We start from the raw sequence: 105168 nt of genomic DNA, 5'->3' as shown, positions 1-105168 counted from the left end.
CGGCCGCGTTGAGGATATTGTCACCGGCGATGGTATCCAGCGTGATGCCGAGCGTCGGCGCAGTGGTATCGACACCATAAGCGTGCGTCGTCGTTGCCGTGCCGGTGTTGCCGGCGGCGTCGGTGTGAGTGATCACCGCCGTGACCGTCGAGCCCGCCGCGCTGGCGAGGAGGTTGCCTGGCACCACGACGCTGAAGGTCAGATCGTCAGCGACCGCTGCCTGATACTGTTGGCCACCGATGGCGACGGTAACAATATCTCCAGCGACGGCATCGCCGCCCGCGCGCCCCGTCAGTGTCACGGGCTGCCCGGATTCTGCAGCGTTGACGACGTCGTCACCCGCAATCGTGTTCAACTGCACGGTTGGCGCCGGCGCGTCGACATCGACACTGTAGGGCCGCGTCGATGTTGCCGTGACCACACTGTCTTCACCGATATGCGTCAAGGTCGCCGTTGCCGATGGAAATTGCGCTAGCAGGCTTCCCGGAACGACCACCGAAAAGCCAAGATCCTCGCCCAGAACCGTAGAATAGGCGACGCCACCAATCGTGACCGTGACCTGATCACCAGCGACGGCATCACCGCCACCTTTCCCACTGAGCATAATGCTCTGCCCCGACTCCGCCAGATTGACGATATCGTCGATCGCAATGGCACCGAGACTGACGCTGACCACCGGTGATGGCCCCGTATCCTCGCCCGCTGTCGAACTGGCTTCAGGGCTAAAGCTCGCGGGCGTCACCGTCACTCGACCGAGATCCGACGAAGACGCCGCATAGCGGTAGGTGCTGAACTCTTCACGTCCGGTTCGAGCGATATCGAAAGGTGCGGAGAACCCGCCGCCCTCCGATAGATTACCGCCACCGTCTGCTCCGGCGCCGGCTGCAGGCGCTTCCTGGATCGCCGTCGGATCCTGACCGGAAGCGATGGCCGCTTGCAACGATGCCACATCGGGATCCGCAGAAGCGGGGTCCGCTGCGATGACCGTGGCAACGCCTTCGATGATCTGCAGAGCCACCGGTTGCCCGGCGTTCAACGGCAGGATCGTTCCGTCGGCAAGCACAAGACGACCACCATCCGGGGCGAACAACGAGGCACCTTCTGGAATCGCCATCCCCTGAACCACGGGCTTGCGGGGATCCATCAGGAAAACATTGCCATCCACTCGGACGATAGTGACGAGAGCAGCCATCGGTATCTACCTCAGCAATCTGGAAAAGCGGAGACGAAGTAAACTTCATCAATGCGCAAAATGTAACCGTTTAGTATCCAGGATCAACATAATTTTATTTATGCCCTGGTACGTTCTCATTAATTGTCGTGCGACTTTTTACAAAGCTTAGCAAATAGAGACTCTTGCGAGAGGTTAACTGGCATCCGTCCGATCAAAGCGCCAATTAGCATGCCAACGGTGAGCGTTATATGATCGATCAAGGCCAGATTTCCACTTTCGATGCCAACAGCGAGCCCTTCCATGTCCGATGTCATCCCCGCCGGCCTGCGCCGATACTGCTCTTCCCGCGTTCAGGAAATGCCCGACAACCAGATCGTCGCCGTCGCGGATCTAGCCCGTCATGACGCCTCGGTCGTGAGGCTATGGATCGGTGAGGGAGATCTGCCTACTCCGGATTACATCAAGCAGGCGGCGGTGGATGCACTGGGACAGGACGATACCCGCTACAGCTACTCTCAGGGCTTGCCCAAACTTCGCCAGGCGCTCTCCGACTACCATCGCCGGCACTGGCAGGTCGATGTCCCCAGCGAGCGCTTCTGTGTTTCCATTGGTGGCATGAACGCCGTCACCATGGCGATGCAGGCGATTCTCGACGAGGGCAGCGAAGTCATCATGCCGACGCCCGCCTGGCCCAATGCCCGGCAGATGATCGAGATCGTCGGCGGCGTGAACGTATCGGTTCCCTTCGATTTTTACCCCGATGGCAGAATCGAGCTCGATCTGGACAAGCTGTTCGCGAAAGTGACGGACCGCACCCGCGCGGTTTTCATCAACTCGCCTTCCAATCCTACGGGCTGGCGCATGCCGCTCCGGGACATGGAGCGGTTGCGAGACTTCTGTCGGGAGAAAGACCTCTGGATCGTGGCCGACGAGGTCTACAACCACTTCGTCTACGATGATCGAGGTCAGGACGGCGGGCAGCAGCCGAGTGGACACGGCCCGGCGGCCTCTTTCCTGCAGATCTGCGAGCCAGACGAAAAACTGCTGGTAACCAACACTTTCTCCAAGAACTGGTGCATGACCGGCTGGCGCGCGGGCTGGATCGTGTTCCCGCACGGTATGGATCAGCTTTTCGCTCGACTATGCCAGTACAACACCACGGGCGTGGCATCGTTCATACAGCGGGCCTGTATCGCGGCGCTGGAAGATGGCGACGCCTTCATCGCTGAACAGGTCGAACGCTGTCAGGCCTCGCGGGATATACTGGTCGAGGGTCTGGCGGCGCTGGACAACGTGACGGTGTTTTCTCCGCAGGGCACCTTCTATCTCTTTTTCAAGGTGCACGGTCTGGGCGGCTCGAGCCTGGACACGGCCAAGCGGATTCTGCGGGAGGCCAAAGTCGGCGTGGCGCCAGGCAGCGCTTTCGGCCCGGAGGGCGAAGACTATCTGCGGATCTGTTTCGCCATAGACCCCGCGCTTGCCAGAGAAGCGCTCGATCGCCTGGTCCCGTTCCTGGCCGCGCTGGCTGAGGCATCACAGGACGTCACCGTCTGACTGCTTGCCGTCCGGAACGAATCTGCCCGGCGTCATGGGCCGGGCAGTCGTGACACCAGACGCGAAACCGATCAGCAGGCCGACAGTCGTGCCAGTAGCTCGCTGCGGCGCTCCTCTGGCATGAACGCGACCTCGATCGCGTTGCCCGCCAGTTGCCTGAACAGGTCGCGATCCCAATCGAAGGCCTCGAAACAGGCGATGTAGTTCTCCAGCACCCCGCCGCCGAAATAGGCCGGATCGTCGGAATTGAGCGTCACTTTCACCCCCTGCTCGAGCATCGCCGGCAACGGATGATCGGTCATCGCCTGGACGACCTTCAATCGCACGTTGGAAAGCGGGCAGACCGTCAGTGGAATCTGCGACTCACGCAGACGCGCCACCAGCTCGGCATCCTGAAGACAGGCCACGCCATGGTCGACGCGGCAGATATCGAGCACGTCCAGCGCCTCGCTGATGTAGGCTGCCGGGCCCTCTTCCCCGGCGTGCGCCACGCGAGGAATGCCCAACGCCTTGGCCCGTTCGAACACGGCCGCGAACTTGGCGGGCGGATTGCCCATTTCCGCACTGTCGAGACCGACGGCATCGATCAACTCGTAATAGGGCGCCGCTTTCTCCAGCACGTCCATCGCATCAGTGGCATCGCGATCACGCAGGAAACTCATGATCAGCGCCGTTGTCATGTCCCATTGACGCGCCGCATCCCGCATGGCACGTCGCAGGCCTTCGAACGGCACCGCCAGCTCGACACCTCGACTCAAGTGCGCCTGCGGGTCGAACGACAGCTCGACATGCACCACGCCCTCTTCCTGTGCTCGCTCCAGGTACGCCATCGCCAGGTCGTAGAAATCCTGCTCGGTGCGCAGCACCCGCATCCCCTGGTAATAGAGATCCAGGAACGACTGCAGGTCGCTGAAATCGTAGGCCGCCCGCACCTCGTCCACTGTCGCGTAGGGGAGAGAAACGTTGTTGCGCGCGGCCAGCGAGAACATCAGCTCCGGCTCCAGCGAGCCCTCGATATGTAAATGCAGTTCGACCTTGGGTAACTCACGCAGCCAAGTCTTCACGAGCGCTCCTCGCCATTGGAATGGATGCGACTCAGGATGCCGAAAATGACGCGAGGAAGAAAGCCGACCGTTCTACACCCGCGTCGTCAGCACCTTGATGCCCAGTGCGATCATCGCCACACCCAGCACCCGGTCGATCCAGTGGCTGAAACGCTTGAACGCGCGATGAATCGGCGGCGTGGAGAGCAATAAGGCCACCGCCGAGAACCAGCCGAGCTGGATCAGCATGATCCAGGCGCCGTAGATGGCGATCTGGTAGAGCGGCATATCGGGTGACAGCACGATGGTGAACAGCGAGACGAAGTAGATCGGCGCCTTGGGATTGAGCGCGTTGCAGAAAAATCCCATACCGACCGTGCGCAGCGCCGAACGGGGCGGCGCGATGGCCACCGCGCTCGAGCTCGCTTCGGTGGAGGCCGGACGCGAGCGTAATCCTTTGACGCCGAGATAGAACAGGTAGGTTCCGCCCAGTAGCTTGATCGCCCACAGCGCCTCGGCGGAATTGGCGATCACCGCGGCAAGCCCGAAGGCGGAGTAGACGATGTGAATCGATAGCCCCAGCGCGATGCCGAGACTACACAGCAGCCCGACGCGCTTGCCGTGATTCAGTGTCTGCTGGGTCACCAGCACGAAGTCCGGCCCCGGCGAGGCAGCCGCCAGTAGATGCACGAAAGTGATGACGATCAGGCCGTGTAGCATTTCCATGACGATTCCTGAGATGCTGGAGAGAAGACGATTGAGTCGGTGCCGAACCATGATCGAATATTTTCGCCAGCAAGCCTACTGCAACCTGTGGTCGAATCATCGGCTATTGAAGGCCTGTACCCGCCTGTCCGAGGACGCGCTTCAGGCGAGGCGGAGCAGCTTCTTCCCGTCGATCCACGCCACGCTCAACCATATCCTGATTGTCGACGCCTACTACATCGATGCCCTTGAAGGCGGCACGCTGGGACAGCGGGCCTTCGATGACGAGCTGCCCTACTTGCGTGTCGACACGCTGTGGCCCGCCCAGGAAGGACTGGATAGACGCTTGATCGCGATCTGCAACGCGCTCGACGACGCGCAGCTGACCGCCGACATCGCACTCGAACGGGCCGATCGCCGGCAGCTCGAACCGGCGCATCGCGTGCTGGCTCATCTGTTCGTGCATCAGACACATCACCGCGGTCAGGTTCACGCCATGCTCGCGGAGACCGACGTCGCCCCGCCGCAGCTGGATGAATTCTTCATGCGGGAAGAAGCCCCGCTGCGGCGGGAAGAGTTTGCGACGCTGGGCATCAGCGAAGCACAGGTGTGGTCCTCGCGTCGCTAGAGTCCGATCACATCGACTGCCGATGCGCCTCGGCCAGCTCCGCCATGCTGTTGAAGCGGAAGTCGACCGTGGGCATGTCGCCAGGGTTCATGGTGGCGCCGAAGCCCTGCTTGTCGTGGCGGCGGTAGATCCAGCAGTTGGCGAGGCCATTGCGGTTGGCGGGCTGATGATCGTGGAACATGCTCTCGGCGGTGTGCAGAATTTTCGACTTGTCGATGCCGCGCTCGCCGAGCTTTTCCAGCATGTAGTCGAAGTTGCGCTGTGCCGGCTTGTAGGAACCGATGTCTTCGGCGGTATAGACCGCATCGAATTCGACACCGAGCTTGCGCTGGCTGTAAGCAAAGCTCTCGTTATCCACGTTGGAGAGCACCACCAGCTGGTAGTGCTGCTTGAGGTAGGCGAGTGACTCGGCAGTATCGGCGAAAGCCGGCCACTGTTTGACGAAGTCGCCATAGGCCAGGCACTCGTCGTGGCTCACCGCCACGCCCCACTCCTCCGCAAGACGCTTGTAGACCACTGCCAGCAATAGCCGATACTGTAGATGCGGCGTGTAACGCTGCTGGGTCGATTCGTGCCGGGCGTGCGCCTCGAGAATCTGGTCGCGGCTCAGGTTCCGGCCGGTTCGTTCGAGTAGCGGCTGCAGCCCGGCGACCATGCCGCTCTCCCAGTCGATCAGAGTGCCATAGACGTCGAACGTCAGGGTGGTGAAATCGGTCAGTTGCATGAGGGTCTCTCTCTTCTGTGTCTGATCGTGTCTGGCACGGTTCTGTGGACATCGGGTCGCAGGTTCGAATGCGTCTCTCGATTATCTATCGATCACCAATCGGCATCGGCACTGAGCAGGCGCATCGCCACCTGTAGCTGCAGCCGGGTGTCGATGTCGTTCAGGTCCATGGCAAGCGCCGTCTCCAGCCGCTCGATGCGATAGCGCAGGGTGCTGATATGGATATCGAGGGCACGTGCCGTCTGGGCCAGCTGGAAACCACTGTCGGCCAGCGCCGAGAGCGTCTCGACAGCGCTCAGCCGTCGCGCGCCTTGCCCCAGGGCGCGTGAAATACGCTCGAGAAACAGTCGTCGTGCCTCACCGTCGCCTTCCAGTACTCGGCTGAACAGCAAGGTTTCGAAATCCCGCCGCTCGCCGGCCTTGAGCGAGGGCAGCAGTCGGGCCACGTCACCGGCACCCTCGGCGATGGCCGCCGCGCCCCGCACCTCACGGCTGACCGCCATGGCCGCCTCGCCGTCGCTCAACGCCCGCCACAGCACCTCGGTCGAGACCTCGGCACACACCAGGAACAGCAGTTGATTGAGCGAGACCGAGATCAGTCGTGGCAGACCGAGCTCCTCGAGACGATCGCCCAGCCGGCGCTCCCACCGTTCGCGTCGTAGCAAACCTTCCCGGCTCAGCGGTACCGGCTCGTTGAGCAGAATCGCGCAGACGTGATAGCCGGCGTGAGGATCCCACCCATGCAGAGACGCCCGCTCCAGGGCCGCCGGCGTGGCCTCGAACCGACCCTCGAGCAGCGAGTCGACGAAGGCATAACCGAGCCGGGTCTCCTGCGCCTGCAGCGCTTGCTGGTGGGACAGGTGGAGCGCCGAGATCAGTGCGGCTTGCTCGGCCGCCCGCTGTTCGAGCTCGCTGATCGGGGATACCGTCTCATCGATCCATAGCATGGCAGCCGGCGCCCCCTGAATTCGTACCGGACAGGCCAGCAACCGGCATCCGTCCCCCTCGCCGAGAGAGCGGGCCGTGACCTCCTCCAGAAACTGCGCCTTGCTCAGCATGGCCGGCGTAGGCTGGCGCATGGCGTCGAACTCGGCGCTGCCGCCCAGCCATTCACCCTCCAGCCCGGTGAAGAGTACGTCCCGCTCGAGCAGAAGGCTCAACGCCTTGGCGATGTCACCCAGGCTTCGCGCCGTCAGGGCCGACCGGGTGAGATCGCGATGAATGCGCTCCGCCCGCGCGATCAACTGGCCCTGCCGCGCAATCAGCCAGGCATGCACCTCTTCGGTGATCTGGCTGAACGGCACGTCCCAGGGGATCTCCAACAGCGGGAAATCGAGCGATTCGGCAACATGCCGGCTGGTCTCCGGGAATGCGGTCAGAAACCGCGGCACCGCCAGCGCCACGCCGGCCAGGCCCTTTTCGACCAGCGCCTCGATCAGCGCTCGCTCGGCAGCCGGTTCGTCGGGCCAGTGATAGCCGGTGGTCAGCAGTAGCTGGCCTTCACGAACCCAGGCGATGATATCGGGGTGATCGACCATATGGACCCAGCGCAGCGGCCGCCCCAGCGAGCGCTCGCCGGCCACCACCCGGGCGTGGCGAAGGTTGGTCTCGCGCAACGCCGTCGCGAGGTCGAGCGCTCCCGGTAACCGGGCAGCGACTGACACGTCATCGCGCATCGCTATCAGCCGTCCAGCCGCGTCGAGACGAACTTGGTGTCGAGATATTCGTCGATGCCGTAGCGTCCACCCTCGCGACCGAGACCGCTATCCTTGACGCCACCGAACGGCGCCTGCGGCACGGACGGCGCACCGTCGTTGACGCCGACGATGCCGTAATCCAGCGCCTCGGAGACTCGGGCCGCGCGGCCCAGATTTCGCGTCCACAGATACGCGGCGAGTCCGAACGGCGTGGCGTTGGCGGCCGCGATCGCCTCGTCTTCGCTGTCGAAGGCGATCAGCGGTGCCACGGGGCCGAAAGTCTCTTCCTGCATGATCTGCATGTCGTCGGTCACATCCGCCAGCACCGTCGGCGCGACGAAGAAGCCCTCGACATCACGCGCGGCCGTCAGGCGACGGGCGCCCTTGGCCAGCGCATCGTCGATGTGGGACTGCGCCTTGTCGCGCCCGGCCTGGCTGACCAATGGCCCGATCTGGGTCGACTCGTCTTCCGGCTGGCCGATACGCAGTTCGTCGACGGCCGCGGTCAGGCGTGCGGAGAACGTCTCGAGAATGCCACGCTGCACGTAGATGCGGTTGGCGCAGACACAGGTCTGGCCACCGTTGCGGAACTTGCTCGCCATCACTTCGGTCACGGCGGCATCGATGTCGGCATCGTCGAAGACCAGAAACGGCGCGTGGCCGCCCAGTTCCAGTGACATTCGCTTCATGGTCGCGGCCGACTTGGCGTACAAATGCTTGCCGACCGGCGTGCTGCCGGTGAAGGTCACCTTGCGAATCCGCCGATCTTCCATCAGCAGATCGCTGACCGCCGCCGGGCGCTCGGCGGTGATGACCTGAAACACCTCCGCCGGCCCGCCGGCCTGCTGCCACAGCTGAGCCAGCAGCAGCGCCGTGATCGGCGTCTGCTCCGCCGGCTTGACGATCACCGAACAGCCGGCCGCCAGCCCCGGCGCCACCTTGCGGGTGGTCATCGCCGCCGGAAAGTTCCACGGCGTGATCGCGAGCACCGGGCCGACCGGCTGACGCAGTACAGAAAGTCGCTTGTCCGGATGCTGGCTGGGGAGAATATCGCCGTCGATGCGCTTGGCCTGTTCGGCGTACCACTCCAGGAAGCTGGCAGCGTAGTCGACTTCGCCTCGCGCCTCGCGGATCGGCTTGCCCATTTCCCGCGCCATGGTGACGGCAAGGACCTCTTTGGCATCCAGCATTGCCTGATGCCAAGCCTTGAGCAGCGCCGCCCGCTCGAACGCGGTGGTCTTGCGCCAGGTCTCGAAGCCACGCTGGGCGTTGTCGGCGGCAAGTCTGGCCTGTTCGACGCCGCAATCGGCGACCTCGGCGATGACTTCGCCAGTGGCAGGAGAGCGCAAGGCATAGCGACCCGTATCGTTGGCGTCGAAGCCAACGATGGCGGCGGGATAATAAGCGCCGTCAGCGGGCGCTTTGAGCGATGCGAATTGATTCTGAAGAGACGATGATGAGGAAGTCTTTGCTGAAGAGGACATCGATCCGGTCACCTGTTCGAAAAGTAGGAAGTCCAGCCATCCTACCCCCGCGACAAGACGAATACTTCCTGCACAAAGCAGGATTTAGCTGTCACTAATACCCACTCAAGACAGGAGAATTCAAACCACTTCGACCTTCGAGGCATCGCTCCCATTCATTCGCGCGCGCCATGCTCGACCCGGGTCGCCGGTGGTGACCAGCGTGTCGAAATCGGACAGGTCGGCGAAGAACGCCGCGCGCATCACGTCGAGCTTGCTCTCGTCGGCCACGAGAATGCGCCGTTCTGCATGTTCGATGGCGGCCTGCTTGGGTGCCACCTCATGAAAATGGAAGCAGCTGGCGCCCTTGTCGACATGGACGCCGGCGGCGGAAATCAGCGCCTTGTTGATACCCAGACGGCGGATCGCCGTGGTGACGTCCTGCCCGCCGAAGGATTCCGAAGCGGCGTAGTAGAGGCCTCCGAGAACGACGAGGCGCATATTGGGCATGTCGCGCTGGCTGAAGGCGTTGGCGACGTTGAGCGCGTAGGTGACGATGGTCACGTTCATGTCGCGCGGCAGCAGTGCACATAGCGGCATCAACGTCGTCCCGCAGTCGACGAAGACGGTATCGCCCTCTTCGATCATCGATGTCACGGTCTCGCAGAGACGCTGCTTGGCCTTGGCGTAGCGGTCCTTCTGGGCATCGAGGTTGTAGGCGGCGGTGAACTGGGGGTTGTCGGCCATGACCAGATGCCCGCCGAAGGAGACGATGGCACCATTGCTGGCAGCGATATCCCGCCTCACCGTCATCTCGGAAACGTCGCACAGCGTTGCCGCCTCGGCCAATGGGAGGGTTCCACTGCGCCTGATAGCCTCGCGAAGTCTTTCCAGCCGTACCGCACTGCGACCATTCATGACCTTCTCCCGATGTTGTCGGCCCATCGACCTTATCCCCGATCTCTCTCTGGAACGCAACGAGGAGCCCGGAGGCTCCTCGTCGATAACGCCCATCGCTGTCAGATAGAAGCGTTTAGACCAGAAATGTCAGATCAGAACTGTCGGACCAGTGCTGCTAAGCCAGAACTGCCAAGTCAGAACTGCCAGCCGACGCCGAAGTAGTAACCCCAGCCGGTGGAGCGCAGCTCGAAGCCATCGCCGTGGCTGTTGGGGAACGGCGCCATTTCGCCATCGTTCCATTGGCCACCGTTATGGAAGTAACGCGCCACTGCCATGAACCGCAGATGCGTGAACTGGTACAGCAGCACGTTGGTCGCCACGGTCGACTCGTTGGTACGGGTCGGGTCGTTATCGCCCAGATCCGAGCCGAAGTCGTGGTTGGTGAAACCGACGTAGACCAGCGAGGCACCGTTATCGAAGCTGCCCAACGGGTAGGAGTAGTTCAGCTGCGCGCGATAACCGTCCCACGAGTTCTCGTTGGCGGCGCCGTAGTTTTCCCACTGGCGACGTTTGTAGAAGTTGAACGACAGCCCCAGCGGGGAACCGGTCTCGATATCGGTGCCCAGACCGGCATAGAGCGTGTTCTGACGGCTTTCCGTGGTGTGCCCCCAGTCGAAGATGTAGTCGAAGGCGACGAACCACTCCTTGAACGGGCCGACGCTAAGATCCTGACCGGTCATGTCGTCGATCGACAGCCGCGGTTCCAGCTCCATGAACACCGGCGAGCCCTTGTCGAAGATCCCGCTATCCGCGGCGTTGCCGGTACCGAAGAACTTGGGAAAATCGATATAGCCGTAAAGATCCAGCGGCCCTTTACGCCCGAAAAACTCGTACTCCAGATAGATATCGTCGACCTGCTGCGGCCCGAAGCGAATGTTCTTGCTGCCGATGACCGTGACGTTCTGGTGGTACCAGTCGGAAAGATAGGGACCGTCGGCCGTCTGCCCTTCCGACGTTGGTCCTTCGTCAGGCGTCTCCTGCTCGATGACCGGCGCCTCGCCCTGGTCATCTGCCCACGTCGGCGCGGCTGCCAGCGTCATCGACCCTACGCCTAGCGACAGCGCCAGCAAGCTGGCACTTCTCCCCGTCGACCACACTCTCGCCGACGACACTCTCGCCGACCACGCGACCGGCTGCGCAATTTTCTCTACCATGCCATCCCCCTACTTTGTTGTTATGGCGTGTTGGTTCCCATTTTGTGACTATTCTTACATTCCCGGCTTGGCACCTCGACCGGCATTCTGCCTCGCAACTATCGATGACGATTTGCTGAAAAGCGCCCAAAAACACTATATATGGGCAGTAGGTCGCCTTTCGCTACTCTATGAGCTTGTAAAGATAAAAACAACAAGTGACGAACAAAACCAAAAAATGTTAAAAAGATCTCAAGAAATCGCTCTTTCCCATCGCGTTTTCTACCTACCGGGACCAACACCAAGGACAACAACATGACACTCCTCATGGGTCTGGTCGGCGTCGTCGTGCTGCTGCTGATCGCGCTGATCTTTTCGAGCAACCGCAAGGCGATCAGCCTTCGCACCGTCATCGGCGCCTTTGCCATTCAAGCCGGCATCGGTGCCTTCGTGCTCTACGTGCCGTTCGGCCAGGCCGTGCTGGGATCCGTCTCCAGTGCCGTCAGCCAGGTCATCAGCTATGCCAACGACGGCATCGGCTTTTTGTTCGGCAACCTCGCCGATCCGACCAATGTCGGCTTCGTCTTCGCGATCAAGGTGCTGCCGATCATCATCTTCTTCTCGTCGCTGACGGCCGTTCTCTACTATCTGGGCATCATGCAGTGGGTTGTGCGGATTCTGGGTGGCGCGCTGCAGAAGGTCCTGGGCACCTCGCGCACCGAATCGCTCTCCGCCACCGCCAATATCTTCGTCGGCCAGACCGAGGCTCCGCTGGTGGTACGCCCGTTCCTGGCCAGCATGACCAAGTCCGAACTGTTCGCGGTGATGTGTGGCGGGCTCGCATCCGTTGCCGGTTCCGTTCTCGCCGGTTACGCCGAGCTCGGTATTCCCATGGAATACCTGATCGCCGCCTCGTTCATGGCCGCGCCCGGCGGTCTGCTGTTCGCCAAGATTCTGATGCCGGAGACGGAGAATCCCGACGATGACACGCGTCAGGCCAAGGACGTGCTGGAAGCCGAGGACAAGCCGGCCAACGTGCTCGACGCTGCCGCATCCGGCGCTTCGTCGGGACTGATGCTGGCCGCCAACGTCGGTGCCATGCTGCTGGCCTTCATCGGCCTGATCGCGATGATCGACGGCATCCTGGGTGGTGTCGGCGGCTGGTTCGGGATGGACTCGTTGAGCCTGTCGATGATCCTCGGCTGGCTGTTCTCGCCGCTGGCGTTCGTGCTCGGCATTCCCTGGCATGAAGCGACGCTGGCCGGCTCGTTCATCGGTCAGAAGCTGGTGGTCAACGAATTCGTGGCCTATATCAATCTGGCGCCCTACATCAGCGGCGACACCATGGTGGAAGCGACCGGGCAAGCGATGTCCGCCCACACCGCCGCGATCCTGTCGTTCGCGCTTTGCGGATTCGCCAACCTATCCTCGATCGCGATCCTGCTCGGCGGTCTCGGCACGCTGGCCCCCAGCCGTCGCCCGGAGATCGCTCGTTACGGGCTCAAGGCGGTACTCGCCGGCACGCTCTCCAACCTGATGTCGGCCACCCTGGCCGGGATCTTTCTGTCGCTGGCCGGTACTGCCTGATCCAGGACAGCCTGATCCGGGATACATGAACCACGAACACCATGAGGATCCGGCAGACTCGAGAGGCGTCAATTCGAGAGCGCATGCCGGATCCTGGCCGACTCGGGACACGACAACGGCAGGAGGCCGTCGCTGCCACGCCTAACCAAGGAAACAGGACGATGAACAGTCTCAAGCACGCCGCCAGGCAGGCGCTGGCGATGATGGATCTCACCTCGCTCAACGACGACGATAACGACGCCACGATCCAGGCGCTGTGCCGCCGCACCGACACTCCGCATGGCGCTCCCGCCGCGGTGTGCCTCTACCCCGCCTTCATCGAGACGGCAAATCGTGAGCTGATCGACATGGGGTTGCGAAATACGGGAGTTCGCGAGCGCGTCAGAATCGCGACCGTCACCAACTTCCCCCACGGCTGCGTCAACGTCGAACGGGCCAGTCGCGAAACCCGCGCCGCGGTAGCGGCCGGCGCCGACGAAGTCGACGTGGTGTTTCCCTACAAGGCCATGATCAACGGTGATACCGAATCGGGCCGCGCGCTGGTCACTGCCTGCCGTGACGCCTGTGGCGATCGGCTGCTCAAGGTGATTCTGGAGACCGGCGAGCTCAATGATCCCGTACTGATTCGCCAGGCCGCGGATATTGCGCTGGAGTGCGGTGCGGATTTCCTCAAGACGTCCACCGGCAAGGTGCCGGTCAACGCGACGCTCGAGGCCGCCGAGATTCTGCTGACCGCGATTCGCGACAGCGGTCGCGATGTGGGGTTCAAGGCGGCCGGCGGTATCCGCACCGCCGAGGATGCCAAGGCTTACCTGGACCTGGCTGCGGGCATCATGGGCGAGGCGTGGCTGACGCCCGCGCATTTCCGCTTCGGCGCTTCCGGTCTGCTCGACGCGCTGCTCGCCACGCTGTCGGATGAAAGCATCCAGCCGGCCACCGACGGCTACTGACAGCTTCGTTCGTTCACAGGCGGAGAACGCCATGCTGACGCAGGAAATCATTCGTCGTAAGCGCGACGGCCAGACACTCGATCGCAGGATGCTCGATCTGGTCATGCAGGGCATCGCCGATGAGCGTATCGGCGACGCACAGATCGGCGCTTTCGCCATGGCCGTCTATCTCAACGGCATGAACCGGGACGAGGCCGTGGCGCTGACCGAGTCGATTCGGGATTCCGGCCAGGTGATGCGCTGGGCCGATCTTGATCTCGATGGCCCGGTGCTCGACAAGCACTCCACCGGCGGCGTCGGCGATCTGGTTTCGCTGGTGCTGGGGCCCTGGATCGCCGCCTGTGGCGGCCATGTACCCATGGTCTCCGGGCGTGGCCTTGGCCATACCGGCGGCACGCTGGACAAACTCGAGTCGATTCCCGGCTACGACGTCACCCCGTCCGACGCCACCTTCCGCAAGCTGGTGAAAGAGGTCGGCGTGGCGATCATCGGCCAGACCGGCTCGCTGGCACCGGCCGACAAGCGCCTCTATGGCGTGCGCGACGTCACCGCCACGGTGGAGTCGATCCCGCTGATCGTCGCCTCGATCCTGGGCAAAAAGCTGGCCTGCGGTCTCGAGACCCTGGTGATGGACGTCAAGGTCGGCAGCGGCGCCTTCATGCCGACCGCAGAAGCCTCCCGCGAGCTGGCCGAGGCGATCGTCGCCATCGGCTGCGGTGCGGGGACGACAACCAGCGTGCTGCTGACCGACATGAACCAGCCGCTGGCCGACTGTGCCGGCAATTCATTGGAAGTCTTCGAAGCCCTGCGGTTGCTGCGCGGCGACGGAAAGCGGAGCCGGCTTTATCAGGTCACTCGGTCGCTGGCCCAGGAAATGCTGCTCCAGTCGGGCCTGGCGAGCGATGCCGAAGATGCGGGTAAGCGCCTGGGCCGCGCTCTCGATTCCGGCGAGGCGCTGGAGCGCTTCTCGCAAATGGTGCACGGTCTCGGCGGGCCAAGCGATCTGGCGGAGCGCGCCGAACACCACCTTCCCTCCGCACCGGTCACGGTCGATCTCCACGCTAACCAAGCAGGATTCATCAGTGCCATCGATACCCGCGGGCTCGGCCTCGGCGTGGTCGAACTGGGCGGCGGCCGGCGCAACGCGGGTGATGCCATCGATCACCGCGTCGGGCTTTCGCACATCGCCGCGCTCGGCCAGCGTGTCGAACCTGGCCAACCGCTGCTGCGCATCCACGCCGCGGAGCGTGCCGATGCCGAATCCATCACCCAGCGCCTGCGTCACGCCTTCACCTTGAGCGAGGCAGACGATGCCACCATTCCCTCGCTGATCCACGCCACCCTGCGCCAGGAGGATCTGTAATGGGCCAGACATCGAACACGCTCGCATCGAAGCGCGCCATCCTGCTGGTGCTCGACTCCTTCGGCATTGGCAACGCGCCGGATGCCGCCGACTATGGTGATTTCAGCTCGGGAGATTCCGGTTCGAGCGATGCCGGTTCGGACACGCTCGGCCACATCGCCCGCTATCGCGCCGATGCCGGCCGCCCGCTCCATCTACCCAACCTGGCTCGTCTCGGCCTCTATCACGCCCACCACCTGAGCACCGGCGAATGGGCTAGCGGCATCACACCCCCAGCGGCAGTCACCGGCGCTTACGCCTGCGCCAGAGAAATCTCCTCCGGCAAGGACACCCCCTCCGGCCATTGGGAGATCGCTGGCGTTCCGGCGCTGTTCGAGTGGGGCTATTTTCTCGATCGAGAGAACAGCTTCCCGCCCGAACTGCTGCAAGCCTTGATCGAGCAAGCCGATCTGCCCGGTGTGCTCGGCAACTGCCAGGCCTCGGGCATGCCGATCCTCGAAGCGCTGGGGGAAGCGCATATCGAAAGCGGCAAGCCGATCGTCTACACCTCGGCGGATTCGGTGTTCCAGATCGCCGCACACGAAACACACTACGGTCTCGAGCGACTCTATGCGCTCTGCGAAATTGCCCGCGCCCTGCTGATGCCCTACAACATTGGCCGGGTCATCGCTCGCCCCTTCGTAGGCGAGACGTCTGAAACGTTCGAGCGCACGGGCAACCGACGCGACTACGCCATCGAACCGCCCAGCCCGACCGTGCTGCAGAAACTGCATGACAGCGGTGGAATAGTGCTTGGAGTGGGCAAGATCGGCGATATCTACGCCCACTGCGGTGTCTCGAAAGTGATCAAGGCCCACGGTCACGATGCCCTGTTCGACGCCACGCTATCTGCCATCGACGAGGCCGCCGAACGTTCAGTGGCGAATAAACAGACGCTGGTGATGACCAACTTCGTCGACTTCGACACGCTCTACGGTCATCGCCGTGACCCGGAAGGTTACGCCGGCGCGCTGGAGGCATTCGACCAGCGACTACCGGAAGTGCTCGCCAAGCTCGAACCAGGCGACCTATTGATCCTGACCGCCGATCACGGTAACGACCCCACCTGGCGCGGCACCGACCATACCCGCGAACAGGTACCGGTTCTGATGGCCGGTAACGTCATCGCTCCCGGCGATTACGGCCGCCGCGACACCTATGCCGACATCGGCCAGACGCTGGCCGACCATTTCACCCTAAGCGAGATGGAATACGGCCGATCGATGTTGAAGGAACGCACAATGGCGAAAGACAGCCCCCAGAAAGGAGACGAATGAGATGGCCACGCCGCATATCGAAGCCCAGTCAGGCGACTTCGCCGATACCGTGTTGATGCCCGGCGACCCGCTGCGCGCCCAGTTCATCGCCGAGACGTTCCTGGAAGACGTCGAATGCGTCAATCGCGTGCGCAACATGCTCGGTTTCACCGGCACCTATCGGGGCCGCAAGGTCTCCGTCATGGGTAGCGGCATGGGGATCCCCTCGATCTCGATCTACACCAAGGAGCTGATCACCGAGTACGGCGTCAAACGCCTGGTCCGCGTCGGCTCCTGCGGTGCGGTACGTGATGACGTCGCGGTCAACGACATCGTCATCGGCATGGGCGCCTGCACCGATTCCGGCGTCAATCGCACCCGCTTCGGCGGTCACGATTTCGCCGCCATTGCCGATTTCGATCTCACCCGCCATGCGGCGGATGCCGCTCGCGAACGCGGCACGCCCGTGAAAGTCGGCAACCTGTTCTCGGCGGATCTGTTCTACATCCCGGATGGCGACTTCTTCCAGACCATGAAACGCCACGGCATTCTCGGCGTCGAAATGGAAGCCGCCGGTCTCTACGGCGTCGCCGCCGAATTCGGCGCCCGCGCGCTGACGGTGTGCACCGTTTCCGACCATATTCTCAAGGGTGAAGCGCTCGACTCACAGGCTCGCCAGACCGGCTTTTCCGAGATGATGGCGATCACGCTGGAAGGGCTGTTGCGAGACGACCAGGAGGCAAATCGATGAGCACGACCCTGCACCAATCCATGAACGACACCCCGGTTCCCGACGAGATCCGCCAGGCCGCACTGGAAGTGCGCGACAACGCCTACGTGCCCTACTCCGATCACCCGGTCGGCGCCGTGTTGATCAGCGAAAGCGGCAAAACTTATACCGGCTGCAACGTCGAAAGTGCCAACTACAAAGGCCTCTGCGCCGAAGCCAGCGCCATCGCCGGGCTGGTCTCCAGCGGCGAGCGCCAGATCCGTACGATCTACGTCATCGGCCCCGGCGAGCATCTCTGCACGCCCTGCGGCGACTGCCGCCAGCGCATCCGCGAATTCGCAACGCCCGCGACCGAGATCATCGTCCTCGACGGCGACGGCGCTTCGCTCAAGCACTACACCATGGACGAGCTGCTGCCCGACTCCTTCGGCCCGGAAAATCTGAACAAGAGCTCGGGGATGCGCTGAGCCTTGAGTGCGAACGTGGTTTTCCGCCCGGACGACATGTCGAAGCAAGGCATGATGTGTAAGTCGCTGGAAGTTTAATAGTAAGTCGCTGGAAGTTTAAAAATCAGTCTGACTCACCTCGAAGACCGCAACGGCTCCAGCAACGGCGAGAGCCCGTTGTGGTCGATCTCCTGCATCAGCGCCAGCAGGTGCCCGATTTCCCCATTGGGAAAGCCTTCCCGGGCGAACCAGTTGAGATAAGGGCCAGGTAGATCGGCGATCAACCACCCTTCGTACTTGCCGAACGGCATCTTGCGGCTGACCAGTTTCTTGAGGTCCTCCGGCTCCATATCGCCTCCTTTTTTCAATATTTCCGCCATTCTACCCCAGGCATCGAAAGCGACGAATCACCACATCATGCGTCTAGCGCATGCCCTCATTCCCAGATGCCATTTGCTCAACCGGGCTCTCAAGGGGTTAGGTTATGTTGCCATGAGCAATACGCATTGGCGTCTACGACAACGATAACGGGAGACGGGTATGCAAACTTCGCTTCGGCCGCTGGTATTTTGGCCGACCTTTTTGATACTGCTGGCCGCAGTGATTGCCAGCTATGTCGATCTGGATGCGTTTCTGGCGACCGCCAGCGCACTCAACGATGCCGTTCTGACCAATTTTTCGTGGCTATTCAGTTTGGGTAGCGTCTATCTGCTGATCATGGCGGTGGTCGTCTATTTTTCCCCACTGGGCCGCATCCGCATCGGTGGCCGCGACGCCACGCCCTTGCTGTCCCGGCTGCGCTGGTTCTCGATCACGCTCTGCACCACCCTGGCCGTGGGCGTGCTGTTCTGGACCACCGCCGAGCCGCTCTATCATTACATGGGCCCACCCGCTTCCAGCGGTCTGGAAGCGGGTTCGAGCCACGCCATGCTGTTTGCAATGTCGACCATGTTTCTGCACTGGTCGTTCACGCCTTACGCCATTTACGCGGTACCGGCGCTGATCTTCGCCCTTGCCTTCTACAACCTGCGCCTGCGCTTCTCGATCTCGAGCATGCTGGAGCCGTTTTTCGGCCCCGGGGTCAAACGCTTCGGCGGCCTGATCGATGCAATCTCGCTCTACGCGCTGGTCGCTGGCATGGCATCCTCGCTAGGAACCGGAGCGCTGACCCTTGCCGGCGGCGCGGGCCAGTATCTCGGAGGAGAAACCAGCCCACTGCGGCTCGGCGTGGTCATCGCCATCATCGTGGTGACCTTCGTAATTTCAGCCGCCAGCGGCCTGCAAAAAGGGATCGCCAGGCTATCTTCGCTGAACGCCATTCTGCTCGCGATTCTTGGGGTATTCATGTTCATCGTCGGGCCGACGGTGTTCTGTCTAGCCCTGGGTGTCGAATCGTTCGGCGTCTATCTCGACAATTTTTTTACCAAGAGCCTGTTCACCGGCGCCGCGAGCAATGACCAGTGGCCGCAATGGTGGTCGATCTTCTACTGGGCGGTCTGGTTCGCTTGGGCGCCGGTGGCGGCGCTGTTTCTGGGCAAGATATCCCGGGGCTACACCGTTCGCGAGTTCCTGCGCGTCAACCTGCTCTACCCGGCGCTGTTCGCCAGCGCATGGATTCTGATCTTTTCAGGTACCGCTCTCTACTTTCAGGCTCACATCGACACGGGCGGCGCCGATCTCTATGCCGTACTCAACGATCGCGGCGTCGAGAACGTGCTCTATGAGCTGTTCCGTCAGTTGCCATTCTCAGAGGTATGGATTCCGCTGCTACTGTTCATCGCCTATATCTCCTACGTCACCGCGGCAGATTCGCAGACCGACGCCATCGGCAATCTCTGTACTCGCGGCCTGACCGCCGACTCCGATCTCAATGCCGGCGTCCCGATGAAAGTGATCTGGGGTGTGATCGTCGGCGTGGTCTCGTGGGTCATGGTCAGCTTCGTGGGGATCGACGGCATCAAGATGCTCTCCAATCTGGGCGGATTGCCAGCCATGCTGATCGTACTGCTTGCCACCGGCTCGCTGTGGATGTGGCTCAAGCATCCCGAGCGGCTCGATACCGCACCGACCCGCTCGCCCCTTACACGCACTGCCAAGGACGAGGCATGAAGATCAGACAGGATTTTCCGCACCGTATACGCGAAATCGAGAACCAGTGGATCATGCTGGCCGACGGCACGCGACTGGCTGCCAGAATCTGGCTGCCGGAGGATGCCGGAACAACCCCGGTGCCGGCGATCCTCGAATATCTGCCCTACCGCAAGCGAGACGGTACAGCGGTACGTGACGAGCTGACTCACCCCTACTTCGCCGGCCACGGTTATGCCAGCGTGCGCGTCGACATGCGCGGCAACGGCGAGTCCAACGGTCTGATGGAGGACGAGTACGCACCCCAGGAACATGCCGACGCGCTGGAAGTGATCGACTGGATCGCCACGCAGCCCTGGTGCGATGGCAAGCTCGGCATGATGGGTATCTCCTGGGGCGGCTTCAACGGCCTGCAGGTCGCCGCGCTGCGACCCGCGCCGCTCAAGGCGATCATCACGCTCTGCTCCACCGACGACCGCTACGCCGACGACATCCACTACAAGGGCGGCAACATGCTGCTGGAGAATCTCGGCTGGGCAGCGACCATGCTGAGCTTTTCCGCGGCGGTGCCGGACCCACTGCTGGTTGGTGAACGCTGGCGGGAGATGTGGAAGCATCGTCTCGACAACATGCCTTTGCTGGCAGAGACCTGGCTGAACCACCAGCACCGGGACGACTACTGGAAGCATGGTTCGATCAACGAAAACTATGGCGACATCGAAGCCGCCGTCTACATGATCAGCGGCTGGGGCGATTCCTACATCAATACGATTCCGCGCATGATGGAGAATCTTTCCTGCCCGAAGAAAGCGCTGCTGGGGCCGTGGATGCACAAGTACCCGCACTTCGCGATTCCCGATCCGGCGATCGGCTTTCTGCAGGAAGCGTTGCGCTGGTGGGATTACTGGCTCAAGGACGTCGACACCGGGATCATGGACGAGCCGCCCTGCACCTTCTATCTGCAGGATGGTGTGCCACCGGCGCCAAAGTATCTCGAACGACCTGGCCAATGGGTGCGCATCCACGGCTGGCCTGCGCCGGCCGACGAGGTCGAGACGATCACGCTCAACCTTGGCGACCATGGACTGGAATCCGGTGGCTGGCTGAGTGCCGATCGGTTGATCGCCTCGCCCCTGACCGCGGGCTCGCTGCAGGGCGAATACATTCCGCTATGGTTCGGCGCCGATTTCCCGCCGGATCAGCGTCGCGACGATGGCCTATCGCTGACTTTCGATTCCGCGCCATATACCGATGGCCTGGATATTCTAGGCCAGCCGACCTTGTCGGCCACGTTAACGAGCAGCCAGGATTGCGGTCAGCTGCATGTGCGGCTGTGCGACGTCGCGCCGAGCGGGGAAAGTGCCTTGATCACCTACGGCACGCTCAATCTCAACTTGCGCGACGATCCCGGCACGATCACGCCGCCAGTCCCCGGCGAGCCAATGAACGTGCGGCTGCCGCTGGATCTGATCGGCTACCGCCTGCCGAAAGGACACCGCCTGCGGGTGGCGCTCTCCAGCGCCAGCTTCCCGCTGGTATGGTCGCCGCAAAAACGTGCTGACCTGACTCTCAAGGCCGGGTCGCCAACGCTCGAACTGCCGCTATCGAAGGCAGACTACATTCCGGTGCCGTTCGAGCCAGCGGAGAGCGCCACCCCGTGCCGAGTCGAAACGCTACGCGCCGGTCAGCCCAGGCGCACGATCAGCGAAGATGTCGGCAGTGGCGAAGTCACGGTGACAATCGAGGACGATATGGGCGACGTCCGCTTCGCTGATCATGGCTTGCGAGTCGAACAGAAGGCGAAAGAGATTTACACCAGCCACCCGACCGACGCCACGCGAACCCGTGCCGATATCGAGTGGCACTACCGCGCCAGCCGCGACGACGGTGAAGGCCGATTCGCGGTAGACGTGACCAGCCGCTACCACCTGCACTGCGACGAAACCATTTTCTACCTGACTGCCGAGCAGGTCGCTCACGAGGGCAAGACGCTGGTTAGCCAGAAGTCATGGACGCGCGAGATTCCGCGTACCGCGATCTGATCCTACCTCGCCACACGCAGGCCGCTCTCGGCGCCTCGCGTGCTATGCTCCGGAGCCGTGATCCCATGGCTCCGGATGTCTGCATGACCCCGCGCGATCCTCTTCCGCCGCTATCCTGCCTGCGCGCTTTCGAAGCGGCTGCCCGTCATGGCAGTTTCACGCAGGCCGGCAGCGAACTGCACCTGACCCAGAGCGCCGTGAGCCGCCAGATCAAGCGTCTCGAGATCGATCTCGGCCGACCACTCTTCGAGCTTCATCCTGACGGGCTACGCCTTACACCGGCCGGTGAGCACTACTTTCTGATTGTTCAGCGTCTGCTACGAGAGTTGCGCGACGAAACCGCAAACTTGCGCCGTCGAGGCAACGACCGCCAGTTGACCCTGGCCTCCAGCCCGACCATTGCCTCGATCTGGCTGGCACGACAACTGCCCGACTTTCAGCATGCCCATCCCGATATCGAGATTCGTATCCTGACCGTCGAGGACCCGCACCGCCTGGATCTGACGGAGTTCGATCTCGGTATTTACTATCATGTGAAAAACGAAGTAGACCCGCCCGGCGTGTCCGCCGATGCCATCTTTCCACAGGAGAGCGTCGCCGCCGTCTGTAGTCCGGTTTATCTGGAGCGCCATGGACAGGTCCTCGATCCGGCAGAACTGCTGACCCGGCACACCTTGATGGTGGTCGAGGACCATTATCACGACTGGTTGACCTGGGAGCTCTGGTTCCGGGAGCTAGATCTGACATGGCACCCGCCTACGCACACACTGCGAGCCAATAGCTTCCAGTTACTGATGAACGCGACCCTGGCAGGTCAAGGCGTTACCTTGGGCTGGATGCGGCTGCTGGCTGCCGAACTCGACCAAGGAACATTGGTTCAAGCACTGCCGCAGACGCTACCCAGTCGCGGCCATCTTTCGCTCTTCACGCCCGAACACCGACACCTCACCGAACCGATGCGCGCGTTCCGACAGTGGGTGCTAGGCTGAGTGCTGCAGTCAGTCAACGATGAAAAGCTTGGCACCGATTTCCGTCGAGGAACGATGCGCTTCTGCTTGATCGGCAACCTGATAGCTCTGGCCCGGGGCAAGACGAAAAATTCGACCATCTTCCAGCTCGGTGACCAGCTCACCCTCGAGACACAGCAGAATATGGCCCTTCGAGCACCAGTGGTCAGCAAGGTAGCCTGGCGTGTATTCGACGATGCGAACACGCAACGCGCCGAAATGCCGAGTTCGCCACAACGCTTTCCCGGCTTCACCGGGATGTTCGGTCGGAACGATCGTCGACCAGTCGGTCGTCCCGAAGGGGATGTCAGTGAGCTGCATGAATTCTGTCTCGTGAAAGCGGGGAAACTCCACGATGCCATAGGGAGGCCAAGGCGTCTCGCGAATAGCCTCGTCACGCGAAATGACTGACAAATCTCGAGCTATTTATGTCTTCACGACCTGCAGGAGCATGGACAATCATTGAGGGGAACCTACATGACCATCACCATTAGGAAGTGGATGCGACATCACACCGTCAAACAGCTGGCTCGGCTGTTGCTGGAGCCTTGCGATCCGGCCAAGGGGCAGGTGCCCTCTGCGACCGTCACCAGTGATCTGCAGTCGCTTCCTTTACAGGAACGCCACCGCATCGATCTGCTAGTCGCCCGCACCAAGCGCATCCGGGGTCTGCGCGCGCATCGCCGGCTACCTTTTTTCCTGCGCCCTGTCATCGCCGTGCGCTGGGGCTGTTTCAACACGCTCGGTCCAGAGCTCGCGCCGCTGGCCTGGCTGACGCGCGCCTACGTGCGAAACGTACCCGCTGCCATTTCATCCAGAACGTCGCGCGCGATATTTTCTCGATAAAAGCAACACGAAGCACTTCGGGATCAGCCGAAACGTCAAAACCGGCAGTTCAAAGCTGCCGGTTTCTTGTTACCACTACACAACTGGGGTGGATCAGAATCTATCTTCGATACCCGTCTCGTGTGATCGGGTCTGTTGGCCCGGACGCTCATACGGTTGCCACGGTGCCTTATCGCTACTGCAAAGTTGGAGTGCAATGAACAGACCAAAAGCGGAAAAGGCGATGATGATATAACCCAAACTGAGCAGACTCATTGCGTACCCCACATATCGACATCGTTATCCTCACTGAGTCGCGACGTCATCAAATTCAACGTGTGGAGATCCTTTCCACTTACTTAACGGTACAACTCTACTACAACCTTACAGAACCAATGCTTACCCTTTAGTGGTTAAGACTAACGGCCAAGCTGGCTTGGAATTTTAAAACCTGTGATTCAAGCCGATATTTCTCTGAACCAGCGACAACGAGCTGGTAAACATTGGCTGCAGCCGAGGCTTAGAAGTCGTCATGGCTGGCTCTGTGCATTACAGCCTCAAGCGTCCGATCATTCCGAACGATCAGTGAAGTGGCCCTGATCGCCGACGCCCCTACTGCGGATCCGGTGCTCCCGGTGCCGTCACCGGCTCCCTCGGCCCTGTACCGCCGGCAGTCATTGGCGTCTGCTCCATCACCACGCTCATTCTCGGCACGGCGAGGTCGATGCCCTGCTCGTCGAAACGCTGCTTCAGGCGCAGGTTGAACGCGCGGGCCACGTCCCACTGCATGATCGGCGCGGTACGCATGCGAACTCGCAGAATGGCGGCACCGGCGTCGAAACTCTCGATACCCTGAACCTCCAGCGCCGACCAGATGTGATGACGCATCATCGGATCGTTGCGCAGATCCTCGGCAATCCCGCGCACGATCTCGATCGCCTCGTCGATCTTCATGTGATGGGCAATACGGATCCGCATCAATGCGATACCGAACTCTCTCGAGTAATTCTGAATGCCCTGGATCTGACTGAAGGGGATGATATGCACGATGCCATCCAGGTCGCGCAACTTGACGGTGCGAATGCTCAACGCCTCGACCGTGCCCATGTGCGTTCCCAGATTGACGAAATCATCGATCGCCAGTGAATCCTCGATCAGGATGAACAGCCCGGTGATGAGATCCTGAACCAGGGTCTGGGCGCCGAAACCGACCGCCAGACCGATGACGCCGGCACCTGCCAGTAGCGGTGTGACGTTAACGCCCAGATTGGCCAGCGCGATGATCACCGCGATCACCGCGATGGTCACGAACACGGTATTACGCAGCAGCGGTGTGATGGTCTGGGCACGCGCGCTGGCATTGACCCGACGGCCATGGCGGCGGCTGCTTCGCAGCAAGGCATGCTTGATCGCGGTGTCGGCCAGAATCCAGATCAGCCAGGCGAGCAGGAAGGTCACCCCCAGCCCGAGCACCCCCTTGGCAATCTGCTGACTGATTCCCGCCGAGCTGCCCACTGCCCACAGCGACGAGCCCCAGACTCGCATTGCAAGCTCGGCGAAGACCAGCCAGCTCAGCAGATGCGCCAGCGTAAAGCCGAAACGCGCCAGGCGCGCCATGTACTCGGACGGGGGCTTATCGCGCACATTCTCGCTACGCCGGTGAATCAGCCCGGTGACCACCAGGGTCGCGATCATGGCACCCGCAGTAATCACCGCCCGGAAGAAGGCACTCCGCGAATCCTCCGCCGACATGATCATGGCGATCAGCGAAACCGCGACCATGATCAGAATCGGAATATGCCAGATTCGACTGAAGACCCGAATCAGCTCCGTGGTCGCGCGACGCTCCTGACGCTGTGAATAGGGCCGGTTGCGAATCAGATGGCGCATGGGCCGGCGGAACACCAGAACGAAGACGCCCAGCAATACGGCAGCGCAGGCATTGGCGAGTAGCGATAGAAATGCCGTCAGCCCCTCACCCAGCGGCCCTACCAGGGCCTCGGCATTGGCTGCGTCGCCCAGTGCGACCAGCGCGCCGAGGGCGAATAGCCAGCGAGCGCCGCGACGACGCAGAATGCGCAGTGCGGTATGGCGGTGGCCACTACCGAACAGCGAGAAGACGATTTCACAGATGGATGAGAAGACCGCGCCGCAGAGCGTGGCATAGGCCGCTACCATGGCCAGCGTGCTACCGACCGAACCGGTGGCAAGCTGATGAACGGTCGTCAACGCCACGCCAAAACCGATGGCTAGCGGCACCACGCGCCGGATGATATGGCGAACCAGCATCCAGGTCGTGGGTTCCGGAGGCAGATGCCACATCAGCCCCAATAGCCCCACGCCCCAACGCCACAGCATGGCGAGAACCACGATGACGCCGACCCACAGCGCAGTGACCCACAGCAGATCGAGGAAGATCGTCGTCAACCGTTCGCGATCGCTCAACCCCGAGATATCGCTTCCGGCCTGTTCCGCTTTCGCCGACCAGTAACGGATCGGGTTGTCGAGACCGTCCGTCTCCAACGATGAAAACGACTGCGCCAGCGCACCGAGCAGTCCATCCGAGCTCTCCTTCCCTGCATCGACCGCCGTGGCGTCACGCAGCTGCCTGAGATGGTCGAGCAGCGCCTGGCGCTGATCGCTGTCGTCGAGCGTGGCGATGATTTGATCGAGCGAAGCGCGCAGCTCTTGCGGCGACGGGGTCGGGGCCGAACTCGTTCCGCTGCCTTGACCGCCACCGCTCACCATTGATGACAAGGACTGCGCCGATGCCGGAAGACTGACCATGAACGTCGAAGTCACCAATATCAGGGTCAGTACCCACATCCATCCCCACCGTCGCAATTCGCTCACGTTGACTCCTGTCTGCGCTCCTATCGAGTCTTCGATAGCTTGTCGCCGACATCATGCTATCCAAGACCGCCGGCGACAACGCCAAGCTGGTTTTGAGACTGAAGTCGAGGGGTTCACACTAGCGGAACTCAATGCCGGTAGACGACGGTCTACTGTGGCAGTATGAAACGTCATTCAGTACGGTTTCGTCACCGACAACCACTCCTTACCCAGGGAAACCGGCATGCTCGACAGTCCTCAGACGAGGTCCGAAAACGCTGACTTTCGGGACGAAGCAGCAATCACTCCTTACGATCGCTACGGCGAATTGTTCGAGGCCGTCGCGCTCGCGCATATTTTCCATGATTCCAAGACCTTTGCCGATTCCATACCTCGGCAGCCTCCTGCGCAGATCATGGCAGCGTATGAACAGCAGCGCGGCCAGCTGGGGTTCGACCTCGGCGCCTTCGTGGCCGATCATTTCTACAGCGACGTACTCCCCGGCAAGGGTTACGAATCCCGACCCGAGCACGATCTGATCACCCACATCGACAACCTGTGGCCGGTGCTCACGCGCAATTCGCGTCGCCATCCACGCTGGTCCTCGCTGCTGGCGCTGCATCATGACTATGTCGTCCCCGGCGGGCGCTTTCGCGAGTACTACTACTGGGATTCCTATTTCATCATGCTGGGTCTGGCGGCCAGCGGTGAAAATCATCTGATGTGCGCGGTCACCGACAATTGCGCCGCTCTGATCCAACGCTACGGCCATATGCCCAACGGCAATCGCAGCTACTACCTGAGCCGTTCGCAACCGCCGCTGTTCTCGATGATGGTCGAGTTGACCGAACGCCAGGGGCTGCGCGACGCCATCGACTACCTGCCCCAGCTGGAGCAGGAGTATGCCTTCTGGATGGACGGCGAGGAGACGCTGGCTCCCGGCGAGAGCTACCGCCGCTGCGTGCGTCTCAGCGAGGAGCACTGGCTGAATCGCCATTGGGACGATCGTGCCACGCCTCGGGAAGAGTCGTTTCGTGAGGATCTGGAGATAGCCGCCAGTTCCCGCCGCCCCGCGGAGGCGCTGTTTCGGGATCTCCGCGCCGGCGCGGAAAGCGGCTGGGATTTCAGCGGTCGCTGGCTGGACGATGTGCAGGACCTGAGCTCGATTCGTGCCACCCACTTCGTCACGCCGGAACTCAACGCAATGCTCTTCCACCTCGAGCAGACCCTGAGCCGGCTGCACGCGGCCGTGGGTGACGACGCCAAGGCCGGCGACTATCGTCGCCGCGCCCTCCGCCGGCAGGCGGCGATGGACGCCTATCTATGGTGCGATTCGCGTGGCGCCTACTACGACTACGATTTTACGCGCGGCCATTTCAGCATCCATCTGACCGCGGCCTGCATCGTGCCGCTGTTCGTCGGCGTGGCGTCCCGGTCGCAGGCGGAGAGGGTTGCCAATATCGTCGCCACCCGACTCCTGGCACCGGGTGGCCTCGTCACCACCGAAATCACCGACAGCAACGAGCAGTGGGACCATCCCAACGGCTGGGCGCCACTACAGTGGATGGCGATCGAGGGCCTGCGAACCTACGGTTTCACCGAGCTTGCGGACGATATCGCCGACCGCTGGCTGGCGCTGGTCGAGGATCTCTACGGCCGCGAGCGCAAGCTGGTGGAAAAATACGTCCTTTACCCTGGAGCGGACTTCGCTATCGGCGGCGAATATCCGCTGCAGGATGGCTTCGGCTGGACCAATGGCGTGACCCGGGCGTTACTCGCTCAGCGCGCTGGGCACCAGTAACACCACGCCCAACGGGGGCAACGTCAGCGACACGCTGGCCGTCTGACCGTGCAACGGCGTGTCGAGGGCTTCGACCCGCCCCACGTTGCCCAGGTTAGATCCACCGTAGCGCTCGGCATCGCTGTTGAATATCTCCTCCCAAGCGCCCATCACCGGTACGCCGAGCCGATAGTCGTAGCGTGGCAGCGGGGTCATATTGGCGACCACCAGCAGCGGCTCGCCGACCCGATTCCAGCGCAGCCAAGCAAATACGCTATTGGTGCTGTCGTCGCCGACCACCCAGGAAAAGCCTTCAGACTCGGTGTCGCGCTGATGCAGCGGCGTCTTTTGCTGATAAAGCCGGTTGAGGTCGCCGACCAGGCTCTGGATGCCGGCATGATGCGCTTCGCCGAGCAGCGACCAGTCCAGCTCGCGATCGTGGCTCCACTCGCGCCACTGGCCGAACTCGCAGCCCATGAACAGAAGCTTCTTGCCGGGCTGGGTCCACATGATCGAGAGATAGGCGCGCAGATTGGCGTACTGCTGCCACTCGTCGCCCGGCATCTTGCCAATCAGCGACCCCTTACCGTGCACCACCTCGTCGTGGGAGATCGGCAACACGTACTTCTCGGAGAACGCGTAGACCATCGGAAAGGTCAGCTCGTGATGGGCGTACGAGCGATAGACCGGATCCTTGGCAACGTACTCCAAGGTGTCGTGCATCCAGCCCATGTTCCACTTGTAGGCAAAGCCCAGACCGCCCTCCGAGGTCGGCTGAGTGACGCCCGGCCAGGCAGTGGACTCCTCGGCAATCACCGAAGCACCCGGCACCTCCTCGGCGACCACGTCGTTGAGGTGGCGCAAGAACTCGATCGCCTCGAGATTCTCCTGTCCGCCGTAGCGGTTGGGAATCCACTCCCCTTCCTTGCGCGAGTAGTTGCGGTAAAGCATCGACGCCACCGCATCGACGCGCAGCGCATCGATGTGGAAATGGCGCAGCCAGTGCAGTGCCGAAGCCAGCATGAACCCATGCACCTCGCGCCGGCCCAGATTGTAGATGTAGGTGTCCCAGTCCTGGTGGAAGCCCTCAAACGGGTGCTCGTATTCGTAGAGCGCGGTGCCGTCGAAGCGCGCCAGACCGTGCGCATCGGTAGGGAAATGCGCCGGTACCCAGTCGAGGATCACCCCCAGCCCCGACTGATGACAGGCGTCCACGAAGTAGGCAAAGTCCTCGGGCTTGCCAAAACGCCCGCTGGGGGCAAACTGACTCAGTGGCTGATAGCCCCAGGAACCGCCGAACGGGTGTTCCATGATCGGCAGCAGCTCGACGTGGGTAAAGCCCATCTCGAGCACGTAGGGAATCAGATGCTCGGCCAGATCGCGCCAGCTGTAGGTGACGCCGTCATGCCCGCCGTGCTTGCGCCAGGAGGCCGCGTGGACTTCATAGGCGGAGATCGGCCGGTCGGGCGCCTGGCGTTTGCCGCGCTGGGCGATCCACTCGGCGTCATGCCAGGTGAACGGCGTGGTGTCGGCAACCACCGATGACGTGTGCGGTGGCGTCTCGGTGGCCAGCGCTACCGGGTCGGCCTTGAGCGCGATGGCGCCATTCGCGTCGAGAATCTCGTACTTGTACGCTTCGCCAGGCCCCAGCCGAGGCAGGAACAGCTCCCAGACCCCGGCGGGGTGGCGCAGGCGCATCACATGCCGACGACCGTCCCAGGCGTTGAAATGACCCACCACCGAGACGCGCCGGGCATTCGGCGCCCAAACGGCGAAGCGCACCCCGGACACGCCGTCGATCTCCATCGGCTGGGCGCCCAGACAGTGGCCCAGATTGCGGTGATTGCCCTCGCCGAGCAGATACAGATCCATCTCGCCGAGCAGCAGATCAAAGGAATAGGGATCCTCAATCTGCTGCTCGCCGCCCGACCAGCGGATACGCAAAGTGTAAGGGGCGACATGCGGCAGGCGACCCGCGAAAAGCCCCGGAACCTGGATGCCGGTCAGGCTGCAACGCGGCTCACCGGTATCCCGGTCGAGCACGTCCACGCCCAGTGCACCGGGCAGATAGACGCGCAGCAGACGGGCTTCCGCACTCTCTCCGCCGCAGGCATGCACGCCGAGTAGGGAAAACGGGTTGCCGTGTCTACCCCGAACCAGCGCTTCGGCATCGTCGGGGGACAACCAGAGGGCATCGTCATTGACGGTAGTGACGTTCAGATCGGTCATATGCCCCTCTCATGTGCAGTTGATGTCATGGATAGCTGGTCGACGACGGCTGCCAGGCCGCGCAGCGGTACGCCCAGCCAGGCGGGTCGGTTGGCGGCTTCGTAGGCAATCTCGTAGACCGTCTTCTCCAGCACGAACAGGTCCAGCGCGGCACCGGCATCTTCCGCCGCAGTCCAGCGATGGGCGATATCGGCACTGCTCTGCCAATAGGCGTCGAGGAAGGCGCGGCGGCTGGCCAGCAGATAACGTTCGCCGACCCCCTGGGCCACCTCGATCGCGTTGTCTTCACCGGGCTTGCCGACAGCGGCTTCGTCGAGCTTGGCGCCGGCATAGTCGAAAGACCGCAGCATGCCGGCAACATCGCGCAGCGGGCTGTCCTTGGCACGCCGCTCGGCCAGCGAGCGGGCGGGCTCGCCCTCGAAATCGATGAGGTAGGCATCGCCGTGGGCGACCAGTACCTGGCCGAGATGCAGATCGCCATGGACGCGAGTCAGCAGACTGCCCCGGGCCCGCTGCGCCAGCGGCTCGACGGCGCCCAGTAAAGTCGTGCGCTGGGCCAGCACCCGCTCGATCCGTTCCTGATCGGCCTCGTCGGCATCGACTCGGTGGCGCTCCAGCAGCTCGAGCGCCGTCTCGAGCTGCTCCCGGACGCGCTGCGACCAGGCGGCCACGTGCGTGTGGTCGGCCAGCTCCGGCGCGAAGTCGGCATCATCACTTGGCGACGCCAGCGCCTGGTGCAATTCGCCCAGGCGCTGCCCCAAGGTGGTGGCGAACGCCTCGAGCTCGTCTAGCGCGCTGTAGCCACTCTCCTCGGCAGCCGACACGCTCTCTTCGCCCGCCTCGCGAATCGCCCGCTCCAGCGCGCTGCGCGTCCACGACCAGGCATCGCCCTGATTGGCGATGAAGCCCTGCACCAGCATCAGGGTCTGGGAGTCGCCATCGGCATTGCGGCGCGCCACCTCGCCATAAAGCGGCGGCACGTTGGCAAACCCCTGCTCGCTCAGGTAGCGGCTGATCTCGGCCTCGGGATGCAGGCCCGGCTCCAGACGGCGGAACAGCTTGAGCACCACCTGGTGGCCAATGATCACCGAGCTGTTGGACTGCTCAGCATTGCTGTAGGCGACGTCGACGTCCTCCGGCAATTCCAGTTCGCTCAATGCCGGTGTTGGCATAAAGCGAATCTCGCCGTCAGCGCACGGCAGGTTCGCCCCGCTACGCAGCAGATCGAGGATGCGCAGGGTAAAGGCGTCCAGTGCCAGCGCGTCGGTCAATAGCCCGACATCGCGGCCGTGTCTTACCCGCGCTAAGGCCAGCTGCTGGGCCATGGCGCCGCTGCGGTCGTCCTCGCCCAGAAAGCCCAGCGGCAACAGGTAGCGATCGGTGCCTTGGGAGTGCTGAACTTCGAGTTCGCTCAACAGCATGGCATGCCGGGTGTCCTCGATACGCACGGCATACAAAAGCTCTACCCGGTCGAGGCGTGCCTGCTTGGCGGCGAACCAGCGGCGCTTGGGCAGGTACTTGGGCAGCGCCTCGTTCTCCAGCATGCCACGCGACGGGGCGTCGAGAATCTCCTCGAGCTCACGCTTGATGATCAGGGTGACGTAGTCCGGCATCGCTTCGGGGGCCGGCACGTGCCAGGCAGGCATCGCGGTTTCAGGCGCCAGCAGGAACCAATAGAAGCCGTAGGGTGGCAACGTCAGCAGATAAGGCAGCTTGCCGATCGGTGGGAAGGCGCTGCCGCCGACCATCTCCACCGGCACCTGACCGACGAACGCCGACAGGTCGAGCTCCACCGCCTGGGCATTGCGTGCCACGTTGGCCACGCACAGCAGCACTTCGCTATCGCCGTTGTCCAGCACCAGTTCGCGCAGATAGGCCAGGATATGGCGGTTGCTGGGATACAGCGGCCGCATGGTGCCGCGACTGAACACGCGATGCTGGCCGCGCACCTCGAGCAGCCGGCGCATGCTATTGAGCAGCGAATGCGGGTCGCGAGTCTGGGCCTCGACATTGACCGACTGAAAGCCGTAGAGCGGGTCCATGATCGCCGGCAGCACCAGCTTGGCCGGATCGACCCGCGAGAAGCCGCCGTTGCGATCCATCGACCACTGCATCGGTGTGCGGACGCCGTCACGGTCGCCCAGGTAGATGTTGTCGCCCATGCCGATCTCGTCACCGTAATAGAGCACCGGCGTGCCCGGCATCGACAGCAGCAGGCTGTTGAGCAGCTCGATGCGACGCCGGTCGCGCTCTAGCAGCGGTGCCAGACGGCGGCGAATACCCATGTTGATGCGAGCACGGCGATCGACGGCGTAGTGATTCCAGAGATAGTCGCGCTCCTTGTCGGTGACCATCTCCAGGGTCAGCTCGTCGTGGTTGCGCAGGAAAATCGCCCACTGGCAGTTGGGCGGAATTTCCGGGGTCTGACGCAGAATGTCGGTGATCGGAAAGCGGTCTTCCTGAGCCAGCGCCATGTACATCCGCGGCATCAGCGGAAAGTGGAACGCCATGTGGCACTCGTCGCCTTCGCCGTTCTCGTTGCCGCCGAAATAGGGCCGTGTGTCCTCAGGCCACTGGTTGGCCTCGGCCAGCAGCATGCGGCCGGGATAGCGCTCATCGAGCGCCGCTCGGATCTTCTTGAGGACCACGTGGGTCTCATCGAGATTCTCGTTGTTGGTGCCCTCGCGCTCGACCAGATAGGGAATCGCATCCAGGCGCAGCCCGTCGACGCCCATGTCCAGCCAGTACGCCATCACCTCGAGCACTTCCTCGAGCACCTGCGGATTGTCGAAGTTCAGATCCGGCTGGTGCGAATAGAAACGGTGCCAGAAGTAGGCATTGGCCACCGGATCCCAGGTCCAGTTGGACGACTCGGTATCGAGAAAGATGATTCGTGTACCGGGGTATTTCTGATCGGTGTCCGACCACACGTAGAAGTCGCGCTCCGGCGAACCCGGCGGCGCCCGGCGGGCGCGCTGAAACCATTCGTGCTGATCCGAGGTGTGGTTGATGACAAGCTCGGTGATCACTCGCAGGCCACGCTGGTGCGCCTCCTGGATAAAGCGCTGGGCGTCCTCGAGGGTGCCGTAGTCGGGACTGACCCCGGTGTACTCGGCGATATCGTAGCCGTCGTCGCGCCGCGGCGAAGGATAGAACGGCAGGATCCAGATCGTGTTGACCCCGAGGCTCACGATGTAATCGAGCTTCTCGATCAGGCCCTGGAAATCGCCGATCCCGTCATCGTTGGCATCGAAGAACGACTTGACGTGTACCTGGTAAATGACCGCGTCCTTGTACCACAACGGATCGTCGAGAAAATCGATGGTCTCGACGGCGTGCGACTCGCTGCTGGCATCCATCATGTTGCCTTCCTCCTTGGCTGATCAGCGCACCGGGTGGATGCGCCAGATGGCGAACGGCAAATGCCACGGTTCCAGTCGGATCGACTGCCACTTGCCTTGCCATGTCCAGCGGTGACCGGACATCAAATCTTCCACGTGCAGTGCCGCCTCGTCGGGAAGTTCGTACTCCCACAGCGGCAGCTCGAAGGCCCCCTCCTGGGCCTCGAACGGATCCAGATTGATCATTACCAGTATGAAGTTGCCCCGGTCATCGGTGCGCTTGCCAAAATACAGCAGGCGTTCGTTGTGAACGGCATAGAAGGCCACTCCCAGGTGGGTTTGCAGCGCCGGGTTCTCGCGGCGGATGCGATTGAGCTGGGTGATCTCGTAGCTGATGTTGCCGGATGCGGTATAGTCGCGCGGCTTGATCTGGTACTTCTCCGAGTCGAGATACTCCTCCTTGCCCGGCACCGGCTCGCCCTCGCACAGCTCGAAGCCGGAATACATTCCCCACAGCCCCGAGCCCATGGTCGCCAGCGCGGCGCGGATCAGGAATCCGGGCCGGCCGGAAGACTGCAGGAAGTAAGGGTTGATATCCGGCGTGTTGACGAAGAAGTTGGGCCGGTAGCATTCGCGCATCGGCGATTCGTTGAGCTCGCTCAGATATTCGGTCAGCTCGGCCTTGGTATTGCGCCAGGTGAAGTAGGTATAGCTCATGTTGAAGCCGATCTTGCCCAGACGGGTCATGACCGCCGGCCGGGTAAACGCTTCGGCGAAGAACAGCACGTCCGGGTCGCGGTCGCGGATATCGGCGATCAGCCATTCCCAGAACGGAAACGGCTTGGTATGCGGATTGTCGACGCGAAAGATCTTCACGCCCTCGTCGACCCAGCCCTGCACCACGTCGCGCAGCTCAAGCCACAGCGAGGGCACCGCATCCTCGGCGTAGAAGTCGACGTTGACGATATCCTGATACTTCTTGGGCGGGTTCTCGGCATAACGGATCGAGCCGTCCGGGCGCCACGAGAACCAGCCCGGATGCGCCTCGAGCCAGGGATGATCCGGCGAACATTGGATGGCGAAGTCCAGGGCGATCTCCAGCCCGTGTTCGGCCGCCGCGCTGACCAGGTTACGAAAGTCCTCGCGAGTACCTAGCTCGGGATGGATCGCCTCGTGGCCGCCCTCCGGGCTGCCGATGGCGTACGGGCTACCGGGATCGTCCGGGCCGGGCGTCAGCGTATTGTTGCGACCCTTGCGGTGGGCCTGGCCTATCGGATGAATCGGCGGGAAGTAGAGCACGTCGAAACCCATGTCGCGGATCAACGGCAACCGCCGGTGGACGTCATCGAAGGTGCCGTGACGCGCAGGATCGTCGGTCTCCGAGCGCGGGAACAGTTCGTACCAGCTGGCAAACTGGGCCGCCTTGCGTTCCACCTCTAGCGGGTAGATCGCGTCGCTGCACGATAGATGAGGTCGCGCGTCGGCGGTCTGCATCCACTGGGCGGTCGAGGCCTCGAGCATGACGCCGACCCGCTCACCATCACTGCCACACGCCTGGAAGCGCTGGTGAATCTCGGCCAGCGCCTCGCGCAGCTCGTCTCCCGAGCGCTCGGCGGCAGCCACTACCAGCCGCCGGCCCTCCTCGAGTTCGAGCGACACCGGCACGCCGGCCTGGTGCTTCTTGAACAGCTCGTCGCGGTAGGTGCCGAACACATCCCACCACGCCTCGATGATGAAGGTGTGCCGGCCAACCCGGGTCGGGGTGAAGCTCCCTTCCCAGATGTCCTTGCCCAGCGGTCGTACCAGGCGCATCGGTTCGCGATGCCGTTGCCCCTGATCGTCCTGCCAGCTCACGGCGGCGGCCAGCACATCGTGACCGTCGGCGAAGATTATCGCAGAGACCTCGACCGGCGCGCCGACAGTCGTCTTGGCGGCGAAGCGGCCGAGTTCGAGCGAGGGGTGAACGGACTCGATGGCAATGCGTGGCGCGTGCGCCGCCGCCAAGGCGGCATCATCTCGCCGAGAGGGTGTAGCCGCCACTTCAGCCGCCGGCTGAGGGGATGAACTCGTAGTCACTGGCGTCTCCTTCCGTCCATGAGGTGGAGTTGCAGTCTGTCCAGCGGCCATGCCACGCGAACCTTCGCGCGGCATGGCCGATTACGGCGCAGCAGAATCCTGAATGCGTTCCCGCATCGCCAGCGAGCGTTCCATCAGGCGATGGCCATCGGTGAGGCCATATCGGCAGACGCCAGGCTCGCGCTATGGTTCGCACTACGCATGGGGAGCTCCGCCCTGCCTCTCGACAAGCTCGAAAAGCGCCAGACTGTGCGCTTCGACGCCGTACTCGCTTTGCATGTCGACACGAACATCCTGGGCGGCCGGATCGAAGGTATCGACACGGCGAACCCACTGATTGCCGCCGGGGACCGTCGGCAACACGAACAGGACGTGCGCCTCGCTCGCATTGATGGCAAGCAGCACCGTGACGTCCTTGCCGGGCGCGCGGATACCCGTGGGCTGGGCGTGACCGTCGAGAACGACACCGATCGCCTTGACGCCGCCTTCATGCCAGTCGCCGTCTTCCATTTCAGTCGTGTCAGGCTTGAGCCAGGTCACATCCTTGATGCCCAGTTCCTCGATCAGGTCGCCGGTCATGAAGCGACCACGCTCGAGAATCGGATACTGGCGCCGCAGTCGAATCAGGCGCTGGGTGAAAGCCAACAGCTCGCGGCCCTCGTCGGACAGATCCCAGTCGACCCAGCCGATCTCGCTGTCCTGGCAGTAGGCATTGTTGTTGCCGCCCTGTGTGCGACCGAACTCGTCCCCCGCCAGCAGCATCGGCGTGCCCTGGGAGAGCATTAACGTGGCCAGCAGGTTGCGCATCTGGCGCATGCGCAATTCCTGGATCTCGGCGTCGTCGGTCTCGCCCTCGACACCGTGATTCCAGGAAATGTTGTCATCGCTGCCGTCCTGGTTGTCCTCGCCGTTGGCCTCGTTGTGCTTGTCGTTGTAGCTGACCAGATCGCGCAGCGTGAAGCCGTCGTGAGCGGTGATGAAATTGATCGACGAGAACGCCTTGCGCCCCCGGTGATTGAAGAGATCGGCGGAGGCGGTCAGGCGATTGGCAAATGCCGGCAGCTTGCCCTCGTCGCCACGCCAGAAGGCGCGCATGTCGTCGCGGAAGCGGTCGTTCCACTCCGCCCAGCCAGGGGGGAACTTGCCGACCTGATAGCCGCCGGGGCCACAGTCCCAGGGCTCGGCGATCAGCTTGCACTGCGACAGCAGCGGATCCTGCCGGCAGGAGTCGAGGAAGCCACCACCCTCGTCGAAGCCGTCGGTTTCGCGGCCCAGAATCGTAGCCAGATCGAAACGGAAACCGTCGACACGCATCTCGGAGGCCCAGTAACGCAGGGAATCCGTGACCATTTGCAGGACACGGGGATGCGACAGATTCAGAGTATTGCCGGTGCCGGTATCGTTGATGTAGAAACGTGGTTCTTTGGGCATCAGGCGATAGTAGGAAGCGTTGTCGATACCCTTCAGCGACAACGTCGGCCCCATCTCGTTGCCTTCCGCGGTGTGGTTGTAGACCACGTCCAGCAGTACTTCGATGCCGGCGGCATGGAAGCGCGCGACCATCTGCTTGAACTCGCTGATCGTCTCGGTCGCCATGTAGCGCGGATGAGGCACGAAAAAGGCCAGGGTGTTGTAACCCCAGTAGTTGTGCAGCCCCTTTTCCTGCAGATGGCGGTCGTCGGCAAAAGCATGAATCGGCATCAGCTCCAGCGACGAAATGCCGAGCTGCTTGAGGTAATCGATGATCTCGGGGGCCGCGAGCCCGGAGAACGTGCCGCGCAGATCCTCCGGGATGGACGGATGACGCATGGTGAAGCCGCGCACGTGCGTCTCGTAGATGACGGTGTCGCTCCACGGCACCATGATTTCGGCCGATCGGCCCCAGGTGAACGCCGGATCAATGACCCGACAGCGCGGCATGAAAGGAGCGCTGTCGCGTTCGTCGAAGCTGAGATCGCCATCCTCGTGGCCGATGGTGTAGCCGTATAACGCATCGTCCCACTTGAGTTCGCCGACCAGTTGCTTGGCGTAGGGGTCGATCAGCAGCTTGTTGGGGTTGAAACGATGCCCCGCTTCCGGATCGTACGGCCCATGCACGCGATAGCCGTAGAGTTGCCCCGGCCGTGCATCGGGCAGGTAGCCGTGCCACACCTCGTCGGTGTACTCCGGCAGCGCGATACGCTCGATCTCCTGCTCGCCGCTCTCGTCGAACAGGCAGAGCTCGACCATGGTGGCAGTGGCGGAAAACAGCGCGAAGTTGACGCCTAGCCCGTCCCAGGTCGCCCCCAGCGGGTAGGGCAATCCTTCACTGATGCGCGATGGCTGTATCACGCCACCCTGAACGGTCATTTCACTATCCGTGTCGATTTCGTGCCGCTCGGTCATGTCTCGCTCCGTCGAAAACCAGGCAATGCCCGGGTTCCTCAACGCTGGTTGAACGACGATTCACTTTCGTGAGCGTCGCCTTACTCGCTCTTGTTACCGGTACCGCGCGGCTTGCGGGGACGCGTTGCAGGTTTCTTGCTCTCCGCTTCCGGGCTCTTCTTGGTGGCGCGCTTGCGCGGTGCCGGCTTGTCGCCACTCTCACCACTTTCGCTACTCTCGCCACTTTCGCTACTGTCGCCACTTCCGCTACTGTTCGCCGTCTTGCGTCGGGAAGAAGACTTGGCCTTCTCCGGCTTGGCATGCACCTCGACGCCGGTATCCTCTTCCTTGCGCGCTTCCGTCTCCGGGTCATCCAGCGGCAGACGCTGCTCGTCGATACCCAGTTCGTCGGGCTCGGCCGGGGGATCCTCGCCTTCCAGCGGCGAAGGCTCGTCCGACGCTTCGAGCCATTCGTGTTCCTCCTCCCGCGCGTTCTCGGCTTCGACGATACGCTCGGCCATCTCCCAGTGCCGCGCTTCCTGCCCCTCCTGACGACCTTCCGATTCCCAGATGCGATAGGCCAGCATCCGTACCCGTTGTTCGCGACTCGTCATCGTGACGTCCTCCGTTCTCTTTTCGTCGTAGGGCGAGGCGATCCCTGCCTCACCGGATCCGTTGATTCGACATCGTTATGATCGATGCCTTGCCATGACACGCTTGACGCCGACTCTCGATGTCGACTTTGACTGCCGACCTTTGCTCTCGGCTCGTACTGCCGACCCTGACTGGGCAGACACCATGTTCATCATGTCCATAGCCACGCGCCGCAGGGGAAATCCGACAAATGTTCGTGAAGCGCCAGAGCGCCGGCGGCATGCACGGGTAACGGCGTCAACCAGGGTTCACCGGCCCCGTTCAGCTCCAAGGCGTCCAGAGGTAATGCGGTATCCGCCCATTGCAGCTGCGTGCCGTCCGGCGTTTTCAGCAGCGCCATCGGCAGCCGCGGGACCACGACCACCAACGTCATGCCCGCTGTCCGGCGAGCGAAAGCGAGCACGTGATCGGCGTAGGCACCGACAGCCGGTAGCGCCACGTATTCCCCCTCGCTGAAAAGCGCCGGATACTGACGCCGCAATGCCAGCAGACGCTGGACGACAGCCTGCTTGACGGCGCCATCACGCCAGTGCCGCCACGACGATACGGGCATCTCGGCGGCGTCCAGCGCCTCGCGCCGCGCCGCCATGTCGACCAGGCGACGATTGTCGGGATCGACGAGCGACTGATCCCAGAATTCCGTGCCCTGATAGAGATCGGGCACGCCCGGCGAACAGAGCCTCAACACCGCCTGCGCCAGACCGTTGATCGCACCCGGCAGATCCAGCAATGCCGCCGTCTCGGCCAATTCGCGAGTCAGCTTGTCGCCGGTCAGGGCGCGACGAATGGCATCCTCGCCGGCCTGCTCGTAGCTTTCGTCGGGCGCCAGCCAATGGCTCTGCAGTTTGGCTTCCCGCATTGCTTTCTGCTGCCAGGCGACGAGACGATCGGCGAAGGCGCTCAGCGCCTGGCGGCGGCGGGAGACGAATTCGGACTCCAGGTCCGGCCCGGGTTCCAGCTCGGGGCCGGACTCTAGCGCCAGCGGCCAGGCCGCCAGCAGCAGCTGGAGCATCATCAGGCGATCCCCGCCGCTGGGGATTTCGTCGCTATCGTACAGACGTCGATCATGCGTCCAGGCGTGCATTTTCGGCACTATTATTTGGGTCAATTCGCTGAGTGCCGCCAGCCGTGCCCGAACATCCTCGCCACGCTTGTGGTCGTGGGTCGCGGTGGTCAACATGCCGCGTGGGAATCGCTGCAGGCGCTCCTGATTCGCCGCATGCAGACGGTGAGGCGTGTAGGCGAAGTGATCTCCCTCGCAGCCAACGTCGTTGCGGGACAGCAGCACCGCCGAGCGATAACCGGCGGTATCTTCCACCGCTTTGGCCGCCAGCGGCGAAGTCAGCTGTTGAAAGCGCGTCATCGCCGTCAGGCGCAAATCCCGTTCGGGCTGTTCGAAAGCGGCCGGGGCACTCCCACCGAGCCAGTCATCGAGCCGTTCGAGCCAGCCGGCATCGGCCGAGGACAGCCGAGAACGCGCCGCGCACAGGGCCTGGTCGAACGCTTCGGCGTCGAGCTCGGGTCGCCCTTCGACGTCGGCATAGCTGCGATAGACCGGGTAGCCAACCGCCAGCGCACCGACGACCCGCCGAATCGCCGGCAGCGTGAACTCCCGTGTGCCGGGGTTGGCGTTGGCCAGCGCGCCGATCGCTCTGACGCAGCGCTCGAATTCGGCCGTCAGCGGGCCAGCAAGCATCTCGCGGCGTGCCGCCTCGACTTCGCCGGCGAAATCGCCGGAACGGCCGCTGATATCTCGCCACAGTCGGGTCAACGGTTCACGCCCGGCCGGGTCATGCTGAACGCCCGAGACCAGGTCGAGAAACTCGTAGCCCGTGGTGCCGTCGACGCCCCAGTCGGTGTGCAGATGCTCGCCATCGCCGAGAATCTTCTCGACATAGATGGGTAGATGGATCGGTGGATGCAGGTTTTCCCCGGCGCTGTCGCCACGCCGTTCGGCAATCGCCTCGAGCCGCGCCCGCAGACGCAGCGCATAACCTTTGGGATCGGCGAGCCCGTCGATGTGATCGATGCGTAGCCCCTCGATCCACCCCCGCTCGACCAGCGACAGCAGATAGGCGTGGGAGAGATCGAACACGCTCTCATCCTCGACGCTCACCCCTGCCAGCTCGGTAATATCGAAGAACCGCCGCCAGTTGAGCGCGTCGTTGGCGGTACGCCAGTGGGCGAGTCGATACGCCTGGCGCTCCAGCAACGCATGCAACCGCCCGCGCCCCTCGACGGTCGCGGCATCGTGCCGGGCGAGAATCGCGGCGATGGCCGGGTCGTCGTCGCTCGATTCTTGGCGATCACGCGCCGTAGGAGCGTCGTCGGGCAGGGCCGCCAGCAGCTCGGCGGTATGCGCCGGGTCCAGCGGAAAGCGGTGCTCGTGATAGCCAATGAAGAAGGCGCCGAGCGCTGCGTCCCAAGCCAGCGTCAGTTCGCCGTCATTCAGCACCTGGAGATAACGATCTCCCAGGAATGGCAACAGCAGCTTGCCGTCGGAACCGGGCTGCTCCCAGTCGATATCGAAACAGCGGGCGTAGTCGCTGTCGCGGCCGTGAGCCAACACATCCTGCCACCAGGGGTTCTCGGCCCCCACGGCCAGATGATTGGGCACGATATCGGCCAGGATGCCCATATCGGCCGCCTGCAACGCCTCGACCAGCCGCGTCAGCCCCGCTTCGCCACCCAGCTCGGGGTCCACCCGAGTCGGATCGACGCCGTCGTAGCCGTGCGTCGATCCCGTTCGCGAGGCGAGAAACGGCGACAGATAAAAATGGCTGACGCCCAGGGCCGCGTAGTAGTCGACCTGCCGACGAGCATCGTCGAAGGTGAATCCGGCATGGAGCTGCAACCGGATGGTGGCGCGGATAGACCTCATGTTCGACGCTCCCGACGCACGCGATCGATGCGTGCCAGACGTTGTTGTACCGCGGAATCGTTAAGCGCCTGCGGCGCGGGCGCCGGCAAGCGCCGTCGCCAGTTGGGGTGCTCGTCGAAAGTGCCAGGAAGATTGGCCTGCTCCTTCAGCCCCAGCAAATCTTCCAGCGGAAACAGCGCCAGCGGCGTCGGGGTCGTGGCCACATGCACCAGTACCGCGTCGATGACATCGTCGACGTTCACGCCCTCGTTTGAACCGCCATTCGCGTCGCCACTCGAATCGTCATTCGAATCGTTAATGACGTCGCCCGAATCGCTATGGGCTTTTTCCGAGCCGTCCGCAGTGGCGATCTCGTCGAGGCCGCACACGCTGGCCAGCCGATGCCGATCCTGGCGGCGCTGCTCACTCAATTCGGCAAGCGTCTCTTGCGGTGCCAGTAGCCCCAGCCGATCGCGCCAGCGCAGATCATTCTCCATCCACCACCCTGCCACCGTGGGCAGATCGTGAGTGCTGGTGGTAGCCATGGTGGTCTCGCGCCAGGCGTCGGCGGGCAGAAACGCTTCGCCATCGCGTTCGAACCACATCACGCTCATGCCGAGCACGCCGCGTGCCGCCAGTTTCTCGCGCAGCCCCTCTTCGACGGTTCCCAGATCCTCGCCGATGACGATGGCGCGGTGGCGCCAGGATTCCAGCGACACCAGGCGCAGCAGATCATCCAGCGGATAGCGCAGATAGGCCCCCTGTTGCGCCGACGCCCCTTCCGGCACCAGCCACAGCCGTGACAGCCCCAGGACATGATCGATACGCAAGCCGCCGGCGTGGGCCAGACTGGCCCTCAGCATGGCCAGAAAACCGCGATAGCCGCTATCGACCAGCCCCTCCGGCGAGAACGCCGCCACGCCCCAGCTCTGACCCTGGGCGTTGAAGGCATCCGGCGGTGAACCGACGCTCAACCCCGGGAACAGCTCGGACGGATCGCTCCAGGCCTGACTGCCGGCCGGATCGACACCCACGGCAAGATCGGCGATCAGCCCCATTGCCATGCCGGCCCGACGCGCCTCGGTCTGGACCCGGTCGAGCCCGGCGGCGACCAGCCACTGCAGAAACACGCCAAAGGTGATCGCCTCACGGTGCTGCCCGGCAAAGGCTTCGACCGTATCGCTGCCGGGGTCCTGCCACGCCTGGGGCCACTGGCGCCAGTCGGCGACGTCGGCATGCGCCTGCAGCACTTCGAAACGACAGTGGCGCTCCAGGCCCTCACCGCCATCGCGACGAAAGGCGACCAGCTGCGAGCGCCAGGCCAGCGCACCTTCGTCCTGCTGAACATGCACGAACAGCCGTTCCAGCATCGACAGCTTGAGCCGCGCGCTGGCGGGCCAGTCGATCAACTCAAGCGTTGCCTGCGTCGCCATGGCCTCGCTGAACGGCGCCCGCGCCTGGCTCAACGTTTGCTCGTCGAACAGGCACTCCGGCGCCGCGTGCCAGACGTTGTAGAACAGTCGGCTGGAGGGCGAATAGGGGCTGAAACGTTCGGGATGCGCGGCAAACAGCGCATGCATGGGGCTGATGGCGACGGCATCGGCGCCCGCTCGCGCGATACTCGTACACAGCTCGGCGAGCGCCTGCAGATCGCCGATACCACCATCGCCGTCACGCCGAAGCGCGTAGAGCTGTACCGCGACGCCCCAGTAGCTTGGCCGGGCCTCGCCCTGCTCGCGGGCAGTATCGTCGAGGGTGAAGCAGCGCGGCGGCGCCACCGCCAGCACCCGGGTTACGCTCTCGTCACCGCGCTCGGTAAGGAAACTCACCCGGTGATACCCCGTTTCCTCGATCGCGGGTAGACAGCCGCTGGCGTCGAGATGCCCATCCAGCGTCTCCCCGCTTTCCAGTCGCAGGGCGAAAGCGCAGCCACTGCCGTCGACCACCGGCACGCGCCAGGGAGCGCCCTGATCGGCAATCAGCAGCGGCGGCAGTTGTTCGAATGCCGCCGGCCGGTGGCGTGCCCGCCATCGCGCCAGACTGGCGGCAATCTCGTCATCGTCGCCGGCCGGCCAGCCGAGATGAGTGAGCATCTCACGCTGACGCGCTGGCGACAGCGACTGCGGCTGGCCGTCGCTGCCGGTCCAGTCGATCAACAAGCCGACCGCTTCGGCCAGTTGCTGCAGCGAGCCGCCGGGCGGGGCTGATGATTGAGGGCGATCATTGCGATGGTTCGTCATGCGCGCGACGCTCCCGCCGAGCCATCCGATGGCCGCAGCCAGACGACGCAGGCCAGGGCCGGCAGCTGGCCGCTCGCCACGGCATCGGTCACGTCCTCTCGCGAGCAGACCAGCGGCGCGCCCTGCGGCTCCACAGCAACCGCTTGCGAAGAGAGGTTGATGACGATAGTCAGCATCTGCCCGTCGCCCAGCTGCCAGCGGGATTCCACTGCCTTGTCGGCGACGACCCGGGCACCGATCGCGCGGGCACCCTCGAGTCCGGGAATGATGTGCCGATGTCGCAGTGCCAGCCAGCGACGAAAGCGTTCGCGGACGCGACGGTGTTCGGGCGCGGCGGCCTCGGCGTCGTCGAGGCAGGACGCCTCGAACGTGGCCACGGCATTGGGGTCGGGAATGCGCTGTCGCTGTCCCGGATCCTGGAACGCGGGGAAATCGGCGAACTCTTGGCGACGCCCTTCCCGCACCGCGTCCGCCAGCGCGTCGTGGTGATCGGTGAAGAACAGAAACGGCCGCGTCGAGCCCCACTCATCGCCCATGAACAGCAACGGAATGGCGGGCGACAGCAGCAACAGCAGGGTTGCCGCATCGAGCGCCTCGGGTTCGGTCAGTAGCGGCAGACGCTCGCCCAGTGCCCGGTTGCCGATCTGGTCATGGTTCTGAAGGAAATTGACGAATGCGGTGGGCGGCAGATGACCGCTGGGTTCACCACGCGCTTCCCCCTTGCGAGAGGGTTGCCCCTGGTAGACGAACCCCTCGCCCAGCGCCGTCGTGAGCTTCTGCGTCGCGTCGTCGACGAAGTCGGCGTAGTAGCCTTCGCGCTCACCGGTCAGCAGCACATGCATGGTGTTATGCCAGTCGTCCGCCCACTGCGCATCGTAGAGCCCCGGCGCCAGCAGGCTGGCCTGATTGTGCTCGTTTTCCAGAATCAGATGGCAGTGCCGGTCGGGGCCTACGCGCTCACGCAGGGTTTGGCCCAGCTCGACCAGGAAATCTCGCTCGCTGATGGCATGAACGGCGTCGAAACGCAGCCCGTCGAAACGATATTCGAGCAGCCACATCAGCGCGTTGTCGATAAAGAAACGCCGTACCTGAGGCCGCCGGAAATCGATGGCGCCGCCCCATGGCGTCTGCAGATCGTCACGGAAGAAAGGCTTGGCGTAATGGGTCAGGAAATTGCCATCTGGGCCGAAGTGGTTATAGACCACGTCGAGAAAAATCATAAGACCGTGGCCGTGGACCTCGTCGATCAGGGCCTTGAGCTCGTCAGGCGACGCGTAGTAGGCGGCAACGGCGTAAGGCTGGACGCCGTCGTAACCCCAGTTGCGCTCGCCTGGACACTCGGCGAGGGGCATCAGTTCGATCGCGGTAATCCCCAGCTCCACCAGCGCCGGCAGACGTCGACGCAAACCCTCGATGCCGCCGCAGGCCCCCAGATGCACTTCGTAGATCACCGTCTGTTGCCACGGCCGGCCGGCCCATTCGGGATGCCGCCAGGTGTAGCGGTCGGGATCGACCACGCAGGTCGACCCATCGACGCCGTCGCGCAAGGCTTTCGATGCCGGATCGGGAACTGCCATGCCGTCGTCGTCACCCTCGACGAAAACCCGGTATCGATAGGCCGTCGACAGCGAACATTCGAGCTCGAGCTCGAAATCGCCGTCTCCCATGGGCGTCATCGGCTGAGGTCCCAGACCTTCGCACTCCACGTCGACTCGCTGCGCACTCGGCGCCCACAGCCGAAAACGAACACGCCCATCGGCAACAGGCGCCGCGCCGTAAAAGGGTGTCCACGACGCCCTTCTCGGCTCGCCGGGTTGCCCGGTGATTCCTGTTGACTCACCCGCAGAGTCATCCGCTTGAAACGACGCGCTCATGAACCATCCTCGAACCAGATTTCGTGGCGCAGGAACAGTGCCGCCATCGGCGGTACTGTCACGGCGAGAGACTGGGCGTGACCATGGCTGGGTATCGGCTCCGTCATGGCGCCGCGGCCGTTGCCCACATTGCTGCCGCCGTAGAAGACGCTGTCGCTGTTCAATGTCTCGCGCCACCAGCCGGCGCTGGGCACGCCCAGACGGTAGCGATAGTGAACACAGGCCTGAAAATTGCACACGCAGACCAGGCTGGCATGGCCGCTCTCGGCATGGCGCGCGAAGACGATCACACAGTTGTCGCTATCGTCGTCTACCAGCCACTCGAAGCCGAGACGATCCTCGCCGCGAACCTGCAGCGCCGGCTCGTTGACGTAAAGACGGTTGAGATCGGCGACCAGACGCAGTACGCCCGCATGACGACTTTCGAAGAGCAGCGGCCAGTGCAGCGCAGCTTCCCATGGCTCGGCCAGAACCTGGCCCAGCTCGACGCCCATTGCCACCTGCTTGTCGCCAGGCAATGCCCACATCAATGCCAGACACGTCCTGAACGCCGCAAAACGCTGCCAATCATCGCCATGAACCTGCAAGCGCCACTGCCCCAGCGCGGTGGTGTCATCGGGCACCTGCTCCAGCAGGCCGCGACTGAGTTCGCGGGGCGTCAGCGCGGCAATCCAGGCGGCGTGTTGCCGACAGCGCTCGGCGGGAGACAGTGCCAGGTAGTCGGCACTGGCAAGGCGCCATCGCACCCGAGGATCGAGTACCAGCACCGGCTCGGTGGTCTTGCTCAGAAACAGTCGGCATTCGGCGCCGCGGCCCTCCCTGGAGTGATCGCTCACCTCCTCGTAGCCATCGATATGACAGCGATCACACCACGCCAGGAATTCCGGCTGGGTCATCGATGATAGCGGCGAATAGACGATGACCACGCCGACACCGGCAATGTGACAAGTCTCGATGAACTGGCAGACGACGCTATGCGGCTGGCCGATCAGCGCGCCGTCGAGGACGATATGCGTAAAGCCCAGATCGGCAACATAGGGCACCAGCTCCTCGGCAAGCCGATTCCAGTTCATCGGCAGGGCGAAACGAGAGAGATACCAGTCGAGTGCACGCAGGCGATAGAAAGCCAGCGGCATCTCGCCTCCGTGGCGTCCAGGTCTGGCTCGCATCCAGTCGCCGTCGTCCCAGGACCAGGTGCCCAGCCACTCACTGCTTCTCATCTTGCTCCCCGGACGCGCGGCGTCACGCGGCGTGGGGACGGACGAGGAAACGGATGACGAGGCGGCCGATAAATCAGCGGCGATCGGCCGGATACCCGGAAGCGTCGAAGTCCTCTGCGCAGGGGCGTTCAGTTCAGCAGGACCGGATTCGTTGTCTCTCTCGGCGCTTTCAGCACTTTCAACACTTTCAGTACTTCCGGCACTGGCGCGCCCTTGGCGGGAACTCGTCATCGTCGTGCCGCGACGTCGTCGGATCGGACGGTCGCCTCCGAGAGCAGATCGGCGTAAAGCTGGCGGTAGGGAATTACGGCCTGGCGCCAGTGCAGCCGCCCCGCCATCGCCGCCCGGCGCATGGCGTAGAACAGATCGGTTGCCCGAAACAGATCGAACGCCCGCAGCACGGTGGCACGATAGTTCTCCACGCTCATATCATCGAACAGCAAGCCGTTGATGCCGTCCTGAATCGTATCCGCGAGCCCACCGGTTCGGTGGGCGATCGGCAGCGAGCCAAAGCGCTGCGCGTAGAGCTGGCTGAGTCCGCAGGGTTCGAACCGCGATGGCATCAGCAGGAAGTCGCTTCCGGCATAGATCTGACGCGCCTCGCCCTCGTCGAAACCGATATTGACGCCCACCTGGCCCGGGTAGCGCGTTGCCATCTCGACGAGCGACTGCTCGATGGCATGTTCACCCTGGCCGATCACGACCAGCTGGCCGCCGGCCCGCACGATGGCGTCGGTGACCTCGATGGTCAGATCGAGCCCTTTCTGCGCTACCAGCCGCGAGACCACGGCAAACAGCGGACCGCCGCTGGGCGCGAGCCCGAACATGCGACGCACACGCTGGGTATTGGCGCGTTTGCCGTGCCAATCGTTGATGCCGAAATTGGGCGCCAGATGCGGATCGGTACGCGGATCCCAGTGATCGTCGATGCCGTTGAGCAGCCCGCTGAGACGCCCTTCCAGCGCGCGCTTCTTGAGCAGTCCCTCGAGGCCACAGCCCAGCGCCGGCGTGGTGATCTCGACGGCATAGTTGCCGCTGACGGTCGTGACGTGGGAGGCGTAGGAAAGCCCGGCCTTCATGAACGAAAGCTGGCCGTGAAACTCGACCCCATCAATATGGAAGGCCGTCGCCGGAATGCCCAGTGCGGGCAGTCTCTCGACGGGAAAAACGCCCTGATAGGCGAGGTTGTGAATGGTGTAGACCGAGGGCACGTAACGTTTGCCGAGCCAGCGCACGTATCCCGCTGTCAGCCCGGTGGCCCAATCGTTGAGATGCAGCAGGTCGACCTGCCAGTCGAGCAGGGCAACATCGTTGACGAGCTCGGCCGCGGCCATCGCCAGCCGCGCAAAGCGGATATCGTTGTCGGGCCAGCCCACCCCCAGTTCGTCACCGTAGGCGTTACCATCCCGGTCGTAGAGCTCCGGACAGAGCACGACGTAGACAATCAGGCCATCCTCGCAGAGAAGACGCCCAATCTCGCAGGCAGGCAAGTCATGACTGGCGGGCAGACTGGCCACATGCACGATCGGCCGGCCGGCAGTCAGCACTTGCCGGTAGCCTGGCATCAGAATGCGTACGTCGTAATTGGGTTTCAGGGCACGAGGCAAGGCGGCGGAGACATCACCCAACCCGCCAGCCTTGATGAAATCGGCGATCTCGGTCGTCACGAACAGCACACGCCGATGCCGGCTCGGCGATGCGGGCAGCGGTCGCGACAACACACCTCCAGGCGCTCTCGAGGCCTGACCGGTTATCGACGCGGACCAGCGGGAATTCCCCTCAGCTCTCGCAGCCGTCTGCCTTTCCCTTCCATGAATTGCGGCCTGCGTCATGTTCAGCCTCCCTGAACATTCGGTCCACCAGTGGGTAGCAACCAGCGTCGACCCATCATCGTGCGCTCCGATACCACTCAACGACGATAACCGGCGTTAATAAAACGGGCCAACGGCTGTAATGACGGTTCTCCTGGGGATAAAGGATGAAAAATGAGTCGAGCACGAGGCGCGCTCCGGTAGACGCTCTGCCCAACGAGCCACGCACTGCTCGCACAAGGATGTCACTAGGTACAGATATATGCCACTGCCTGGAAAGCGTCAAAGTCCGTTTGAACGGCAGTGGGAGAAGTGGATGAACAACCATAAAAAAAGGCAACCTCCATGGGAGGTTGCCTGTCGAGGACTGGATTTCCAGTATCGCTTGCGGGACCCGTTAATGGCTTTCGCGCGACTCCGGCGACTGCCGATCCTTGCCGGACTTGTTCCTGCCCAGTCTGGACTGCAACCCATGCGTGACCTTCATGATCAGCACATAGGTCGCCGGCACGAAAATCGTCGCCAGCAGCGTGATCGAGATCATGCCGCCCACCACCGGCGTGCCGATCTGATTACGACTCGCCGCGCTGGCACCCGACGCCAGCGCCAGCGGCAAGGTACCACCGATGAACGCCAGCGAGGTCATCACGATCGGACGGAAACGCTGGCGTGCCGCCACCTTGGCCGCATCGACCACCGATAGCCCCGCATGCTTACGCTGCTGCTCGGCGAACTCGACGATCAGGATGGCGTTCTTCGCCGCCAGGCCGACCACCACCAGCAAGCCCACCTGCAAGTAGACACTGGTGCTCAAGCCAGCCAGGTAGACCGCCAGGATAGCGCCGACGAAGGCGAACGGCACGGCGGAAACCACCGCCAGCGGCAAGGTCCAGCTTTCGTACTGCGCAGCCAGAATCAGGAACATCATGATGACGCCGAACGACAGTGCCAGCGTCGCCGCCGTGCCCACATTGACCTGCTGGTAGGCTTCACCGCTCCAGCCCATCGAGTAGTTGACACCCAGGGTATCGGCAACCACTTCCTGCATCGCCGCCACGGCCTGACCCGAACTGTAGCCTGGCGCCGGACCACCTGAGAACTGCGCCGCCGGATAGGTGTTGTAGCGTTGCAGCACCGTCGGCGCCTTGCCTCGCGTCAACGTGACCAGCTCGGAGAGCGGAACGCGCTGCCCGTCACCGCCGCGTACATAGACCTTGCTCAGATCTTCGGGATTACGACGAAAATCGTCTTCGGACTGGAGATAGACCTGGAAGTTGCGGCTCGAGCGAGTGAAGTAGTTGACGAAAGAACTACCGAACGTGCTCGCCATCGTCGTATTCAGGTCGCTGATATCCACGCCGAGACTACGCGCCTTCTCGATGTCCACTTTGGCCCGGTAGACCGGCACATTGACGTCGAGCGACGAGAACACTCCGGAGAGCTCTGGCCGCTCGGCCGCTGCCTGCATTACCTTGCCGGCGGCTTCCGCGAGCTGCTGCGACGTGTCGCCGCCGAAAGCCTGCAGATAGCCGGTAAAGCCACCGGTAGGAGACAAGCCCTGTATCGGCGGCAGGTTGAAGGCGACCGTCTGCCCGCCCTGGATCTGACCACCGATCTGCATGATCTTCTGTGTCAGTTGATCCACGGAAATATCGCGATCTTCCCACGGCTTCATGGTGATGAAGACCGTACCCTTGGAGGTATTGGGCGAGCTCGACAGGATGTCGAAACCGGGTATCCCGACCACGTAATTGATCCCCGGGACGGCATCGCGAAGTCGCTGACTCAACTCCTGCACGTAGGCGTCGGTCCGCGCCACCGAGGACCCTGCCGGCAGGCTGACGGAGGCCAGGGCCACCCCCTGATCTTCGGAGGGCAGCAGCGCCGCCGGCAACTGGGCGAAGATCATCCAGGAGACGACCGCGGCGGCAGCCAACCCGACCAGCACCAGCCACAGCTGATGAATGATGAAGTTGGTGATCGCCATGAAGAAATCGGTGATCTTGTCGAAGAGCTTGTTGAACCAGTCGAACGGCTTGCGAATGACACGCACGAATCCGGACTGCTTCATGCGATCCTGATGCTTCAGGAAGATCGCACTGATCGCCGGCGTGAACGACAGCGCCACGATCGCCGAGATGGCCACCGAGATCGCGATGGTGATCGCGAACTGCTGGTACATCTGCCCCGTCAGGCCGCTCATGAAGCCGACCGGCACAAACACCGCCGACATGATGAAGGCGGTGGCGATGACCGCGCCAGACACTTCCTTCATCGCCTCGAGACTGGCGCTGAATGGCGTCGCCTCCTCGTCTTCCTCCATGATGCGCTCGACGTTCTCTATGACCACGATCGCGTCGTCCACGACGATACCGATCGCCAGGATCATGCCGAAAAGCGAAAGCAGGTTGATCGAGAAATCGAGCAGGTACATGCCGGCAAAGGTACCTACTACCGAGATCGGCACTACCGACATCGCCACCAGCGTCGAGCGCCAGCTCTGCAGGAACACGAACACGATCACCGCGACGAGCAGCAGCGCCTCGATGAAGGTGTGTTCCACCGATTCGATGGAAGCATCGATGAACAGCGTGGTGTCATAGGGAATCTCGTAACTCAGGCCCGGCGGGAAGCGGGTCTTGAGATCCGCCATCGACGCCTTCACCTCGGCCGCCACGTCGAGCGCGTTGGCGCCTGGCTGCAGATAGATGGCGATCGGCGCGATCGGGCTGTTGTTGACGTACCCCTGAATGCCGTAGCTGTTCTTGCCCAGTTCGATCCGCGCGACATCGCTCAAGCGCAACGAGGAGCCGTCCGGGTTGGTGCGCAGCACGATATCCCGGAACTGATCGACGTTCTCGTAACGACCCTCGGTCGTGATGGTGTAGGTGTAGGGCGTGGGGTTGCTCTGTGGTTCGGCACCCAGCTTGCCTGCGGCAACTACCGAGTTCTGGGCCTGAATCGCCGACGATACCTCTGCCGGTGTCAGGTCGTACTGCGCCAGCTTGTCCGGGTTGAGCCAGACGCGCATGGCGAATTCCTGGCTGCCCAGCACTTCCGCCTGCCCGACACCCGGCAATTGCTTGAGCGTATCGGTGATGTTGATGTTGGCGTAGTTGGTCAGGTAGAGCGAATCGTAGGCATCGCTGCCCCCTTCCGCAGTCACCGCGACGAACAGCAGCACGCTCGACGAGCGTTGCTCGACCGTGACCCCCTGGGACTGCACTTCGCTCGGCAACTGGGACAGCGCCTGTTGCACGCGGTTGTTGACGTTGATCTGTGCCGTCTGAGGATCGGTGCCGATGTTGAAATAGACGCTCATCGACATCTGACCGCTATCGGAACTGCTCGAGGTCAGATAGATCATGTCCTCGGTGCCGTTGATCTCCTGCGCCAGCACGGCGGCGACCGTATCGGAAACCGTCTGCGCACTGGCTCCCGGATAGGTCGCGGAAACGCTGATCGTCGGCGGCACGACCGAAGGATACTGCTCGATGGGCAGCGTACGCATCGCCATCAAGCCGATCAGTGTAATGATGACCGAGACGACGGTCGCGAATATAGGCCGCCTGATGAAAACGCTGGAAAAATTCATCAGTTGGCTCCGTTCTGTCCGCCGTTCGCCTTTTGCGCATCACGCTGGGCGCCCGCGACGCCTTCGCCACCTTGTGCGTCGGGCTCCTGGGAGGGGTTTTCACCAGCGTTGTTCTGCGGCTTGGGCACCTTGCCAGTGAACGGCTGCGCATCGATCTGATCGCCGGGGGAAATACTGCCGATTCCCGACACGACGACTCGGTCTCCGGGGTTCAGCCCCTCGGTGATGATCTGCCAGTCACCGGCGATCTCGCCCAGCGACACGAATCGCGTCTCGGTCTTGCCTTCGTCATCGAGCACGAAAACCTGCGGCCCCTTGAGCCCTTCGGTCACGGCGATCGACGGCACGGCATAGACGTCGTAACGCATCACGTTAGGCAGCGTCACGCGCACGAACTGGCCCGGCAGGAAGAGCTGATCCTCATTCTGAAATGCGGCTTCGGCCTGTACCGTGCTGGTGGATTCATCCACTCGCGAACCCAGAAAGTCCAGTTTGCCCCGGAGCTGGAGCGCATCGCGGGAAGCGCTTTCTGTACCGGGCGCGGTCAGAATCGCGGTATCCGCCACGCCTTCGTCTTCCTTCTGACGCTGCTGGCGCAGCGAGAAGGCGTCATCGGCTGGCAGAGAGAAGCGCACCTCGATCGGATTCAGCGGCGTGATGGTCGCCAGCTCCTGGGGCGGTTGTACCAGATTGCCGACGTTGACCTCGCTGAGACTGATCATGCCGCTGACCGGCGCATTGACCTCGGTATAGCTGAGATCGATCTGGGCACTGTCCAGCGCCGCCTGGGCCTGGGCCTGGGCCGCCTGGGCCGTGCGCAGGTCGGCCTGGGCCTGATCACGCTGCTGCTGGCTTATGGAGTTCTGGTTGTACAGGCGCTGATAGCGTTCGGCATCACGCTGGGCACGATAGACTTCCGCCTTGGCGCTCTGCACGTCCGCCTGGCGCTGCTTGACGGTCGCTTCATAAGGCGCCTGCTCGATGGTGAAGAGCTCGTCGCCCTTCTCGACCATGCTGCCTTCGCGGTAGTGACGCGCCTCGAGGATGCCTTCGACACGGCCCATCACGGTCACCTCACGATTACTGCGAATCTGGGCCGGGTATTCCTTGGAAAGCGAGACATCATGCGCCTCGACCTCCATGACCTCGGCCTTGGTGGGCGGTTTCTGCTGCTGGTTTCCACCTTGCTGAGCACTTTGCTGATCATCGCCGCCACAGCCGACCAAGGCCAATGACAGCAACAACGCCCCACCGAAGCCGAGGGTGCAATTCATGAGATTAGGGCGCATGAGTCTCCGTCCTGGAAGAAAGAATGCCTAGGGTAATCCAGCGAGCTTACAGGCATACATACATGAATGTAAACTTGCAGGAGAATTGGTATGCTTCGCCAACGGCAGCTTGAACCACATCATAAGAAATGCCGGCCCAACGTCTCGCACTCCACTCATCTGTCGACGACAACATCATGCCCAAACGTACCAAAGCCGAAGCCGAGGCTACCCGCGAAGCGCTGCTCGACGCTGCCGAGGTCATCTTCCTCGAGCGCGGTGTATCGCGCACTTCGCTCGAGCAGATCGCGCGCCAGGCTGGGATGACACGAGGCGCCGTTTACTGGCATTTCAAGAACAAGTTCGATCTGTTCCACGCCATGCTGGACCGCGTCAAGATGCCACTGCGCCAATTACTCGATGATGTCGAGGAGCCCGACCAGCCCAACACGGCCCTGGAAAGCCTGAGACTTGCCACGCTTCACGCGCTTGAACGATCGCAACGTCCGCGCTCGCGCCGCGTGCACACCATTTTGCTGCACTGCAGCGAGTCCGCCAGCGATGTCGATATTCTCGCGCTGCAGGATCAACTGGCGTGCGACTGCTATGAAACGATGGTCGAACGCTTCGAAGAAGCGCGTGATACCGGAACCCTGATCGATAACGTCGAACCGGAAATTGCCTCTCGCATGCTGATGTCGATGATTCTGGGCCTCCTGCATGACTGGCTGCGTGATCCTGAGCGCTATGATATCGGCGATGTCGGCCCGCGCATGCTCGACACCTTCTTCGAACGCATTTCTCTTCCCTCGGCGACGTCGTCTTCATCCGGCAAGCCTGCCGCGCGAACGAAATGACACGGCCAGGCCGGACCCACATGCCATGATCGGCGTCCGGCCTCCTCCTATCGTCGCAAAGACACGATTGTCTTGACACTCGACACTGGGCGTTTTTCGAGATCGCAGCTTTTCAAGACAAGAGCTTTTTTCAAGATAAGAACTTTTCCAAGACAAGAGCTTTCCCAAGACAAGAGCTTTTCCCAAGACCAAGAGAAAAATGCCTATCATGCCCCACCCCGACTGGCTCGTTATCGAGGACGAACGTTTCTCTTCCCTGGTGCTGCCCAACGGCCAGCTCGACTCTCTCTGGCGAGGAGGCCGCTGGTGCGAGGGGCCAGCCTATTTCGCTGCCGGGCGCTATCTGCTGTGGTCGGACATTCCCAACGACCGCATCATGCGCTACGACGAGAATGACGGTCATGTTTCCATCTTTCGTCAATCTTCCGCTTTCAGCAACGGCCAGACACTGGACCGGGAAGGCCGTCTCGTTACCTGCGAGCACGGTAGCCGTAGCGTCACCCGTACCGAACACAACGGCCATATCAATACGCTGGCCGATACCTACGAGGGCAGCCGACTCAATTCCCCCAACGATGTCACCGTCAGATCGGACGGCTCGATCTGGTTCACGGACCCCAGCTACGGTATCGATAGCGACTATGAGGGCGGTCTGAGAGCATCGGAAATAGGCTGCCATGTCTATTGCCTGACTGTCGACGGTCAGCTTCATCGCGTTGTCGACGACATGGAAAGACCCAACGGCTTGGCGTTTTCTCCCGATGAAGCCTGGCTCTACGTCTCGGACACCGGCGCCACGCATCGGGAAGGCGGCCCGCGACATATCAGGCGCTTCTCGGTCACGGCCGATCACCGCCTCGAGGACGGCGAAGTCTTCGCCGTCTCCGACAACGGGCTCTTCGATGGCTTCCGTCTGGATGTCGCCGGCAACCTCTGGACGAGCGCCGGGGACGGCGTTCACTGCTATGCCTCGGATGGAAGCCGCCTCGGGCGGATCCTGATCCCGGAAACCGTGGCCAACGTCTGCTTTGGCGGTATCAGCCGCAACCGCCTTTACATCTGTGCCACCACTTCGCTCTATGCGCTGGCGCTCAATACCCGAGGCCACCATGTCATTGGCGAAGCGGTTTCCCCTTCCGACATTCGTGCAGCGAGGTCGATCTGAGTGCCGCTCTTTTTTAGCTGGACAATACGCGCTCCGTTGCACGCCTGACGCCACCGAGATAGCCCCGGCCAAACAGATAGAGATGATTGAGCAACGGATAGAGCTGGAACAGTGCCTCGCGCCGTTCCCAATCCGCGGGGCGCCCTCCATTCCAGTAGGCCTCGAAGAAGGCGTCGCCCGGCCCGCCGAACAGCGTCAGCATGGCGATATCCACTTCAGGGTAGTGCCGATAGACCGCCGGATCGATGATTGCCGGCCCAGTGGGCGTGAACAGCACATTGCCCGACCACAGATCACCGTGGACCAGACAGGGCTGCGTATCGGGCAACCAGCCTTCCAGCGATTCGGCGAGGCGCTCGATACGGGCAGCCAGCTGGGCGTCCAGCGCCCCCTGCTCGCGACAGAGCGTCACCAATGGCAACAGCCGGCGTTCACGCTGGAAAGCCCGACCATCCTGCAGCGGTGCATTGGGCTGGGGCGTCAGCCCGCAGGCGTTGTCCCGTGGCCAGCCATGGCCTGCCTCGGTATCCCGGGAATCCTGGTGCATCTGACGGAGCCCTTCACCCAGCGCGGCCCCGTCGCGCTTCCCCGTGTCGTCCAGCGCCTGCATGACCAGCAGGTCATCATCCTGCGCCAGCACCGCGGGCACGATCAGCAGACGACAGGCCGACTGCAGCGCCCGCAAACCGTCCGCCTCACCGGCCACGCGCTCTGGCGAATCCCGCTTGACGATATGCGGCGTCTCGCCCTCGATTCGCCAAAGCCCCGCGCCGCTGTCACCGCCGGAGAGCGGCGTCAGACCGCCGTCCGTCGGCATATCAAGCGCCGCGAGTCGTCGTTTCAGCGTCTGCGTCATGATGGGTTTCCTTGTTCGCGTCGTCGCCATCGTTGGCAGCAGCGGGTTCGTCACGAGGACTCTCCCTGCCACGGCCTCGGTTGAGCGCCTGCTGAAACAGCGACTGCAGTTCGGCCATGGCCGCCTGTTCGGTCGCCATCAGCTGCTCGGTATCATTGCGATGGGCGTAAGTGTCCTTGAGCAGTTGATTGTCGAAATCGCGGAACGTGCGCACCGCATTGATCGCATTGGCACTGGGGTAGCCCAGCCCCTTGAGCACTTCGACGCTCATCTCCATGCTCGAGGCGAATGTCTCGCGCACCACGCTATCGACCCCGATCTCCATCAGTTGCCAGGCGTGATGACGGTTACGCGCTCGCGCATAGACCGTGAGATGCGGAAAGTGGGTCTTCGCCAGCCGTGCGATGGTCAGCGCGGCACTTTCGCTATCCACCGCGATGACCAGCAGACGCGCCTTGTCGATGCCGGCCGCGCGCAGTAGATCCAGCCGGGTCGCATCGGCGTAGAAAATGCGCGAGCCGAAGCGGCGAATGAACTCGACCTGAGTGATATTGGGGTCCAGCGCGGTGAAATTGATCTCCTGCATCTTGAGCATCCGCCCGACCATCTGACCAAAACGGCCAAGCCCCGCAATGATCACGGGCGGCGTGTCGTCGCCGAAGTCGGTGTCGTAGGGGCGGCTCTCCTTGAGCCGATTACCCAGCTTTTCCCCCAGTCGATACAGAAAAGGCGTGGCCGCCATGCTCAACGTGACCGCCGCGATACACAGACTGGCAATGCGCTGATCGATGACCCCGGCGGCCACCGCGGCGGTCAGCAGCACGAAGTCGAACTCTCCGCCCTGGGCGATGATCGTCGCCAGCCGGGGGATTTCCGGGCGCGGCAGCCGCGTCAGCAGCCCGATAATCGCCAGCACCGCGGTCTTGGCCAGCGTCATCGCTACGGCCAGCCCTACCACCAGCAGCACGTTGTCCAGTACCAGCGTCAGATTGACCGACATGCCGACAGCGATGAAGAAGAGCCCCAGCAGCAAGCCCTTGAACGGCTCGATATTGGCCTCGAGCTCGTGGCGATATGGGGTATCGGCCAGCATGACGCCGCCCAGAAAAGCGCCGAGCGCCATCGACAGCCCCGCCCACTGCATCACCAGCGCCATTGCCAGCACCAGGAACAGTGCGGCGGCGGTAAAAATCTCGTGAACGTCGCTGCGCGCGATCAGCGACAGCACGCGGGGAAACACCAGGCGCCCGAAGGCGATGGCGGCGATGACCACCCCGATACTGCGCGCGATGACCCAGCCGTCGTCCGGACCGGCATCGGCGCGCCCGGCCAGAAATGGCAGCAGCGCCAGCAGCGGTATCACCGCCAGATCCTGGAACAGCAGCATGGCGAAGGCGCTCTGGCCGTGCGGCGTAGCCAGCTGGCGACGTTCGTTGAGCACCTGAAGCGCGAAGGCGGTCGACGACAGAGCCAGGGTCAGCCCCAGGAAAATGGCGATACTCGGCGGCAGACCCAGCAACAATCCGATCGGCATCAGCAGTGCCGCACAGCCTGCCATCTGCAGTGTTCCCAGCCCCAGCAGGCGCTTGCGCATCGACCATAGCCGCCGTGGCTCGAGTTCCAGCCCGATGATGAACAGCAGCATGACCACGCCGAATTCGGAAAAATGCAGAACGGTTTCCGGTTCGGACACGAAGCCGCTTATCGAGGGGCCCGCCAGCAAGCCGATACAGAGATAGCCCAGAATCGATCCCAGACCCAAACGTTGAAACAGGGGAACTGCGATGATCGCCGCGCCCAGCAGCACAGCGGCTTCAGTGAGAAAGCCCATGGGATATCTATCCTCGTCGCGGCAAGTTCCACCGCCCAGTTTGACCACAGTTCAGCATATCACTCACCAGGCCGGCTCGTGCCGAGCGCTTCCCGATTCAGGACGCTGGCTCCTTGAACGGCAGGCGAGACTGGCACTGCTCGAAATAGGCATGAACATAGGCCCGCTCCTCGCGACAGAAATCCTCGACGGCATCCCGAAACCCCGGATGATCGAGATAATGCAGCGAGCGACTGATGACCGGCGCGAAACCGCGCGTGAGCTTGTGTTCCCCCTGAGTGCCGGGATCGAATCGAGTCAGACCTTGCTCGAGGCAGTGCTCGATGCCTTGATAGTAACAGGTCTCGAAATGCAAAAAATCGGCCTCGACCTCGCTGCCCCAGTAGCGGCCATAGAGCGTCCCATTTCCATCGGGACTCCGCCCCTCGAGACCTCGCCCTTCAAAGCACAGCGCCGCCGCCACCGCCCGCTCGCCAACGCTGGCACGAACCAGCACCAGAGCATCGGCCATACCGTCGCGTAGACGGGTGAAGAATTCCAGACTGAGATAGGGCCGCTGTCCGCGCTCCAGATAGGTCATGCAGTAGCAGCGATAGAACTGGGCCAGCGCGTCGTCGTCGATCCGGGGACCGGTGAGCCGATCGAAGACGAACCCCTGCTCGGCAAGCTTGCGACGCTCGCGCCGGATCTCCTTACGCTTGCGCGAACTCATCCGGGCCAGAAACCCCTCGAAGTCGCCGAAGTCATCGTCTTGCCAGGCAAACTGCACCGCCTGTCGCTCCATCAGCGGCGCGTCGAAAGCGGCCTGCCAGTCGTCGACCTCATCGCTGTCGGCAAACAGCAGATGCCAGCTCTGGAGCCCGGACTCACGAATCGCCGACCCCAGCGCCGCGATGACCGCATGCCGATCGACGTCCTCGGCGATCGCCAGCCGCGGCCCCATCGCCGGCGTGAACGGTATCGCCGACAACGATTTGGGGTAGTAGTCGCCGCCGGCTCGCTCCCAGGCGTCGGCCCAGGCCCAGTCGAAAACGTACTCGCCGCGGGAGTGGTATTTGGCGTAGCGTGGCAGTATTGCCACCGCTCGGTCACCGTCGAAAACCATCAGATGATCCGGCTCCCAGCCGGTGGCCGTATCGGCGCAGCCACACGCTTCCAGAGCCGCCAGAAACTCGTAGCGCAGGAAAGGATAGCGATCGCCGACGACACCGTTCCAGCGCGCCGCACTCGTGTTGGCAAGACTGCCGATATTCTCGACCCGCAACACCATGTTGCTCTCCTGTTTTCCGCTGCCGGCCTGTGCTCTAGGTCGTCAGATCAAAGCGGTGACAATGTGGATAACATCCTGGGCCGAAAACTTCGAGAGCCGCGGGCAAGCGTGCGATACTCTGTCCATGGTCACGGTCCATAGTCCATAGTCCATAGTCCATAGTCCATAGCCCAGGACCGATAATCCCAGGTCGACAATCCAAGATTGCGAGACGCTTAGCCCGATGACATTCGCCTCTGCCCCTTCCGGCCAGCCTAAGCCACCGCCGGCGCCGACCAACATCATGGCGCTGGTTGCCTTCGCGCTGAGCGTGCTGGGGACGCTGGTGCCGCCGGCGGCACTTGGTGGCGTCGTCTGCGGGCACCTGGCTCGACGGCAGATTCGCCGGAAACAGGAGTCGGGAGACAGCTGGGCTCTCGCCGGTCTGATATTAGGCTATTTGCTGATCTTGCTATCGCTGGCCGGTCTTTTATTGTTCGGGGGTTTCGTCGCGGCGATGTTCGGTGTCATGGCCTTCCTTTAGCGGACCGAGGGACGAAAGCCGTACCGATGAACGAAAGCCATAGCGATGGCCCAACCCGTACCCATGAAAGAACGCTTGCCGGGCTGCCGATCGCGCCCTTTGCTAACGCTGATGATGGATTTTCATGCTGACTTCGCTTCTCGACAACGATTTCTACAAGATCACGATGCAGAACGCCGTGATCAAGCGCTTCCCTTACGCACAGGCGCGCTACGCCTTCATCAACCGCGGCGATCATGCCTTTCCCGCAGGCTTCGGCGAGGCGCTACGGCATGAAGTGGACGCGATGGTCGACCTGGTCCTGACCGAAGCCGAGAAGCAGTATCTGGAAGTCACCTGTCCTTACCTCGATCCGACCTACCTCGATTTCCTGGCCGGCTTTCGCTACAACCCGGCCGAGGTCATCATCGAGCAGACGGGCAGCGAGCTGTCGGTGACCATCGACGGGCTGTGGTATCGCACCATCCTTTGGGAAGTCCCGCTGATGGCGTTGATCAGTGAACTCTGGTATCGCCTGCGCGGCGTGGAGCGTGACGACGACGCAACGGTCGAGGCGCGCACCCGTGACAAGATCGAGCAATACCAGCGGATGGGGCTGAAGATCGCCGAATTCGGCACGCGACGCCGGTTTTCCTTCGAGGTTCATGACCGCGTGGTCGGTGCGCTGCGCCGTCACGGAAGCGAGGCGTTCAGCGGCAGCAGCAATATGCTGCTGGCGATGCGCCACGGGGTCAAACCCATCGGCACCCACGCTCACGAGTGGTTCATGTTCCACGGCGCACGTTTCGGCTTCAAGATGGCCAACAGTCTGGCGCTGGAACACTGGGTCGACGTCTATCGCGGTGATCTCGGCATCGCCTTGACCGACACCTTCACCACCCAGGCCTTCTTCGAAAGTTTCGACAAGAAATTCGCCAAGCTCTTCGATGGCGTGCGCCACGACAGCGCCGATCCGATCGACTTCGCGGCTTCGACCATTGCTCACTACGAGAAGCTGGGAATCGATCCGCGGAGCAAGACGATCATCTTCTCCGACGCGCTGACCCCGGAAAAGGTCGAGCGAATCCAGGCGTTCTGCCATGACCGTATCGGCATGGCCTTCGGCATCGGCACCAATTTCACCAACGATGTTGGTGTCGAGCCGATGAACATGGTCGTCAAGATGGTCGAAGCCAGGCCGGAAGGCCAGCACTGGCTGCCCGTGATCAAGCTGTCCGATGTGCCGGACAAGCACACCGGCGACCCGGAGATGATCGCCCTGGCTAAACGCGTACTGGCCCTGAGCCGCCCCCACGACTAGACACCGACCAAGACCCCACGAAAAAGCCACGAACCCGATCGTTCGTGGCTTTCTCTCTTCTTCTGCCGTACTCGTAGCTCGTAGCTCGTAGCTCGTAGCTCGCTCGCCAGTCTACTGATTCAGCGCCTCGTCCAGCGTCAGCAGCGCGGCCTGCCAGGAGGCGGCATCCGCGGCGGCATTGTAGCCCAGCGGCAGATCGTCCTCCTTGGCGAGCTTGTCAGCATCAGGATTGGTGAAGGCATGCTTGGCGCCGGGATACTGGACCACGCGTACATCGGCGCCGTCCTGGGTCAGCGCCGATGCCATGCTATCGAGCGCATCGGGGTCGACCAGCGTATCGTCCTGGCCGTTGTAGATCCGCACCACCCCATCGAAAGGTTGCGGGCTGGAAACCACCTGGGTCGGGCTGCCGTGGAAGCTGATCACCGCATCCAGGGGCATGCCGGCCAGCGCCATGTTCATCACCACGCCACCGCCGAAACAGTAACCGATCGCTGCCATGCGATCCTCACGCACCGCGGGGTGCTTTCGCAGTGCCGACATCGCCGCTTCCAGCCGCGCCCGCGCAGACGGCCAGTCCTGCATGACCTGACTGGAGAACGCCTTGGCATCGGCGGGATGCTGGGCCACCTTGCCATCGCCGTACATGTCGACCGCCAGGGCGACGAACCCCAGCGCGGCCAACTGGTCGGCCTTGTGCTTCATGTAATCGTTGAGACCCCACCACTCATGCACCAGCAGCACGCCCGGGCGGGGCTGATCGTCGCTGGCGTTGTAGGCAAGGTAACCCTGGTAGGTCTGACCGCCGGTGGAGTATTCGAAGGTCTGTCCCTGGACGTGGGGCCCCTCGACCTCATCGGCCCACGCCGATACGCTTATCAGGCTAAGCAGCGAGGCCAGCAGTAGTCTTCCCATCGTCGTTCTCCTTGTTCGACTGGCTTGGCCAAGGCTTTCGATTGGCCTGGCGCGAGGATTGGTCGCTTTTTTCTTCATGGCGCCTGCTGTACACGGTCTCTTCCGTTGCGCTTGGCGGCTTTGACACCCGCCTCGGCGCGCGCCAGCAGGGCTTGCGCGGACTCATCCGCACGGCGTTCGGCGACCCCAAGACTAACCGAGAAAGCCAGCCAATGACCATGAAACTCCACTCGGGTCGAGGCGAACCGCCCGCGTAGCCGCTCCGCGATGGCAGCGCTCTCCTGCAGCGACTTGCCGCTCAGCAGCAGCGCGAAGGTATCGTCTTCCAGCCTTCCGAAACTGAAACGCTCCTTCAGCGTCGCCCGACACATCTCGCCGATGCACGAAAGCACGAGATCACCGCCTTCGCGTCCCCAGGCGGCGTTGATATCGCCAAAATGATCGACGTCGAAGACGATCAGCGTGAACCGGGCGGTGGCATCGCCGCTCGAGAACGCATGGCTCAACAGGCCCATGAAAGGCTCTCGATTGAGGGCCGACGTCAATTCATCCGTGGCAGTGTACGCATCCCACTGCAGCGACTGTTGCCGGCGCTGGGTGATGTCCCGCGCGACGGCGATCCAACCCGGCATCTCCGAAGACGTCAATGTCAGCGCCGCGGGTAACGGACACGGCGAGAAATGGATCTCAAACCAGCGGTACCCGCGATCCCGGTGCCTCAACCTCAGCTCCAGCATCTTCGAGGTCGCCTCGGCCGCGCCCTCCGCCAGTAACCGCCGAACCCGCGAGCCATCCTCGGGGGCCATCAGGCCGAACAGTGAACTCGAGCGCAGCGATGCCACGGCGATGCCGAGCATGCCCTGGGTATTGCCCGCCACGTCGCAGCAGTTGAGATCCTCGTCGAGCGCCATGATCACGTCGTCGCTGTAATCGAGCAGTGCCTGGAGGGACAGACTTTCGCTCGCGACGGGTTCGATCTTTTGCGGCAACAGGAAACCCACCAGCGCGACCACCGCGCCGTCGGCATTGCGCAGGATGCTGAGGCTGTCGTCGACCTCGCACTGCGAGCCATCCTGCCTTTCCACCACGTAGGAGAGCCGCGCCGCATGATCGCCGCGCGCCAGTGCCTGCTGCAGCTGTTCGAGTAACGGCCAACGCTCGGGCTCGGGAATCTGGGCCAGCCATCGGTCGGGCTGAGACCAGTAATCCGCCGCCTGGCGCTGACCCAATGTGCTGATGGAATCGGCGAGGAAGTGGAGCTCGCCCAGCCACCACGCCGAATCGGTGACATAGGCCGTGCCCGGCAACGATTGCAGCCAGTGCTGCGCTTCCGCACTCAAACTGCCATCGTCATGCACGAAGGCGTTCAGTTGACCCATGCACTCCGGCCTCATCTAGCCGCAGTACTATGACGCGCGGCTGGGTGATAGAACGAAATCGCGTCAGCGTGAACCGACACGACGTTGATTCAGTTCCGGCGAAACGAACGTGGCATCTTCGAGCGATGCCCCCGTGTCGTCGCTCTTGCGCTCGGCTTTGGTATCGTGGCCCGTAGAACAGGCACGACCACAGGCCTCGGCCAGTTGACGCAGCTCGTCGCGCGTCAATTCGAAACGCTGTATGCCCGACTGCTCCTGCCAGATCACGAAAATCACCGGCACGGCACGCGACTGATCGACACCGACGATTCGGCCGCGGCGCTCTGTTTCGGGTTCGTGGATAGTCTCGCCGATCAAACGATGCGCATTGATGATGTTGTCCTGCATGACGCCGCCGACCTCTATGCGTAAATGAAACGATGCGTGGATGAAACGATGCGTAGATAAAAATACGCGTGAATAAAAATGACATTCGTTCAGCGCTACATTAGAGGGTCGGCCCGGCAAGTCCAAGCCCGCAAGCACATTTGCCCAGCTTACACGCTCTATCGACACCTGATCGAACGACTTGAGCGCAAATCAGGCATGACTTCGGCGCTAAGGGACACGATTTCGGGATTCGACGAACCGGGCCACAGGCTCAGGTCAAACCGCACAATCGCGGGCAGCAGGCGAAGCGCTCGCAGCAGAAAGACTGCGTGAAAGAGAGATAAAATGGCAGAAGGGATGACACAGCAGAGGAAAAGGTCACGGAGCACGGACTGCGCCATGCTCGCACGGAAAACGACATCGGGCGACAGCCATGCTGTCGCCCGACGCGTTCAGATCCCGGATCCGTCCGAAATCAGCTGGCAGCCTGCATCGCCAGTGCGGTATCCAACATGCGGTTGGAGAAGCCCCACTCGTTGTCATACCAGGCCATGACCTTGACCAGACGCCCGTTGACGCGCGTGTGGTTGGTGTCAAAGGTCGACGAGTTGGCATCATGGTTGAAATCGATCGAGACCAGTGGCTGCGAGTTCACCGCCAGCACCGCCGACTTGGCAGCCGCCTTCTCGACGATCTGGTTGATCTCTTCCTTGCTGGTATCGCGACCGGCGGTGAAGGTCAGATCCACCAGCGACACGTTGATCACCGGCACACGAACCGCCAGGCCATCGAGCTTGCCGTTAAGCTCCGGCAGCACGACACCCACGGCCGCGGCGGCGCCAGTCTGAGTCGGGATCATCGACTGGGTCGCGCTGCGCGCGCGGTACGGATCCTTGTGATACACGTCCGAGAGGTTCTGATCGTTGGTGTAGGCATGCACCGTGGTCATCAGACCGCTCTCGATGCCGACCCCTTCCTGCAGCGCCTGTGCCACCGGCGCCAGACAGTTGGTAGTGCAGGAAGCGTTGGAGACGACGCGATGCTCGGGCTTGAGCACATGCTCATTGACCCCGAATACCACCATGGCATCGGCGTCACCGCTGGGCGCGGAAATCAGCACACGCTCGGCGCCGGCCTCGATGTGCTTGGCTGCGGCGTCACGCTTGGTGAACAGCCCCGTGCATTCCATTACCAGATCGACGTTCAGCGTCTTCCAGGGCAACTGCGCCGGGTCGCGCTCGGAGAGGATGCGAATGCTATCCCCGTCTACGCTCAGAGTATCGCTGTCGTGCGTGACCTCGAATCCGAAATGCCCGTGAACGCTGTCGTGACGTAGCAGATGGGCGTTGAGCGCGGGGTCACCCAGATCGTTGATGGCGACGACTTCGATCCGGTCACGATAGCCGTTCTCGTACATGGCACGAAGCACATTACGGCCGATGCGGCCGAATCCATTGATGGCGACACGCAATGTCATGGTGATCTCCTCTTTGGTGACTTAATTCAAACGTTCAGCTGTGTGGCATGGCCACGCCCTCATTACAGCCTGCATTGAAAAGCGCTTGGGCGACGCCGGACCGAGCGGCAGGCTCGATCACCGTGAAGCTCATGGACAGTCTAGAACACGCAGTTTAGAACATTGGCGCATGAAAAAATATTACTCCGAAAGCCTAATACAAAAGGCTCATTTGCGAACAAAGTCGATATTTTTTTGGTAAGTTTACCAAATAACCCTGACAGCTCGATGAGGCAAACCATGAAGCTCAATCCCACAGTCGACCGTGTGACACGGCGCATCGAGGAGCGCTCAGCCGATCGCCGCCGTCTCTATGAAGAACGAATGCAGCAGCAGCATCGTCACGGCGTCCACCGTGCCGAACTCTCCTGCGGCAACTTGGCGCACGGCTTCGCAGCCTGCAATTCCGGCGACAAGAACAGCCTCAAACTGATGAACAGCACCAACATCGGCATCGTCTCTTCCTACAACGACATGCTGTCGGCGCATCAGCCTCTCGAGCACTTCCCCTCGCTGATCAAGGCCGCCGCCCGCGGCATGGGCAGTACCGCGCAATTCGCCGGCGGCGTGCCCGCCATGTGCGACGGGGTGACTCAGGGCCAGCCGGGCATGGAACTGTCGCTGTTTTCGCGTGACGTGATCGCCATGTCCACGGCGGTGGCGATGTCGCACAACATGTTCGATGGCGCACTGTATCTCGGTGTGTGTGACAAGATCGTGCCAGGACTGTTCATCGGCGCGGCGCGCTTCGGCCATCTGCCGTCCGTGTTCGTTCCCGCCGGGCCAATGCCGAGCGGCCTGCCCAACGCCGAGAAATCTCGTATCCGCCAGCTCTATGCCGAAGGCAAGGTCGGACGTGACGCGCTGCTGGAAGCGGAGTCGGAGTCCTACCATAGCGCCGGCACCTGCACCTTCTACGGCACCGCCAACTCCAATCAGCTGATGCTCGAGATGATGGGCCTGCACATGCCGGGCACTTCCTTCGTCAATCCGGGCACCCCGCTGCGCGACGCGATCACTCGTTTCAGTACCGAACAGGTGATCCGCAACAGCGATCAGGGCGGTGACTATCATCCGTTCTACAAGCAGATCGACGCCCACGCCATCGTCAACGCCATGGTCGGACTGCTCACCTCCGGCGGTTCGACCAACCACACGCTGCATCTGGTGGCGATGGCTGCCGCGGTCGGCCTGACCATCACCTGGGACGATTTTGCCGAGCTGTCGACGGTGATCCCCGGGCTGACTCGCATCTATCCCAACGGCCAGGCTGACGTGAATCACTTCCATGCCGCCGGCGGCGTCAGTTTCCTGGTGCGCGAACTGCTCTCGGCGGGCTTGATGCACGCCGACGTGCGCACCGCCTTCGGCACCGACATGAGTGCCTACACCCAGGAGCCGTTCCTCGATGGCGATCGTCTGATATGGCGCGAAGGCACGCAGCAGAGTCTCGATGAAGACGTGTTGCGACCGGTGACCCGACCGTTCTCGTCCACCGGCGGCCTCGCCGTGCTCGACGGTAATCTGGGCCGCGGCGTGATCAAGGTGTCCGCCGTCAAGCCGGAGTTTCGCCGGGTCGAAGCGCCGGTGCGAATCTTCGATGACCAGAGCCAGGTCAGGGCCGCGTTCGAAAGCGGCGAAATGGACCGGGACATCATCGTCGTCGTGCGTTTCCAGGGGCCGCGCGCCAACGGCATGCCGGAGCTTCACCAATTGACACCGTTTCTGGGCGTGCTGCAGGATCGCGGCCACAAGGTCGCGCTGGTCACCGATGGGCGAATGTCCGGTGCCTCTGGTAAGGTACCCGCGGCGATCCACGTCACGCCGGAGGCGGTCGACGCAGGCCCCCTCGCCTATCTGCGCGATGGAGACAGAGTGCTGCTCGATCCCGACAACGGCGTACTCGAAGCCCTCGTCGATGCCGAAACCTGGGCACAACGCGAACCGGCGACCTGCGATCTGGATCACTATCATCATGGAATGGGTCGCGAGCTGTTCGCCGGTTTCCGCCAGCTGGTCGGTGGTGCCGAGGAAGGCGCGGCTACCTTTGGCGGCTTCGAGGCCGCCGACTTGCCCGGAGGGCACAAATGACCACTCCCGCCCTGATCGGCGACATCGGTGGAACCAACGCGCGCTTTGCCCTGGTCATGCCTGGCAGCGTCGAACTGCAGTCGATCGAAACGCTTCCCTGCACCCACTACGCAGGGCTGGTCGAGGCCATTCAGGCCTACCTGAAGAAGGTCGGCGCCGAAGCGCCCGAGGAGGCCTGCCTGGCCTTCGCCTGCCCGGTTCATGAAGACTGGGTCAAGATGACCAACAATGATTGGGCGTTCTCCAAGAAAGCGGTTGCCGAACAGCTGGGGCTGTCGAATTTCAAGGTCATCAACGACTTCACCGCTCAGGCGCTCGGCATCCCGCACATCGACGACAAGGATCTGGTCAAGATCGGCGACGGCGAGGCCGAGGCCCACCGTCCTCGTCTGGTCATGGGGCCCGGCACGGGGTTGGGCGTGGCCGGCCTGGTTCCCAGCCGGCGCCACTGGATCCCGCTGACCACGGAAGGCGGCCATGCCACCTTCGCCCCCACCGATAAGCGCGAACGTCAGCTGCTCGGCTACTTCCGCGCCCGTTACGACCGCGTCTCGATCGAGCGCCTGCTGTGCGGCCAGGGGCTGCTCGATCTCTACCTGGCTCACGCCGCGCTGCTCAACGTCACCGCGCAGTACAATACGCCGGCCGAAGTCACCGGCGCCGCGCGTGCCGGCGACCGCGTCGCCCGCGAGGCGCTGCTGCGCTTTCTCAAGATTCTCGGCAGCTCGGCCGGCGACGTCGCCCTGACGCTAGGCTCGCTGGGCGGTGTCTACCTCTGCGGCGGCATCATTCCGCGTCTCGTCGATTGGCTGCCACGCAGCGACTTCCGTCGCGCCTTTGCCGACAAGGGCCGCCTGAGCGCCTACAATGCCGGCATCCCCACCTGGGTGGTGACCGCGCCGTGGACCGGACTGCTGGGCGCGGCGGAAGCTCTGCACAACGAGGAGGTGACATGATCCCGGATACGCTGCGGCAGTTGATCGATGCGACCGATGGCCAGCGAGAGGCCGAGTGGGAAGGCCGACGTCTTCTGCTGCTCAACGCCCAATGGGGCGAGCTTGCGATCTCGCTGCAGGGCGCGCAGGTTCTGCACTTTTTACCTTTCGCCGACGAAGCCGGGCGAGCCTCGAGCACCCGACCGGCTCCCGGCACGGAAGATGGCTGGCTGTGGGTGACGCCGACGCCGCAAGCCATGCCGGGCGCCATCCGCGGCGGTATTCCCGTCTGCTGGCCGTGGTTCGCCGACGAGTCACCGGATGGCAAGGGGCCCATGCATGGCCCCGCGCGCACGGCGCCGTGGCGTGTCGACGCCGTCGACGACAGCGTTTCCGGCAGCGGCGTCGAGATTCACCTCTCTCCTGAAGAGCGCCTGCACGACCAGCTCGTTCCCAACGTCGTGATTCATGCCAACGACAAGCGTCTGACCGTCGAATTGATGACCCGCCATGCCGGTACCACACCGGTCAAGCTGACCGGAGCCCTGCACAGTTATTTCGCCGTTGCCGATACCCATCGGTGCCGCGTCGAGGGGCTGGCGGGCGCGCGCTATCTGGACAAGCTCGAACACTTTGCCGAGCACCATCAGCAGGGCGAACTGGGCATCCGCGGCGCGCTGGATCGCATCTACCAGTCCAATCGCGCTGTGGTGCTGGACGACGGCCAGCGCCGGTTGCTGATCAGCAAGCAAGGCAGCGACTCGACGGTCGTCTGGCATCCCGGCGACGGTCTACCGGATGACACTCCAGCCTCGGCCGGCCTGCGCTTCGTGTGTATAGAGGCCGCCTGTACGCGGGTCGATCCGGTATGGCTGGTACCCGACGGTCAGCATCTGCTGTCCACCACGATCGTGCGGGAGGCGAGCGCGGCGTGAGCGACGATCTGATTTTCGATTCGCCCTTCATCCTGGGCATGATGCGCCAGTACGAGCGCCCCGAATTCGACGATGTCGAAAAGTTCACCGATTGGCTGGAGGCTCGGGTCGATCAAGGACTGCACTGGTTCGATCACGCCGACAGCTACGGCAACCATCAGGGCGAGCAGCGTTTCGGCGAGGCCCTGGCTCGACGCCCTTCGCTGAAATCACGAATTCGGGTGGTGACCAAGGGCGATATCGTTCTGCCCCATCGCGATACGTCACCTTTTCGCGTCAAGCATTACGACACCTCCGAGCGCTATCTGACCCAGGTCATCGATGGTTCGCTCTCGCGTCTCGGCGTCGATCGTCTGGATCACTTCCTGCTGCATCGCCCCGACCCCTTGATGGACGCCGAAGCCACCGCACGGGCGCTAGATGACGCCATCGCCGCCGGCAAGGTCGGTGCCGTAGGCGTCTCCAATTTTCTGCCCGAACAGTGGCGGCGCCTGCAGGCGTCGATGCACAATCGAATTGGCGTGCATCAGCTGGAGCTCTCTCTGGCGCATCCGGATGCCCTGTTCGACGGTTTCTACGATGCCATCCTGGCCGACGGGCTGGCGCCGATGGCCTGGTCGCCGCTCGGTGGTGGCTCGGTGTTCGAGGACGTGCTGGGCAGCGCGCTGTCGCGGCTGGCCGAACAGCTCAACTCGACTACCGCCGGGCTGGCGCTGGCATGGCTGCGACGTTTGCCCGGCAAGCCGGTACCGGTGATTGGAACGTTGAATGAACGGCGTATCGACAATCTGCTGCTGAGCAGTAATCTCGAACTCGATCGCCCGACGTGGTTTGCGTTGCTGGAAGAAGCTCGCAGTCACCGCGTACCGTGATGACGTTTGGTGCGGCACCTTGCTCGACAAGACCGACCGATTGGACTGGTTGGTCGATAAATCAGGTTCGATGGAGTCCGATTCGACGAGACCGGATTCAACAAGATCAGGAACGCCGCATCAGGATTCCCGCTAGAAAAGAGAGTCGGTAACCCATGACCCCCATCATCGCCTTCGGCGAAGCCCTCGTCGATATGCTGTCCAGCCGTCTCGGCGACGATAGCGGCCCCGAGACCTTTACACCCTATGCGGGCGGCGCGCCGGCCAATGCCGCGGTAGCGTGTGCCCGACAGGGCATTCCCAGCCTCTTTCTCGGCATGATCGGTGATGATCGCTTCGGCGACTTTCTGGTCGACGAGCTGAACCGCTACGGCGTCGATACCCAGCACGTCGTGCGGACCCGCGAGGCTCGTACGGCGCTGGCTTTCGTCTCCCGCGATGCTCAGGGCGAGCGTCAGTTCGACTTCTACCGCCCCCCCGCTGCCGACCTGCTGTATCGCCGCGAGCACCTGCCATCTGGCATCTTCACCGAGCCGGCGCTGGTTCACCTGTGCAGCAACAGTCTGACCGACGCTGCCATTGCCCGCACCACGCTGGACCTGGCCAGTATCGCCCGCCGCGGCGGCTGCCTGATCAGCGTCGACGTCAATCTGCGCGCGATGCTGTGGCCGCAGGGCAACGTCGATATCGGACTGGTCGAGCAACTGCTGGAACGTGCCCACGTCATCAAGCTTTCCACCGAAGAGCTGGATACCCTGCGCGGCCATCGCAGCGTCGACGAATGGACCAGCGCCAGGCTGGCCAAGGGTGCCCGGCTGATCGTGATCACCGATGGCCCGGGCCCGGTGATCGCCTATCAGGCCGATCGTCAGCAACAGGCAATACCGCCAAGCGTGCAGGCTGTCGATACCACTGCCGCCGGCGATGCCTTCATCGGCGGGCTGCTGGCTTCCCTGTCACGAGACGACGTGACCTGCGAGACACTCTCCGACTGGCTGGCCGACGAGGCCCGGCTGAGCGAGGCGCTGACGTTTGCCTGCCGCTGCGGCGCCTTTGCCGCCACCCGTGCCGGGTCTTTCGTCTCGCTGCCCGGCGCCGAGGATCTCGACGACCTGCCACGCTAGGACAAGCTGCCCCCCCAAGGTGCCCTCGCCGTGCTTACACGCTGTCGCGACGCTCATGTCGCCAAGCTCGTGTCGCGAAGCCACCCGACGCCGTCCTGTCGCGACGGCGTCTACTCCTATCGTCTAATCGACCTTCGGCGCCCTGCCTCGAATGGTAATGTCTCATCAACCGATCGCCTGCGAGAGCATCATGTTCGGACATTCACTCGAGCCTTGAGTCGAACGTTCATTCGGACATCGAGTCGAATATTCACTCTGACATCGGCCACGAGGTTTCCAGGCGATCCCTGCGCGACTTCCGTTTCAGGACGAGGACACATGAACAAACTGTTTGGCAGCGCCGATGAAGCGCTGGAAGGTCTCATCAAGGACGGCATGACACTGGCCGTCGGCGGCTTCGGGCTGTGCGGCATCCCCGAATCGTTGATCGTCGCCCTGCGCGACACGGGCAAGAAGGATCTGACCGTTGCCAGCAACAACGCCGGCGTCGACGGGTTCGGTCTCGGGTTGCTGCTCGAATCGCGCCAGATCAGGAAAATGCTCTCGTCCTACGTCGGCGAGAACAAGGAGTTCGAGCGCCAGTATCTCTCCGGCGAGCTTGAGCTCGAATTCTGCCCGCAGGGCACGCTGGCCGAGCGGCTGCGCGCCGGTGGTGCCGGCATCGCCGCCTTCTTCACCAAGACCGGCTATGGCACCAAGATCGCCGAAGGCAAGGAAGTGCGCGAGTTCGACGGCGAGCACTACGTGATGGAGCGTGGCCTACCGGTCGATGTGGCACTGATCAAGGCCCAGGTCGCCGACAAGGCGGGCAACCTGCGCTTCAACAAGACCGCGCGCAACTTCAACCCGTTGGCGGCGATGGCCGGCAAAGTCTGCGTGGTCGAGGTCGAGGAGATCGTCGAGACCGGTTCCATCGACCCCGACGACGTCCATCTGCCGGGGATCTTCGTGCACCGTATCGTGCACAACCCGACACCGGAAAAACGTATCGAGAAACGCACGCTCAGGGAGGCGAACTGACATGGCCTGGACCAAGGAACAGATGGCCGAACGCGCCGCGGGCGAACTGCAGGACGGCTACTACGTCAATCTCGGCATCGGCCAGCCGACGCTGGTAGCAAACTATATTCCCGAGGGCATGGATGTCTGGCTGCAGTCGGAAAACGGCCTGCTCGGCATCGGCCCGTTTCCGACCGAAGAGACCCTCGATCCCGACCTGATCAACGCCGGCAAGCAGACCGTCACCGCCCTGCCCGGCTCCAGCTACTTCGATAACGCCGATTCCTTCGCGATGATTCGCGGCGGCCACGTCAATCTGGCGATACTCGGCGCGATGCAGGTCTCCGAAAAGGGCGATCTCGCCAACTGGATGATTCCCGGCAAGATGGTCAAGGGCATGGGCGGCGCCATGGATCTGGTCGCCGGCGTGCAGCGCGTCGTCGTGCTGATGAGCCACACCGCCAAGGGGGAACACAAGATTCTGGGAGAGTGCAGCCTGCCGCTGACCGGTGTCGGCGTGGTGGACCGCATCATCACCGACCTGGGCGTGATGGACGTCACCGAAAACGGCTTGGCGCTGGCCGAACTCGCGCCGGACGTCACCCTCGAGGAAATTCGTGAAGCCACCGGCTGCGAACTGATCGACCAGCGGGAGACGGCCCATGTCTGAAGAAACGGCAGCCACCATGCGCGACGTCGTCATCGTCGCCGCCACGCGCACGCCGATCGGCACCTTCCAGGGTGGCCTGTCGAGCGTTCCCGCCGTGACCCTGGGCGCGACCGTCATCCGCCGCGTGCTCGAGGGCATCGATCCCGCCGGTATCGACGAGGTGATCATGGGCCACGTGCTGCGCGCCGGTTTGGGCCAGAATACCGCGCGTCAGGCCGCGATCGAGGCGGGCTTGCCCGACAGCGTGCCGGCGATGACCGTCGACAAGGTCTGCGGCTCGGGGTTGAAGGCAGTGCACCTCGCGGTGCAGGCGATTCGCTGCGGTGACGCAGAGGCGATCGTCGCCGGCGGCATGGAGAGCATGAGCCTCGCGCCCTACGTGCTGCCCAAGGCCCGTACCGGGCTGCGCATGGGCCACGCCGAGCTGCTCGACAGCATGATCAGCGACGGCCTGTGGGACGCCTTCAACGACTATCACATGGGGATCACGGCGGAGAACGTCGCGGAACAGTGGGATATCTCCCGGGAAGCGCAGGACGCCTACGCCGCCGAGTCCCAACGGCGCGCCTGCGCAGCGCGGGACGGCGGGCGCTTCGACGCCGAGATCACCCCGGTGAGCGTGCCGCAGCGACGCGGCGACGATATCCTCGTCGAGCGCGACGAGCAGCCCCGCGACGGTGTTACCGCCGAGTCGCTTGGCAAGCTCAAGCCGGCTTTCTCCAAGACTGGTAGCGTGACCGCCGGTAACGCCTCTTCGCTCAACGATGGTGCCGCCGCGCTGTTGATCATGAGCGCCGAGCGGGCCGCCCAGCTCGGGCTACCGGTTCTGGCGACCATCCGCGCCTATGCCAATGCCGCCGTCGATCCGGCCACCATGGGCATCGGCCCGGTGCCAGCGACTCGCCGCTGCCTGGAGCGGGCCGGCTGGACCATCGACGAGCTGGACCTGGTCGAGGCCAATGAAGCTTTCGCCGCCCAGACGCTGGCCGTGGCCAAGGATCTGGGATGGCGCGACGACAAGGTCAACGTCAACGGCGGCGCCATTGCACTGGGCCATCCGATCGGCGCCTCCGGCGCGCGCATCCTGGTGACGCTGCTGCATGAGATGCAGCGTCGCGATGCCAAGCGCGGTCTGGCGACGCTGTGCATCGGCGGCGGCCAGGGCGTGGCAACGGCGATCGAGCGCGGCTAAGCGCCAGGCACTTGCTCCTCGAGACGCGAACCTTAAAAGCGAAGGCCCGATCCATGGATCGGGCCTTCTTTTATAGCGGTGTCGTTGTCGTTCAGTGAATCATCAACGCGGATAGCGCTGCGTCGCGGCCCGCGTCAGTTCGGTGATACCCGCCCAGTCTTCGTTATCGATCAGGGATTTCGGCGCCATCCAGGAACCGCCCACGCACATCACGTTGGGCAGTGCCAGATAGTCGGCGGCGTTATCCACGGTGACCCCGCCAGTCGGACAGAACAGCGCTTCCGGTAGTGGGCCGCCAAACGACTTCATCGCCTTGGCACCGCCGTTCGATTCCGCCGGGAAGAATTTGAAACGACGGTAGCCATATTCCCAGCCGGTAACGACTTCGGAAACGGTGGCCACGCCCGGCAATAGCGGTACGCTGCTGTTGACGCCGTACTCGAACAGCGCCGGCGTGGTGCCCGGCGTCACCACGAAGTCGACGCCGATCTCCTCGCAAAGTCGATACTGGTCGATGCTGAGCACCGTCCCGGCACCGATGGCCGCGTCCGGCAGCGCTTGCTTGATCTGCTTGATAGCCTCGACCGCGCAGTCGGTACGCAGCGTGATCTCGAGCACGTCGAGACCGCCGTCGACCAGCGCCTTGGCTAGCGGCACGGCGTGCTCGAGACGCTCGATGACCAGCACGGGAATGATCGCGCCCGAGCGACAGATCGCATCCAGACGTTCGATGTGAGCGGTGGGAAAGCGTTGTTCGGATGACATATCGAAATGGTTCCTTTGAAAGAGGTCCGGCGCTAGGGCGCCCAATAGAGGGTCAGCGGACAGGTCAGGAAAGCCCGGATCGGCAGTTCGCGGACGTCGTCTCCGCTGAGCGCCTGGGCCAGCACTGCCTTCTTGGCATCACCGACGAGATGCAGCGCATGGCGCCGCGCATCGTGCAGTCGCGCGGCGCTCAGGGTAATCCTGGGCTGCGACACGCTGGGCGCTCTCACGGCCACGACGCTGTCATCGGTACTCAGCGCCAGAGAGAGCTCGCCGCTATCCGGGAACAGCGACGCGGTATGGCCGTCGTTGCCCATGCCGAGAACGACCAGGCTGGCCGGCCAGGGCAGCGCGGCCAGACGCGCGGCGACCGCCGCCACGCCCTGTTCCGGTGTGGGATCGTCCGTGGTCAGCGAATGGAACGTGGCCGCCGCCGCCGGACCAACGAGCAGCGTTTCCCGGACCAGGCGGGCATTGCTGTCGGGATGATCCGCGGCCACCCAGCGCTCGTCGGCCAGCGTGACGTCGACCCGCGACCAATCCAGCGCCTGCTCGGCAAGACGTTGAAAGAACGGCAGCGGTGTCGACCCGCCCGAGACGACCAGCAGCGCGCGCGGCTGGTCGGCGAGATCGGCCGTCAATGCGCGAGCGGCGGCCTCCGCCAGCTGGACGGCGATCTGCTCCCGTGGGCCCCCGATCGCCTTGGGCTCGGTAGACTGGGTATCAGTAGTCTTCATACCAGGAACGTCCGTCCTGCGTGATCATCGCAATGGAGGCGACCGGGCCCCAGGAGCCAGCGGGATAGCGACGCGGCGGGATGTCGCGCTTTTCCCAGCCGTCGATCAGCTGATCGACCCATTTCCAGGCGTATTCGACCTCATCGCGGCGCACGAACAGATACTGCTGGCCTTTCATGACTTCCAGCAGCAGGCGCTCGTAGGCATCCGGGATCCGCTCCTTGGGGAAGGCGTGGTTGAAATCCAGGTGCAGCGGGCCGGGGCGCAACCGCATGCCCTTGTCGAGACCGCCATCCTTGGTCAGCACCTGCAGCGCGATGCCCTCTTCCGGCTGCAGCCGGATCACCAGCTTGTTGGCAGCCAGATTGCGCTGATCGGGATCGAAGATGTAGTGCGGCTGCTGGCGGAAATGAATCACGATCTGTGAAAGCTTTTCCGGCAGACGCTTGCCGGTGCGCAGATAGAACGGCACGCCGGCCCAGCGCCAGTTGGCCACTTCGAGACGCATGGCGACGAAGGTCTCGGTGGTACTGGAGGTGTTGGCGCCCTCCTCGTCGAGATAGCCCGGCACGCTCTCGCCGCCCATGGTGCCGGCCACGTACTGGCCGCGCACCACGTGTCGGTTGAGGTCTTCGCCTTCCAGCGGCTTGAGCGCCTTGAGCACCTTGACCTTCTCGTCGCGAATGGCGTCCGCGTCGAGATTGGCCGGCGGATCCATGGCGAGCATGGTCAGCAGTTGCAGCAGATGGTTCTGGACCATGTCACGAAGCTGGCCGGCCTTGTCGAAATAGCCCCAGCGCCCTTCGATGCCGACCTGCTCGGCCACGGTGATCTCGACGTGCGAGATCTGGCTCTGGTTCCACTGGTTGCCGAACATGGGATTGGCGAAGCGCAGCGCGATCAGGTTCTGGACGGTCTCCTTGCCCAGATAGTGATCCATCCGGTAGATGCGCGACTCGGGAAAGACCGCGCCGATGGCGTCGTTGATCTCGTGGGAAGACTCGAGATCGTAGCCGATGGGCTTTTCGACCACGACGCGGGAGTCGTCATCCAGGCTGCCGCTCTGCTGAAGGTTGGCGCAGATCGCCCCGTAGATGCTCGCCGGCACCGCCAAATAAATCGTCAGCGGACATGTCGCATCCGGACTCTCGGCGTGCCAATCCCGAATCTTTTCGTAGCCCTCGACGGTATCGAAGTCGAGCCGTGAATACTCGAGCCGCGCCAGAAAGCGATCGAGACACTTCTGCTCGAGCTCCTTGGGCTTGACGCGCTTCTTGAGCATATCCAGCACCAAGCCACGAAAACTGTCGCCATCATGCTCGTGCCGAGCCAGCCCCAGGATTCGAGTATCGGGGCCGAGCAGACCGTCGCGATCCAGGTGATAGAGCGCGGGATAGAGCTTGCGCAGCGCCAGATCGCCAAGGGCGCCGAACAGCGCCAGATCCACGTTGGGCGTTGCCTCTCTAGTCATTGCCTCCCTCCGCTAAAGTCGTTAATTTACGAATAAAATACGCCACTCGTGTGACATTTGACATTCAACTTCGTAACTAAATTACCGATCTCTCGTCAGTATACCGTGCCTCGGGATCTCGGACTGGCGCCCCCTGAGTATCGGCGCTTGGCGCACCTGTCGGCAAAGGCTAGGATGCAGGGCCTGCTCGATGAAAAGCCTAGTCATTCCGCCGCAAGGAGATGCTCGTAGCCATGGCAGTCCACGATCTGATTGCCCGCATTCGTTCGCGGGTCGACGAACTGAATCGTTCGGAGCGCAAGGTCGCCGACGTCATCCTTCAGGATCCCGATGCGGCGATTGGCATGAGCATAGCCACTCTGGCACAGGCTGCCTCAGTGAGCGAACCCACGGTCAACCGTTTCTGCCGGAATTTCGAGACCAAGGGTTACCCGGATTTCAAGATTCAGCTGGCCCAGAGTCTGGCCGGCGGCACGCCCTATGTCAGCCGTAGTGTCGAAAGCGACGACAACGCCACGGCCTACACCGACAAGATCATCGGCGCGACCATTGCCGCACTGGACGAGGCCCGCCGCGCGATCGATCCCAAGCGGATCGAACGCATCGTCGATCATCTTTCCCAGGCGCGCCAGATCAACTTCTTCGCCTTGGGCGCGTCGGCGCCGGCCGCATTCGATGCACAGAACAAGTTTTTCCGCTTCAACCTGCCGGTTGCCGCCTACAACGACGTGCTGATGCAGCGCATGGTCGCGGCGGCTTCCCATACCGGCGACGTCATCGTGGTGATCTCCTATACCGGCCGCACTCGGGACCTGGTCGAAGCCGCCCAGCTCGCCCGCGATAGCGGCGCACTGGTGATCGGCATTACCCGCGATGGCTCGCCCCTGGCCGATGTCTGCACCGACCTACTTCCCGTCGATTTGCCGGAAGACACCGAAGTCTACATGCCGATGAGTTCGCGGATGCTGCACATGGCGTTGATCGATGTGCTCGCGACCGGTGTGACGCTGCGCCGGGGCGAATCTTTTCTGCCCCACCTCAAGAAGATCAAAGAGAGCCTGCGGCCGACCAAGTTCGCGCCGAAGGCGCCCTGAGCGCTTCCCGCCAGCGCGTCTGCAAGGTCATCGATGCTGCGGGGGATCCGCGATCTCCTACGACTACTCGCGGCTTAATGCCGTCACCCGAATCCGGTTATCATGGGCGCCTTCTAATACCCGCGAGGCCGTTTTCTCATGCGCTGGATGCTTGCTCTAGTTCTATTGCTCGGTTGTTCGGCCGCCAACGCCGCCGACACCTTTCGCTTCACGGCGATTCCGGACGAGGACCAGTCACGCCTGGTCGAGCGTTTTTCCAAGGTCGCCGACTATCTCTCCGAGCAGCTCGGCGTCGATGTCGAATACGTCCCCGTCACCTCCTACGGTGCCGCGGTCACGGCCTTCCGTAACGATCAGGTTCAACTGGCCTGGTTCGGCGGATTGTCCGGTGTCCAGGCACGCCAGCTGGTGCCGGGGTCGAAGGCTATCGCCCAGGGCAAGGAAGACGCCGCTTTCAGCAGCTATTTCATCGCCAACACCTCGACCGGCATCGAACCGGAGCAGGATCAGCTACCCGAGTCGGTCAGCGGCCACTCGTTCACGTTCGGCGCCAAGACCTCCACGTCCGGCCGCCTGATGCCGGAACACTTCATTCGTCAGCGCTTCGACAAGGCCCCCGACCAGGTCTTCTCCCGCGTCGGTTTCTCGGGTGATCACTCGCGCACCATCGCACTGGTGGAATCCGGCACCTACGACGTCGGCGCGGTGAACTTCACCGTGTGGCAGGCGGCCGTCGAGGACGGGCGAGTGGATACCGACAAGGTCGAGGTGATCTGGGAATCCCCCACCTATCCGGACTATCAGTGGACGCTGCGCGGCGACGCCGACGAGCGTTACGGCGACGGCTTCACCGACAAGGTCCAGAAGGCGCTGCTCGACATGACCGACCCGGAGCTGTTGGAGAGCTTCCCGCGGTCGGGCTTCATTCCGGCCAGCAATGACGATTATGGTCCGATAGAATCGGTGGGCAAATCCATCGGCCTGCTGCGCTGAGGCCCATGTCGCTACTGCGCTTCGAAGACGTCGACCTGGGGCACGGCACGCACGTCGTGCTGCCAGGGCTGACGCTGTCGTTCAAGGCCGGCGAACGAGTGGCATTGCTGGGCCAGAGTGGCGCCGGCAAGTCGACGCTGCTCGCCGAGATTCGTCGCCGCCTGGGCAACACCGCCGCCTGGTGCCCCCAAGGACACGGCCTGGTGCCTCTGCTGTCGGTATACCACAACGTCTACATGGGGCAGCTGGAGCGACATTCCGCGCTGGCCAACCTCTTCAACCTCGCCAGACCCCGGCGAGAAGCCTGGCAGACCGTCGAGACCTTGGCGCATGAATTGGGTCTCGAGGGCCTGCTACGCCGCCCGGTGGAGCAGCTTTCCGGCGGACAGCGCCAACGCGTGGCCATCGCTCGGGCGTTCTACCAGCAGCGCGAGATCTTCCTGGGCGACGAACCGCTGGCCAGCGTCGATCCCCATCAGGCGCGACGACTGCTGGAACGCATTCAGGCTCGCCACGCCACCAGCATCGTCGCCCTGCATCAGCACCGCCTGGCGCTGGGTCACTTCGATCGGATCATCGGCCTGCGTGATGGCCGCGTGGTGCTCGACGCCCCGACCCGCGAGCTGACCCTGGCTCGACTCGACGCGCTCTATCCGGACGCGACCCAAGGCGACACGAAGGACGAAGCACAGGGCGAGGCGAAAGGTGAGGACAGGGCAGCATCGTCGACATGAGTGGCGCACCGGGTTTATTGCGAGGCAACAGCCCCGGGTTGACGCTGGCACGCCGATCGCTGGCGCTGATCCTGCTGTGCCTGCTACTGCTGCCCTTTGCCGATCTGCGGATCATCGCTGTCGATCCGTGGGGAGAGCTGTGGCGCATGCTCCACGGGTTCGTCTGGCCCGATTTCCTCGGCTTGGAAAACCCACTACGAGCGATCGCCCTGACCGTCAGCGTCGCGCTGTGGGGCACCTTCATCGGCGCGATACTGGGCTTCCCGTTGGCGCTGCTGTTTCACCATTCGCGAATGGTGCGAGCCTTCTGCGCCTTCGTCCGTGCCATTCACGAACTGTTCTGGGCCCTGCTGTTCATTCAGGTCTTCGGCCTGTCGGCAGTCACCGCCCTCGCCGCACTGGCCATTCCCTACGCCGGCATCTTCGCCAAGGTCTATGCCGAAATTCTCGAGCTCACGCCCAGAGCGCCAACCGACGCACTGCCCGGCGGGGTCGACCGGCTGTCGCGCTTTCTCTACGCCGAGTTGCCGCTGGTGTGGGAGCGTCTCGCCAGTTACACCCGTTACCGTTTCGAATGTGCCATGCGTGCCAGCGTGCTGCTCGGCTTCGTCGGGCTGCCAACCCTCGGCTTCTATCTCGAAAGTGCGTTCCGCGAAGGGCGTTTCGGTGAAGCCGGCGCCCTGCTGTGGGTCTTCTATGCGCTGATCGCTACCCTGCAGTGGTGGGGGCACCGCCGCCTGCTGCCGATACTGCTGATTGGCGCGCTGTTTTGTCTGGGGCCGTGGCCGGAAGTCGACGGTGACCTGCTGTGGCAATTCGTCAGTCAGGATCTATGGCCCGCGCCCCTGCTCCAAGGCGATCTGGCCGGCATGGGCAGTTGGCTGGCCGGCCTGCCCGATTTGCTGCCGGCGATCGGCAATACGCTGCTGCTGGCACTCATGGGCACTGCCGGCAGTCTGGTCCTGGCGCTGCTGCTGTGGCCGCTGGCCAGCCGCCATTTCGGGCGACCATGGCAGCGCGTTGGCGGGCGGCTGATGCTGGTCGTGCTGCGCTCGACCCCGGAACTGATGCTGGCGTTCATCTTCCTGCTGATGCTCGGGCCTTCGATGCTGCCGGCTTGGCTTGCGCTCGCCCTGCACAACGGCGCCGTGATCGCCTTTCTGGTCGCGCGCCATGCCGATGGTCTGAAAACCGGAATGGCCGACCTGCCGGCTTCCGGGCGCTACGCCTACGAACTACTGCCCAGGCTCTACCCCAACCTGCTCGCGCTGATCTGCTATCGCGCGGAAGTCATCATGCGCGAGACCGCCCTGCTAGGCATGCTCGGTGTCGCCACACTCGGCTTCTACATCGATTCCAGCTTCCAATATCTCATGTTCGACCACGCCTTTTTCCTGCTGCTGGTCACCGCCGTGCTCAACATCGGCGTCGACGCCCTCTCCCGCCGTTTCCGCCCCCGCGAGGTCCCGCTGGACGATCCGTGTAGTCGCTAGTTTATGGGGAAATCCGGCTCATACATACAATTAGACGTACCAGTAAGGGCGATGCTTGTCATTTTTGGATCCTTCACTATTCAGTGGCTAAAAAATTCACAAATTACACAAACTATCGTATATATCGCACAAAGAAATATTTTGTGACATTCTGTACTGGGCGCTAGAATGGCACTAAATTTCAGGAAGTGGCTAGGTGAAGAAAATTACAATGCTAGCAGGCGCGATCCTTCTCGCGCCTTGCTCACTGCCAGCCTTAGCATCTGATTGTTCAGATGTCGACGACAATACCCAACGGCTTCGATGCTACGACATGGAAAATCGCCCAGCCACCTCTAGATCTACGGTTAGTCAGTGGTATGTGAACGAGAGCAGTTCTAAATTCGACGATAGCAAGACGGTTTCGGTCTCACTGTCATCGACGGACACTATAGCGAAGCGATTCGGCGGGTCCGGCCAAGCCTCTCTTCATCTATGGTGTAGCGAGAACACCACTCAAGCATATTTCGGATTCGCTGAAAACTTTATGGCTGATATCCAGGGATATGGCCGAGTGCGATATCGTGTAGATGACAAGCCTGCGGTGACTCAGTCAATGGACGTTTCTACGAATAATGAAGCTCTAGGATTATGGTCTGGGGGGAGATCAATCCCGTTTATCAAAGATATGTTTGGGCATGATTCAATGGTAGTGCAAGCCACTCCATTTAATCAGTCGCCCGTAACCGTGACATTTTCTATCACCGGGCTGGAACAAGCCATCAAACCACTGCGCACGGCGTGTCATTGGTGACAGTTTATCGGTTTAACTTGAACTACCAAACTAAAAATAACCCTGTCTGTCAGGGCGCACAAGGGACCACATATGACTAGTATCGAAGCACAGCAGCAACCTCAGCCTCTTGGCGCTAATATGGTGTATTGTCAGGGCTGCGGAAAACACATTCATAATACCGCTAAAAGCTGTCCTCATTGTGGTGCGAACTCGCGAGCATCCGGTACAAACCGGACGAAATGGGTGGCGGCAATTCTGGCTTTCTTCTTAGGAGGCTTCGGCGTCCATAGATTCTATCTGGGACAAGCTATTGTTGGCTTGATGTATCTGCTTTTTTGTTGGACTTTTATTCCAGCGTTAATAGCCTTTTGTGAATTTATCTACTTCTTGGTTATTAGTGAGGATAGTTTTGATCGAAAATACAACAATCAATAAAACTAGCATTCACACTATGCGCCGCTGTGAATGAAGGCTGTGTCAAAACACGGTCTCGGCTGAAACACTGCCCATCCGGCTTCCTGCTGGGCAGTGTTCATCATGGCACGCTATATCACCGGCGAGTTTTCCGAGCAGCCCTATCTGTTCCCCCCTCCCTCGATCTCGAAGAGAGGAAGATCAAGCGCACGGCTAGCTTCTGCCGCCACCTTGTAACGACCTAGCGCTTCCTTTCGTTCGAGACCTACTGCTCGTAACGTGTCAGTCCATCGAGTTGCGGAGTAACGAGCACGAATTGCAAAGGATCGCGCATGATGAGCGGCCGCATTCGGCTTTTCTAGCAATGCCGGATGGTAATTTAACCTGCATCAAGTCCATTTGGGGTGACCGAAGGTAGGCTTGTCCGGCCCACGGGATCGTCCTCCCAGGGCGCGTCGGACTCCGGTTCGGCGCTTTGTTTCGCCTCGCCCCCCTGCAGTCAGCTCCCCGCTAGAATGCATAATGCTTGCACCGCGTATGCCTGCTTTTCCGTTATGATGCGTAAAGTTTTGGCAATACGGATCGTTACAACGGCGCTATGGCAGATCTTTACTTACACGATTGGCGAGGCTGGACCCCGCATCGCGTAGCCGATGACGAGCCCCGACTCGACACGCGGGACAAACCAGACGGCACCGCCGTTCCGTCGATGTTGCGACGTCGTCTCAACCTGCTCGGGCGAGCGGTCTGCGACATGCTCGCGGCGATCGACCCCGATGCCGACAGCCTCGTCCTGCATGCCTCGCGCCATGGAGACGGCGAGCGCACGCTGGAGATGCTGTACGGCCTCGATGAAGGTGAGCCGTTGTCTCCGGCCCGCTTCGGTCTGTCGGTACACAACGCCACCGTGGGCGTCTATTCCATTGCCAGTGGCAACCGACGCAGCCAGCAGGCGATCGCCGCCAGTGGCGGAGAGTGGGCGGCATTGGTCGCGGAAACCCGCGGCTATCTTGCCGATCACCATTCGAGCCTCGTGGTCGTGTTCAGCGATCAACCGGTGCCAGAGCGATTTGCCGCTTACGCTCCCGAGTCGTTCTCCGCCGCCGTCGCCCTGCGCTTCGGCAGAGAACCCGCGGCAGGTGCCCGGCGCCTGACGGAAACGCCGTTGGCGCTCGATGGCCCGACCGTGCAGCCGCTCGATATCATCGACTGGTTGATGGACCGGCGTGAGCGCGTGACATGCCCGATCAGCCAGCGCGGTTGGCAATTCGCGGACCTTCCGTCATGATCCGCGGCCCACGATGCAATATCCTCGAGCGGTGTCTCATTCCTACGTCATGAGATGCCGCTGCTGCCGGCCGACACCGGCACCGCGTCTGGTTCGAATTCAGGCGACAGTAATTGATAATGAATGAGTAATAGGGACGATCAAGACCAATGGCGACGACCGCGCTGGAACACGAACTCAAAGAGATGATCATCGAGACGCTGGAACTCGAAGACGTCACCCCTGATGACATCGATCCCGAAGAGCCGCTGTTCGTCGAAGGCCTGGGGCTCGACTCCATCGACGCGCTGGAGCTGGGGTTGGCGCTGCAGAAACGCTACGGCATCACGCTGGAATCCGAAGCGGAATCCTCGCGCCAGCATTTCGCCAATCTGAAAAGCTTGGCGTCTCTGGTCGAATCGCGTCGCCAGAAATGAACCCGGCGGTGTCAGCGTGATTCCGACAGCCTCTCTCAACGGCCCCAGGCGCCTGCTCTTGCTGGCGCTGGGCATCATCGGCCTGCTCTGGCCGCTGGTGGTCCACTTCCTCCTGCCGCATTACGGCGCCTGGCCGCTGCTGATCGGGCTGGCCGCCGTTGCCTGGTGGCGACTGCCGCCGTCTCAACGCCGCTGGGGCTGGCTCCTGCTGCCATTGCTCGTTCTGCTGATGGCAACCGGTCGCGCGGAACTCGGCCTGCGGCTGTGGCCGGTGGTCGTCAACCTGGGGCTGCTGCTGCTCTTTTCTCACGGCCTGCGCCATCCGCCCACATTGATCGAACGCTACGCCCGCCGACAGGAACCGGCTCTGCCGCCGCACGCCGTTCGCTATACCCGGCGCGTCACCCAGGCCTGGTGCGTCTTCTTCGTGATCAACGGCAGTATCGCCTTGGCCACTGCGATCTACGCCGATCTCGAGACCTGGGCCTGGTACAACGGCGGCATCGTCTACGGCCTGATGCTGGCCATGTTCGTCGGCGAGTGGTGTATCCGTCAGCGCGTCAAGCGCCGGGCCGAAGCCGGTCTGGAAGAAGCCGGTCTGGAAGAAGCCGGTCTGGAAGAAGCCGGTCTGGACGACGAGCGCCAGAACGAGGATCTCGATGACGGTGCTCGTCCGGCAAAGGTGTCCCATGACGTTTCGTGAGCTGAGCGAGCGACCCTGGCGCGAGCCCGCCCCGGCAACGCCCATCGCCTGGTTGCCGCCAGAAAACGGCGGCCCGGCTCGCTGGCTGACCGTCGGAGAGTGGCACGGGCGCATTGGCGCGTGGCAGCAGCGGCTGGCCGGTACGCCCAACCCGAGCGGTCGCTGGCGACTTTACGAACCGGACCCGGTCGAGTTCAGTGCGGCGCTGGTTGCCATCTGGGAGCGTGGCGATCACGTCATCCTCCCTGCAGACAATCAGCCCGAAACGCTTCGAAACCTGAGCGACACGGGTATCGCGCTGGGTCAGATCGTACCGGCGTCGGGAAGCGAGAAAGCTGCGGCATCGGGAAGCGAGAAAGACGCGGCGCGGCCGCTCACCAGCCAGCCGCCGCAGTGGTCTACTCGACCGCTGCCCGAGATCGCTGTCTCGCTCTACACTTCCGGCTCCAGCGGCGAGCCACAGCGGCTGGACAAGCGCTTCGGCCAGTTGGATGCCGAGCTGGCGACGCAGGCCTTGCTGTGGCCGTTGAAAGGCAATCTCGTCGTCAGCCAGGTCAGTCATCAGCATATCTACGGCTTGCTGTTCTCGATCCTGCGGCCGCTTTGCGAGGGCAGCCCCTTTTCGGCCCAACCCTGTCGCTATCCGGAAACCTTGCGTACCTGGCTGCAGAGCTGCCGGGACGAGGAGTTGCGGATGGTTCTCGTCAGTGCGCCACCGGCACTGTCACGTCTGCCGGAAACCCCGGACTGGGCACCGGTGAGCGGCGCGCTCGACACGATCTACAGCTCGGGCGCGCCGCTATCGCGAGACGCCAGCGATCAGGTCGAAGCTTGTCTGGGAACGGCGGTCCACGAAGTCTATGGCAGCTCCGAGACCGGCGGCATCGGCTGGAGAGTGCAGCAGCGCGGTTCGACCTGGACCCCTTTTCCCGGTGTTGAGGTCGATCAGGATGCGGACAGTCGCCTGTGGCTGCGCTCGCGCCATCTGGAGTCGCCGGATCGATGGCAGCGCCAGGCCGACCTGATCGTGCTGACGGATGACGGATTCGAGCTGCTGGGCCGGACCGATCGCATCGTCAAGATCGGCGGCAAGCGCATCTCGCTGACCGCCATGGATCGCGCCCTGGCTGAATTGCCCGGCGTCGAGCGAGCGCAGACGCTGACACTGCAGCGGCGGGATCTACGTCTGGCCGCGATCATCCAGCTGGCCCCGGAGGCGCTGCCTCACGATCACGCTCAACATCGCGAGACGGTAAAGCACCTGCGCCGGGCGTTGGCCGCGCGTTTCGAGACGCCCGCCCTGCCCCGCTACTGGCGCTTCGTGAGTCACTGGCCTACCAATGCCCAGGGCAAGTTGAGCGCCGACATTCGCCAACGCCTGTTTCAGGACCTGGACGACCGTCGTGCGCCACGCTGGCTGGGTGAATGCGCGCTGGAAGATGGCTGGCAGATCACGCTGGAAGTCCCCGAGCGCTGCGCTTATGTCGACGGCCACTTCGATGGCCATCCGGTACTCCCCGGTATGACGTTGGTGCACTGGGCCATGCAGCAGGCGCGCCGACTGTTCGCGCTGACCGCCGATTTTGCCGGCCTCGAGCGCTTGCGTTTTCCCCAGCCACTGCTGCCCGGTGACCGTTTCGTGCTGACGCTCCGCCTTCGCCAGGATGCCTCTCATCAGGGAGACGCAGGCGCGAGCCTGCTTCTCGAGTGCGATAGCCACCGCGGCAAGCATGTCACCGGTCGCGTCGCTCTGGTGAGCCGGCCAACGTTCGACAGTAAACCTTCGAGGGATGGCGCCCATGCCGAGTGACAACCCCGCCAACATTGCCGTACTGATTCCCGTCTACAACCATGCCGAAGCCATCCGGCAGACCGTGGATCGGCTTCGACGGCTACAGTTACCGATCATCCTCGTCGACGACGGCAGCGACGCGCACTGCGCCGCGGTGCTGGATACGCTTGCCGAGGCGGGCAACGTCGAGCTGGTCCGGCTGCCGGTCAACCGTGGCAAGGGCGCCGCCGTGAGAGCGGGCCTGGCACGGGCCGCCGACCGCGGACTGAGCCATGCGCTCCAGGTGGATGCGGACGGCCAGCATGAAGCCGACGATCTGCCGCCCTTCGTCGAGGGGGTCCGCGACGACGACGAAACCCTGCGGATCGGCTATCCCCGCTTCGATGCCAGCGTGCCCCGACACCGCTTCTACTCTCGCTATATCACGCACTCCCTGGTGTGGCTGGCAACGCTGTCGTTCGCGCTGCGCGATACCATGTGCGGGGTTAAGCTCTACCCGGTCGCGGCAGTCAACCGGCTGGTCGCCGAGCATCCCTGTGGCAATCGCATGGAGTTCGACAGCGAACTGCCGGTGCGCTGGGTCTGGCAGGGCGGGCGTGTCAGCAATCTCCCCGTGCGGGTTCGCTATCCGACCGATGGCGTCTCCCATTTCAAGCTGTGGCGAGACAACGTACTCCTCGCCGCGATGCATTCGCGTCTGTTGCTCGGCATGCTCAGGCGCCTTCCCGATCTCTTGAACCGCCGCCAGGAAACCCTCTCATGACACCGGTCAGCAGCAATCCCAACCACTGGTCGAGAATCCGTGAAACCGGCACCGCCGGCGGCGTTCGCGCGATGGTCTGGATCCGACGCAAGCTGGGCCGGCTACCGTTCCAGATCATGCTGGCACTGGTGATCGTCTACTACTACATCGCCCATGGGCTGCACCGACGGGCATCGCACACCTACCTGACCCGGCTTTGGCGTCATCTTCACGGCGAAGCGCCCCAGCATCTGACCTGGCTCAGCCTGCGCCACTTCCGCAGCTTCGGGCAGAGCCTGATGGACAAGATCGACGCCTGGAGCGGAATTCCGCCCGCGCTCAGTTTCGAAGGCGATACCCGCGAGCGATTCCGTCAGGCAGTGATGAGCGGACGCGGCGGCATCATGTTCGTTTCCCATGTCGGCAACATGGAAATCTGTACCGCCATGAGCGACATGCAGGACGACTTCCGCGCCACGCTGTTGATGCATACCCGCAACGCCAGCCAGTTCGATGAGGTGCTGGCCCGCTCGACTCACCGGGAAAATCCGCCGGAGATCATCGAGGTCAGCGAAATCACGCCCTCGACCGCGATGAAGCTGGGCCAGCGAATTGCCGAAGGCGGCTTCGTGGTCATCGCCGCCGACCGTGTGCCGATCAGCGACAGCGGCCGCGCCCGTACCCTGCCGTTTCTGGGCCACCCGGCGCGCTTTCCCGAAGGGCCGTTCTGGCTGGCCAGCCTGCTGCGCTGCCCGGTCTACACCATCGGCTGCTTTCGCGAAGCGACCAGCTACCGGATCGATTTCGATCACTTCGACGACACCAGCGACCTGAGCCGTCGGGATCGTTCGGCGTGGATCGACAGCGCCATGCAGCGCTACGTCGACTGGCTCACTCGTCAGTGCAAGAAGACGCCGCTGCAGTGGTTCAACTTCTTCCCCTTCTGGCTGGACTGCGCCGACGCTCACGCGGATGCCGACACTCACCATGACGCTTATCACCATGACGACCCCAAAGACGAGCGTTCGATCGGTTGACCCGGGCTGTTTCAGAAAGCCCCGATCACTCGCACGATGAGACACCACAAGGATTCGACCATGCCGCTTCATCGAGGGTTTATCACGCTTCTGCTGTTGCTGCTGCCGATGAGCGCCCAGGCTTTCGATCTGGATGATCTGCAGCGCCAGCTCGCCGCCACGCCTTCCGTGGCCGGCCGCTTCGAACAGCAGCGCGAACTGGCGGATCTGGATAGCTCACTGACAAGCCAGGGCACGTTCATTTTCGAGCGCGGTAAGCGGGTGGTCTGGCAGCTGGAGACGCCGGTCGAGGAGCGCATCGAATTGACCCCGGAGGCGATCACCGATGGCAGCGGCAAGGCCGCGCCGCCGGGTGGCGAGCAGGTCGCCCAGCTGTTCCTGCAACTGCTGGAAGGCGACTGGCAGGCGCTGGAATCACGCTTCACGCTGAAACTCTCCGGAAACCGGGACGCCTGGCAGGTAGCGCTGACGCCGAAAGAGGCCGCGCTGCGCGAACGCATCTCCGACATCACCCTTCGCGGTGTCCGCACCATCGACAATCTCGACATGCGTACGCCCGATGGCGATCGTCTCGAAGTCCGCCTGTTCGATCAGCATCCGCTGAACGATTCATGAAGCCTGAGCGAATCACGAAGTCTGGGCGAATCATGAAGTCTGATCGATTCATCAAGACCTTGGGCTATCGCCGGCTGGGCTGGCTCTGGCTCGTCGCACTGGCTTTCTGCGCCGTCTGGCTGGGCTGGATGCTGCGCCAGGACTTGCCCGCCGATACCGATCTGACCGCTCTGCTGCCCGCGGATCGCCAAGCGCCTTTGGTCGAGAAGGCGGACCGCGAACTGGGCCGCGGCTTCGAGAATCGCTTCCTGTTGCTGCTCGGCGACGACGATCGCGTCGCGACGACACAGGCACTGGGGCGATCGCTGCAGCAACTGGTCGATGACGGCCAGCTCGCCGGTATCGACTGGCGCGAGCTGGATCTGGCCGACGCCGATCCGCACGAGTGGATGGGGCCATGGCGCTATCGCCTGCTGACGCCTCGATGGCAGCAGGCCATCGACACCGACGGTGGCAGCACGCTGGTCGACCCGGCGTTGCGCCAGCTGTTCTCGCCGACGGCGCGACCGGATCCCGTCGCCGATCCTTTCGGCCTGCTGGATGCCTGGCTCTCACAGCTGCCGCAGAGCCCGATCAGCGCCGCCGACGGCCTGTTGACGCTGGACCGGAGCCATCAGCGCGACAGCCAGAAGTGGAGCGTGCTGATAGGCGAGCTCAAAGGCTCGCCCTACGATCTGCCGATGCAGACGGCGCTGCACGCCACGCTCGAGCAGTTTCAGCAGCAGCATCCCGATGCCGAGCTGCTGCGCTCGGGCCTGGTCTTTCACGCTGCGGCCGGCGCCCGCCAGGCCAAGCACGAGATGTCCACGATCGGCGCGGCGTCGCTGCTCGGCGTGCTGTTGATCATCGGGTTCGTGTTTCGCTCGCCCCGTGTACTACTGCAATTGATGGTACCGCTGCTGGCGGGTTCGCTGTTCGCGCTGACCCTGACCCTGGGCATCTTCGGCCGTCTGCATCTGCTGACCCTGGCCTTCGGTGCCAGCCTGATCGGTATCGCCATCGACTACGTGCTGCATCTGCAGTGCGATCGCGCCATCGAAGGCCGAGGTTTCAGGCTGCGTCGGCTGTTGCCGAGCCTCACGCTGGGCCTGATCTCGAGTGTCATCGCCTACGTGGCCCAGGCGCTGACGCCGATGCCCGGGTTACGCCAGATGGCCGCTTTCGCCGCCTTCGGGCTGATCGGCGCCTGGTTCACCGTGGTGCTGTGGCTGCCGCGCTTCACGCTTCACTCAAGCCCCTTCACCGTCCGCCTGGCGACGGGCTGGTGGCGACTGTGTCAGCCCCGCTGGAGACTGTCGCCATGGCTCGCCCTGGCCGGCGCTGTCGTGCTGATCGTCGTCTGTGCCCTGCGCCTGACCAGCGACGACAGCCTGGCGCTGCTCAACCCCTCGCCCGCGGCGCTGATGCAGGACGAGGCGCGCGTCCAGCAACTGCTCGATCGCGATACCGGCAGCCGCTATTTTTTGGTTCAGGCCGAAGATACCCAGGCGCTGCTGGCGCGGCTCGAGCAGTTGGATAGCGCTCTCGATCAAGCCATTGGGGAAGGGCTCGAGATAGAATACCAGTCGCTGGCAGGCTCGGTGCCGACAGCCGCCGAGCAGCAGGCCAATCTGGCGCGGGTGCGCAAGCTCTATGGCGCGCCGCTTGACGAGCTCATTCAGCGTGCTGGGCTGCCGGCCGAGGTCGCCGAGAAAGCCAGAGCCCAGCTCGAGAAATCGCCGATGCTGACCCTGGCGAATTGGCTCGAGACACCACTGGGTTCGCTCCAGCAGCGGCTGTGGCTGGGCGAGACGGACGATGGCGGCGTGGCCGCGACGGTCGTCGTGTCCGGCGCCAGAAACGCCAATGTCGACAGGACGCTACGCGCGCTGGCCGAATCGCAGACCCACCAGGGAGCCACAGTCGAATACGTGGACCGGGTCAGCCGAATCGGCAGCCTGCTCGGCGAACTGCGGCGGCATACGGCAATGTGGGTGGCACTCGCTATGGTGCTGATGACACTGGCACTGGTGGCGAGATACCGACGCCGCGCCTGGCGCGTCATCGTACCGCCTTTCGGCGCCACGCTGATCGTGTTGACGGCGTTCGCCGTGACCGGAGTTCCGCTTAACATCTTCAATCAACTGGGTCTGCTGCTGGTATTGGGAATCGGCCTCGATGCCGGTATCTTCAACGTGGAACACGCCAGGCGGCCGTCGGCCTGGCTGGCAATCACGCTGTCGACGCTGACCAGCCTGCTGGCGTTCGGGATGCTCGCCTTCAGCGCCACGCCGGCACTGCACTATCTGGGATTGACGTGCCTGATCGGTCTGGCGAGCGTCTGGGCGCTGGTCCCCTGGGTACGGCCGGCCGATGATGCGTATCCGACGCACGGTTCCCCAAACCAGTCCTCACGGGAGAGCGAGCATGGCTGAGGTTGAATATGGCTGAGGTTGATATGGCTGAAGCCGACCACGACGTCATCGTCATCGGCGCCGGCCCGGCCGGTGCCACGGCCGCGGCGATGCTGGCCGCCCGAGGCCGGCGCGTGCTGGTGGTCGAACGTAGCCATTTTCCGCGCTTCTCCATCGGCGAGAGTCTGCTGCCGCAATGCATGAGCCATCTCGATGAGGCGGGTCTGCTGGATGGCGTGATCGCCGCGGGCTACCAGCCCAAGAACGGCGCCGCGTTTACCCGCGCCGGCAAGGAGACGGCGATCGATTTCCGCGACAAATCCACGCCGGGCTGGGGCACCACATTCCAGGTCGAGCGCAGCGACTTCGATCAGCGCCTGATCGAGGGGGCCCGCGCCCAGGGAGCGAGCGTCGAATTCGGCGTCACCGTCACCGCTTTCCGCGCCGACGACAGCCATCCCCAGATAGATGTCACCGATGAGGCCGGTCATTCGGGCACCTTGACGGCGCGCTTCGTGCTCGACGCCAGCGGTTATGGCCGCGTACTGGCCCGACTCGAGCGCCTCGAACGCGATGCGCGGCAGGATCCACGCACGGCGCTGTTCACACACGTCGAAGGCTGCCCCACCGAACCGAGCCATGATCGCGACAAGATCCTGATTGGTGTCCATCCCGACGACGCCGGCATATGGTACTGGCTGATTCCGTTTCGCGATCAGCGCGCCTCGGTGGGCGTGGTCGGCGAGACAGCACGGATCAACGCCCACGGCGAGACTCCCGAAGCGCGCTTCCGCGCGCTGATCGACGTCGAGCCGCGTTTCCGCCAGCTGCTCGACGGCGCCACCACCACCCGGGCCATCGGCGAACTCCGCGGCTATTCCGCCGACGTGACACGCCTGCATGGCCCCGGCTACGCGCTGCTGGGCAACGCCGGCGAATTTCTGGACCCGGTATTCTCCTCAGGCGTGACCATCGCTCTACGTTCGGCCAGCCTGGCAGCGCCGCTGGTCGACCGTCAGCTGACCGGCGAGACGATCGACTGGCAAAGCGAGTTCGAAAGCCCCCTGCGTGAAGGCATCGAGACGTTCCGCGCCTTCGTCGATGCCTGGTACGACGGTCGCCTGCAGACGATCATTTTCCACGCCGACGCACCAGCCGATATCAAAACGCGCATCAGCGCCATTCTGGCCGGCTACGCCTGGGACCGAAGCAATCCGTTTGCCAGTGCCTCACGCCGCCATATCGACACCCTGGCCGCCATCTGCGAGATGCGGGCCGCTACTGCGACGGAACAGACCGGTATCGATACGTCCATGGAGACTCGGCCATGAATCGCGTTTTGCGACCGCCAGGGACGCCGTGTCTGGCCCCGGCACTGATACCGGTACTGATACTGGCACTGATGCTGTTACTGAGCGCCTGCAGCCTGACGCCGCCGGTATCGCCAACGCCTCCGCTGGCCGCTGCGACCACGGCCGACACGTTGAAAAGCCAACTGACGTTCCAGCCGGACGACGGTGAAGCCCGCACGCTGATCGCGTTCATCCGGATCACCCCCGAGCAGCTGCGTGCGGTGCTGGTCACGCCCTACGGCCAGCGCCTGACCACGCTGGTGCGCGATACCGAAGGCGCCCGATTCGAGGCCGGCGACGCGCCGGGCGAGTCTCCGCTGCCGATTCCGCCGCAGTGGCTGGCCTCCCGTCTCGAATGGAGCCTGTGGCCATTGGAGGCGTTGCGCCGATCCTTCGCGGGAAGCGCCTGGCAGGTCGTCGACAGCACCACGGCCCGCGCCATTACCTATCGCGGCGAGCTGGCTGCGCGTATCACCCCGGTACCCGATCGCGAACACCCCACGACGCTGACCCTGGATGATCGCCAGGGCGGCTACCAGCTGACGATTGCGCCGATGCAGGGGGATGGTGACAGGGATGGCGACAGCAACGACGAGCCACAGAACGACGAACGGGAGAACGCCGAACCATGAGTGCCGCCTTCGATTGCCGTCTTTCCCGGCCCGGCGTCGTCTGCTCGCTGGGCGACGATCTGGAGACGATCGGTCGCGCGCTGTGCTCGGGTGAGCGGAGTCTGACGATCAGCGACGCCTTCACGCCGGGCCGCCCCCTGCCGCTGGGGCAGGTCGAGGGACAACTCCCCGACGACAGCCAGTGGCCGCAAGATCATCGCAGTCGCAACAACCGGCTGCTGGCATTGGCGCTGGCACGCCTCGACGGTCAGGTCGAGCGCCTGCTGGCGACGGTGGCGAGAGACCGGATCGGCGTGGTCATCGGCACCAGCACCTCGGGGATCGGCGAAACCGAACGGGCAATTGCCGCCAGCGGCCGAGATGCGCCGCTACCCGAGGACTTCGCCTACGCGCGCCAGGAACTGGGGGCGCCGGCGCGCTTCCTCGCCGAACGCCTGGGGATCACCGGCCCCTGCTACGCCCTCTCCACCGCCTGCAGTTCGAGTGCCAGAGCGTTGGCCAGCGCCAGGCGCCTGCTCAAGAGCGGCCAGTGCGACGCGGTAATCGCCGGCGGCGCGGACAGCCTGTGCCGATTGACCGTCAACGGATTCCTGAGCCTGGAAGCCGTCAGCGCCAAGCCCTGCCTGCCTTTTTCCCGTCACCGCGACGGGATCAATCTGGGCGAGGCGGCTGCGCTGTTCGTGGTCACGCCGGAAGCCGGCGGTATGCAGTTGGCCGGTGTCGGCGAAAGCGTCGATGCCCACCATATCTCGGCGCCGCGCCCGGATGGCAGCGGTGCCGCCGAGGCCATGCGCCAGGCGCTTGCAATGGCCGGGCGCGATCCGGCTGAGATCGACTATCTCAATCTGCACGGCACCGGCACGCGGCTCAACGACAGCATGGAAGCCGCCGCCGTGGCGACGCTCTTTCCCGCGCCGCCTGCCTGCAGTTCGACCAAGGCCCTGACCGGCCACACGCTGGGCGCGGCCGGCGCGCTGGAGGCGGCATTCTGCTGGCTGGCACTCGAACAGGGGCGATTGCCGATACACGTCTTCGACGGTGAATACGATCCGGAGCTTCCCGCCTTGCCCCTGGTGACAACCAACTCGGCGCCGGCACAGCGGCCACGTCATGCGCTGAGCAACAGTTTTGCCTTCGGCGGCAACAACGCCAGCCTGCTGCTGACCCGGGCCGACTGACGCGCCAGCTCGCCCCGCCAAGAGACACGCAAGAAACAATGGAATCCCCTTGACTGCATTCGACCCGGTTTCCCTGCCCTGCCCCATCGCGCCGCTGATTCCTCATGCCCGCGGCATGTGTCTGCTGACGCGCCTCATCGAGGTCGATGACGAGGGCGGCGTTGCCGAAACGACGGCCCGGCGCGACGATCTGTTCGCCGAAGCCGACGGGATTCCGGCCTGGGTCGGCGTCGAGTGGCTGGCCCAGACCGTTGCCGCCTGGGCCGGCTTCCGCGCCGCCGCATCGGGCGAGTCACCGGCACCCGGGTTGCTGCTCGGGGCCAGACGCTATCACGCTCGCATTCCCGTCTTTACCTTCGATCAGCGAATCCGGATCGCCGTGACGGTCGAATTCGTGGCCGACAACGGCGTGACTCAAATCAGCGGCAAGCTGTACCCGGAGGAAGAGGCCGAGGAGCCGCTGGCCCAGGGCAGCCTGACGCTCTATCGGCCGGATTCGATGCCGACGCTGAACGGCGTCTGATCGCCTTGATTTCATCATCCGCAGCTCTGTACCGAGGCACCATGGAACAACGATATTCCGAGACAATTCTGATCACCGGGGCCAATCGCGGCATCGGCGAAGCGATCGCCAAACGGCTGGCGGGGGACGGTTATGACCTGGTGCTGCACTGCCGGCGACCCGGAGAAGACATCGACTCGGTCAAGGCCGCGGTGGAAGCCGAAGGACGCCAGGCACGCGTCGTCCACTTCGACGTGACCGCACGAGAGACGGTCAAGACGGTACTGGAAGCGGATATCGCCGAGCACGGTTGCTACTACGGCGTGGTCTGCAATGCCGGTATCACCGCGGACAAGCCCTTTCCGGCACTGACGGGAGAGGATTGGGACAGCGTCCTCCGGACCAATCTGGACGGTTTCTACAACGTGCTGCATCCGCTCATCATGCCGATGATCCAGCGCCGCCAGCATGGCCGGATCGTCACGCTTTCGTCGATGTCGGGCATGATCGGCAATCGCGGTCAGGTCAACTACAGCGCGGCCAAAGCCGGGGTCATCGGCGCCACCAAGGCGCTGGCCGTCGAGCTGGCCAAACGCAAGATCACGGTCAACTGCGTTGCACCGGGCTGGATCGAGACGCGGATGACCGACGAGCTTCCGCGTGACGAGGTTCGCAAGCTGATCCCCATGCAGCGTGTCGGAAAAGCCGAAGAGGTCGCCGGCACCGTGAGCTTTCTGTGTTCAAGGGACGCGGCCTACATCACGCGTCAGGTGATCGCGGTGAATGGCGGCATGATCTAAGAGGATGTTTACCAAATGGCTGCGCTCGGCGATACGGCGTTAAAAATCTGTTTCACAATGCTCATTTACCCCTCGTAAACGGCGCTTGATCAGCCGATTTCGCCTTGCCTCGCCGTCGCTCGCCTGTTTTGTAATCACCCTCCAAGCGCCTGCTGGCTATCCATTTTAGAGAACGCTCAAGAACAGCGTTGCAGCGCCGATAAAGCGCCATGGCGACAACGCCTTCTCTTGATTGGATATCAGCATGAAATCCGGCATTTCCATCGCCCTGATCATCATCGTGCTGCTGGCGCTGGCCGCCGGTGGCGTGCTGGCCAGCGACCTTGGCTGGCCGCTGCCGGCCGACGCGCTGGCACCACTGGGCGTCTACCTGTTGACGCTGGTCCTGGCGGGTTGGTTGTGCGTGCAGCTGGTGGTGCTGGTCAGAGGGCTCATGCGTCAGCAGCAGGCGCTGATCGAGAGCCAGGATGCGGTACGCCGCCAGTTGGAGTCTGCCGAACTGTCTCAACTGATGGGCCAGTTCGTGCAGCACGCCGAAGCGCTATTGGACAAGGAGAGCCTCGATCCCAACAAGCGCAGCGTGATGCGCTGTCTGGCGATCGATGCCATGCGCGGCAACAGCGGCCGCGGGGATGTCAATTACTCCCGCCTGGCGCAGCTGTTCGAGTGGCTGGATGCCCAGGCACAGCGCCACGAAGACGATGCCCACCGTCTGCAGCTGATGCTGCCGACGCTCATGCAGTATGCCGAGATCGCCTGGCAGCTGTGCCAGATTGGCGAAAGCCAATCTGAGCGGTTGTCGCGCTTTCTGCGACACCGGCCAGCGCCGCCATCCCGCGACGACGGCTGAGCCAGACGACTGAACCAGACGACCGAGCCAACGGCACCCGATTCGACTGGCGTCTTCTGGCTCTCGACATCACGACGACATCGGCGCGGCGCGGCGCGGCATCCGATCAATACGCTTGTCGTGCCGCGCCGTGTCTTTCAGCGCATGTCGTTCAGCGCAGCACCAGCGTCGCCGTCCGAGCGTGTCGGAGCATCGCTGTGGTGGTGCTGCCAACCAGCAGATGGCGAATGCGCGAATGGCCGTAGGCGCCCATGATCATCAGGTCGATCTGCTGACGATCGGCGTAGTCGGCGAGCACTTCGTCGACATCACCGGCGAGAATCGTGCCCTGGGCGTCGACCTGCCCCTGACGCAGTCGATCCAGCGCCCACTGGAGCTGGGCGCGCTGATCATCGGTACCGGCGCCGATCATGACCACATGACAGACCAGCCCGTTGAGCAACGGGCTCTCGGCGATCATCTCCACGCCTTTGCGGGTCGTCTGGCCGCCATCGAAGGCCAGCAGCAATCGGGATGGCGGCTGGAATTCTGGCGGGGTCACCAGAATCGGCGTGTGCAGCGTGCGCACGACCCGTTCGAGGTTGCTGCCCAGATGCTCGAGAGCTTCGTCCGCCGACTCGCCGCGCTTGCCCAGCACCACCAGCCGGGTCTGAGGCTCGCGCTCGACCAGCGACTCGATCAGCTCCCCGTGACGCAAGGCGGTCGAGACCTTGGCGCTCGGGGCCAGGCGCTCGGCTTGGCCTCGCACGGCTTCCAGCAGTTCACGACCGTGTTGCTGCGCAATCTTGGCTCGCTGCTCGTCGAGTTCGGTCAACTGTTCGCGCAGATGTTCACGACTCCCCAGACCGATCTGCCCGCTGGCGTCGGCGGCACCCAGACACGGCGCCTTGCTCAACACGTGCATCAGTTCGATCGGCGCGCCGATCCGTTCTGCGGCCCACGACGCCGCGGCGCAGACCGCGAACGCGTGGTGCGAATCGTCAATGCAGGCCAGGACCTGACGTCCACTCATGGGTTTCTCCTTTCAGTCGTTCTTGATTGATGGTCCAGAGTGTCGGGCCGACTTAATGACCCATGAGTTTTTCCACGGCGTCCGGCTTATCATGCACCCCGAAACGATCGACCAGGGTGGCACTGGCCTGATTCATGCCCACCACTTCGACATCGGTGCCCTCGCGACGGAACTTGACCACCACGTTGTCCAGCGCTTCGACCGCAGTGATATCCCAGAAGTGAGCACGGGAGACATCGATCGTCACGCTTTCGATGGCTTCCTTGAAATCGAACCCGGCATTGAACCGGGTGGACGAGGCGAAGAAGACCTGGCCGACAACCTCATAGTTGCGCGTCTTGCCATCGTCGTCCATGCGACTCCCGATGTAGAGAACCTGCCCGACCTTGTTGGCAAAGAACAGCGACGCCAGCAGCACGCCGACCCCGACGCCAATGGCCAGGTTGTGGGTCGTCACCACGACGATCACCGTGGCGAGCATGACGATGTTGGTCGACATCGGATGGCGACGGAGGTTGACGATGGATTCCCAGCTGAACGTGCCGATCGAGACCATGATCATCACCGCGACCAGCGCGGCCATGGGTATCTGCGACACCCAGTCACCCAGGAAGACCACCAGGATCAGCAGGAACGCGCCGGCGATCAGAGTGGATAGACGCGTACGACCGCCGGATTTCACGTTGATCACCGACTGACCGATCATCGCGCAGCCGGCCATGCCGCCGAGCAGGCCGGAGAAGATGTTGGCGACGCCCTGCCCCTTGCACTCGCGATTCTTGTCGCTCGAGGTATCGGTCAATTCGTCGACGATCGTCGCCGTCATCATCGACTCGAGCAGACCCACGACGGCAATACCCAGCGAATACGGCAGGATGATCATCAGGGTGTCGAGATTGAGCGGCACGTCGGGCCACAGGAAGACCGGCAGGGAATCGGGCAGTTCGCCCATGTCGCCCACGGTGCGAATGTCCATGTCGCTGACCATGTAGACGATCGTCAGCACCACGATGCAGACCAGCGGTGACGGCAGCATCTTGCCGATGACCGGCAGGTACGGGAACAGATAGATGATGCCGAGCCCGGCGGCGGTCATCGCATAGACGTGCCAGGTGACGTTGGTCAGTTCCGGCAGTTGGGCCATGAAGATCAGAATCGCCAGCGCGTTGACGAACCCGGTGACCACCGAGCGTGACACGAAGCGCATCAGCTCGCCCAGGCGCAAGTAACCGAACACGATCTGGATCACCCCGGTCAACAGCGTCGCTGCCAGCAGGTATTCGAGGCCGTGGTCGCGCACCAGGGTCACCATCAGCAGCGCCGTGGCGCCGGTCGCCGCCGAGATCATCCCTGGCCGGCCGCCGGTGAACGCAATCACCACCGCGATCGAGAACGACGCGTAGAGACCGATCTTGGGGTCGACACCGGCGATGATCGAAAATGCGATCGCCTCCGGAATCAGCGCCATCGCGACGACGGCACCGGCCAGCACGTCGGCACGGACGTTGGATAACCAGTGTCTTTTTATCATTTCGAACATGGGCAGTTCCCTGTCATGGGCCGCGATGGTCCGCCAGCGACGTTACCCATCCGCTCGATCGAATAAAGCGAAATGGTCACCTATCATCGCGCCGAAGGTCAGCGGAGCGACGATACAGAGTGCAGTCGATGAACGGCCACGCAGTCGCGGCAAGAATGTTGAATGGAATCGGACGAACAAGCAGATGCCGTCTCGCCGATACAGCGGTATCGGTGACAGCGAAGCGCGCGCATAAGGCACGCCGAGGGGGGCATTACGCTAGGGTGGAGTCATACCGGCAATGGTGTAACCGAATCGGTCTTGCATGAGATCGACCTTGTCGAGCGCGTCATTGAATGATCGAGAATTTTAGCGAGCGAGAGTCTACCACTAACGTCGGAAGGTTCCCAGACGGAATGCTGGCATCGCCAGATCAACGCTGGAGCAGTCGACGGCAACTCGCCGGCTCAGCGGTTGTGCGCTTCCAGGAATCGCTGCATAGCTTCGACGGTAGCATCGCTGCAGTGATGCTCGATCCCTTCGGAGTCGGCTTCGGCGACATGCGGCGGCACGCCAAGCGCCAGCAGCGTCGACAACACCAGCTGATGGCGTGCCTCGACCTTCGCCGCCAGCGTGGCGCCCTTTTCTGTCAGAAAGACGCCGCGATAGGGCCGCGCCTCGGCGAGACCGTCACGCTTGAGCCGGGCGATCACCTTGGAAACCGCGGCGGCACTGACCCCGAACCGCTCGGCCAGGTCGCTGGCGCGCGCCTCGCCGTGATCGCGATGCAGCTGCGCGATCTCTTCGACGTAATCTTCCACCAGCTCCTGCTGGTGGTCGAGACGCGTACGCTCGAAGCGCGCATAACGGGGACGTGGCGTTCCTGGCATGGTGTTCTCATCGACGGGCAGAATGATCGGCGACGGGTACCTTTGCAGCGTTCGCCCGCGCGCGTGCCTGAAAGCCTACAGCAACTCGAAGGCCAACACATAACCATTCAGCAAGATGATGATCGCGGCAATGAGACACCCCAACCCGGTCACCCAGCGGCGACTGGTCAGATTGCCCATCAGCCGATGCTGGGCCGTGAAGTGGATCAGCGGGATCAGCGCGAAGGGAATGCCGAAGCTCAGCACCACCTGGCTGGCGACCAGCACCTGCTGTTCCGGGAAGCCCAGCATGATGACAACAATGGCCGGCAGCATCGTCAACAGACGTCGCAGCCACAGCGGAATGGTGAAGCCGACGAAGCCCTGCATCACGACCTGCCCCGCCATGGTGCCGACGATCGACGAGGACAACCCGGCCATCAGCAAGGTGAAGCCGAACAGCGTGCTCGCCAGATCGCGGTCCATCAGCGGTGCCAGTAGCTGATAGCTCTGTTCGATGGTGGCAACACCGGTACGCCCGTTGTCGAAGAAGACCGAGGCGGCCAGCGCCAGCATCGACAGGTTGATGATACCGGCGATGCCCATGCCGATGATCACGTCCCAGCGGTAGTAGCGCATGGCACGCTGGCGCTCGTCGTCGGTCTTGACCTCCACCCGGCGCTGCGACAGTGACGAGTGCAGATAGATGACGTGAGGCATCACCGTCGCGCCCAGAATCCCGGCGGCCAGGAAGACGGCGTAGCCGTCCGGAAAGCCGGGCACCAGCAGCCCTTCCAGCGCCGGCGCGGCCTCGGGACGACCCATGATGATCTGGATGACGAAACCGGCGGCCACCGCCAGCAGCATGCTGCCGATGATGATTTCCAGCAGCCGGAAGCCGAAACGCTGCATGTAGAGCGCCGCGTAGGTGATCGCGCCGGTCAGCAGCGCGCCCTCGAGCATCGACATGCCGAACAGCAGATTGAACGCCAGCGCGGCGCCGAGGAATTCGGCCAGATCGGTGGCGATCGCCACCAGCTCGGCCTGCACCCAGTAGAACCAGACCAGCGGCCGCGGGTAGCGCTCGCGAATCATCTCCGCCAGATTCCTGCCGGTGGCCAGGCCCAGCCTTACCGACAGCGTCTGGATCAGCATCGCCATCAGGTTGGCCCACAGCACCACCCACAGCAGGACATAGCCGTAGCGCGAACCCGCTTCGATATTGGTAGCGAAGTTACCCGGATCGATATACGCCACCGCCGCGATCATCGCCGGGCCAAAGAACGGCAGGAAGCGGGATAACGCCGAACGCCTGCGCGCCTTGGTCGGCGCCAGCGAGCTTTCGTCGCGGGATTCGGTTAGAGAATTCGACACAATGGCCTCGGGAAATTGCCAACATACCGGGCGATGATGCCCTGGTTATCAAGTTAAACCACGGTTGACAAGATATACCCCAGTTACCGAACGCGCAACGGTGATCCCTCATGAGTTATTTCAATCAGGTTGATTGAATCAGAGGGATTTCAATCAGACGGATTTCAAAGAGTGATCGACGGCATGTGGGACCGTCATCAGTCGGCCTAGCGCCACTGCAGGACTGGCCATCCGCGTGCCTCGGCGGTCTCGCGCAAACGTGCGTCGGGCTGCGTGGCGTGGGGATGATCGACGAATTCGAGCAGTGGCAGGTCATTGAAGGAGTCGCTGTAGCCCCAGGTTTCCCAGCCCTCGGCAAAGCCGGTGTCATGGCTGGAGAGCCACGCCTCGAAGGCGTCGAGCTTGCCGCGCTGGTAGGTCTGAATACCGGTGGGCTCACCGGTGAAACAGTCGCTGGCATCGAATTCGGGTAGCGTTGCCAGCGCGCCGTCGGCACCGACGGCATGGGCGATCGGCTCGACCAGATGATGCATCGAGGCCGAGATAACCAGGGTGGCATGGCCGTCCCGGCTATGCTGCTGCAGACGTTCCACCCCGGCCTGCATCAGGCGCGGGCGAACCGACGCCTCGACGAACGCCTCGACCTGCTCGCGAACGCTCCGGCGCGAGCGACCCACGAGCGGTGCCAGCGAGAACCGCAGATGGTCGGTCATGTTCAGCGTGCCGGCGTGGTACTGCTTGTCATGCTCGCGCATCTGGTTCAACAGGGCTTCGCCGTCCTCGACCCAGCCGCATTCAATGATCCACTCGAGCCAGAGATGGGTACAGTCACCGTCGAGCAGGGTGTCGTCGAGATCGAAAATGGCGAGCGCGGAAGGAGGATGGGACGAAAGGGATCGTGACGTAGCCAAGCGTGACTCCGGATTCAGTCGGCTGTAAAAGCACAAGGATACACGCTCGCGCGTCGACGGAAAGCGCCGGGGCCGGATTCAGTCGAGAGTCATTCCGCGCTCATTCGTCCTGCTTCGGTGCTGCCCCGGTATCCTTCGGCACCTGCGTATCGACGAATCCCCTCATCGTCTTGAACGCCTCCATGATGTCCATCGGTAGCGGAAAGACGATCGTCGACGCGTTCTTGTTGCTCATGTCGCTCATGGTCTGCAGATAGCGCAGCTGCAGCGCCGCCGGGTTGCGCGACATGATGTCGGCCGCCTCGACCAGTTTCTCGGCCGCCTGCTGCTCGCCTTCGGCATGGATCACCTTGGCTCGACGTTCGCGCTCGGCTTCGGCCTGACGCGCAATCGCACGGATCATGCTCTCGTCGAGATCGACATGCTTGATCTCGACATTGGCCACCTTGATCCCCCAGGCCTCGGTCTGGGTATCGATGATCTCCTGGATATCGTCGTTGAGCTTGTCCCGCTCGGAGAGCATCTCGTCGAGGTCGTGCTTGCCCAGTACCGAACGCAACGTGGTCTGGGCCAGCTGGCTGGTGGCGTTGACGTAGTTCTCGACCTGAATGATCGCCTTCTGCGGATCGACGACGCGGAAATAGAGCACCGCGTTGACGCGCACGGTGACGTTGTCCTGGGAGATCACGTCCTGTTCCGGCACATCCATGGTGATCACGCGCAGGTCGACCACCTGCATTTTCTGCACCACCGGTATCAGGAAGAACAGCCCGGGCCCCTTGACGTCCTGGAAGCGACCCAGAAAGAACACCACGCCGCGGCGGTACTCCGGCAGGATCCGCACCGAGGCCAGCAACAACAGAATCAGCAGTACGACAGGTACCAGATAGGTGAACATCATCTCGTCTTCTCCCTAGGAAAACCGACCGCCGTCGCTGTCGGCTGTCTCGGCCACGAAGCTCATTCACGGACCTCACTCACGCATTTCAGCCACGAACTTCAGCCACGAACTTCAGCCACGAGTCCAGCGATCGGCCTTATATCGACGTCGACGAACGCTCGACGCCGGTGGGTTCGACAGTGACGGTCAAACCCTCCAACGCCGTCACCCGCAACTTGTCGCCCTTGTGAATTCGAGCCTCTCCGCGGGCCCGCCAGCGCTCGCCATGCAGCAGCACCTTGCCGCGCCCGGCGGCAAAGTCCCCCAGCGCCACCGCCTCGGCACCGATCAGCTCCTCGCGACCGGTCAACGGAATCCGCCGGCGCACTCCCATCAGGCGTATCCCGCCCCACAGCAGGAAGCCGGCCGCCACCAGCGCCGTACCGCCGATCAACGGCCACGCCACGGCGCTGTTGGCCTCTTCCATCAACAGGATGGAACCGATCACGAAGGCGGCGATACCGCCCACGCCGAGCGCCCCGAAGCTGGGCAGAAAGGCTTCGCCGACGATCATCACCAGGCCGAGCAGGACCAGCCCCAGCCCCGCCAGATCGATCGACAGCACCTGAAAGGCGAACAACCCCAACAACAGACTGATACCGCCGACCACGCCCGGAACGATCGTGCCGGGACTGGCGAGTTCGAACACCAGCCCGTAGAAGCCGATCAGCAGCAGTCCGTAGGCTATGGTGGGGTTGGCGATGAATGAAAGCAGCAAGGTACGCCAGTCCGGCAGTTCCCGAACGGCCTCGATACCCTCGGTGGAGAGCGTGCGCGTGCCGTTTTCCAGCGTCACTCGGCGGCCGTCCAGCTGCGCCATCAGATCGTCGAGATCCGAGGCCACCACGTCGATGACGTTGCGATCGAGCGCGTCCTGCGCATTCAGATTGGCCGCCTCGCGCACCGCCTGCTCGGCCCAATCCGCGTTGCGCCCGTGACGCTCGGCGTAGCCGCGGATCGTAGCCACCGCATCCTCGATCATCTTCCTGTGCATCGCCTGGCTATTGGCATCCTCGCCCTCGCCACCCAGCGTGACCGGTGTGGCCGAACCGAGATGCGTTCCGGGCGACATCGCCGCTACGGGGCTGGCGTAGAGCAGGTAGGTGCCGGCACTGGCCGCCCGGGCCCCGCTAGGCGTGACGTAGGTCACTACCGGTACCTTGGCGGAGAGGATCGTCTGGACCAGCCGGCGCATCGACTCCACCTGCCCGCCCGGCGTATCGAGTTCGATGACGAGCAGTTCGACGTTGTTCGATTCGGCACGCTGGATGCCGCGTTCGACGTAATCCCGCGTCGCCGGATTGATGCTGTCATCCAGGGTCAGCACCCGCGCCTGCTTCGTGTCGGGTGACTGTGCGAGTCCCGCGAGCGCCAGGAGAGAACCCGCCAACAGACAGACGAGCCAGCCAA

85 protein-coding genes (1 of these 85 cut by a window edge) are annotated in these 105168 nt (G+C 63.0%); 45 read left to right on the top strand and 40 right to left on the bottom strand.

Translation table 11 applies throughout. From position 1 onward, the window contains the following. Positions 1–1192 (bottom strand): retention module-containing protein (locus tag ACUN9V_RS14250; protein WP_445511872.1); only part of this gene is annotated, 1192 nt, incomplete at its 3' end. A gap of 282 nt (positions 1193–1474) precedes the next feature. On the opposite strand from ACUN9V_RS14250, the gene ACUN9V_RS14245 reads away from it, so the two are divergent. Next, on the top strand, positions 1475–2728 hold the full coding sequence (locus ACUN9V_RS14245; RefSeq protein WP_445511871.1) for a pyridoxal phosphate-dependent aminotransferase: 1254 nt from the start codon (positions 1475–1477) through the stop codon (positions 2726–2728). A gap of 71 nt (positions 2729–2799) precedes the next feature. On the opposite strand, the gene ACUN9V_RS14240 is transcribed toward ACUN9V_RS14245, so the two are convergent. Together ACUN9V_RS14240 and ACUN9V_RS14235 are read right to left on the bottom strand one after the other, a co-directional pair. Next, entirely contained in the window at positions 2800–3792 is a 993-nt protein-coding gene (locus ACUN9V_RS14240) for an adenosine deaminase (protein WP_445511870.1), read from the bottom strand. Between the two features lie 72 nt (positions 3793–3864). Next, positions 3865–4497 carry a LysE family translocator gene (locus tag ACUN9V_RS14235; protein WP_445511869.1) on the bottom strand — a complete coding sequence of 211 codons (633 nt, stop codon included), beginning with the start codon at positions 4495–4497 and terminating at the stop codon, positions 3865–3867. A gap of 49 nt (positions 4498–4546) precedes the next feature. Here ACUN9V_RS14235 and ACUN9V_RS14230 point away from each other — a divergent pair, with 49 nt between their 5' ends. After that, positions 4547–5104, top strand: coding sequence for a DinB family protein (locus ACUN9V_RS14230; protein ID WP_445511868.1), 558 nt, complete (start codon positions 4547–4549; stop codon positions 5102–5104). Between the two features lie 7 nt (positions 5105–5111). Here ACUN9V_RS14230 and ACUN9V_RS14225 read toward each other — a convergent pair whose 3' ends face one another. The 5 genes from ACUN9V_RS14225 to ACUN9V_RS14205 all read right to left on the bottom strand — a co-directional run bounded on the left by ACUN9V_RS14225 (position 5112) and on the right by ACUN9V_RS14205 (position 11102). Further along, positions 5112–5828 (bottom strand): haloacid dehalogenase type II, encoded by a 717-nt coding sequence (locus ACUN9V_RS14225; protein ID WP_445511867.1) that lies wholly within the window; start codon positions 5826–5828, stop codon positions 5112–5114. A 92-nt stretch (positions 5829–5920) separates the two neighbouring features. After that, entirely contained in the window at positions 5921–7492 is a 1572-nt protein-coding gene (locus ACUN9V_RS14220) for a PucR family transcriptional regulator (protein ID WP_445511866.1), read from the bottom strand. A gap of 17 nt (positions 7493–7509) precedes the next feature. Further along, positions 7510–9009, bottom strand: coding sequence for an NAD-dependent succinate-semialdehyde dehydrogenase (locus tag ACUN9V_RS14215; RefSeq protein ID WP_445511865.1), 1500 nt, complete (start codon positions 9007–9009; stop codon positions 7510–7512). A 120-nt stretch (positions 9010–9129) separates the two neighbouring features. After that, positions 9130–9906, bottom strand: a complete 777-nt coding sequence (locus tag ACUN9V_RS14210) for a DeoR/GlpR family DNA-binding transcription regulator (protein ID WP_445511864.1) — start codon at positions 9904–9906, stop codon at positions 9130–9132. Between the two features lie 176 nt (positions 9907–10082). Continuing rightward, positions 10083–11102 carry a nucleoside-specific channel-forming protein Tsx gene (locus ACUN9V_RS14205; RefSeq protein WP_445511863.1) on the bottom strand — a complete coding sequence of 340 codons (1020 nt, stop codon included), beginning with the start codon at positions 11100–11102 and terminating at the stop codon, positions 10083–10085. Positions 11103–11396: 294 nt separating this feature from the next. On the opposite strand from ACUN9V_RS14205, the gene ACUN9V_RS14200 reads away from it, so the two are divergent. The 6 genes from ACUN9V_RS14200 to cdd all read left to right on the top strand — a co-directional run bounded on the left by ACUN9V_RS14200 (position 11397) and on the right by cdd (position 17473). Further along, positions 11397–12668, top strand: coding sequence for a NupC/NupG family nucleoside CNT transporter (locus ACUN9V_RS14200; RefSeq protein ID WP_445511862.1), 1272 nt, complete (start codon positions 11397–11399; stop codon positions 12666–12668). A gap of 161 nt (positions 12669–12829) precedes the next feature. After that, complete coding sequence (deoC, locus tag ACUN9V_RS14195; protein WP_445511861.1) at positions 12830–13618, top strand: deoxyribose-phosphate aldolase; 789 nt, start codon at positions 12830–12832, stop codon at positions 13616–13618. 31 nt (positions 13619–13649) lie between these two features. After that, complete coding sequence (gene deoA / locus ACUN9V_RS14190; RefSeq protein ID WP_445511860.1) at positions 13650–14981, top strand: thymidine phosphorylase; 1332 nt, start codon at positions 13650–13652, stop codon at positions 14979–14981. Further along, positions 14981–16297, top strand: coding sequence for a phosphopentomutase (locus ACUN9V_RS14185; protein WP_445511859.1), 1317 nt, complete (start codon positions 14981–14983; stop codon positions 16295–16297). Before deoA ends, ACUN9V_RS14185 begins: the two co-directional genes overlap by 1 nt. Before the next feature lies 1 nt (position 16298). Beyond that, positions 16299–17027 carry a purine-nucleoside phosphorylase gene (gene deoD, locus ACUN9V_RS14180; protein WP_445511858.1) on the top strand — a complete coding sequence of 243 codons (729 nt, stop codon included), beginning with the start codon at positions 16299–16301 and terminating at the stop codon, positions 17025–17027. Between the two features lie 20 nt (positions 17028–17047). Further along, positions 17048–17473, top strand: coding sequence for a cytidine deaminase (gene cdd, locus ACUN9V_RS14175; RefSeq protein WP_445511875.1), 426 nt, complete (start codon positions 17048–17050; stop codon positions 17471–17473). A 113-nt stretch (positions 17474–17586) separates the two neighbouring features. On the opposite strand, the gene ACUN9V_RS14170 is transcribed toward cdd, so the two are convergent. Next, on the bottom strand, positions 17587–17802 hold the full coding sequence (locus ACUN9V_RS14170) for a DUF3820 family protein (RefSeq protein ID WP_075563060.1): 216 nt from the start codon (positions 17800–17802) through the stop codon (positions 17587–17589). Positions 17803–17992: 190 nt separating this feature from the next. On the opposite strand from ACUN9V_RS14170, the gene ACUN9V_RS14165 reads away from it, so the two are divergent. From ACUN9V_RS14165 to ACUN9V_RS14155, 3 genes are all read left to right on the top strand, one after another. Next, positions 17993–19561, top strand: coding sequence for a BCCT family transporter (locus ACUN9V_RS14165; protein WP_445511857.1), 1569 nt, complete (start codon positions 17993–17995; stop codon positions 19559–19561). Next, positions 19558–21582 (top strand): CocE/NonD family hydrolase, encoded by a 2025-nt coding sequence (locus tag ACUN9V_RS14160; RefSeq protein WP_445511856.1) that lies wholly within the window; start codon positions 19558–19560, stop codon positions 21580–21582. The genes ACUN9V_RS14165 and ACUN9V_RS14160 overlap by 4 nt, the downstream gene beginning before the upstream one ends. Before the next feature lie 83 nt (positions 21583–21665). Further along, positions 21666–22571, top strand: coding sequence for a LysR substrate-binding domain-containing protein (locus ACUN9V_RS14155; RefSeq protein WP_445511855.1), 906 nt, complete (start codon positions 21666–21668; stop codon positions 22569–22571). Positions 22572–22580: 9 nt separating this feature from the next. Here ACUN9V_RS14155 and ACUN9V_RS14150 read toward each other — a convergent pair whose 3' ends face one another. Continuing rightward, on the bottom strand, positions 22581–22910 hold the full coding sequence (locus tag ACUN9V_RS14150; protein WP_075563057.1) for a DHCW motif cupin fold protein: 330 nt from the start codon (positions 22908–22910) through the stop codon (positions 22581–22583). Between the two features lie 156 nt (positions 22911–23066). Here ACUN9V_RS14150 and ACUN9V_RS14145 point away from each other — a divergent pair, with 156 nt between their 5' ends. Continuing rightward, on the top strand, positions 23067–23435 hold the full coding sequence (locus tag ACUN9V_RS14145) for a hypothetical protein (RefSeq protein WP_139313658.1): 369 nt from the start codon (positions 23067–23069) through the stop codon (positions 23433–23435). 591 nt (positions 23436–24026) lie between these two features. Here ACUN9V_RS14145 and ACUN9V_RS14140 read toward each other — a convergent pair. Then, positions 24027–26267, bottom strand: coding sequence for a mechanosensitive ion channel domain-containing protein (locus ACUN9V_RS14140; protein WP_445511854.1), 2241 nt, complete (start codon positions 26265–26267; stop codon positions 24027–24029). A 223-nt stretch (positions 26268–26490) separates the two neighbouring features. On the opposite strand from ACUN9V_RS14140, the gene treF reads away from it, so the two are divergent. After that, complete coding sequence (gene treF, locus ACUN9V_RS14135; protein ID WP_445511853.1) at positions 26491–28047, top strand: alpha,alpha-trehalase TreF; 1557 nt, start codon at positions 26491–26493, stop codon at positions 28045–28047. On the opposite strand, the gene glgB is transcribed toward treF, so the two are convergent. From glgB to ACUN9V_RS14075, 12 genes are all read right to left on the bottom strand, one after another. Then, on the bottom strand, positions 28018–30255 hold the full coding sequence (gene glgB / locus ACUN9V_RS14130) for a 1,4-alpha-glucan branching protein GlgB (RefSeq protein WP_445511852.1): 2238 nt from the start codon (positions 30253–30255) through the stop codon (positions 28018–28020). The two genes, treF and glgB, sit on opposite strands and share 30 nt — an antisense overlap. After that, positions 30252–33617, bottom strand: coding sequence for a maltose alpha-D-glucosyltransferase (gene treS / locus ACUN9V_RS14125; protein ID WP_445511851.1), 3366 nt, complete (start codon positions 33615–33617; stop codon positions 30252–30254). Before treS ends, glgB begins: the two co-directional genes overlap by 4 nt. Positions 33618–33638: 21 nt before the next feature. After that, positions 33639–35672, bottom strand: a complete 2034-nt coding sequence (locus ACUN9V_RS14120) for an alpha-1,4-glucan--maltose-1-phosphate maltosyltransferase (protein WP_445511850.1) — start codon at positions 35670–35672, stop codon at positions 33639–33641. Positions 35673–35867: 195 nt separating this feature from the next. Further along, positions 35868–38057 carry a glycogen debranching protein GlgX gene (gene glgX, locus ACUN9V_RS14115; RefSeq protein WP_445511849.1) on the bottom strand — a complete coding sequence of 730 codons (2190 nt, stop codon included), beginning with the start codon at positions 38055–38057 and terminating at the stop codon, positions 35868–35870. An 80-nt stretch (positions 38058–38137) separates the two neighbouring features. Then, the gene (locus ACUN9V_RS14110; protein WP_445511848.1) at positions 38138–38650 is read right to left on the bottom strand and encodes a DUF2934 domain-containing protein; all 513 of its coding nucleotides are present in this window, start codon (positions 38648–38650) and stop codon (positions 38138–38140) included. A gap of 191 nt (positions 38651–38841) precedes the next feature. After that, positions 38842–41571, bottom strand: coding sequence for a malto-oligosyltrehalose synthase (gene treY, locus ACUN9V_RS14105; RefSeq protein WP_445511847.1), 2730 nt, complete (start codon positions 41569–41571; stop codon positions 38842–38844). Next, entirely contained in the window at positions 41568–43790 is a 2223-nt protein-coding gene (gene malQ, locus ACUN9V_RS14100) for a 4-alpha-glucanotransferase (RefSeq protein ID WP_445511846.1), read from the bottom strand. Before malQ ends, treY begins: the two co-directional genes overlap by 4 nt. Then, positions 43787–45616: a malto-oligosyltrehalose trehalohydrolase gene (gene treZ / locus ACUN9V_RS14095; RefSeq protein WP_445511874.1), complete on the bottom strand. Its 1830-nt coding sequence runs from the start codon at positions 45614–45616 to the stop codon at positions 43787–43789. The genes malQ and treZ overlap by 4 nt, the downstream gene beginning before the upstream one ends. Positions 45617–45660: 44 nt before the next feature. Then, on the bottom strand, positions 45661–46884 hold the full coding sequence (locus ACUN9V_RS14090; RefSeq protein WP_445511845.1) for an alpha amylase C-terminal domain-containing protein: 1224 nt from the start codon (positions 46882–46884) through the stop codon (positions 45661–45663). 227 nt (positions 46885–47111) lie between these two features. After that, entirely contained in the window at positions 47112–48605 is a 1494-nt protein-coding gene (gene glgA, locus ACUN9V_RS14085; RefSeq protein WP_445511844.1) for a glycogen synthase GlgA, read from the bottom strand. Between the two features lie 487 nt (positions 48606–49092). Continuing rightward, entirely contained in the window at positions 49093–52290 is a 3198-nt protein-coding gene (locus ACUN9V_RS14080; protein WP_445511843.1) for an efflux RND transporter permease subunit, read from the bottom strand. After that, the gene (locus ACUN9V_RS14075) at positions 52290–53579 is read right to left on the bottom strand and encodes an efflux RND transporter periplasmic adaptor subunit (RefSeq protein ID WP_445511842.1); all 1290 of its coding nucleotides are present in this window, start codon (positions 53577–53579) and stop codon (positions 52290–52292) included. Before ACUN9V_RS14075 ends, ACUN9V_RS14080 begins: the two co-directional genes overlap by 1 nt. A 176-nt stretch (positions 53580–53755) precedes the next feature. On the opposite strand from ACUN9V_RS14075, the gene ACUN9V_RS14070 reads away from it, so the two are divergent. Continuing rightward, entirely contained in the window at positions 53756–54415 is a 660-nt protein-coding gene (locus ACUN9V_RS14070) for a TetR family transcriptional regulator (RefSeq protein ID WP_445511841.1), read from the top strand. 199 nt (positions 54416–54614) lie between these two features. After that, a complete protein-coding gene (locus ACUN9V_RS14065) occupies positions 54615–55580 on the top strand; it encodes an SMP-30/gluconolactonase/LRE family protein (RefSeq protein ID WP_445511840.1) in 966 nt (321 codons plus the stop codon). Positions 55581–55593: 13 nt separating this feature from the next. Here the strand turns inward: ACUN9V_RS14065 and ACUN9V_RS14060 are convergent, their stop codons facing one another. From ACUN9V_RS14060 to ACUN9V_RS14050, 3 genes are all read right to left on the bottom strand, one after another. Then, the gene (locus tag ACUN9V_RS14060) at positions 55594–56436 is read right to left on the bottom strand and encodes a fructosamine kinase family protein (protein WP_445511839.1); all 843 of its coding nucleotides are present in this window, start codon (positions 56434–56436) and stop codon (positions 55594–55596) included. Next, positions 56399–58267 (bottom strand): monovalent cation:proton antiporter-2 (CPA2) family protein, encoded by a 1869-nt coding sequence (locus tag ACUN9V_RS14055; RefSeq protein ID WP_445511838.1) that lies wholly within the window; start codon positions 58265–58267, stop codon positions 56399–56401. The genes ACUN9V_RS14060 and ACUN9V_RS14055 overlap by 38 nt, the downstream gene beginning before the upstream one ends. A gap of 97 nt (positions 58268–58364) precedes the next feature. Next, positions 58365–59537 (bottom strand): GNAT family N-acetyltransferase, encoded by a 1173-nt coding sequence (locus tag ACUN9V_RS14050; RefSeq protein ID WP_445511837.1) that lies wholly within the window; start codon positions 59535–59537, stop codon positions 58365–58367. Between the two features lie 223 nt (positions 59538–59760). Here ACUN9V_RS14050 and ACUN9V_RS14045 point away from each other — a divergent pair, with 223 nt between their 5' ends. Beyond that, a complete protein-coding gene (locus tag ACUN9V_RS14045) occupies positions 59761–60060 on the top strand; it encodes a DUF4190 domain-containing protein (protein WP_246837743.1) in 300 nt (99 codons plus the stop codon). A 124-nt stretch (positions 60061–60184) separates the two neighbouring features. Next, positions 60185–61360, top strand: a complete 1176-nt coding sequence (gene pncB, locus ACUN9V_RS14040) for a nicotinate phosphoribosyltransferase (RefSeq protein WP_445511836.1) — start codon at positions 60185–60187, stop codon at positions 61358–61360. Between the two features lie 111 nt (positions 61361–61471). Here the strand turns inward: pncB and ACUN9V_RS14035 are convergent, their stop codons facing one another. The 4 genes from ACUN9V_RS14035 to gap form a co-directional block, all read right to left on the bottom strand. Further along, positions 61472–62275, bottom strand: coding sequence for a dienelactone hydrolase family protein (locus ACUN9V_RS14035; RefSeq protein ID WP_075563037.1), 804 nt, complete (start codon positions 62273–62275; stop codon positions 61472–61474). Positions 62276–62349: 74 nt separating this feature from the next. Next, positions 62350–63654 carry a sensor domain-containing diguanylate cyclase gene (locus tag ACUN9V_RS14030; protein ID WP_445511835.1) on the bottom strand — a complete coding sequence of 435 codons (1305 nt, stop codon included), beginning with the start codon at positions 63652–63654 and terminating at the stop codon, positions 62350–62352. A gap of 63 nt (positions 63655–63717) precedes the next feature. Further along, positions 63718–64041 (bottom strand): hypothetical protein, encoded by a 324-nt coding sequence (locus ACUN9V_RS14025; RefSeq protein ID WP_445511834.1) that lies wholly within the window; start codon positions 64039–64041, stop codon positions 63718–63720. A gap of 457 nt (positions 64042–64498) precedes the next feature. Next, a complete protein-coding gene (gap, locus tag ACUN9V_RS14020) occupies positions 64499–65500 on the bottom strand; it encodes a type I glyceraldehyde-3-phosphate dehydrogenase (protein WP_445511833.1) in 1002 nt (333 codons plus the stop codon). Between the two features lie 279 nt (positions 65501–65779). Here gap and edd point away from each other — a divergent pair, with 279 nt between their 5' ends. The 8 genes from edd (at position 65780) to ACUN9V_RS13980 (ending at position 74357) form a co-directional block, all read left to right on the top strand. Continuing rightward, complete coding sequence (gene edd / locus ACUN9V_RS14015; RefSeq protein WP_445511832.1) at positions 65780–67630, top strand: phosphogluconate dehydratase; 1851 nt, start codon at positions 65780–65782, stop codon at positions 67628–67630. Then, a complete protein-coding gene (gene glk / locus ACUN9V_RS14010) occupies positions 67627–68586 on the top strand; it encodes a glucokinase (protein ID WP_445511831.1) in 960 nt (319 codons plus the stop codon). Before edd ends, glk begins: the two co-directional genes overlap by 4 nt. After that, a complete protein-coding gene (locus ACUN9V_RS14005) occupies positions 68583–69500 on the top strand; it encodes a D-hexose-6-phosphate mutarotase (RefSeq protein ID WP_445511830.1) in 918 nt (305 codons plus the stop codon). The genes glk and ACUN9V_RS14005 overlap by 4 nt, the downstream gene beginning before the upstream one ends. Beyond that, positions 69497–70372: an aldo/keto reductase gene (locus tag ACUN9V_RS14000; protein WP_445511829.1), complete on the top strand. Its 876-nt coding sequence runs from the start codon at positions 69497–69499 to the stop codon at positions 70370–70372. Before ACUN9V_RS14005 ends, ACUN9V_RS14000 begins: the two co-directional genes overlap by 4 nt. A 155-nt stretch (positions 70373–70527) precedes the next feature. Further along, complete coding sequence (locus ACUN9V_RS13995) at positions 70528–71496, top strand: carbohydrate kinase family protein (protein ID WP_445511828.1); 969 nt, start codon at positions 70528–70530, stop codon at positions 71494–71496. A 318-nt stretch (positions 71497–71814) separates the two neighbouring features. Further along, positions 71815–72516 (top strand): CoA transferase subunit A, encoded by a 702-nt coding sequence (locus ACUN9V_RS13990; protein WP_075563029.1) that lies wholly within the window; start codon positions 71815–71817, stop codon positions 72514–72516. Position 72517: 1 nt separating this feature from the next. Next, positions 72518–73165 (top strand): CoA transferase subunit B, encoded by a 648-nt coding sequence (locus ACUN9V_RS13985; RefSeq protein ID WP_075563028.1) that lies wholly within the window; start codon positions 72518–72520, stop codon positions 73163–73165. 16 nt (positions 73166–73181) lie between these two features. Then, positions 73182–74357, top strand: a complete 1176-nt coding sequence (locus tag ACUN9V_RS13980; RefSeq protein ID WP_075563079.1) for an acetyl-CoA C-acetyltransferase — start codon at positions 73182–73184, stop codon at positions 74355–74357. A 102-nt stretch (positions 74358–74459) separates the two neighbouring features. Here the strand turns inward: ACUN9V_RS13980 and ACUN9V_RS13975 are convergent, their stop codons facing one another. The 3 genes from ACUN9V_RS13975 to zwf are packed head-to-tail and all read right to left on the bottom strand — an operon-like array spanning position 74460 to position 77330. Then, positions 74460–75122, bottom strand: coding sequence for a bifunctional 4-hydroxy-2-oxoglutarate aldolase/2-dehydro-3-deoxy-phosphogluconate aldolase (locus tag ACUN9V_RS13975; RefSeq protein ID WP_075563027.1), 663 nt, complete (start codon positions 75120–75122; stop codon positions 74460–74462). 32 nt (positions 75123–75154) lie between these two features. After that, positions 75155–75859, bottom strand: a complete 705-nt coding sequence (gene pgl / locus ACUN9V_RS13970; RefSeq protein ID WP_075563026.1) for a 6-phosphogluconolactonase — start codon at positions 75857–75859, stop codon at positions 75155–75157. Next, positions 75846–77330 carry a glucose-6-phosphate dehydrogenase gene (gene zwf, locus ACUN9V_RS13965; RefSeq protein WP_075563025.1) on the bottom strand — a complete coding sequence of 495 codons (1485 nt, stop codon included), beginning with the start codon at positions 77328–77330 and terminating at the stop codon, positions 75846–75848. The genes pgl and zwf overlap by 14 nt, the downstream gene beginning before the upstream one ends. A gap of 233 nt (positions 77331–77563) precedes the next feature. On the opposite strand from zwf, the gene hexR reads away from it, so the two are divergent. The 20 genes from hexR to ACUN9V_RS13865 all read left to right on the top strand — a co-directional run bounded on the left by hexR (position 77564) and on the right by ACUN9V_RS13865 (position 97133). After that, positions 77564–78424, top strand: coding sequence for a transcriptional regulator HexR (gene hexR / locus ACUN9V_RS13960; RefSeq protein WP_110691328.1), 861 nt, complete (start codon positions 77564–77566; stop codon positions 78422–78424). A 138-nt stretch (positions 78425–78562) separates the two neighbouring features. Continuing rightward, positions 78563–79417, top strand: a complete 855-nt coding sequence (locus ACUN9V_RS13955) for a putative selenate ABC transporter substrate-binding protein (protein WP_445511827.1) — start codon at positions 78563–78565, stop codon at positions 79415–79417. 5 nt (positions 79418–79422) lie between these two features. Then, positions 79423–80151, top strand: a complete 729-nt coding sequence (locus ACUN9V_RS13950) for an ATP-binding cassette domain-containing protein (RefSeq protein WP_445511826.1) — start codon at positions 79423–79425, stop codon at positions 80149–80151. Further along, positions 80148–81644, top strand: a complete 1497-nt coding sequence (locus ACUN9V_RS13945; protein ID WP_445511825.1) for a PhnE/PtxC family ABC transporter permease — start codon at positions 80148–80150, stop codon at positions 81642–81644. Before ACUN9V_RS13950 ends, ACUN9V_RS13945 begins: the two co-directional genes overlap by 4 nt. 211 nt (positions 81645–81855) lie before the next feature. Then, the gene (locus tag ACUN9V_RS13940) at positions 81856–82437 is read left to right on the top strand and encodes a type VI secretion system-associated protein TagO (RefSeq protein WP_445511873.1); all 582 of its coding nucleotides are present in this window, start codon (positions 81856–81858) and stop codon (positions 82435–82437) included. Positions 82438–82509: 72 nt separating this feature from the next. Beyond that, positions 82510–82854 carry an NINE protein gene (locus ACUN9V_RS13935; protein ID WP_445511824.1) on the top strand — a complete coding sequence of 115 codons (345 nt, stop codon included), beginning with the start codon at positions 82510–82512 and terminating at the stop codon, positions 82852–82854. Between the two features lie 577 nt (positions 82855–83431). Beyond that, the gene (locus tag ACUN9V_RS13930; protein ID WP_445511823.1) at positions 83432–84121 is read left to right on the top strand and encodes a beta-ketoacyl synthase chain length factor; all 690 of its coding nucleotides are present in this window, start codon (positions 83432–83434) and stop codon (positions 84119–84121) included. Positions 84122–84270: 149 nt separating this feature from the next. After that, on the top strand, positions 84271–84537 hold the full coding sequence (locus ACUN9V_RS13925) for a phosphopantetheine-binding protein (protein WP_075563015.1): 267 nt from the start codon (positions 84271–84273) through the stop codon (positions 84535–84537). Positions 84538–84553: 16 nt separating this feature from the next. Continuing rightward, positions 84554–85240, top strand: coding sequence for a hypothetical protein (locus ACUN9V_RS13920; protein WP_445511822.1), 687 nt, complete (start codon positions 84554–84556; stop codon positions 85238–85240). Next, positions 85227–87050, top strand: a complete 1824-nt coding sequence (locus ACUN9V_RS13915) for an AMP-binding protein (RefSeq protein WP_445511821.1) — start codon at positions 85227–85229, stop codon at positions 87048–87050. Before ACUN9V_RS13920 ends, ACUN9V_RS13915 begins: the two co-directional genes overlap by 14 nt. Next, on the top strand, positions 87040–87795 hold the full coding sequence (locus ACUN9V_RS13910) for a glycosyltransferase family 2 protein (protein ID WP_445511820.1): 756 nt from the start codon (positions 87040–87042) through the stop codon (positions 87793–87795). The genes ACUN9V_RS13915 and ACUN9V_RS13910 overlap by 11 nt, the downstream gene beginning before the upstream one ends. Continuing rightward, positions 87792–88811 (top strand): LpxL/LpxP family acyltransferase, encoded by a 1020-nt coding sequence (locus ACUN9V_RS13905; protein ID WP_445511819.1) that lies wholly within the window; start codon positions 87792–87794, stop codon positions 88809–88811. The genes ACUN9V_RS13910 and ACUN9V_RS13905 overlap by 4 nt, the downstream gene beginning before the upstream one ends. Positions 88812–88871: 60 nt before the next feature. After that, a complete protein-coding gene (locus ACUN9V_RS13900; RefSeq protein ID WP_445511818.1) occupies positions 88872–89426 on the top strand; it encodes an outer membrane lipoprotein carrier protein LolA in 555 nt (184 codons plus the stop codon). Between the two features lie 32 nt (positions 89427–89458). Continuing rightward, complete coding sequence (locus ACUN9V_RS13895; RefSeq protein WP_445511817.1) at positions 89459–91840, top strand: MMPL family transporter; 2382 nt, start codon at positions 89459–89461, stop codon at positions 91838–91840. A 23-nt stretch (positions 91841–91863) separates the two neighbouring features. Next, the gene (locus ACUN9V_RS13890) at positions 91864–93150 is read left to right on the top strand and encodes an NAD(P)/FAD-dependent oxidoreductase (protein ID WP_445511816.1); all 1287 of its coding nucleotides are present in this window, start codon (positions 91864–91866) and stop codon (positions 93148–93150) included. Further along, the gene (locus ACUN9V_RS13885) at positions 93147–93803 is read left to right on the top strand and encodes a DUF3261 domain-containing protein (RefSeq protein ID WP_445511815.1); all 657 of its coding nucleotides are present in this window, start codon (positions 93147–93149) and stop codon (positions 93801–93803) included. Before ACUN9V_RS13890 ends, ACUN9V_RS13885 begins: the two co-directional genes overlap by 4 nt. Further along, positions 93800–94981, top strand: a complete 1182-nt coding sequence (locus tag ACUN9V_RS13880) for a beta-ketoacyl-ACP synthase (RefSeq protein WP_445511814.1) — start codon at positions 93800–93802, stop codon at positions 94979–94981. Before ACUN9V_RS13885 ends, ACUN9V_RS13880 begins: the two co-directional genes overlap by 4 nt. A 49-nt stretch (positions 94982–95030) precedes the next feature. Continuing rightward, positions 95031–95504 carry an ApeP family dehydratase gene (locus ACUN9V_RS13875; protein WP_445511813.1) on the top strand — a complete coding sequence of 158 codons (474 nt, stop codon included), beginning with the start codon at positions 95031–95033 and terminating at the stop codon, positions 95502–95504. Positions 95505–95545: 41 nt separating this feature from the next. Continuing rightward, a complete protein-coding gene (fabG, locus tag ACUN9V_RS13870) occupies positions 95546–96283 on the top strand; it encodes a 3-oxoacyl-ACP reductase FabG (protein WP_445511812.1) in 738 nt (245 codons plus the stop codon). Positions 96284–96527: 244 nt separating this feature from the next. Next, positions 96528–97133: a hypothetical protein gene (locus ACUN9V_RS13865; RefSeq protein ID WP_445511811.1), complete on the top strand. Its 606-nt coding sequence runs from the start codon at positions 96528–96530 to the stop codon at positions 97131–97133. A gap of 151 nt (positions 97134–97284) precedes the next feature. Here ACUN9V_RS13865 and ACUN9V_RS13860 read toward each other — a convergent pair whose 3' ends face one another. The 7 genes from ACUN9V_RS13860 to ACUN9V_RS13830 all read right to left on the bottom strand — a co-directional run. Then, a complete protein-coding gene (locus ACUN9V_RS13860; protein WP_110691350.1) occupies positions 97285–98145 on the bottom strand; it encodes a universal stress protein in 861 nt (286 codons plus the stop codon). 52 nt (positions 98146–98197) lie between these two features. Continuing rightward, entirely contained in the window at positions 98198–99685 is a 1488-nt protein-coding gene (locus ACUN9V_RS13855; protein WP_445511810.1) for a SulP family inorganic anion transporter, read from the bottom strand. 446 nt (positions 99686–100131) lie between these two features. Further along, positions 100132–100554: a manganese-binding transcriptional regulator MntR gene (gene mntR / locus ACUN9V_RS13850; protein ID WP_075563000.1), complete on the bottom strand. Its 423-nt coding sequence runs from the start codon at positions 100552–100554 to the stop codon at positions 100132–100134. Between the two features lie 75 nt (positions 100555–100629). Next, a complete protein-coding gene (locus ACUN9V_RS13845) occupies positions 100630–101907 on the bottom strand; it encodes an Nramp family divalent metal transporter (protein ID WP_168170663.1) in 1278 nt (425 codons plus the stop codon). Positions 101908–102113: 206 nt separating this feature from the next. Continuing rightward, positions 102114–102818, bottom strand: a complete 705-nt coding sequence (locus tag ACUN9V_RS13840; RefSeq protein ID WP_445511809.1) for an HAD family hydrolase — start codon at positions 102816–102818, stop codon at positions 102114–102116. Between the two features lie 100 nt (positions 102819–102918). Beyond that, complete coding sequence (locus ACUN9V_RS13835; protein WP_445511808.1) at positions 102919–103719, bottom strand: slipin family protein; 801 nt, start codon at positions 103717–103719, stop codon at positions 102919–102921. Between the two features lie 136 nt (positions 103720–103855). Further along, positions 103856–105168, bottom strand: partial view of an NfeD family protein gene (locus tag ACUN9V_RS13830; RefSeq protein WP_445511807.1) — the 3' portion only. 55 nt of this gene lie beyond the right edge of the window; only the last 1313 of its 1368 coding nucleotides appear in the window; its start codon lies off the right edge, out of view; its stop codon occupies positions 103856–103858.

The sequence above is a fragment of the Salinicola sp. V024 genome (assembly GCF_052645315.1).
The sequence above is the reverse complement of the archived record's forward strand: the minus strand, read 5'-3'. Positions and strand labels throughout refer to the sequence as shown.

What these genes read in the sequence shown, in the direction of transcription:
- ACUN9V_RS14245 (WP_445511871.1), top strand. Translation starts at nt 1,475, where the DNA reads ATGTCCGATGTCATCCCCGCCGGCCTGCGCCGATACTGCTCTTCCCGC.
- ACUN9V_RS14235 (WP_445511869.1), bottom strand. Translation starts at nt 4,497, where the DNA reads ATGGAAATGCTACACGGCCTGATCGTCATCACTTTCGTGCATCTACTG.
- ACUN9V_RS14230 (WP_445511868.1), top strand. Translation starts at nt 4,547, where the DNA reads ATGATCGAATATTTTCGCCAGCAAGCCTACTGCAACCTGTGGTCGAAT.
- ACUN9V_RS14225 (WP_445511867.1), bottom strand. Translation starts at nt 5,828, where the DNA reads ATGCAACTGACCGATTTCACCACCCTGACGTTCGACGTCTATGGCACT.
- ACUN9V_RS14215 (WP_445511865.1), bottom strand. Translation starts at nt 9,009, where the DNA reads ATGTCCTCTTCAGCAAAGACTTCCTCATCATCGTCTCTTCAGAATCAA.
- ACUN9V_RS14210 (WP_445511864.1), bottom strand. Translation starts at nt 9,906, where the DNA reads ATGAATGGTCGCAGTGCGGTACGGCTGGAAAGACTTCGCGAGGCTATC.
- ACUN9V_RS14205 (WP_445511863.1), bottom strand. Translation starts at nt 11,102, where the DNA reads ATGGTAGAGAAAATTGCGCAGCCGGTCGCGTGGTCGGCGAGAGTGTCG.
- ACUN9V_RS14200 (WP_445511862.1), top strand. Translation starts at nt 11,397, where the DNA reads ATGACACTCCTCATGGGTCTGGTCGGCGTCGTCGTGCTGCTGCTGATC.
- deoC (WP_445511861.1), top strand. Translation starts at nt 12,830, where the DNA reads ATGAACAGTCTCAAGCACGCCGCCAGGCAGGCGCTGGCGATGATGGAT.
- deoA (WP_445511860.1), top strand. Translation starts at nt 13,650, where the DNA reads ATGCTGACGCAGGAAATCATTCGTCGTAAGCGCGACGGCCAGACACTC.
- ACUN9V_RS14185 (WP_445511859.1), top strand. Translation starts at nt 14,981, where the DNA reads ATGGGCCAGACATCGAACACGCTCGCATCGAAGCGCGCCATCCTGCTG.
- deoD (WP_445511858.1), top strand. Translation starts at nt 16,299, where the DNA reads ATGGCCACGCCGCATATCGAAGCCCAGTCAGGCGACTTCGCCGATACC.
- cdd (WP_445511875.1), top strand. Translation starts at nt 17,048, where the DNA reads ATGAACGACACCCCGGTTCCCGACGAGATCCGCCAGGCCGCACTGGAA.
- ACUN9V_RS14170 (WP_075563060.1), bottom strand. Translation starts at nt 17,802, where the DNA reads ATGGAGCCGGAGGACCTCAAGAAACTGGTCAGCCGCAAGATGCCGTTC.
- ACUN9V_RS14165 (WP_445511857.1), top strand. Translation starts at nt 17,993, where the DNA reads ATGCAAACTTCGCTTCGGCCGCTGGTATTTTGGCCGACCTTTTTGATA.
- ACUN9V_RS14160 (WP_445511856.1), top strand. Translation starts at nt 19,558, where the DNA reads ATGAAGATCAGACAGGATTTTCCGCACCGTATACGCGAAATCGAGAAC.
- ACUN9V_RS14155 (WP_445511855.1), top strand. Translation starts at nt 21,666, where the DNA reads ATGACCCCGCGCGATCCTCTTCCGCCGCTATCCTGCCTGCGCGCTTTC.
- ACUN9V_RS14150 (WP_075563057.1), bottom strand. Translation starts at nt 22,910, where the DNA reads ATGCAGCTCACTGACATCCCCTTCGGGACGACCGACTGGTCGACGATC.
- ACUN9V_RS14145 (WP_139313658.1), top strand. Translation starts at nt 23,067, where the DNA reads ATGACCATCACCATTAGGAAGTGGATGCGACATCACACCGTCAAACAG.
- treF (WP_445511853.1), top strand. Translation starts at nt 26,491, where the DNA reads ATGCTCGACAGTCCTCAGACGAGGTCCGAAAACGCTGACTTTCGGGAC.
- glgB (WP_445511852.1), bottom strand. Translation starts at nt 30,255, where the DNA reads ATGACCGATCTGAACGTCACTACCGTCAATGACGATGCCCTCTGGTTG.
- treS (WP_445511851.1), bottom strand. Translation starts at nt 33,617, where the DNA reads ATGATGGATGCCAGCAGCGAGTCGCACGCCGTCGAGACCATCGATTTT.
- glgX (WP_445511849.1), bottom strand. Translation starts at nt 38,057, where the DNA reads ATGACCGAGCGGCACGAAATCGACACGGATAGTGAAATGACCGTTCAG.
- ACUN9V_RS14110 (WP_445511848.1), bottom strand. Translation starts at nt 38,650, where the DNA reads ATGACGAGTCGCGAACAACGGGTACGGATGCTGGCCTATCGCATCTGG.
- treY (WP_445511847.1), bottom strand. Translation starts at nt 41,571, where the DNA reads ATGAGGTCTATCCGCGCCACCATCCGGTTGCAGCTCCATGCCGGATTC.
- malQ (WP_445511846.1), bottom strand. Translation starts at nt 43,790, where the DNA reads ATGACGAACCATCGCAATGATCGCCCTCAATCATCAGCCCCGCCCGGC.
- ACUN9V_RS14090 (WP_445511845.1), bottom strand. Translation starts at nt 46,884, where the DNA reads ATGAGAAGCAGTGAGTGGCTGGGCACCTGGTCCTGGGACGACGGCGAC.
- ACUN9V_RS14080 (WP_445511843.1), bottom strand. Translation starts at nt 52,290, where the DNA reads ATGAATTTTTCCAGCGTTTTCATCAGGCGGCCTATATTCGCGACCGTC.
- ACUN9V_RS14075 (WP_445511842.1), bottom strand. Translation starts at nt 53,579, where the DNA reads ATGCGCCCTAATCTCATGAATTGCACCCTCGGCTTCGGTGGGGCGTTG.
- ACUN9V_RS14070 (WP_445511841.1), top strand. Translation starts at nt 53,756, where the DNA reads ATGCCCAAACGTACCAAAGCCGAAGCCGAGGCTACCCGCGAAGCGCTG.
- ACUN9V_RS14065 (WP_445511840.1), top strand. Translation starts at nt 54,615, where the DNA reads ATGCCTATCATGCCCCACCCCGACTGGCTCGTTATCGAGGACGAACGT.
- ACUN9V_RS14060 (WP_445511839.1), bottom strand. Translation starts at nt 56,436, where the DNA reads ATGACGCAGACGCTGAAACGACGACTCGCGGCGCTTGATATGCCGACG.
- ACUN9V_RS14055 (WP_445511838.1), bottom strand. Translation starts at nt 58,267, where the DNA reads ATGGGCTTTCTCACTGAAGCCGCTGTGCTGCTGGGCGCGGCGATCATC.
- ACUN9V_RS14050 (WP_445511837.1), bottom strand. Translation starts at nt 59,537, where the DNA reads ATGGTGTTGCGGGTCGAGAATATCGGCAGTCTTGCCAACACGAGTGCG.
- ACUN9V_RS14045 (WP_246837743.1), top strand. Translation starts at nt 59,761, where the DNA reads ATGACATTCGCCTCTGCCCCTTCCGGCCAGCCTAAGCCACCGCCGGCG.
- pncB (WP_445511836.1), top strand. Translation starts at nt 60,185, where the DNA reads ATGCTGACTTCGCTTCTCGACAACGATTTCTACAAGATCACGATGCAG.
- ACUN9V_RS14035 (WP_075563037.1), bottom strand. Translation starts at nt 62,275, where the DNA reads ATGGGAAGACTACTGCTGGCCTCGCTGCTTAGCCTGATAAGCGTATCG.
- ACUN9V_RS14030 (WP_445511835.1), bottom strand. Translation starts at nt 63,654, where the DNA reads ATGGGTCAACTGAACGCCTTCGTGCATGACGATGGCAGTTTGAGTGCG.
- ACUN9V_RS14025 (WP_445511834.1), bottom strand. Translation starts at nt 64,041, where the DNA reads ATGCAGGACAACATCATCAATGCGCATCGTTTGATCGGCGAGACTATC.
- gap (WP_445511833.1), bottom strand. Translation starts at nt 65,500, where the DNA reads ATGACATTGCGTGTCGCCATCAATGGATTCGGCCGCATCGGCCGTAAT.
- edd (WP_445511832.1), top strand. Translation starts at nt 65,780, where the DNA reads ATGAAGCTCAATCCCACAGTCGACCGTGTGACACGGCGCATCGAGGAG.
- glk (WP_445511831.1), top strand. Translation starts at nt 67,627, where the DNA reads ATGACCACTCCCGCCCTGATCGGCGACATCGGTGGAACCAACGCGCGC.
- ACUN9V_RS14005 (WP_445511830.1), top strand. Translation starts at nt 68,583, where the DNA reads ATGATCCCGGATACGCTGCGGCAGTTGATCGATGCGACCGATGGCCAG.
- ACUN9V_RS13995 (WP_445511828.1), top strand. Translation starts at nt 70,528, where the DNA reads ATGACCCCCATCATCGCCTTCGGCGAAGCCCTCGTCGATATGCTGTCC.
- ACUN9V_RS13990 (WP_075563029.1), top strand. Translation starts at nt 71,815, where the DNA reads ATGAACAAACTGTTTGGCAGCGCCGATGAAGCGCTGGAAGGTCTCATC.
- ACUN9V_RS13985 (WP_075563028.1), top strand. Translation starts at nt 72,518, where the DNA reads ATGGCCTGGACCAAGGAACAGATGGCCGAACGCGCCGCGGGCGAACTG.
- ACUN9V_RS13980 (WP_075563079.1), top strand. Translation starts at nt 73,182, where the DNA reads ATGCGCGACGTCGTCATCGTCGCCGCCACGCGCACGCCGATCGGCACC.
- ACUN9V_RS13975 (WP_075563027.1), bottom strand. Translation starts at nt 75,122, where the DNA reads ATGTCATCCGAACAACGCTTTCCCACCGCTCACATCGAACGTCTGGAT.
- pgl (WP_075563026.1), bottom strand. Translation starts at nt 75,859, where the DNA reads ATGAAGACTACTGATACCCAGTCTACCGAGCCCAAGGCGATCGGGGGC.
- zwf (WP_075563025.1), bottom strand. Translation starts at nt 77,330, where the DNA reads ATGACTAGAGAGGCAACGCCCAACGTGGATCTGGCGCTGTTCGGCGCC.
- hexR (WP_110691328.1), top strand. Translation starts at nt 77,564, where the DNA reads ATGGCAGTCCACGATCTGATTGCCCGCATTCGTTCGCGGGTCGACGAA.
- ACUN9V_RS13955 (WP_445511827.1), top strand. Translation starts at nt 78,563, where the DNA reads ATGCGCTGGATGCTTGCTCTAGTTCTATTGCTCGGTTGTTCGGCCGCC.
- ACUN9V_RS13950 (WP_445511826.1), top strand. Translation starts at nt 79,423, where the DNA reads ATGTCGCTACTGCGCTTCGAAGACGTCGACCTGGGGCACGGCACGCAC.
- ACUN9V_RS13945 (WP_445511825.1), top strand. Translation starts at nt 80,148, where the DNA reads ATGAGTGGCGCACCGGGTTTATTGCGAGGCAACAGCCCCGGGTTGACG.
- ACUN9V_RS13940 (WP_445511873.1), top strand. Translation starts at nt 81,856, where the DNA reads ATGCTAGCAGGCGCGATCCTTCTCGCGCCTTGCTCACTGCCAGCCTTA.
- ACUN9V_RS13935 (WP_445511824.1), top strand. Translation starts at nt 82,510, where the DNA reads ATGACTAGTATCGAAGCACAGCAGCAACCTCAGCCTCTTGGCGCTAAT.
- ACUN9V_RS13930 (WP_445511823.1), top strand. Translation starts at nt 83,432, where the DNA reads ATGGCAGATCTTTACTTACACGATTGGCGAGGCTGGACCCCGCATCGC.
- ACUN9V_RS13925 (WP_075563015.1), top strand. Translation starts at nt 84,271, where the DNA reads ATGGCGACGACCGCGCTGGAACACGAACTCAAAGAGATGATCATCGAG.
- ACUN9V_RS13915 (WP_445511821.1), top strand. Translation starts at nt 85,227, where the DNA reads ATGACGTTTCGTGAGCTGAGCGAGCGACCCTGGCGCGAGCCCGCCCCG.
- ACUN9V_RS13910 (WP_445511820.1), top strand. Translation starts at nt 87,040, where the DNA reads ATGCCGAGTGACAACCCCGCCAACATTGCCGTACTGATTCCCGTCTAC.
- ACUN9V_RS13905 (WP_445511819.1), top strand. Translation starts at nt 87,792, where the DNA reads ATGACACCGGTCAGCAGCAATCCCAACCACTGGTCGAGAATCCGTGAA.
- ACUN9V_RS13900 (WP_445511818.1), top strand. Translation starts at nt 88,872, where the DNA reads ATGCCGCTTCATCGAGGGTTTATCACGCTTCTGCTGTTGCTGCTGCCG.
- ACUN9V_RS13895 (WP_445511817.1), top strand. Translation starts at nt 89,459, where the DNA reads ATGAAGTCTGATCGATTCATCAAGACCTTGGGCTATCGCCGGCTGGGC.
- ACUN9V_RS13890 (WP_445511816.1), top strand. Translation starts at nt 91,864, where the DNA reads ATGGCTGAAGCCGACCACGACGTCATCGTCATCGGCGCCGGCCCGGCC.
- ACUN9V_RS13885 (WP_445511815.1), top strand. Translation starts at nt 93,147, where the DNA reads ATGAATCGCGTTTTGCGACCGCCAGGGACGCCGTGTCTGGCCCCGGCA.
- ACUN9V_RS13880 (WP_445511814.1), top strand. Translation starts at nt 93,800, where the DNA reads ATGAGTGCCGCCTTCGATTGCCGTCTTTCCCGGCCCGGCGTCGTCTGC.
- fabG (WP_445511812.1), top strand. Translation starts at nt 95,546, where the DNA reads ATGGAACAACGATATTCCGAGACAATTCTGATCACCGGGGCCAATCGC.
- ACUN9V_RS13865 (WP_445511811.1), top strand. Translation starts at nt 96,528, where the DNA reads ATGAAATCCGGCATTTCCATCGCCCTGATCATCATCGTGCTGCTGGCG.
- ACUN9V_RS13860 (WP_110691350.1), bottom strand. Translation starts at nt 98,145, where the DNA reads ATGAGTGGACGTCAGGTCCTGGCCTGCATTGACGATTCGCACCACGCG.
- ACUN9V_RS13855 (WP_445511810.1), bottom strand. Translation starts at nt 99,685, where the DNA reads ATGTTCGAAATGATAAAAAGACACTGGTTATCCAACGTCCGTGCCGAC.
- mntR (WP_075563000.1), bottom strand. Translation starts at nt 100,554, where the DNA reads ATGCCAGGAACGCCACGTCCCCGTTATGCGCGCTTCGAGCGTACGCGT.
- ACUN9V_RS13835 (WP_445511808.1), bottom strand. Translation starts at nt 103,719, where the DNA reads ATGATGTTCACCTATCTGGTACCTGTCGTACTGCTGATTCTGTTGTTG.